Consider the following 83,622-nt stretch of genomic DNA (forward strand, 5'->3'; position numbering starts at 1 on the left):
CTCGGTGGTCGCCTTCCATACGAGAAACAGGCCGCCCGACAGCAAGATCATGTCGCGCCAAGAGAACGCGTGATCGAACAGCGTGAACACGGGTTCGGTCAGGCTCGCGATCCACGCGACGCTGCCGAGCAACGCGAGGCGCATCACGAGCGCGAGCGCGATGCCGAGGCGCTGCGTGCGGGCGCGCTGCGCTTCGGGCAGCTTGTTGCTGAGGATCGAGATGAAGATCAGGTTGTCGATGCCGAGCACGACTTCCATCACGACGAGCGTCAGGAGCGCGGCCCAGACGGCGGGGTCGGCGGCAAGCGTCAGCAGGTAGTCCATGAAAAGGGCCGATTCGAAGGTGGAAAGCCCGATGATAGGTGGCGCACGACTTCGCAAAAATCAGAGAGAATCTGACCTTTGGTTCGGTTTTTACGAAATAACGATCCGATGCTGAATTTCCGCCATCTGTACTATTTCTGGGTTGTCGTGAAGGAAGGCGGCTTCGCACGCGCCGCCGAGCGGCTCGACATGGCCGTGCAGACGATCAGCGCGCAGGTCCGCGAGCTGGAAAAGTCGCTCGGCCACCAGTTGCTGCGCCCGGCCGGGCGCGGTGTCGCGATGACCGACGCCGGCCAGGCCGCGTTTGCGCGTGCGGAGGTCATCTTCGAGATGGGCCGGCTGATTCCCGACGAAGTGCGCGCGGCGGCCAGCCAGCCGACCGTGCGGCTCGCGGTCGGCCTCGCGGACGGGATCTCGAAGCTCGCCGCGCATGCGCTCCTCGCGCCGGTGCTCGATACGCCCACGCTGCGGCTGCTGTGCCACGAGGGCGAGCACGACGCGCTGCTGGCGGAACTGGCGCTGCATCACCTCGACCTCGTGCTGGCGGGCCAGGGTGCGCCGTCGGGGTCGAACCTGCGCGTGACGAGCGAGCGGCTCGTCGCGTCGCCGGTCGACTGGTACGGGCCCGCGGCGCTCGTCACGCCGGCCGCGCGACAGCGCTTTCCGGCGTGCCTCGCCGAGCTGCCGGTGCTGCTGCCGACCGCCCACTCGGCGCTGCGCGCGCGCCTCGACCTGTGGCTGGAGCGGGAACGGATCGTGCCCCGCATCGCTGGCGAATTCGAGGACAGCGCGCTGATGGCCGTGTTCGCGGCGCGCGGCCTCGGCGTGTTTCCGCTCAGCGAACTCGGCGCGAACGACGCATCGCTGCTGCGCGGGCTGCGCCGGCTCGGCCGCGCGGGCGACGTGACCGAGGAAATCCATGCGATCCGCTCGCGGCGCGGCGAACACCACCCGCTGGCGTCGCGCTTGCTCGCCGCCGCGCGGCCGGCGCCGGCCGGCTGAAGCGAGCGCGACATCAAACGAAACTATAATGACGCCCCGGCCATACGAGATTGCCACGCGCATCGCACCGGCCCCGCCGCCGCGTGCGTTGCGCCCGCAGCCCCGCGCGGCATCTCGCCGAGCCTATTGAAAGACGCCATGCACAACCGATTTCGCCTGTTTTCCGTTTCGTGCGCGCTCGCGGCCGCGACCGTGCTGGCGGCGTGCTCGTCGCCACCCAAGCCGATCTACCAGCAGGAGCAGTTCGACGCGACGAGCAGCCCGTATGCGCACACGTTCCACTCGAAATCCGACGCTTCCTGCGAGGCCGCGCGGCGCGCGCTGCTGAGCCAGGGTTATGTCGTGTCGTCGTCGCGCAACGACGCGGTCGACGGCAGCAAGAATTTCCAGCCGAGCAACGACATGCACGTCGTGATCGAGTTTCACGTCGTGTGCGCGGACGCGACTGCCGACGGCTCGTCGAGCATCGCGTACGTGAACGCGGTGCAGGACCGCTACACGCTGAAGAAGTCGAATACGTCGGCGAGCGTCGGGCTCAGCGTGTTCGGTTCGCTGTCGCTGCCGATCGGGTCGAGCGACGACGCGCTCGTGAAGACCGCGAGCGAGACGATTCCCGCCGGCGTGTTCTACGAGCGCTTCTTCAATCTCGTCGAGCATTTCCTGAAGATCGATCCGGCCCGCCGCGATCGCGCGACCGTGAAGGCGGCCGAGAAGGAGCCCGTGACGCCGCTGCCCGAGCCCGCGCCGACGCCGCAGGGCGAGCCGATGAAGATGACGACGCCGGTCGTGCCGACGCCGCCGGCGGCGCCGGTGCCGCTGTCCGTGCCGAGCGTCGCGCCGACGTCGGGCACGTCGGTCGTGCCGGCCGTGCCTGCTGCGGCATCGGCCGTGGTCGCGCCGGGGACGATGCGGGCCGTCGGGTCGGGGTTGGGAGCCGGAGTGGGTTCGGGGGCTGCGGCGAGTGCCCCGCCGGGTTCGGGTTCGGGTTCGGGTTCGGCACAAGCTTCGGCCTCGGCGCGGGCTTCGGCGCCTGCTTCGGCTGCGGTACCTGCTAAGACCTCGGCGCCCACCTCGGCTTCGACGCCCGCGTCAGCCTCCGCACCCGCTTCAGCTTCGACGCCCACTTCCGCTTCGGCGCCGGCCACGTCGACGTCTGCCGCTACCACGGCGGCATCGTCCGTGCCTGCGCCGGCGGCGTCCGCGCCGACGCCCTCGAACGCCGCTCCGGCGCCGGCAGGCAAGACGTCCGCACCCGCTGCTGCCGACCCCGTCGCGTCGTCCGCGCCGACCGGCGCCAGCGCGCCGTCCGCGAACTGACCGCGCGCCCTCGCCGCGCCGTGCACCGTGTGCGCGGCGCGCCGGCCGATCCCCGCCCCGTCACCCTCAGACGAGAAGATCTTGCCCCCGGCCACTGGCTGCGCGCGCCCGGCGTGACTTAACCCGCGAGCGGAAACAGCCCGTCGCGACAGACGACACGCCCCCGATTCCGCGGATGCCCGCGACCGGTCCCGCCCCGCCGTCACTTCGCCGTCACTTCACCGTGACATCTTCGTCCGCATCACGATCCAGCTGCGCTGCGTCACATGCCCGAGCGCGTTACCGCAGCGTCGCGTTCAGCGTCCGCATCTGCTCGGCCGTTGCCGTCACGCCGCCGCACACGATCACCGCGATCTCCGACGCCGAAGCAAGCACCGGCACCGGTTCTTCGAGCGCGGCCAGCGCAGCACCGCACGCCGGCTCGACGACGATCCGGTGCTCGTCCAGGAACCGCAGCGACGCAGCCACCGCCTGCGCGTCCGACACGACGACCGGATGGATCGCGTGCCGCTTCGCCCATGCGACCGCCGCGTCGCACGGCCGCTTCGCGCCGAGCGACGTCGCGATGCTCGTGATCGCCGGCAATTCGACCGGATGCCCGTGCGCGACCGAGCGCGCGTAGCTGTCGGCGCCTTCCGTCCCGACCGCGACGACCGGCACGTCGTGCCAGCCGTTGCGCGCGAGCCCCTCGAGCACGCCGCACAGCAGCCCGCCGCCGCCGACCGCCAGCACGACCGCGTCCGGCTTCGGGCCGGCCGCCGCCATCTCGTCGATCATCGTCGCGTGCCCTTGCCACAGCACGGGATCGTCGAACGGATGCACGAACGCGTCCTGCGTACCGACGGTCGACAGCGCGAACGCATTCGCCTCGGCCCAGCTCGCACCGTGCACGACCACCTCCGCCCCCTCGACGCGGATCAGCTCGCGCGCGCGGGCCGACGCGGTTTCCGGCACGACGACGAGCACCGGCACGCCGAGCTCGCGGCCGCAATACGCGACCGCGATGCCCGCATTGCCGCCCGACGACGACACGAACCGGCGCGCGCCGGCCGCATGCCGTGCTTCGCACGCCGCGCCGATGCCGCGCAATTTGAACGAGCCGGACGGCTGCAGCGCGTCGAGCTTCAGCCGGATGTTCTTGCCGAGACGGCGCGACGCGATTTGCGAGCGGATATAGGGGGTCTGGATATGAAGCGGCATGGTGCCGGACACGGTCGGGAATCGGGGCAAGGAGAACGCACGGGCCGGTGAACCGGCCCGCCAACGACGACCATCGTACGGCACGCCCGCCATGCTTTCCAATACCATTGGATGGCACTTGCCATGCTTGACAGGCATACCCATAGAATCGAGGCCGAACACCGGAGCCGACACCGCATGCGCCAGATCGAACTGCGTCACCTGCGTTACTTCGTGGCCGTCGCGCAAGCCGGCAGCGTGATGGCCGGTGCCCGCGCGGCCGGCATCGTCCAGCCCGCGCTGTCGCGGCAGATCCGCGAGCTCGAGGATGCGATCGGCACGCCGCTGCTGATCCGCCGCGCGACGGGCGTCACGCTCACGGCGGCCGGCGCGAGTTTCCTGCAGGATGCGACGGGCCTGCTCGCGACATTGCAGGACAGCCGCGAACGCGCATTGCGCAGCGCGGCCGGCCAGCTCGGCGAACTGCGCCTCGGCGCGCTGCCGAACTGCCTGCCGCTGCCGGTCGTCGCGAACGTGCTGAAGGCGTTTCGCGACGCGTGTCCGGACGTGAAGCTGTCGATCGCGCCGATGCTGTCGGCCGAACAGGCGGCGGCGCTGATGCGCGGCCAGCTCGACGGCGGCATCATGGCGTGGCGCCGCGACGAGGCGCCGCATCTGTCGGGCGTGCGGCTGCTGAGCGACCGCTTCGTGCTCGCGATGCCCGCGCCGCCGGGCGGCCGCTTCCACGCGCCGCGCACGCTCGCCGATGTCGCGCACGAACCGTTCGTCTGGTTCGACGCGCAGCGCTCCGCCGCGCACCACCGCTTCCTGATGACCCAGTGCGACCGGGCCGGTTTCACGCCGCGCATCGCGCAGGTCGGCAGCGACATCCCGACGCTGATCGGTCTCGTCGCGGCCGGCATGGGCTGCGCGTTCGTGCCGGAAAGCGCGTCGCCGACGTGCCCGCGCACGGTCCGGCTCGTCGCACTCGACGAACTCGCGAGCCGCTTCGACATCGAGTTCGTGTTCGACGATGCGGCGGCGCCGGCCTCGCCCGTCGTCGCGCGGTTTCTCGAGGCGGTGCGCGACGCGGCCGGACAGGCGGACTGACCGACCGGCCTGGCATGCGCGACCCGCGCGACGCCGGCGGATTCCGCCTCGTCGCGCGGAAGCGGATTCGGCCGTCTGCGCGCAGTCGTTTCGGACGACGGCCGGCATTGCCGTCATCGTGCCCCCGGAACGTCCGTCCGAGCGCACGACAAATCTATCGAATCGGTGACGATCGACGCCATCACGCCGGAATTTTCAAATTGACGCCAAAAAGGGCCGTTTAACGTCACTTCGAAACGTTATGCACCGAAATATACTGCGCCCGCATCCACCCTCGTGCCAAAGAGAGGATGCCTTTCCGCCCCGGTCACGGTCCCCCTGTGACCGGGGATTTTTTTGGGCGGCAAGCCGCGCCGGCAAAGGGTGGGTTGGCGGGAAGGATGACGCGCTCGCGCCGGGCCCGCCGGCTGTGCGGCCCGTCGCCCGACCGGCCTGACGACGCCGCGCGCCGGCCCGCCCCCGCCAGCCCCGCCTGCCGCCCGCATCACGTCGAACACCCGCCGCATATCGAGCGCGACGCGCAAGCGGATCGCGCACCCACCCGGACACCGCGTTCCGTCCGACGACGAAAACCTTGCTCCGGATACGGTTCGATCGTCCGCACGGCCGGCGGCCGGCCGTCGCGTCGCGGGAAGCCCCGCCCGGCGGCCGTACGCGCGTGCCGCCCCAATCGCGCATTGTTGACATGAAATCAAGATAATTTCTCCCGAGCACGGCTTTTTCCGCAAAAGTAACGCAGGCACACTTCACCCTGTCCACAACGGCCCGGTGCCGTTGCCCCATGCTTACCGGAGCGCATCGCGTGAACACCACGACTTCTTCCCCTTCCCGCCCGGGCGGCAGCGCCACGCTGCCGCTGCTGGCGCTCGCCGCCGGTGCGTTCGGCATCGGCACGACCGAGTTCTCGCCGATGGGCCTCTTGCCCGTGATCGCCGACGGCGTCCACGTGTCGATTCCGCAGGCCGGCATGCTGATCAGCGCGTATGCGATCGGCGTGATGGTCGGCGCGCCGCTGATGACGCTGCTGCTCGCGCGCTGGTCGCGCCGCTCGGCGCTGATTGCGCTGATGTCGATCTTCACGATCGGCAACCTGCTGTCGGCCGTCGCGCCCGACTACACGACGCTGCTGCTCGCACGACTCGTCACGAGCCTGAACCACGGCGCGTTCTTCGGGCTCGGCTCGGTGGTCGCGGCCAGCCTCGTGCCGCGCGAAAGGCAGGCCAGCGCGGTCGCGACGATGTTCATGGGCCTCACGATCGCGAACGTCGGCGGCGTGCCGGCCGCGACCTGGCTCGGCCAGATGATCGGCTGGCGCATGTCGTTCGCGGCGACCGCCGTGCTCGGCCTGATCGCGATCGCCGGCCTGTTCGCCGCGCTGCCGAAGGGCGCAGCCGGCAGGATGCCGAACCTGCGTGCCGAACTGTCGGTGCTGACGCGCCCGGTCGTGCTCGGCGCGCTCGGGACCACGGTGCTCGGCGCCGGCGCGATGTTCACGCTGTACACGTATGTTGCCCCGACGCTCGAACACCTGACCGGCGCGACGCCCGGCTTCGTCACCGCGATGCTCGTGCTGATCGGCGTCGGCTTCTCGATCGGCAACATCGCCGGCGGCCGCCTCGCCGACCGCTCGCTCGACGGCACGCTGATCGGCTTCCTGGTGCTGCTGATCGTGACGATGGCCGCGTTCCCGCTGCTCGCGCGCACCCATGCCGGCGCCGCGGTCACGCTGCTGGTCTGGGGTGTCGCGACGTTCGCGGTGGTCCCGCCGCTGCAGATGCGCGTGATGCGTGCCGCACACGAAGCCCCGGGCCTCGCGTCGGCCGTCAACATCGGCGCGTTCAACCTCGGCAACGCAGTCGGTGCGGCAGCGGGCGGCGCGGCGATCTCGGCCGGCTTCGGCTACGCGGCGGTGCCGCTCGTCGGCGGGCTGATCGCGGCGGCGGGGCTCGCGCTCGTCGCGCTGCAGATGATCCAGCGCCGCCGCGCGCCGGTCGCCGCGAATTCGTGAGCGCCCGGTGATCCGCGTGGTGCCGATACGCGGCACCGCGATTGAGAAATGCCCGCGCCGGGATTCCGGTGCGGGCATTTTCGTTGACGGCCCGCACATCGCGCATCGCGGGCCGCCGCTTCGACGTATCGACGTATCGACGTATCGACGTCTCAGCGCCTCAGCTCCTCAGCGCGCGCCGGCGAACCCGCCGAAGAACGCGCGCGCATTCGTGTCGAGGCTCTCGAGGTGATAGCCGCCCTCCTGCACGATCACCGTCGGCAAGCCGAGCGCACCGATCGCGCCGCCGAGCCGGCCGAACCCGTCGGTCGTGACGGCCACCTGCGATTGCGGGTCGTCCTTGTAGATGTCGAAGCCGAGCGCGAGCACGAGCGCGTCGGGCTGGAACCGCGCGAGCGCGCGCAGCGCGTCGTCGAGCCGCTCGAAGAACGCCGACTCGGGCGCGCCATGCGGCATCGGCAGGTTCAGGTTGTAGCCGTCGCCGGCGCCCGCGCCCGTCTCGTCCTCGTAACCGGCGACGACCGGATAGAAATTGGTCGGGTCGCCGTGGATCGATACGTACAGCACGTCGTCGCGGCCGTAGAAGATCTCCTGCACGCCCTGCCCGTGATGCATGTCGGTGTCGAGGATCGCGACCCGGCGATGGCGGCCGAGCAGCGCCTGCGCGGCGATCGCCGCATTGTTCAGGTAGCAGAAGCCGCCAGCCGCATCGCGGCGCGCGTGATGGCCGGGCGGCCGGCACAGTGCGTACGCATCGCGCGCGCCGTCGTTCACGTCCGCCGCGGCCGCGAGCGCGCTCTGCGCGGACCAGTACGCGGCGCGCCACGTGTTCGCGCCGACCGGGCAGCTGCCGTCGGCGAGATAGCGCGCGGCCTTCGCGAGCACGCCGCGCAGCGGGTTCGGGTCGCGCACGAACACGTTCGACATCACTTCGTCGCCCCAGTCGTCGGGCATCCGCTTCCAGTCGCGATGCGCCTCCTCGAGAAAACGCAGGTAGTTCATGTCGTGCACGGCCGCGATCGGCGCGGTGCCTCGGTCGGCCGGCTCGCGCACGTCGAAGTCGAGCGCATGCACCGCCGCGACCAGCCGCGCCGCGCGCTCGGGCACCTCCTGCGGCTCGCGCATCCTGCCGCGCGACAGGTAGGTGCGCGGATGGTGCAGCAACTGTTCGGGGTGGAAATAGGTTTTCATCGTGGGTCCTCGTCGATTCGCCGTGTCATGCGTCGTGCGCGGCCGCGGCCACGCGCGTCGCGACGCCCGCGCGCGCGAGCACCGCGTTGAGCAGCACGTTCGTGCCGCGCGTCACGTCGTCGGGCAACGCGTCTTCGGCCTCGTTGTGCGACAGCCCGTCGACGCACGGGATGAACACCATCGCGGTCGGCACGCGGCGCGCGAGCAGGATCGCGTCGTGACCGGCGCCGCTGACGATCCGCTCGTTCGTGTAGCCGAATGCGTCCGCCGCCTGCGCGACCAGTTCGACGCAGGCGCGGTCGAACGGCGTCGCCGGGCTGCGCCAGCAGCTCTCGATCGACACCTGAACGCCGCGCGCGGCGGCCACGCGCGCGCTGGCATCGCGCAGCTCGCGCTCCATCGCATCGACCTGCGCGTCGTCGTGATGGCGCAGGTCGACCGTGAACGTCACGTCGCCTGCGATCGTGTTGCGCGACGCGTTGCGGATGCCGACCTGGCCGATCGTCGCGAGCCCGCGCGGCGCGTAGCCCGCGACGATCCGTTCCAGTTCGAGCGCGATCTGCGCGCTCGCGAAATACGCGTCCTTGCGATACGGCATCGGCGTCGTGCCCGCATGCGCGGCCACGCCGGTCACGCTCACGTCGAGCCAGCGGATCGCCTGCCCGCCCGTGACGACGCCGATCGTCGTGCCGTTCGCCTCGAGCACCGGGCCCTGTTCGATATGCGCTTCGAAATACGCGTCGAGCGCGCCGCCCGGCGCGCGCGTGCCGCGGTAGCCGCATGCGTCCAGCGCGGCGCCGAGCGTGACACCGTCGGCATCCTGCTTCGCGAGCGCGTCGTCGAGCGGCAGCGCGCCCGTGAACACCGCCGAGCCGAGCATCGCCGGTGCGAAACGCGCGCCTTCCTCGTTGGTCCACGACACGATCTCGAGCGGCTTGTCGGTCGCGATGCCCGCATCGTTCAGCGTGCGCACGAGCTCCAGCGCGGCGAGCACGCCGTACACGCCGTCGAAGCGCCCGCCTTCGGGCTGCGTGTCGAGATGACTGCCGATCAGCACCGGCTCGGCCTGCGCATCGGTGCCGGCACGCCGCGCGAACAGGTTGCCGACCGCATCGACGCTCACCGTCATTCCCGCTTCGCGGCACCACTGCGCGAACAGGTCGCGCCCGCGCCGATCGTCGTCGGTCAGCGCAAGGCGCCGCACGCCGCCGCGCGGCGTCGCGCCGATGCGCGCCATCTCGGCCAGGCTCCGCCACAGGCGGGCACCGTCGATTTCCAGCAGGTCTTTCATTTGCACTCCGATGAATTCGTTCGTTGAGTTTCAGCGCGAGCCGAGCGCTTCGGCGGCGGCCGGCCGGGCCGCGCGGCGCGCGTCGAGCGCGACGATGCAAAGAAGCGAGACGCCGGCGAGCCCCGTGTAGAACACCGCGAGCGGCCACCACTGGCCCGCGAAGCGATGCGCGAGCCAGGTGCCGACGAGCGGCGTCAGGCCGCCCGCGATCGCGCCGCAGATCTGATAAGCGAGCGAGATCGCCGAATAGCGCACGTGCGCGGGAAACACGCCGCTCACGAAGCCGGCGATCACCGAATAGAAACCGGCCATGCAGACGACCGCGAGCGCGATGCCCGCGACGAGCGACGCGGACGTGCCGCCCTGCACGAGCATGAACATCGGGTACGGCGACAGCATCGCGAGCAGCGCGGCGATCTTCAGGAAACGCGCGCCGCCGATGCGCTCGGCGATCCACGCGGCGATCGGCTGCGCGATGAACTGGATGATCGCGACCGCGAACAGGCTGTCGAGGATCAGCGAGCGCGACACGCCGACGTACTGCGTCGTGTACGCGATCATGAACGTGTTGGTGAAATAGACGCCCGCGATCCCGATGGTGTTCGCGCCGATGCAGAGCAGCACGAGCCCCGATGCGGAGCGGAACACTTCGGCGACCGGCAGCTTCACGGTACGGTTCGTCTCCTTCACGCGCGCGAACTCCGGCGACTCGTTCACGCCGAGCCGGATCAGGATGCCGACGACGAGCAGCACCGAGCTCGCGAGGAACGGCAGGCGCCAGCCCCAGGCGAGAAAGTCGGCCTTGTCCATCGACGTGACCGCGCGGAACGCGACCAGCGACAGGATCAGCCCGGCCGGGCTGCCGAGCTGCGCGAACGACGCGAAGAAGGTGCGGCGGCCCTGCGGCGCGTGTTCGCCCGCCATCAGCACCGCGCCGCCCCACTCGCCGCCGACCGCGATCCCCTGCACGACGCGCAGCGCGACCAGCAGCACCGGCGCGAGCATGCCGACCTTCGAATAGTCGGGCAGCAGCCCGACGCAGACGGTCGCGACGCCCATCATCATCAGCGTCGCCATCAGCGCCTTCTTGCGGCCGATGCGATCGCCGAGGTGGCCGAAGACGATGCCGCCGAGCGGGCGCGCGAAGAAGCCGACCGCGAACGTCGCGAACGACGCCATCGTGCTGACGAAGCGGTCATGCGACGGGAAATAGAGTTCCCCGAACACGAGCGCGGCGGCGGTCGCGTAGATGTAGAAGTCGTACCACTCGATCATCGTGCCGATGAACGCGGCCGTCGCGGCACGCGCCGGCTGGCGGGCGGAAGGAAGGGACTGGGTCATGCGGGCTCCTGGCGCGCGCCGCGGCACGCGCGATATCGTGATGGCCGGCCGTCTGTCGCGGCCTCGCGCCGCACGGTGCGGCGCCCCTCCTTTATCGGCGACCGCACATCATTAGTCAAATTTCAAGTTATTATTTCGCGTATAAATTCAGCTAATGACTGACCCGATGCGCGCCGACCTCGCCCCCTTCCTCAACGACCGCCTCGACTGGAACCTGCTGCGCACGTATCTGGTGATCATGCAGGAGCGCAGCGTGAGCCGCGCGGCCGCGCGCCTGCACGTGACGCAGCCGGCCGTGAGCCAGGCGCTGCGGCGGCTCGAGGAGGCCCTCGAGCGCAAGCTGATCGAGCGGCGCGGCGCGCACTTCGCGCCGACGCCGGCCGGCGAAGCCGTGTACCGGATCGCGAGCGACATCTACGGCGGCGTGTCGCGGCTCGAAACGGAGCTCGACGACAGCACGGCCGACCTCACCGGCTCGATCCGGCTGCTGACGGTGAGCCGCATCGAGTCGCCCGTCTACGACGAATTCCTCGCCGACTTCCATCGCGCGTATCCGCGCATCGACCTGCAGATCGAGGTGATGCGCTCGTCGGACATCCTGTCGTCGCTGCTGCAGAAGACGGCCACCGCCGGGCTCGGCCTGTGCCGCACGCCGCACGACAAGCTGGAGATGCGCTGCTTCCTGCGGCAGCGCTATGCGATCTACTGCGGCCGCCATCACCGGCTGTTCGGGCAGACCCAATTGCGGATGGACGACCTGCTCGCGGAAAACTTCGTGTCGTTTACGAGCGACCAGATCGGCGACAGCCTGTCGCCGCTCACCGTGTTCCGCGACCAAAAGGGTTTCACCGGGCGCATCGTCGCGTCGTCGCCGAGCCTCGAGGAAGTGCGGCGGCTGATCTTCGCCGGTTACGGCATCGGTTGCCTGCCCGAGCACATCGTGCGCGACGACATCGCGCAGCAACGCCTGTGGCGGCTGCCGCCGGACGATGGGCTCGTCGACGTCGACGTGTTCCTGCTGTGGCATCGCGACCGCAAGATGAACGCGGCCGAGCAGGCGTTCCTCGACGCGATGGAGCGCTGCATGCAGCGTCATTCGCTCGCGGAACGGCTGGGGATGTGAGCGCGCGGATGTTGGCGCGCGAATGCGGGCGCACGCATGCCGGCGCGCGATTGCGCGCACCCGTGACGGGAAACAGGCGCCGACCCGCGGCCCGGCGCCCGATGCCTCGTCAGAAGCGATGCACGATGCCGAGCTGCACGCCGCGCGCATTCGCGCCCGGATACGCGAGCGGCAGGCCCGGGTTCGCCGCGCCGGCGAGCGTGTAGCCGGCCTGGTTGCGGTTGCGCAGGTACGACAGCGCGCCGTAGAAGCTCGTGCGCTTCGACAGGTCGTATTCGTACATCAGCCCGAACTGGTCCGCGTTGTCGCCCTGCGAAGTCTGGTCATGCAGGTACGCATAGCCGAGCGCGACGTAGTTCGCCGGATTGAGCTGGTACTTGACCGACAGCCCGTACACGCGCGAATCGATCCCGAGGTCGGCCCACTTCACCGCGGAGAAGCCGCCGTACACGGTCGCCTTGCCGATTGCGTACGACGCGCCGGCCATGATCGTGCGATCGGTCGTGGTCGCGGTCTTGTTCTTCAGCCACTGGCCTGCGACGAATGCCGCGAACGGCCCGTGCTCGTAGGTCAGGTCGAACTGCTGGCTCGAGCCTGCCGAGCGCACGCCGCCCGCGTCGCCGAATCCGAAATACAGGCCGGCCTGGAAACCGGCGATCTCGGGGCTCTGGTACGACAGCGTATTGCTGGTGCGGAACGCGAACACGGTCAGGTTGTCCATGCCGGACGCCTGCGTGACGCCGCCGAACGCGTCCTGCCCGCCCTGGTCGTTGAACAGCGGCGAATTCTGGCGGCCCGCGCGCACCTTGCCCCACTGCCCCGCGATGCCGACCCACGCCTGCCGGTTGAACATGCTGCCCGAGCTTGCCAGCGAACCGTCGTTCGCGTTGAAGCCGTTCTCGAGCGCGAACTCGATCTTCTGGCCGCCGCCGATGTCCTCGCCGCCCTTCAGCCCGAAGCGGCTGCCCCACTGGCCGCCCGAGCCGATCGCCGCCGTGTAGCCGTTGCCGGTATTCACGTACTGCGCGAATTCGTCGATCACGCCGTACAGCGTGACGCCATCCTGCGCGAGCGCGGCGCCCGGCCCACCCAGGCATGCGGCCGTAACGGCCATGCGAAGACCGGCATGCGCCGATCGCGCCCGGGAACGATTGTCTCGTGCGTTCATCTGCTTAGTCATACTATTCAATGAAAGGAGAATGGAACGATGCCGGGCACGGTGGTCTGCCATGCCGGCATCGCGGATAACGAAGGTGAGGTACAGCGCGGCAGCCGGTCGCGCCCGGTTCGGCGCGGCGGGCCGCTCAGGCCGGCTGCAGGCCGGCCCGGCGGACGACGCGATGCGTCAGTGATGAACCTCGCCGCGTTCGAGCGGCAGGATCAGGCGCTCGGGGATGCTGCGCCGCGACGCACGCGCGCCGACGTAGTACAGCACGGCCGGCACGATGAGGCCGAGGATCCACGAGATGTCGGTGCCGCCGAGCGCGTCGACGAGCGCACCGGTATAGATGTGCGTCGACATGAACGGCAGCTGCACCAGGATGCCGACCACGTAGATCGTGATCGCCATCGCGTTCCAGCGGCCATAGCGGCCGTCCGGATCGGACAGCGCGGGCACGTCGTAGCGCGAGCGCGTGAAGCAGTAGTAGTCGACCAGGTTGATCGCGCTCCACGGCGTGAAGAACGCGAGCAGGAACAGGATGAACGCGGTGAATTCCTTCAGGAACGAATGGCGGCCGGCGAGCGCGATCAGCGTCGACACGCAGATCATCCCGAAGATGTACACGAGACGGCTCTTCGACGACACCGCGCCCTTGCCGCGGAAGCCGCTGACGATCGTCGCCATCGACATGAAGCTGCCGTACGCGTTGAGCGCGGTCACCGTCACCTTGCCGAACGCGATGCTGAAGTACAGCAGCGCGGCCACGGCGCCCGTCGAGCCGAGGCCGACGATGTACGACACCTCGTGGTGCGCGAACTGGCTGCCGGCCAGCGCCGCCGCGAACACGCCGAACACCATCGCCGCCTGCGCGCCGATCACCGAGCCGAGGCCGACCGCGAGGAACGTGGCGACCGACGACGTCGAGCGCGGCAGGTAGCGCGAGTAGTCGGCGACGTACGGGCCGAACGCGATCTGCCACGACGCGGACAGCGACATCGACAGCAGGAAGCTCGCGAGCGAGAAGTGCCGGTTCGCGAGCAGTGCGCCGACGTCGTGGTTCGCGAACAGCTGCGTGAACATGTAGACGAACGCGACGATGCCGATCACGCTCGCGATCCGGCCGACGAAGTGGATCGCGCGATAGCCGAACACCGTCAGCACGACGATCACGGCCGCGAACAACAGGATGCCGGCCGCGTCGTCGACGTGCAGCAATTGCGCGACGGCCTGCCCGGCGAGCACCGAGCCGCTGGCGGAAAAACCGATGTACATCAGGCACACGAGCACGATCGGGATCATCGCGCCGTAGACGCCGAACTGCACGCGGCTCGAGATCATCTGCGGCAACCCGAGCTGCGGCCCCTGCGCGCCGTGCAGCGCCATCACCGCGCCGCCGACGAGCTGGCCGAGCAGCAGCGCGATCAGCGACCAGAACACGTCGCCGCCGAGCACGACCGCCAGCGCGCCCGTGACGATGGCCGTGATCTGCATGTTCGCGGACAGCCACAGCGTGAACTGGCTCAGCAGTCCGCCGTGGCGTTCGGCGTCGGGAATGAAATCGATCGAGCGTACCTCGATCAGACCGCCGGCTTTTCCACTGGGATTCGTTGACACGGGTAAATCTCCAAGATACTGAGGATCACAAATGGTTGGGACGAGACGGAAAACGTGCCGAGCCGCCCTTTCGGCTCGCCGGGTGCGGGGCGCCGTGGATCGCCGGCATGCGCCACGCACGCACGGTCAGCACGCTGGCGCGCAACGGGCACGACGTGTGCCGACATTGCCAGCGGATGATCTTGTATATACAACTTGGCTGATATCGGTGATTACCCGGAATCCGGGAATTTTAGAAATCGTCTGAGAGAACGGGATACGTCCGACCTGCGCAGCAATCGGTTGCGTATGAAAAGTGTATGAAAAATGAAAGCTCAGGCGCCGGCGGGCGACACCTGATCGGGTGCGGCGACCATGTCGGTCGCAGGAAGGAGTGTCAGCATGCGCCGCACGGCCTCGACGTCGCGCGCATGCAGCCATTCGTCGTAGTCGTCGCGACGCAGGATCACGACGCCCCGCTTCTCGTCGCCGGGCCGGTGCATGCGCGCGAACACCGGATGATCGTCGGCGTTGATCGTGAGCATCGTCATGCCGATCCGCTCGCGGCCGTCGGCCGCTTCGTAGCGCCGCCAGAGGCCGGCGACGCAGCACGGTTGCCAGCCGTCGACGCCGATCCGGTGCCACACGTTGCGGCCCGTCTCGTAGCACGGCTCGAAGATCCAGCGCGCCGGAATCAGGCAGCGCTGGCCATTGCGCCAGGCGTTGCCGTAGAGTCGCGACTCACCGACCGTCTCCGCGCGCGCATTCACCGTATCGAGTTTCTTTCGTTTGCGGCCGTGCTCGTCGAGACGCTCGGGCTGCATGAACTTCGGCCAGAAGCCGAACACCGCGCTGACGACCGCGAGACCGTCGCCGTCGGCACGCGCGATGGGCGCTGCGTAATCGGGATATACGTCGGGTTCCCACGGATCGCGGCGGAACAGGTCGCCGATGCCGATCCTCAGCTCGCTGATGCCCGGGTCTTCATCGGGGGCGCGGTAGTGGGTGCACATGGTTGGGCAGACGATGGACGCGATGTCTTCATCGTAGGTCAGCATGCACGCCGCATGTCCGCTATTGCCTGGTATGACGAAACAGTCTTGCAACGGGTCGGCCCGCTTGACGGCGTCGTGCGCGAACCGCCGACGCTGGCCGTTCGTTCAGCCGTGCCGCCGGCAGCTTGGCGTCGCCGGTTCCGGTTCAGGCCAAGCGTTCCGAACCGATCACATGCGCGCCGGGGCGCGCGTCGAGCGCGGCGTCGGCCTTGACCGATCGTCGGCAATCCGGATAGTCGAAGCGCGAACCGTCATGTCGAATCCGGCGCGGGAGACACGAAGCCGACGCCCGCGATCGACACAAACAAGAAGCCTCACCGTGGCGGGGCTTCGATCAGCCGCACGGGCCGGCACATGCTCATACGTGCAGCGCATGTCCCAGCGCGCGCAACGCCGCTTCCTGCATCGCTTCGCCGAGTGTCGGATGCGCGTGGATCGTGCCGCCGATGTCCTCGAGCCGCGCGCCCATCTCGAGCGACTGCGAAAACGCGGCGGCCAGTTCCGACACGCCACGCCCCACCGCCTGCCAGCCGACGATCAGGTGCGTGTCGCGCCGCGCGACGACGCGCACGAAACCGTCGGTCGCCTGCAGCGTCATCGCGCGGCCGTTCGCCGCGAACGGGAACGACGCGCCGATGCAGTCGACACCGGCCGCCTTGGCGTCGTCGGGCGACCAGCCGGACGTGACGACCTCGGGATCGGTGAAGCACACGGCCGGGATCGAGGCCGGCGTGAACTTGCGGCGCCGTCCCGCGATCAGCTCGGCCACCATCTCGCCTTGCGCCATCGCGCGATGCGCGAGCATCGGCTCGCCGGCGACGTCGCCGATCGCCCATACATTGCGCATCGACGTCCGGCATTCGTCGTCGATGCGCAGCGCGCGGCCGTTGCGATCGAGCGGCATCGATTCGAGCCCGAAGCCGTCGACGCGCGGCCGGCGGCCGACCGCGACCAGCACGCGATCGGCCGGCAGGGTTTTCTCCGCGCCGTCGGGTGCCTGCACGCGCACCGCGCCGTCGCTCGCGAGGCCCAGCACCTTGTGGCCCGTCCATAGCCCGACGCCCAGCCGCGCGAGCGAATCGGCGACCGGCTTCGCGAGTTCCGCGTCGTATGCGGGCAGCACGCGCTCGGCCGCCTCGACGATGCTGACGTCGACGCCGAGCTTGCGATAGACGAATCCGAGTTCGAGCCCGATGTAGCCGGCACCGACGACGACCAGCCGCTTCGGCAACGACGCGGGCGACAGCGCCTCGGTCGACGAGACGACGTGGCCGCCGAACGGCATCGACGGCAGCGCGACCGGCTCCGAACCCGTCGCGAGCAACAGGTGCTCGCAGGCGATCCGCGTCGTGTGGTCGCCGGCGACGACGTCGACCGTCTTGCCGTCGACGACGCGCGCGTCGCCGTGCAGCACGCGCACGCCGTGCTTCTTCAGCAGCGCGCCGACGCCGCGCGTGAGCCGCTCGACGATGCCGTCCTTCCACGCGACGCTTTTCGCGATGTCGATCTCCGGCGCGCGCACGCGAATCCCGAGCATCCCCTCGCCGGCCTGCCCGCGCGCCTGCTCGAACGCATCGGCGACATGGATCAGCGCCTTCGACGGAATGCAGCCGATGTTCAGGCACGTGCCGCCGAGCCGGTCGCGCTCGACGAGCACCGTCGGAATGCCGAGCTGCCCCGCGCGAATCGCGGCGACGTAACCGCCCGGCCCGCCGCCGATCACGAGCAGCGTGGTGTGTTCGTTCTTCATCGGGCTCACTCCACGAACAGCAGCGCCGGGCGCTCGAGCACCTCGCGCACGGCCTGGATGAATTCGGCCGCGTCCGCTCCGTCGACGACGCGATGGTCGAACGACGACGACAGGTTCATCATCTTGCGCGCGACGATCGCGCCGTCGCGGATCATCGGCCGCTCGACGATCCGGTTCACGCCGACGATGCCGACCTCGGGATGGTTGATGACCGGCGTCGACACGATGCCGCCGAGCGCGCCGAGGCTCGAGATCGTGATCGTCGAGCCGGTCAGCTCGTCGCGCTGCGCGCGGTTCGCGCGCACCGCGTCGGCGAGCCGCGCGATTTCCGCCGAGATCGACCATACGTCGCGCGCCTCCGCATGACGCAGCACCGGCACCGTTAGGCCGCCGTCCGTCTGCGTCGCGACGCCCATGTGCACCGCGCCGTATTGCGTGACGACACCGGCTTCGTCGTCGTAGCGCGCGTTGATCTGCGGGAAGTCGCGCAGCGCGATCACCATCGCGCGGATCAGCAGCGGCAGCGGCGTGAGCCGGCCGCGCGTGTCGCCGTGGCGCCGGTTCAGCTCGGCGCGCAGCGCTTCGAGCTCGGTGACGTCGACCTCCTCGACGTAGCTGAAGTGCGGAATGCGGCGCTTCGCTTCCTGCATCTTGCGCGCGATCGCGCGCCGCAGGCCAATCACCGGCACCTCGGTTGCGTCGTTGCGCTCGGCGTAGCCGCGCGCTTGCGATCCGCGCGCGGCGCCGCCGCCCGTGCGCGCATACGCGTCGAGGTCCGCATGCAGGATCCGCCCGGCCTCGCCGGTGCCGCGCACGTAGCGCAGCTCGATGCCCATGTCCCACGCGCGCTGGCGCACCGCCGGCGACGCGAGCGGCCGTTCGCCCGGCGCGAGCGCCGCGCGCGGCGGCGCCGCATGTTCCGCGCGGCGCGGCTCGGCCGGCGCGCGGGATGCGGCGTGCGTCGCTGCCTTCGACGACGCATGTGTTTCGGATCCCTCAGCGGTAGAAGATGAATCGGCAGGCACGTCGACCGCCGCCGCTCGCTGCGTCGCATCCGGGCCTGCATCGTGTGCTTTCGCGCCCGATTTCAGGTTGCCGTCGCCTTCGACTTCGAGACGAATCAGCTCGCTGCCGACCGCCATCATCTCGCCGATCCGGCCGCCGAGCTCCAGCACCTTGCCCGCCACCGGCGACGGAATCTCCACCGCCGCCTTGTCGGTCATCACATCGGCGAGCGGCTGGTCTTCGGCGATCGTCTGCCCCGGTTGCACGTGCCAGGCCACCAGCTCGACCTCGGCGATCCCTTCGCCGATATCCGGCATCTTGATGACATGAATCCCCATCTCAGGCCTCCATCACGCGTCGCAACGCTTCGCCGACCCGGGCCGGCCCGGGGAAATACGCCCATTCCTGCGCGTGCGGATACGGCGTGTCCCAGCCCGTCGTCCGCTCGACCGGTGCCTCCAGATGGTAGAAGCAGTGTTCCTGGACGAGCGACACCAGCTCCGCACCGTAGCCGCAGGTGCGCGTCGCCTCGTGCACCACCACGCAGCGGCCGGTCTTGCGCACCGACGCGACGATCGTGTCGAGATCGACCGGCCACAGCGTGCGCAGGTCGATCACTTCCGCATCGACGCCGGTCTCCTCGGCGGCCGCCAGCGACACGTGGACGGTCGTGCCGTACGTCAGCACCGTCACGTCGTTGCCGGGCCGCACGACGGCGGCCGTGTCGAGCGGCACCGTGTAATAGCCTTCCGGCACCTCGCTGCCCGGATGCTTGAGCCACGACGTGACCGGACGCTCGTGATGGCCGTCGAACGGCCCGTTGTACAGGCGTTTCGGCTCGAGGAAGATCACCGGATCGTCGTTCTCGATCGACGCGATCAGGAGTCCTTTCGCGTCGTACGGATTCGACGGCATCACCGTGCGCAGTCCGCAGACCTGCGTGAACATCGCCTCCGGGCTCTGGCTGTGCGTCTGGCCGCCGTAGATGCCGCCGCCGCACGGCATCCGGATCGTCATCGGCGCGGTGAACTGGCCAGCCGAGCGATAGCGCAGCCGCGCGCCTTCCGACACGATCTGGTCGGACGCCGGGTAGAAGTAGTCCGCGAACTGGATCTCGCAGACCGGCCGCAAGCCATACGCGCCCATCCCGACCGCAGCGCCCACGATCCCGCCTTCCGAGATCGGCGCGTCGAACACGCGCGACTTCCCGTACTTGGCCTGCAGCCCCTCGGTGCAGCGGAACACGCCGCCGAAGTAGCCGACGTCCTGCCCGAACACGACCACGTCGTCGTCGCGGCCGAGCATCACGTCCATCGCGGAGCGCAGCGCCTGGATCATCGTCATCGGCTGGGCCGATGCCGTCGTTGTTTCATGTTGCGCCATGATCACGCTCCCAGTTCCTGGCGCTGACGGCGCAGATGCGCGGGCAGCTCCTTGTACACGTCGTCGAACATCGAGGCCGGCGACGGAATTCGGTCGTCGGCCAGGGTCCCGAACTTCTCCGCTTCCTTCTGCGCGGCGATCACCTCGGCTTCCAGTTCGGCCGTGAGCGCGTCGTGCGCGCTGTCCGACCAGATGCCCTTCGCGATCAGGTGCTGCTTGAAGCGGGCGATCGGATCGCCGAGCGGGAAATGGGCCCAGTCGTCGGCCGGCCGGTATTTGGTCGGATCGTCCGACGTCGAATGCGCGCCGGCGCGATAGGTGACCCACTCGATCAAGGTCGGGCCGAGATTGCGGCGCGCGCGTTCGGCGGCCCAGGTCGACGCCGCGTAGATCGCGAGGAAGTCGTTGCCGTCGACGCGCAGCGAAGCGATGCCGCAGCCGACGCCGCGCCCGGCGAAGGTCGTCCCCTCGCCGCCCGCGATCGCCTGGAACGTCGAGATCGCCCACTGGTTGTTGACGACGTTCAGCACGACCGGCGCGCGATACACGTGCGCGAACGTCAGCGCGGTGTGGAAGTCGGCTTCCGCGGTCGCGCCGTCGCCGATCCAGGCGGACGCGATCTTCGTGTCGCCCTTGATCGCCGACGCCATCGCCCAGCCGACCGCCTGGATGAACTGCGTCGCGAGATTGCCGGAGATCGAGAAGAAGCCGGCTTCGCGGTCCGAGTACATCACCGGAAGCTGGCGCCCCTTCAGCGGGTCGCCTTCGTTCGACATCAGCTGGCAGATCATCCGTTCGAGCGGCACGTCGCGCGCGATCAGGATGCTTTGCTGGCGGTAGGTCGGAAAACACATGTCGCCGTGACGCAGCGCCATCGCATGCGCGGCGCCGATCGCCTCTTCGCCGAGGCTCAACATGTAGAAGGAGATTTTCTTCTGACGCTGCGCGATCATCATGCGCGCGTCGAAGATGCGGGTCTTCAGCATCGCGCGCATCCCGGCGATCAGGCGCGCATCGTCGAGATCCGGCGCCCACGGGCCGAGGGCTTCGCCGTGATCGTCGAGCACGCGCACCAGGCTGCGGGCGAGATGGGCGGTGTCCGCCGGCGCTACGTCGATCGGCGGGCGGCGAACCGCGCCGGCCGGCGATAGATGCAGATAGGAAAAATCCGTCTTGCAGCCCGGGCGCCCGGTGGGCTCCGGCACATGCAGACGCAATGGCTCTGACAGGCTCATCGTGTCGTCTCCACGCTCGATTGTGTCTCACGCTGATTGGAACGCGCGGCCGCTTGCCGGCTCACGCGCGGGCTGGCACGCGGATAAGCACGCCAACCTTGGGAATGTATGCCTTGCCGTGCCGGACGTCGATGCCCAACCCGCTCGTTCGGGGTGAGCAGATTTGCCATGGCGGCGACGATGGGCGAGCGGCATTGCCGGTGGGTTTGAAGGACGGTGGCGTGTGCTGCGATGCGTCAACGCGTCGGGGAGCGCGGAATCGATGCGCGTCTGTCAGGCGTGTCGGAGGGTACGAAGCGAAAGACCCCGCGAAATCCTGGGTCTCGGCGGGGTCTTTGTCTTTGTCGGTGCGCGTCCGCGTGCTTCAGCGCTCGCGCGCCGGATCGTTCCGGCGCGCGATGGACGCGATGGGCGCGATGGCGCGACGCGTCGATGATGCGATGCGTCACGCGTCGGGGCGCGCGATGTCGAAGCGGCTGTCGGGCGTCACGTGCACATAGGCGGACGGGCCGCCCGCGCGCAGAATGATGCCCGCGCCGAAAGTATCGAAGATGCCGTCCTTCAGCAGGTCGTGACGGATATGCACGGCGACGACCTCGCCCAGCACCAGCGTGGCCGGCGTCTCGACGCCGCGGTGATCGCGAAGCCGGATCACGTCGGTCACCTTGCATTCGAAGTTGACGCCGCTTTCCGCCACGCGCGGCACGCCGACGAGGCGCGACGGAATCGCGGTCAGGCCGCCGAGTTCGAATTCGTCGACGTCGTACGGCACTGCGGCACAGGTCTGGTTCATCCGGTCGGCGAGGTCGCGCGTCGCGAGGTTCCAGACGAACTCGCCGGTTTCCTGCACGTTGCGCAGGCTGTCCTTCGCGGCCGTGCTCGAAAAGCCGATGATCGGCGGACGATAGTTGAATGCGTTGAAGAAACTGTACGGCGCGAGGTTGAGTGTGCCGTCGTTGCCGCGGGAGGAAATCCAGCCGATCGGGCGCGGGCCCACGATCGCGTTCAGCGGATCGTGCGGCAGCCCGTGGCCTTGCGACGGTTCGTAATAGTGGTAGTTCGAGTCGGTCATGGCGGGTGGTCTTGCGGGAGGGAAACGTCGTTTGATTCCATCGGCCGCGTCAGTGCGGCGATAGCGGTGACGGCGTCGAGTGTGACGTGCGTGCCAAGTATCACATGGCGGCGCTTTCGTCGCAGTGAAGTGGCCCGCCGTGGCCCGTCGAGCCGACATTTCCCTTCAAGCCCGAAATTCAGGACTTTTTTACCCACACATGACCGATAACCGCCCGGAGAGCAGCGTCAGAAATGATGCAGCAGCGCGACACGCGCGACGTATTGATTCGGGCCTGACGAGATATCGGCGGCGCCCGGAATGTACGCGTAGTCGAAGTCGGTTCCAGTGTGCGCGTTCAGCGCATGCTGATAGACACCTTCGACGAACACCGACGTGCGTTTCGACAAGTCGTAGTTCAACTTCGTGCTCAGTTGATGCCACTTCGGATTGAACGCGCCGACCGTCGACGCGACGCGGGCCTGCGTGTACGTATATGCCGCGCCGACGTAGAACGCGGTCGTGAAGTGATAGAGGCCGTTCACCTCGAAGTTGTCGAATTTCCACGACTTCCACGCACCGCCCGCCGGCTGCGTCGTACCGGTGAAATACGCGTTCGAAGTCGGATCGTAGACGTCGACGTGCGAATACGTGAATCCCACGAGGGCATTCGAGAACGCATAATTCACGCCGATGCCGATGTTCTGCTGCGACGATGCATCGAACGTGTTGTCGCCGGTGATCGCCCCGTTCGAATCGGCATTGCGTGCGTTGTTGATCTTCAAATACGAGGCGCCGACCGTCAGCCCGCCCTGCTGGTATTGCAGCGCGGCGCCATATAGACGGTTGTTCGCGAAGCCGCCCGCCTGATTGCTGAATCCATACATCGCCTCCGCGGTAACGCCGTGCCATACGGGCGACACGTACTTGACCGCATTGTTCACGCGGAACGAGTAGTCGGTGTTGTCGTTGTCGTACGGATGCGAGAACAGGTAGCCGGTCCAGTTGCCGTTTGCGGTGAGCGGCGAGAAGATGTCGACGCTCGGATCGTACTGACGACCGAACGTCAGGGTGCCGTATCGGTCCGACGCGATGCCGACGAACGCCTGACGGCCGAATTCCCGGCCGCCCTGGCTCATTTTTCCGTTGTTGACGTCGAAGCCGCTCTCGAGTGTGAAAATCGCCTGGTAGCCTGCGCCGAGGTCTTCGGTGCCCTTGATGCCCCAGCGGCTGCCGTAGTCATAGCCGCTTTGCAGTTGCACGGTGCCGTGGCCGCGTGCGTTGCTCGTGTAGTTGATACCGTCCTCGATCTTGCCATACAGCGTCACGCTGCTTTGTGCATGCGCCGCGGCAGCAAGCAAGGCGGCGGGTGCGATGATCCCCAAACGCATGTTCATGACGATTTACCCCCAGGTCTTTCGTTTGCTGGTCGCAACGGTTGCGTGCTGCGAATGTGCGTCGCATCGATGTTTCCCCGCGATGCGACGGGCGCAGTGTAATGAGCCGTTTTTCTGCTGTTAGTGGCCTGCAGCGGAAAGGTGCTCTCCAGAACGCCGGCTGTTTTTCGGCGCGGAAAGCGGATAGCCGGGTGTTGAAGCGCGCCTCATTCGGGCGACGAGCGGACGCCTGAAGCAAATCGCGGGGAATCGATATTTCAATCGCCGGTACGTTTGCGTTTGGCCAGCGCGGGGGATCTACGGGAACCGGCCGCCGCCATCGAAGCGAAGCACGACCTGAAAAACAAAAAACCCGCGAGCGGCTTGTTTCTCGCGGGTTTTCGGAACGTCATGGAATCGCATGGAAGCGATCTTGGTGCCGGGGACCGGACTCGAACCGGCAAGCCAGTTAAGGCGGCGGATTTTCGTCACACTGCTTCTTTCAAAGCCGGCGTCGTCGAAACGAAGCCGTTCGTGCGCTGGACTATGCCTTCGCCGTCGCGCGCGGGCGGTGTTGCCGCCCGTGCGCCTTAGGCGCCCCCCGTCTAGTCTCTACACCTTCCTCGCTGCAGTCGTACCGCGAGGCTTGGCTCGGCGTTGCCTCGACGCACGGCGCGCGTCAGGGGTTTCACCGAATTTGAAGGGTTCTGCACCGGTCGTTTCCGGCCGGGCACTCAATCGTTTAAGTCCGCTATGTTTACCAATTTCATCACCCCGGCAAAAGGGCGGACGCGATTCTACCATTGCTTGCGCATGCATTAGCTGATTCGCGCGCATTGCATCGCGATGCAGCATGTCGGCCTGCCCTGTCCATACCCGAACTCGAGCACCGCAACCGACGTCGGCGCGACACCGTCGCCGATTTCCTCCCGCGCCGCAGCATCCGTCGATACAATCGAATCCGCCCCGCTCGCCGGGCGCCAACCATCTGATGTTTGTATCGCATCTTTTACGAAACAGACGTCTCGTCAGTCATCGCGAAGTCACAAACGCTTTCGATAATTCTCCCGTCGAAAACGTTTACATCGCGTAACTTCATGCCCCCGACCATCAAGGACGTCGCCGCGCTCGCCGGCTTCTCGATCGCCACCGTCTCGCGTGCGATCAACGCGCCGCATACCGTCAGCCCCGCCACGCTGGTGACCATTCGCACCGCCATCGACACGCTGCAGTTCCGCCCGAGCCCGCTCGGCCGGCAGTTGCGCGGCGAGCGCACGCGGCTCGTCGGCGTCGTCCTGCCGACGCTGTCGAACCCGGTATTCGCCGACTGCCTGCAGGGCATCGACGAACTCGCGACCGAGGCCGGCTTCAAGCTGATCCTGATGACGACCGAATACGACGCGGCGCGCGAGCGCCACGCGATCGAGACACTGCGCGAGCAGCGCGTCGAGGGGCTGATCCTGACCGTCGCCGATGCGGACACGCATCCGCTGCTCGACATGCTCGACCGCGACGGCCCGCACTACGTGCTGATGCACAACGACACGCAACGCCGCCCGTCGGTGTCGGTCGACAACCGCAGCGCCGCCTACGACGGCGTGCGCATGCTGACGGCATGCGGTCATCGCCGCGTGCTGATGCTGGCCGGTTCGCTCGCCGCGTCGGATCGCGCTCGCCAGCGCCATCTCGGCTACGCGCAGGCGCTCGAGGAGGCCGGCGTCGCGACGCTGCCGCCGGTCGAGGTCGACTTCAACGCGGCCGAGCTGCCCGACGCGGTGCTCGCGCACCTCACCGCGCGAGCCACGCGCCCGACCGCCCTCTTCTGCAGCAACGACCTGCTCGCGATGGTCGTGATGCGCGGCTTGCGCCGCGCGGGCTTCTCGATTCCCGACGACCTGTCGGTGCTCGGCTTCGACGGCATCGCGATCGGCGAGCTGCTCGCACCGCCGCTCGCGAGCGTCGCGACGCCGAACCAGGACATCGGCCGTCATGCATGGCAGCGCCTCGTCGAATGCATCGGCGGCGCGACGATCGAGCGCACGTCGCTGATCCTGCCGCATACGGTGCGCGACGGCGCGACGGTCGCGCCGCCGGCCGCCGACCTGCAGTTGCACCAAGCCTGAACGCGCGCGCCGCGCCATCGTGCACGGCGCGCGCAAGCTACCCCGCCCCCGCCCGGAGATCCATCGTGTCCTTTCGCCTGACCTCGCTGCTGCGCGTGCTCGCAGCCCCCGTCGCCTGCGCCGCGCTCGTCGCGTTCGCACCCGCGGCCCATGCCGACGAATCGGCGATCTGCTACAACTGCCCGCCCGAATGGGCCGACTGGGCCGCGCAGATCGCGGCGATCAAGCAGAAGACCGGCATCCGCGTGCCGTTCGACAACAAGAACTCGGGCCAGGCGATCGCGCAGCTGATCGCCGAGCAGAAGAGCCCGGTCGCCGACGTCGTCTATCTCGGCGTGTCGTCGGCGTTCCAGGCGAAGGACAAGGGCGTGATCGCGCCGTACAAGCCCGCGCACTGGAACGACATCCCCGCGAACCTGAAGGACCCGCAGGGCTACTGGTTCGCGATCCACTCGGGCACGCTCGGCTTCTTCGTGAACAAGGACGCGCTCGACGGCAAGCCGGTCCCGCGCTCGTGGGCCGACCTGCTGAAGCCCGAATACAAGGGCATGGTCGGCTACCTCGATCCGTCGAGCGCGTTCGTCGGCTATGCAGGCGCCGTGGCCGTCAACCAGGCGCTCGGCGGCAGCCTCGACGACTTCAAGCCGGGGCTCGACTGGTTCCGCAAGCTGAAGGCGAACGCGCCGATCGTGCCGAAGCAGACCGCGTATGCGCGCGTGCTGTCCGGCGAGATTCCGATCCTGCTCGACTACGACTTCGACGCGTATCGCGCGAAGTACAAGGATCACGCGAACGTCGAGTTCGTGATTCCGAAGGAAGGCACGATCGCGGTGCCCTACGTGATGAGCCTCGTGAAGGGTGCGCCGCACGACGCGAACGGCAGGAAGGTGCTCGACTTCGTGCTGTCCGACGAAGGCCAGAAGCTGTGGGCCAATGCGTACCTGCGTCCGGTGCGCGCGCAGACGCTCGGCGCCGACGTCGCCGCGAAGTTCCTGCCGGCGAGCGAATACGCCCGGGCGAAATCGGTCGACTTCGGCAAGATGGCGGCCGGCCAGCAAGCGTTCGGCCAGCAATACCTGCAAGTGATGCAGTAAGCGCCGGACCCACGCCATGCTCGACCTGACTTTCCCGCTGCGCTGGCGCGTCACCCTCGTCGCGCCGGCGCTCGCGGTGTTCGCCGCGTTCTGGCTGCTGCCGATGGCGGCGCTCGTGCGGGTGTCCGCCGACGGCGCGTTCTTCACGCAGTACGCGGCGCTGCTCGGCAACGCGCGTTACATGACGAGCCTCGGCGAAACGATCGCGTTGTCGGCCGGCGTCACGCTCGCGACGCTGGCGCTGTCGACGATCTCGGGCCTGCTGCTCGCGCGCCGCGAATTCGCCGGCAAGCGCGTGCTGCTCGCGCTGCTCACCTTTCCGCTCGCGTTCCCGGGCGTCGTGGTCGGCTTCATGGTGATCATGCTCGCCGGCCGGCAAGGGCTGATCGGCATGCTGTCCGCGAAGCTGACCGGCGACAAGTGGGTGTTCGCGTATTCGGTTGCCGGGCTGTTCGTCGGCTACCTGTACTTCTCGATCCCGCGCGTGATCGTCACCGTGATCGCGGCCGCGTCGAAGCTCGACGCGTCGCTCGAGGAAGCCGCGCGCTCGCTCGGCGCGTCGCCGTGGCGCATCTTCGTCGACATCGTGCTGCCGGCGCTCGCGCCGGGCCTGGTCGCGGCCGGCGCGATCTGCTTCGCGACCGCGATGGGCGCGTTCGGCACCGCCTTCACGCTCGCCACCGACCTGAACGTGCTGCCGATGACGATCTACACCGAGTTCACGCTGAACGCGAACATCGCGACGGCTGCCGGCCTCTCGATCGTGCTCGGCATCGTCACGTGGGCCGTGCTCGCGCTCGCGCGCCGGTTCACCGGCCACACCGCCGCCGCCGCGGCCTGAGGATTCCTTCATGCAATCGCTTTCCGGTTCGTCCGCGCCGTCGCCTGCTTCGTCGCAGGCGAACGGCGCCGCCCGACGCACGCCGCGCGTGTCGGGCGCGCGCGCGATCGCCGCGCTGCAGTGGGGCGTCACGCTGCTGCTGTGCGCGTTCCTGATCGTGCCCGTCGTGATGTCGGTACTCGCGGGCCTCACCGTCAACTATTTCCGGGGGCTGTCGAGCGGCCTCACGCTGCGCTGGCTCGAACAGGTGTGGCAGCAGTACCAGGGCTCGGTCGCGCTGTCGCTCGGCGTCGCGTTCGCGACGCTCGCGATCGTGCTTGTCGTCGGCGTGCCGGCCGGCTATGCGCTCGCGCGCAGCAAGAGCCGCGTCGCCCGCGTGATCGAGGAAGCGCTCGTGCTGCCGGTCGCGCTGCCGGGCCTCGCGTCGGCGCTCGCGCTGCTGGTCGTGTACGGCGGCTTCACCGCGTTCCGGATGAGCCTGTGGTTCATCGTCGTCGGCCACGTCGTGTTCACGCTGCCGTTCATGGTGCGCGCGGTCGCGGCGGTCGCCGCCGGCGCCGACCTGCGCACGCTCGAGGAAGGCGCGGCGAGCCTCGGCGCGTCGTTCGTCACGCGCTTCGTCACGATCGTGCTGCCGAACCTGCGCCCCGGCATCGTCGCGGGCGCGCTCGCGGTGCTCACGCTGTCGATCGGCGAATTCAACCTGACCTGGATGCTGCATACGCCCGACACGAAGACGCTGCCCGTCGGGCTCGCCGATACCTACGCGTCGCTGCGCCTCGAAGTCGGCAGCGCGTACACGATCGTGTTCCTGCTGATGACGCTGCCGCTCCTCGTCGCGATGCAGTGGCTCGGCGTCGATCCGTCCGGCACGCGCGCGCTGACGCGTCGCCCGCGCTGACCCTGCGCTGACCTTACCCTTCCCATGAAACTCGATTCCACCCCCATCACCCTGACCCGCTGCGCGAAGACGTTCCGCGGCACGCGCGTGCTCGAACCGCTCGACCTGACGATCGGCGCGGGCGAGACGCTCGTGCTGCTCGGCCCGTCGGGCTGCGGCAAGACGACGACGCTGCGCCTGATCGCGGGCCTCGACACGCCGGATGCCGGCGGCACGATCCGGTTCGGCGGCGACGACGTGACCGCGCTGCCGATCGAGCGCCGCCAGGTCGGCATGGTGTTCCAGAACTACGCGCTGTTCCCGAACCTCACGGTGCGCGGCAACGTCGGCTACGGACTGAAGATCCGCAAGACGGAACCGGGCGCGCTGCGCGAACGCGTCGACGAGCTGCTCGCGATGATGCGGCTCGACGCGCATGCGGACAAACCGGTCGATCAGCTGTCCGGCGGCCAGCGCCAGCGGGTCGCGCTGGCGCGTGCGCTCGCGGTGCGCCCGCGCGTGCTGCTGCTCGACGAGCCGCTGACCGCGCTCGACGCGAAGCTGCGCGACGTGCTGCGCCGCGAGATGAATGCGCTGTTGCGCGAGCTCGGCGTGACGACCGTCTACGTCACGCACGACCAGGCCGAGGCGATGGAACTCGGCGACCGGATCGTCGTGATGGGCGCGGGCCGCATCGAGCAGATCGGCACGCCGCGCGACATCTACTACCGCCCGGCGAACCGCACGGTCGCGCAGTTCATCGGCACGCTGAACCGGCTTGCAGGACAATGGCAGGACGGCGCGCTCGTGACGATGGGGGGCGCGATCGTCACGCCGCATGCCGCCGACGAGTGGTTCTTCCGTCCGGAGGATGCGCAGCTCGCCGATCCCGCGCATGCGCCGCTGCGCGGCGCGATCGGCGCGTGCGCGTTTCTCGGCGAACGCACGCGGCTCACGATCGAGCATGCGGCACCCGACGCGCTCGTGATCGACGTGCCGGGCCGCATCGAGCTCGCGCGCGGCACGGCGGTCGGCCTCACGATCGCGCCGGAAGGCCTGATCGCGCTCGCCGCGTAACACCGCCCCACGATAACCACACATTCCGAGGAACGACGATGCTGCTTGCTCAAATCAGCGATCTCCACATCAAGCGCCCGGGCCAGCTCGCGTACCGACGCGTCGACACGGCCGCCGCGCTCGCGCGCTGCATCGCGAAGCTGAACGCGCTGGTGCCGCGCCCCGACGCGGTGCTCGTCACCGGTGACCTGACCGACTTCGGCCACGACGACGAATACCGCCACCTGCGCGACCTGCTCGCGCCGCTCGAGATTCCGTATTACCTGATGGTCGGCAATCACGACGATCGTGCGGGGTTGCGCCGCGCGTTCGCCGATCGTCCCGAATTGCAGGACGGCGAGTTCGTGCAGTACGCGCTCGACGTCGGCGCCGTGCGCGTGCTCGCACTCGATTCGCAGGTGCCCGGCACGAGCCATGGCGACCTGTGCGATGCGCGGCTCGCGTGGCTCACCGCGCAACTCGACGCTGCGCGCGACCGGCCGGTGATCGTCGCGCTGCATCACCCGCCGTTCGTGTCCGGGATCGGACATATGGACGCGCTGCGCCTCGCGCCCGCCGCCGCCACGAAACTCGACGCGCTGCTGCGGCGCTATCCGAACGTCGAGCGCGTGCTGTGCGGCCACGTGCACCGGACGATGTTCACGCGCTTCGGCGGCACGCTCGCATCGGCCGTGCCGGCGCCCGCGCACCAGGTCGCGTTCGATTTGCGAGCGGACGCGCCGTCCGCGTTCCGGCTCGAGCCGCCCGCGTTCGCGGTGCACGTCCATACGCCGGACACGGGAATGACGTCCCACCACGTGTACGTGGACGAAGGCGACGGGCCGTATCCGTTCTATGAGCCGAGCGGGGAACTGGTCGACTGAACCGTACGCAATCGCGGATGCATGACGAGCGGCTGCGGCCGGTCGGGGCCGCGTCGAATGATTGCGGTTGATTGCGGTTGAGCGCGGCCCGCCATGCTGCGATCGCGCCAGCCGCGCAGCCGACCGCGCTTCTGCGCTTCTGCGCTTCTGCGCTTCTGCGCTTCTGCGCTTCTGCGCTTCTGCGCTTCTGCGCTTCTGGGCTTCTGGGCTTCTGGGCTTCTGGGCTTCTGGCCGCTGGGCCCGCTGAGCCGCTGAGCCGTTGGGCCGTTGGGCCGTTGGGCCGCTGGGCCGCTGGGCCGCTGAGCCGCTGAGCCGCTGAGCCGCTGAGCCGCTGAGCCGTTGGGCCGCAGGGCCGCTGGGCCGCAGCACCGCCGGCACGATTCCCGGTGCTCCGGTATGATCGGCACGCTCGCTCGGCGCCCGGCCGCCTGCGCCACCGACGCCGCGCCGCGCGCCACGCCGCCCAACTCCGTTCCGTTGCCGCCATGTCCGCCGCCTCCACCGACCGTCCGACCGACGCCGCCTCGCCCCACTACTCGCGCAGCCTGCTGTTGCTGCTCGCGACGATCGCGGGCGTGTCGGTCGCGAACATCTACTACAACCAGCCGCTGCTCGACAGCTTCCGCTCGGCCTTCCCGGACGGCGCGTCATGGATCGGCGCGGTGCCGACCGCGACGCAGCTCGGCTATGCGGCCGGGATGTTCCTGCTCGCGCCGCTCGGCGACCGCTTCGATCGCCGCGGGCTGATCCTGATGCAGATCGCGGGCCTGTCGATCGCGCTGATCGTGGCCGCGGCCGCGCCGTCGCTGGCGGTGCTGGCCGTGGCGAGCCTTGCGATCGGCGTGCTCGCGACGATCGCGCAGCAGGCCGTGCCGTTCGCGGCCGAGATCGCGCCGCCGGCCGAGCGCGGGCATGCGGTCGGCACCGTGATGAGCGGCCTGCTGCTCGGCATCCTGCTGGCGCGCACGGCGGCCGGCTTCGTCGCCGAATATTTCGGCTGGCGGGCGGTGTTCGGCGCGTCGGTCGCGGCGCTCGTCGCGCTGGCCGCGGTGATCGTGCTGCGGCTGCCGCGCAGCTCGCCGACGTCGACGCTGCCGTACGGCAAGCTGCTCGGCTCGATGTGGCACCTGGCGGTCGAACTGCGCGGGCTGCGCGAGGCGTCGCTGACAGGCGCCGCGCTGTTCGCCGCGTTCAGCGCGTTCTGGCCGGTGCTCACGCTGCTGCTCGCCGGTGCGCCGTTCCACCTCGGCCCGCAGGCCGCAGGGCTGTTCGGCATCGTCGGCGCGGCCGGTGCGCTGGCTGCACCGTACGCGGGCCGTTTCGCGGACACGCGCGGCCCGCGCGCGATCATCTCGCTCGCGATCGCGCTGCTCGCGGCGTCGTTCGTGATTTTTGCGCTGTCGGGAACGAGCCTCGTCGGGCTCGTGATCGGCGTGATCGTGCTGGATGTCGGCGTGCAGGCCGCGCAGATCTCGAACCAGTCGCGCATCTACGCGCTGAAGCCCGAGGCGCGCAGCCGCGTGAACACCGTGTACATGGTGTGCTACTTCATCGGCGGCGCGCTCGGCTCGTCGGCCGGCGTCGCGGCGTGGCACGCCTTTGGCTGGATCGGCATGTGCGCGGCCGGCCTGCTGTTTACCGCACTCGCCGGCTGGTCCCACCATCGCGGCGCACGTCGCGACTGAACGCCGCCCCGCGCGCCGGCGTCATGCGTCGGCCCGCGACGCGGCCGGATTGACGGCCGGCGGCGGCGTGAATGCCTGCGCGGGATCCATGACCGCGGCCGGGTCCACGACGGCGGCCGGTGCGGGCACCGCAAGCGGTACCGCGGAAGGCGCGAGGATCGGTGCCGGCTCCGGTATCGCCGCCTGAGCCGGTACTGACGCCGCATCCGCCGTCGATTCGGCGGCGACGGTTGCCGCGGTCGCCACGGTCACCACGCCCGGCGCGGCATCGGCCGCCGCGCGCGCCGCGGGCCGGCGCGCGGGATCGAACAGGAACGACAGCCCGACGCTGCCGAGGATCGCGACGGTGGCGACCACGGTTGCCGTCGTCACGGGCTCGCCGAGCATCAGCGCGCCGAGCGCGACCGCGACGATCGGGTTCACATACATGCAGCTGCTCGCGATGATCGGGCTCGTGTGGCGAATCAGGTAGCCGTACGCGACGTACGCGGCCATCGTGCAGAACACCATCAGGTACACGAACGCGAACACCGGCGCGACCGCGACCTGCTCGATGCGCTCGCCCATCAGCCACGCCCCGATCGTGGACATCAACCCGCCCAGGCCGATCTGCAGCGACGTCGACAGGAACAGGTCGGACGGCAGCTTGAGCCGCGTCGCGAGATGCGCGCCGCCCGCCCAGAACAGCGCGCCGGCCAGCACGCAGATCGTGCCGAGCGCCGAGTTCGCGGCGGCCGCGCCGCCCGAATTCAGCACGACGATGCCGACCATCCCGAGCGCGACCGCCGCCCACTCGCCCTTCGTCACCGCGCGCCCGGCGACCGCCGCGATCACGGTCGCGAACAGCGGCACCGTCGCGACCATCACCGCGGCCGAGCCGCTGCTGACCGTGCGCATCCCGAGCGCGATCGTGCCCGACGACAGCGCGACCAGCATCGTGCCGACGATCGCCGAGTTGCGGATTTCGAGCAGCGTCGGCCATTCGGGCTTGCGCCGCAGCGCGAAGATGAACAGGCCGATCCCGCCGAGCAGGTTGCGCAGCCCCGACAGCAGCAGCGGCGGGAACGACTGCAGCGCGAAATGCAGGCCGCTGTAGGTCGAACCCCAGACGAAATAGATGAAAACGAGGGCGAGCGCGACGCGGCCGCCGCGGCTTTGCGGCAGGCGGATCCGGATCGGCAGGCGGGCGAGGAAATCGAGGAGGCGGTCGAGCGGGGTCATCGTTCAGCCCGCCCGCACGACGTGTCGCGTGCTCCGCTGAAAGACGCCGGAGAGACCGGCAAACGGCCCTGACTGGACCGGGAAGGCGGAGACGGACGTGCGGAACGACATGGCAGTGCGAACGGCGACGAATAAGAACCGGCAAGCGGCGGCAGAGGGTCGAAAAGCGGGCGCGAGCCGCTTCGGCTGCGCACGCTCGGCATTATGGCATCAAGGATTCGAAAGCATCATCAGACCAGTCTGAAAGCTTATCGACTGACGTTTCGGCGCGACATTTTTCGGCATCCGGACCAACCGGAGCGGGGGCCGGATACGCGCGGCGCGGGCGTCGCGCGGGCCGACCGGCATCCCGTCCTGCAGCAGCGATCGCTCCATCGGCCTGATGGCCAGTCATGCGCTTCAGCGGTCGCTTCGCGCTTATGGTGATGATCGGCGACGGTCGGCAGGCGCATCCGGCCGCCGACATTCGCCCTCTCGACCCGCACACCACCCATACAAAATTTTGTATAATTCCACCATTCTTCCGCCGAAGCCGGTCGTGTTCGTCGGCACCGCGCTCGACGACTTGCGCGGCTTTCCGCTTCTCGCGCGCCGCGAAGCCGGCCACCAGATCGACCAGGTGCAGCGCGGCCTCGCGCCCGACGACTGGAAGTCGATGCGAACCGTCGGCCCGGGCGTGCGGGAAATTCGCCTGCGCGATGCGAGCGGTGCGTTCCGGATCGTCTACGTCGCGACCTTCGCCGACGCGATCTACGTGCTGCATTGCTTCCGCAAGCAGTCGGCACGCACCTGCAAGACCGATATCGACCTGGCGGCCCGACGCTACCGGGCGCTGATGATGGAGAGGAAACGATGAGCAACGAACGTCATGCGAGCGTCTGGGACGCACTCGAAGGCCGGCCGGCCGAAGCCGAGAACATGAAGCTGCGCTCCGAGCTGATGATCGCGCTCAAGCAGCGCATCGCGCAGCTCGAGCTCAGCCAGGCGCAGACTGCGCAACGGCTGGGCGTCACGCAGCCGCGCGTGTCCGATCTGCTGCGCGGCAAGATCAACCTGTTCGGGCTCGACGCGCTCGTGAACATGGCGGCGGCGGTCGGCCTGCGCGTCGACCTGCAGGTGCGCGAATCCGTGTGACACGCCGCGACGCACGGCAGCACGCGTTCGCGCGCCGCCGCTTCACGATCCGCCGAACCAGTTGTACCCCTGATCGACCCAGTAGCCGCCCGGGAAAGTATCGGTCACGAAGATTTCCATGATGTGTTTCGGATTCTTGTAGCCGAGCTTGGTCGGCATCCGCAGCTTCATCGGGAAACCGAATTCCGGCGGCAGGCGGTGGCCGTCGTAGTCGAATGCGAGCAGCGTCTGCGGATGCAGCGCGGTCGGCATGTCGATGCTTTCGTAGTAGTCGTCCGCGCATTTGAAGCCGACGTATTTCGCGTGCGTATCAGCGCCGGCACGCGCCAGAAACGCGCCGAACGGCGTGCCGCCCCAGCGGCCGATCGCGCTCCACCCTTCCACGCAGATGTGCCGCGTGATCTGCTCCGCGTGCGGCAGCGCATACAGCTCGTCGAGCGTCCACACGCGCTTGCCCGTCACGCGGCCCGACAGCACGAGCCGGTACGTCGATGCGTCGACGTGCGGCACGTCGTCGATGCCGTAATACGCGTTGAACGGGAACGGCCGCGTGATGTCGGCCTCGGTGTAGGTCGGCGCGAGCCGCTCGCCGCTGAAGAGCCACGCCTGCACGCGGTCGTTCATGCGCGACACCTTCTCGAGGAACGTGTTGACCGACGCGTCGTCCTTCAGCGTGCAGCCGGTCAGCATCGTCAGGCCGCCGAGCGTCAGGATGCGGCGATTGAACAGCCGCCGCGACGGCATCTCCAGCTCGCGGCGCACGTCGAGTTCGAGCGACTTGCGGTCGAGCGTCCAGCGCGAATCAGCGCGCCTGTATTCGGAATCCGACATGATGATTTCCTTCACCCGGAGTTGACGGGTCAGCGCCCGCGCAGCATCGCGAGCAGCGAGCGCGGCACCAGCAGCGCCATCGCGACGTGCACGACGAAGAACGCGACGAGCAGCGACATCGCCCAGAAATGCGCGACGCGCGCGTTGTCATAACCGCCGAACAGTTCGCGCAGCAGCGGAAACTGCACCGACTTCCAGATCGTCAGCCCGGACAGCACCAGCACGATCAGATCGACGATCGCGACCAGGTACGCGGCACGCTGCACCGCGTTGTAGACGCTCAGATCGTCGTGCGCGAGCCGGCCGCGCAGCGCGGCGCGCACGTCGCGCCACACGGACGCCGGCGTGACGGGCAGCATCTTGCGCGCGAGGCGCCCGGTCGCGATCGACATCGTCAGGTAGAACAGCCCGTTGCCGACCAGCAGCCACATCGCCGCGAAATGCCATTGCAGCGCGCCGCCGAGCCAGCCGCCGAGCGTGATGCCGTGCGGAAACACGAACGGCGGATAGATCGGCGACGCATCGTAGATGCGCCAGCCGGACAGCGCCATCAGGATCGCCGCGAGCGCGTTGAGCCAGTGGCTCACGCGCACCCACAGGGGATGAATCTTGCGGGCGGGCGGCGTGACGGCCGCGCGCCCGCTGGCGGGAACGGTTTGCATGATGAAGACTCCCGGAACGCGTCGACGAGACGAGACGAGTCGAGACAAAACGAGACGCGGGCGGCCGTCGTCGAGCACACGCGCCGGCCGCACGCCCTGTCCGGCTCCGTCAGTTCGACGGCGCCATCTTGTCGTCCGACTTCGCCTTGCCCATCTCGTCGTGCGACATCGCGTCTTTCTTCATCGCGTCCTTCTTCATCGCATGCTTCTTCATGGCGTCCTTCTTCATCGCGCCGTCCTTCGCCATCGCGTCGTGACCCATCGCGTCCTTCGACATCGACGAGCCGTTTTGCGACATCGCGTCGTTCTGCGCATACGCGCCCGTTGCAAGCGTGGCGAAAGCAGCGACACAGGTGGCGACCAGTACGTTTTTCATGACATCTCTCCAAAACATGGGTTTAAGGAGCCGAATAGACGGACGACGTCGCGGGAAATGACAGCCGCTGCGAAATTTTTTTTGTGAGGTCGCGCGAAGGCGCGCCATGTTGCACCGCTTCGCCGCGGCCGGCCGAGCCGTGGGGCCGCGCGGCGGCGAAGCGCGCCGTCATTTCGACGGGCCATCACACCGCCCGCCATGCTGCGGCCGCACCGGGACGGCCGATCCCGTCCCGGTTGAAACCGCCGCCAAGCCAGTGTATCGTGTGCGCTGCTAACGCGGGGGTCCTGCAATGCGTTCGGTCAAACAACCGGCATTGCGGGTGAGAAATACCCTTTGAACCTGATCTGGATAATGCCAGCGCAGGGAAGCGTACGGATTTCACCGCCATCCTTCTGACGAAATCCGCCGCCTCACCAAGCCTCGTCTCCTGCTTAGCTCGAGCCCCACATTCGTCAAGGGCTCCGGGCAAGCGCCGAAGCGCCTGCCCGGCGCTCACACAGGAGATTGCATGAACGCCAATCCGAAGTTTCTGTCTGCCGACGCCCACGTCGACGCTGCAGCCGTCGCGCCGCTGCCCAATTCGCGAAAGGTGTATGTAACCGGCTCGCAGCCCGACATCCGCGTGCCGATGCGTGAAATCACGCAGGCCGACACGCCGACCGGCTTCGGCGGCGAAAAGAATCCGCCGATCTACGTGTACGACACGTCGGGCCCCTACACCGATCCGGACGCGAAGATCGACATCCGCGCGGGCCTGCCCGCGCTGCGCCAGCGCTGGATCGAGGCACGCGGCGACACCGAAGTGCTCGACGGCCTGTCGAGCCAGTACGGCCTCGAGCGCGCGGCCGACCCGGCTACCGCCGACCTGCGTTTCCCGGGCCTGCACCGCAACCCGCGCCGCGCGCAGGCCGGCAAGAACGTCACGCAGATGCACTACGCGCGGCAAGGCATCATCACGCCGGAAATGGAATACATCGCGATTCGCGAGAACCAGCGCCGCGCCGAATACATCGAGAGCCTGAAGTCGAGCGGCCCGAACGGCGCGAAGCTTGCCGCGATGATGGGCCGCCAGCACCCGGGCCAGGCGTTCGGCGCCGCGGCCTTCGGCGCGAACGCGCTGGCCGAGATCACCCCCGAGTTCGTGCGCGACGAAGTCGCGCGCGGCCGCGCGATCATCCCCGCGAACATCAACCACCCGGAATCCGAGCCGATGATCATCGGCCGCAACTTCCTCGTGAAGATCAACGCGAACATCGGCAACTCGGCCGTCACGTCGTCGATCGGCGAGGAAGTCGACAAGATGACGTGGGCGATCCGCTGGGGCGGCGACACGGTGATGGACCTGTCGACCGGCAAGCACATCCATGAAACGCGCGAGTGGATCATCCGCAACAGCCCGGTGCCGATCGGCACGGTGCCGATCTACCAGGCGCTCGAGAAGGTCAACGGCAAGGCCGAGGACCTGACCTGGGAAATCTTCCGCGACACGCTGATCGAGCAGGCCGAGCAAGGTGTCGACTACTTCACGATCCACGCGGGCGTGCGCCTGCAATACGTGCCGCTCACCGCGAACCGGATGACGGGCATCGTGTCGCGCGGCGGCTCGATCATGGCGAAGTGGTGCCTCGCGCATCACAAGGAAAGCTTCCTGTACGAACACTTCGAAGAGATCTGCGAGATCATGAAGGCGTACGACGTGAGCTTCTCGCTCGGCGACGGCCTGCGCCCCGGCTCGATCTACGACGCGAACGACGAAGCGCAGCTCGGCGAGCTGAAGACGCTCGGCGAACTCACGCAGATCGCGTGGAAGCACGACGTGCAGGTGATGATCGAAGGCCCCGGCCACGTGCCGATGCAGCTGATCAAGGAGAACATGGATCTCCAGCTCGACTGGTGCAAGGAAGCGCCGTTCTACACGCTCGGGCCGCTGACCACCGACATCGCGCCGGGCTACGACCACATCACGTCGGGCATCGGCGCCGCGATGATCGGCTGGTTCGGCACCGCGATGCTGTGCTACGTGACGCCGAAGGAACACCTCGGGCTGCCGAACAAGGACGACGTGAAGGAAGGGATCATCACGTACAAGCTCGCCGCGCACGCGGCCGACCTCGCCAAGGGTCACCCCGGCGCGCAGGTCCGCGACAACGCGCTGTCGAAGGCGCGCTTCGAGTTCCGCTGGGAAGACCAGTTCAACATCGGCCTCGACCCGGACAAGGCGCGCGAATTCCACGACGAGACGCTGCCGAAGGATTCCGCGAAGGTCGCGCACTTCTGCTCGATGTGCGGCCCGCACTTCTGCTCGATGAAGATCACGCAGGACGTGCGCGAGTTCGCGGCGCAACAGGGCGTGTCGGAAAGCGAAGCGCTGAAGAAGGGGATGGAAGTCAAGGCGGTCGAGTTCGTGAAGACCGGCGCCGAGATCTATCACCGTCAGTAAGCCGGCCAGCAAACGCGGCGGTTCGCACGGACCGCATCGTGGCGCACTGCACCAAGCCCGCTTTCGAGCGGGCTTTTTGCGTGCGCGCGCATGCGTCGTGCCTGCCGGCGCAAGGGAAACAATTGATTACGAAACCGTCGGAGTCTTAACAAGTCCTTACAGCAGCCCGGTGGGACGGCAGGTAGATTGGTTTCATGCGCGGCCGCAATGCGGCCATGCGACCTTCCGTTCACTACCGCAAGGACAACGATCATGAATGCTTCGATTCGGCGTTTTGGGGTATGCGCGCTGCTCGTCACGACGGTGGCCAGCCTGTCGGCCTGCGATTCGATGACGCGGCGCCAGCGCGATACGGCAATCGGTGCGGGTGTCGGCGGCGTCGCGGGCGCGGCGATCGGCGGCAACGCATTGTCGACGCTGGGCGGCGCAGCCGCCGGCGGCATCATCGGCAACCAGGTCGGCAAATAAGCCGGCCGGCTTACCCGGCTGCCGCGCGACGCGCGGCAAGCTCCGGCCTGACGGCGTTTCCGCGCGGCGGAAGCGCCGTTTTTCGTATGCGGCGCCGCAACACGACGCAGCGGCCCGGAAATGATCCGTTACCGTTTTGCGCATCTTGTCATCGCCGCGCGGCCTAAGCTTAAGCATCTGCCGATTGCCGGCTCCGCCGGAGAGACATCATGAACAGGACCCTCGTCGCACTCGCCGCCGCGGCGCTCGCGTGCACGACGCTCGCCGGCTGCTACTACCCGTACGGCTATTATCCCGGCGGCTATTACGCGGCCGCACCGGTACAGCCGGCGCCCGTGTACGTCGATCCGGGCCCCGCCTACTACCCGGCGCCCGCGTATGCGCCGGCATGGGGCGGTTATTGGGGACCCGCGCTGTCGCTCAATTTCGGCTTCGGCGGACGCGGCGGCTGGCACCACCATCACTGAGCGCGCCGCTCCATGCGCAGCCGATCTCGCGCGGCCGGTCGCCCCGGGCCGGCGACCGGCGACATTCCCGTTTCTTGCCGTTTCTTGCCGTTTCATCCGATCGTGAAACGACGGCGCGGTAACGCGGTGTAAGATCCTTTGCATCCCGTCCCCTCGCCCGCCACGCTCGATGTCGCCCAAGAACGCCTTTCTGCTGACCGTCCTCGCCGCCCTGTGGGGCGCGTCGTTCCTGTTCATCCGGGTCGGCGTCGCCGACTTCGGTGTCGCGCCGCTGATGGCGCTGCGCGTGGGTATCGGCGCGCTGTTTCTCACCGGCTTCGCGCTGACGCGCTTCAAGCCCGCCGAGCTCGGCGCGCAGCTGCGCCGTCGCGCATGGCCGTTGTTCGTCGTCGGCGCGCTGAACTCGGGCATCCCGTTCTGCCTGTTCGCGTTCGCCGAACTGACGCTGTCGGCCGGCGTGACGTCGGTGATCAACGCGACGACGCCGCTGTGGGGCGCGCTCGTCGCCTACCTCTGGCTGAAGGACAAGCTGTCGCTGCCGCGCGCACTCGGCCTCGTGATCGGCTTCGCCGGCGTGCTCACGCTCGTGTGGGACCAGGTCGCCAACGCAAACGGCAGCACCGGCGCCAGCGCCACCGCGCTGGCTGCCGCCGCCGCGCTCGGCGCGACGCTGCTGTACGGCATCGCGGCCAACTACACGAAGCGCACGCTCAGCGGCGTCGACCCGCTCGTCAACGCGACTGGCAGCATGATCGGCTCGACCGTGCTGCTGCTGCCGTTCGCGATCGCGACCTGGCCCACGGCTGCCGTCAGCGCGCATGCGTGGGGCGCCGTGCTCGCGCTCGGCATCGCCTGCACGGGCATCGCATATTTCATCTTCTTCTACCTGATCGCGCATGTCGGCCCCGCCCGCGCGATTACGGTGACGTTCGTGATCCCGGTGTTCGGCCTGCTGTGGGGCGCGCTGTTCCTCAGCGAACATGTGTCGGTCGTGATGATCGAAGGCTGCGCGATCGTGCTCGTCGGCACCGCGCTTGCGACCGGCGTGATCAAGCGGATTCCCGGATTGGGCCCGCGCGGCGGCGAAGCGACCTGAGCGACGCGCAGGGCCCGCACCCTGCCGGTTGCAGGTTTCCCGCGACGCGCCGGCCACCGTTCGTCGAGCGCCGCGCATGGACCGGAGCGCGACGGCGCAGGTCGTTTTGCATCTGATGCCGATGCAGCCGCATGGCTTGTCCGTTTTTCCGTTTTCCTGATCCGCCGGCCTTCTTCGCACGCAATGCACGCGGCACACGCGGCGCTGTCGCCGCGTGCACGACCGGCGGCCCTTGCGTGTCGCGCTTGCGGGCGGACAGCCCGGTCCACGCGACGGTGTAGCGTTTGCGTCTGGAGTTACCCTGATACGCGCGCCGCGCCATTCCCGTTACACTCGTAACACTCATCCGCAGAAGGCGGTCACGATGCACCACGTTCTTTCGCGTCCACCTGTGCGTGCGACGGCTTCTGCGTGGCGCGCACGATACCGCCCCCCGATCGCCCCAGGGCATCGTTGACATGAAGCCCGCCCGCGACCTCTCGCTCGATTCCCTGCTCGAACGCCTGACACCGACGCCCAGCGGCTGGATCGCCACGTATCGCGACACGACGCTGCGCAGCGTGTTTCAACCCGTGCTGTCGATCACGCACAAGCGCGTGGTCGGCTATGAAGCGCTGCTGCGCGTCGTGGACGAGAACGGTACGCTGGCTTCGCCTGTCGCGCTGTTCGACAAGACGCGCGCTGCTGCCGACGCGCTGCTGCTCGACCGGCTCGCCCGCTGCCTGCATACGGCCAACTTCGTCGCGCAGGGCATCGGCGACGGCTGGCTGTTCCTGAACGTGACGCCACGCGTGCTCGATTCGGGCCTCGTGCAGCGCGAATTCGTCGAGGCGCTGTGCCGTCATTTCGCGCTGCCGCCGAACCGCATCGTGCTGGAAGTCGTCGAGCAGCCGTCGCGCGACGAAGCCGCGCTCGCCCGCACGATCGACATGATCCAGCATCGCGACTTCCTGATCGCGATCGACGATTTCGGCACCGGATTCTCGAATTTCGACCGCGTGTGGCGCGCGCGACCCGATATCGTCAAGCTCGATCGCTCGCTCGTCGAGCGCGCGAACGCGTCGGCCGACGATCGCCGCATCATGCATCACCTGGTATCGATGCTCCACCAGGCCGGCGCGATGGTGCTCGCGGAGGGTGTCGAAAGCGACGACGCGCTGCAGACGCTGATGGAAGCCGATATCGATTTCGTCCAGGGCTTCCAGTTCGGCCAGCCCGATGCGTCGATCGCGCACGCGAGCGCCGCGGCGCCCGCGATGCTCGACGCCGCGTGGCAACGCTTCATCGCGCGCCGGCATACGCCGGCGATCGCCGAGCAGCCGGGCTTCGATGCGATCGAGCGGCTCGTGCTCACCGGCGCGGCTGCCTTTTCCGCGAGCGGCAACCTGCAGGACGCCGCGCAGCGCGTATTCGCGGTGCCGGCCGCGCGCCGCGTGTTCGTCACGGACGAGATCGGCGAACAGTTCCTGCCGTCGATCGGCGCGCGCCCCGAGGATGGCCAGGCGAGCGGCACGCGGCTCGCACCGCTGTTCCCGGAGACGCACAGCAACTGGTCGCGGCGCCCGTACTTCCAGCGCGCGATCGCGGCGCCGGGGCGCGTCGCGCTGATGGGCCCGCACTTCTCGCTGACCGAAGGCCGCGACTGCTACACGGCGGCCGTCGCGATTCGCGCGCAAAGCCGCCTCGTCGTGTTCTGCGTCGACTTCGTGCTCGACAGCGCGGGCACCGTGATGCGCTGACGGGCGCGGCGGCGCCCGCCATGCCGGCCGGGCCGATCTTCCGTCAGTCGATCACCTTCCCTCTTCCGGATTTCACCACGCTGCGGCGCGACTTGTGTTCGAGCCGCCGCTCCTTCGATGCACGCGTCGGCCGTGTCGCCACACGCGCGCGCGGCGTGAACGCGACGCTGCCGATCAATGCATCGAGCCGCGCGAGCGCTGCCTCGCGGTTTTTCTCCTGGGTGCGGTATTCCTGCGACTTGATCACGACGATGCCGTCGCGCGTGATGCGCTGGTCGGACAGCGCGAGCAGCCGCTCCTTGATGACGGGCGGCAGCGACGACGCGCGGATGTCGAAGCGCAGGTGAATCGCGCTCGATACCTTGTTGACGTTCTGGCCGCCCGCGCCCTGCGCGCGCACGGCGGTCCATTCGACTTCGGCCGGATCGAGCGTGTAGCGGATCATCATCGCGTCGTCTCCTTGCGGCGCCGCGCGAGTGCCTCGTCGACGCGGGCCGCGAGGCCCGAATCGCGTTGCGTGCGCGTCGCGACCGCCTGCGCCAGCACACGCCGCGGGCCGATCACCTGCACGCGCGTACGCGCGCGCGTGACGGCCGTATAGACGAGTTCGCGCGTGAGCACGCGGCTGAACGACGCCGGCAGCACGAGCGCGGCCTCGTCGAATTCGGAGCCTTGCGATTTGTGGACGGTCAGCGCGAACGCCGTTTCGTGCGGCGGCAGCGCTGCAGGCGACACGGCGCGCGCGGTGCCGTCCGCGCGGCGGAACCACACGCGCAGCACGCCGTGCGCGTCCGGCAGCGCGATGCCGATGTCACCGTTGAACAGCCCGAGCGCATAGTCGTTGCGCGTCACCATGATCGGCCGCCCGGTGAACCAGTGTGCGCCGACCGCGAGCGGCACGCGTGCGGCATGCCGCACATGCGTGGCCACCAGCGCATTGACGTGCTCGGCGCCGCGCGAGCCCGTGCGCGTCGCGCACAGGATCCGGAAGCGGTTGAGCGCATCGAACAACGGCAACGGGTCGGGCACCGGCGCGGACAACGCGGCGCGCAACGCATCGCGGTAGGCGCCGAACCGGCGCGCGAGCCGCTCGACGGTCGACGCCGCAAGCGTGTCGCCCGCATCGTCATGAAACGACGCGGCCGCGGCCTCGTCCGTCGGCAACGCGTCGAGCGCGCCCTGCACGTCGCCGCGACGGATCGCGAGCGACAGGCGGCCGATCGCCGAATCGAGACCGAAGCGGTAATTGCGTTCGAGCCACACGACGCAGTCCGCGAGCGGTGCGGGTGCGGGGGACGCGGCGGCAACGCCGTCCGCGGCGCGCGTTGCAACGGTCGACGCCCATGCCGAATCGCCCGCAGCGGCCGGATCGAACGGCGTGAGCTCGACCGCGTCGAGCCACGCGAGCTCGCCGGCCTCGATCCATGCAGGATCGGTGGCCGCCGAGGTGCGATCGGTGTCGGTCGGCGCAAGCGCCGCAGGCGGCAACGAAGCCGCGGGTGGCGCGGCATCGGCAGGCGAAACCGCTTCAGCCTGCGGCTCGTCGTCGAACAGCGACGCCTGGCGCGTATCCACGTTCCGCCGCGCCGACGCCTTGCGCGCGGGAGCAGCCGGTAACGGAACGGATGCCGGCGCTGGAATTGGCGCGGCAACCGCCCCGGCCGCCCCCGCCGCCTCGCCGTCCGGCACCGGCAGCGCCGCGACGAACGCCGCCTCGTCGACCCCGAGCGCGTCCGCGATGCGCGTGCGCGCCGTGGCGGTAAACGTCGGCCGGGCGCTGAGTTCGGCGAACACGGCGCCTGCTTCGACCGCGGCAAGCTGGTCCTTGTCGCCGAGCAACACGAGCCGAGCGCCGGGCGCGAGCGCATCGAGCAGATGCGCGGCGAGCGCGACGTCGATCATCGACGCCTCGTCGACCACGATCAGGTCGTACGGCAACGGATTGTCGCGATGATGGCGGAAGCCCGCCGCGCCGCCGCCGCCCAGCAGGCGGTGCAGCGTGTACGACGTGTCCGGCAGGCGCGCGGCAAGTTCCGGCGGCAGGTCGCCCGCCCGCCCGTGCAGCGCTTCCTGCATCCGCTGCGCGGCCTTGCCGGTCGGTGCCGCCAGCGCGATGCGCAAGCCCGGATGCGCGTCGAGCAGGCACGCCAGCACGCCGACGACGGTCGTCGTCTTGCCGGTGCCGGGGCCGCCGCTGACGATCGTCACGCGTCCCGTCAGCGCAACGATCGCCGCGACGCGCTGCCAGTCCACGTCGCCCGTCGCGGGCCCGAAGTAACGCGCGAGACTGTCGCGCAACCGGTCCGGCGACAGCGCGTCGCCCGGCGCGGCGATGCCGGCCTGCGCGACGAGCGCATCGGCGAGCCGACGTTCGTAGTCGAAATAGCGCGACAGATACAGATGGTCGAGCCGGTCGACGATCAGCGGCCGCTCGTCGCCGCGCGCGAGCGTGCCGAACGCCACCACGCCGCTCGCGGCAAGCGCCGCGCGCACATCGTCGACCGGTTCCTCGTAGCGCTGCGCGAGCGCGCCGAGCGACACGCACACGTGACCGCCCGCGGTCGCCCGGCTCGTCGCGAACGCGGCGCGTGCCGCCCAGCGCGCGGCCGCGGCCGGCGCACCCGCGCGGCGCGACAGGTCGCCGATGCGCCGCGCGAACCCTTCCGCGAGCGCGATGCCGAAATCCGCGGGCTCGGGCAGGCGCGCGACGAGGCCACCGGTGAATTCGAGCGTATCGTCGGTGACGTTCATGCGCGGCCCCCTTCCATCATCCGGTCGAGCGCATCGACGAGTTCGCGCGCGGGCCGCCGCGCATGCACGCCGGCCGGTTCGCCGCCGCTGCGCCAGCCGGGCCGCACGCCGCGCACGAACAGGTACAGGTAGCCCGCCATGTGCGTGTCGTAGTCGTAGTCGGGCAGCCGCCCGCGCAGATAGCGATGCAGCGCGACCGTATAGAGCAGTGCCTGCAGGTGATACGCGTGATCGGCCATCGCGACGTCGAGCGCGCGCGGACCATAGGCATCCGGCGTATTGCCGAGGTGGTTCGACTTCCAGTCGACGATCCAGAAGCGGCCGTCGTGTTCGACGATCATGTCGATGAAACCCTTGATGAAACCGGCGAGCATGCCCGCGTCCAGCGCAACGTCCGGATAGCCGTGCGCAACCAGCAACCGGCGCAGCGCGCCCAGCTCGAGCGACGGCGCCGGGAACAGAAAACCCATTTCGTCGAGCCGCCTGGCGGGATCGAGATCCGCAAGCCGCATGCCCGGCACGAGCTCCGTGCGCACGACATCGCCGACGAGCCGCGCCATCATCGCCGGCAGGCGCGTCGCGAGTTCGGGCTCGGCCTCGACCGGCCGGTCGTGCAGCGCGCCGAGCGCCGCCCGGTGCCACGAATCTGGCTCGGTGAACCGGCTGAGTTCGAACAGGCGGTGCAGGCATTCGCCCGCTGCCGCACCGCGCGGAAACACGAGGATGTCATCGTCCGGCGGCTCGACCGCAGCCGTGTCGGCCACGACGAACGCGCCGTCCGGCGCCACGGCGGCAAGCGCATCGTGATCGGGCCGCAGCTCGTCGTCCGGCACGAGCGCGACGCCTGCTTCCTCGCGTGCCATCGACGCGGTCAGCGAACTGAAGCTCGCCATCCGCCACGCGTCGCGCAACACGCGCGTCGCATGACGTGCCGCGAGCGTCTGCGATGCATCGTGCCCGGCCGCGAGCCGCTCGCGACGCGCCGGCACCGGCAACGGTGCAACGCTCACGGGCCCGCTCGCGAGTGCTTGCCACGCCGCGTCGAGCGCCGCTTCGTCGGGCGGCTCGTCGAGCCACGCGTCGAACGACTGGCCGGCGCCGGCCACGAGCCAGTTCAGCACGCTGCGCCTCGCCTCGCGGGTCGAGCGCGACGACAGATAAGGCCCGGCGACGAGATAGCACCGATAGACCGCGCGCGTGAGCGCCACGTAGACGAGCCGCGCGCGTTCGGCCGCCTGTTCGCGCAGCGCCTGGCGTGCGGCATGCTCGGCGGCTTCGTCGTCGCACCCGTAATGCAGCACGGCGTCGCCCGCGTCGTCGTGATACTCGCGGGCGTCGGGCAGCGCCGACGCGGGCGGCTCGCGCAGCCCGCCGTCGTTCAGGAACGGACAGAACACGACCGCGTATTCGAGGCCCTTCGACTTGTGCACGGTCACGATCTGCACGAGGTTGCGATCGGATTCGAGACGCAACTGGGCTTCCTCGCCGCCGCCGTCGAGCCGTTGCGCGGCGAGCCAGCGCAGCGTCGGCGCGATGCCCGGCTGCGCGGACGCGCGCGCCTGCGTCAGCTCGGCCAGATGGTTGATGTCGGTCACGCGGCGTTCGCCGTCCGCGCCGGCCATCAGCCGCTCGGCGATCCGCAACTCGCGCGTGAACGTGCGCCACATCACCGCGAAGCCGCGTTCGCGCCACAGCAGCCGATAGCGCGAGAAGCGCTCGACCCAGCTCATCGCGTCCGCACTGTCGTCAGCTTCGCGCGACGCGTCGCCGTCGCCCTGCTCCATTCGCCACAGCGCACCCGCATCGAGGCCGAACCAGTCGGCCGCCAGTGCCGCGCGCAGGCGCCGCAGGTCGCCCGGCGCATCGATCGCCGCCAGCACGCGCTCGAGCTGCTCCGCGTCGCCGGTCGAAAACACCGACGCCTGCGCGAGCTCGACGCTGCCGATGCCCCACGTCGCGAGCACGCGCTTCACGAGGCTGCCCTGCCGGTGCGTCTGCACCAGCACCGCGATGTCGCCCGGCGACAGCGGCGTACGCCCGAGCCGCACGTGCCCTTCGCGCGCGCCGCGCATCAGCCGGGCAATCTCGGCCGCGCACGCCTGCGCGGCCTGTGCCTGTGCGTCGCGCTTGAGCAGCGTGCCGTCGCCGCCCGGCAGCGCCCAGATCCGGAAATCGCCGGCCGGGCCTGGATCGGTGCCGTCGACGAACGGTGCACGCACGCGCGTGCCGGCTCGCACCGCGTAATAGTCGAGCCCGTCGAGCACGAACGCGCGCGGGTTCGACATGAAGAAGCGGTTGCACGCATCGACGATCGCCGGCGTCGAGCGCTGGTTGACCCCGAGCGTGTAGCACGCGCTCGCGCTGGCTCGCGCGGCGAGATACGTGTGCAGATCCGCCGCACGGAAGCTGTAGATGGCCTGCTTCGGATCGCCGACGAGAAAGAGCGGGCCGCCCGGCGCGAAGATCCGGTCGAAGATCGCGAACTGCAGCGGGTCGGTATCCTGGAATTCGTCGATCAGCGCGGCCGGATAGCGCGCGCGCAGCGTCTCGGCGAGCCACGGATGCGCATGCAGCGCGTGATACAGGTTCGCGAGCAGGTCGTCGAACGACACGACGCGGCGCGTGCGCTTGCGTTCGGCCAGCGCGCCCGGTGCAGTGTCGAGCCAGTCGGCGATCAGCGCGAGCCAGCGCGCGCGCTGCGCGGCCTCGGCCGCGGCCACCGCCGCTTCGAGCGCATCGGCGACGTCGAAGAACGCATGCTCGGGCGTTGCGCCGCCCTTTTTCGTCGCCTTCACGAGCGCGGTGCGCGTGAGCTTGAGCGCCGCCTTCGGCAGCGCGGCCGCGGCATTGCCCTGCGCGAAATGCGCGGACCATGCTGCGAGCGCATCGGCGAGCGCGTCGGGCTTGTGCGAACGCTGGTTGAGCGCGGGCTGCGCGGTGCGCAGCAACGCGCCGATCGCGTCGCGCTCGGCGGCCCACATCCGCGCGGCTTCCGCAAAGCACTCGGCGGCAGCGGCCTCAGCCGATTCGTCCGGTTCGTCGACGCCGTCCCAGCGCAGCGCGGCGAGCGGCTTCTTCAGCCGGCGCGCGAGCTGCGCGTCGAGCGCGGCCGGGCCCGCGCCCGAATCGACGAGCCACGTCGCGAAGCCCGGCCAGCGTGCGGCCAGCGGTTCGACGCGCGTGCGCCAGAAGTCGGCCGCAAGCTCGAAGCGCAGCGCCGCATCGTCGGCCTGCATGTCGAACGCGAACGGCATCGCGGCCGCGAACGGCGCTTCCTGCAGCGCACGCTGGCAGAACGCGTGGATCGTGTGGATCGCCGCCTGGTCGAACGCGCGCAGCGCACGCCGGATCCGCTTCGCGGCAGTCTCGGGGTCGAGCGCGCCGGCTGCGCCGAGCGTCGTCTCGAGCAGGCGCGCGACGAACGGGTCGCCGCCGTCGTCACCGGTATCGAGCACATGGGCGAGCTGCGCCAGCCGGCCGCGGATCCGTTCGTGCAATTCGGCCGTCGCCGCCTTCGTGAAGGTCACGACGAGGATTTCGTCCGCGCCGAGATCCTTCTCCAGCAACAGGCGCACGTAAAGCGCGCAAATGTTCCAGGTCTTGCCGGTACCGGCCGACGCCTCGATCTGGTTGACGCCGTCGAGCGGGCACGCGAACACGTCGAGTTCGAGCGCCGCCTGCGGCTGGGATGCGGCGCTCATGCGACCTCCTTCAGGTGTTCCAGCATCGGCTCGAACACGAGCCGCGCGAGCGTGCCGAACGGCTCGTCGAGCGATGGATGCGCGCCGCGCCATGCGATCGCGATGGCCGGATCGTCGGCTTCGCTCACCACGCGCTCGTTGATCCATACGCTCGCGGCCTTCGCCTCGCCGTCGGACACGCACGCCCATGCGCTGCGCGGGAAGAAGCGCAGCGGCATGCGCCGCCCCGCGCGAAACAGCGCGGCCAGCGGCGCGAGGCGCTCGAGCGGCGCCGCGACCGGCGTCAGCTCGAAGGCGCCGCCGCTGCCGAACCACAGCGTGCGGCGCGGACCGCCGGGCTCCACCGCGCAATAGACGAGATGCGCGAGCCACGCGGACAGGTAGTCGCGCGCGCTCGGCCGTGCATAGCGATAGATGATCTGGCCGGCCGGCGTCAGCCGGTTCAGCGTGCCGTGCAGCTCGAGCGGCGCACTCACCGCATCGCGCGACAGCATCGCGTCGTCGGCGCCGAACAGCGCCTGGTCGGTGTCGGGCCATGCGGGCGCGATCGCGAGCGTGAACGGCCGCCGTTCCATGCCGTCGGCCAGCGCACGCCGCACGTTCGACGCGAGCTGCGTCATCGAGCCGAGCGCCTGGTCGCGCCACACCGCGCCCGTCGCGCCGCCCGGCAGTTCCGGGCTGGCGTCCGCGATGCGCAGCGCATGATCGTGCACGCCGCCTTCGTCCGATTCGATCAAAAGCGGCAGCACGCGCTCGGCGAGCGCGTCGCTGCCCGCGAAGTCGAGTGCGAACGGCTCCGTGTCGAGCAGTTCGGCCTGCGCGTCGGACAGCACGATGCCGAGCCGCGCACGCAGCAGCGCGCGGGCCGGATGCCGCCAGAAACGTTCGAATTCGCTGAACGCGACGGGCTCGACCGGCTCGGCCGGCAGCGGCTGCGCGAAAAACGGCTGCTCGCGCGTCGCGTCGCGCGCGGCTTCGGCTGCCAGCAGCGACGCGAGTGTCGCGCGCTCGGCGTCGTACGAAGCCAGTTCGCTGCCGGGCCGGAAATACTCGGCCGCGAACGGTTGCAGCGGATGTTCGACGATGAACGCGCGCCGCGCGGCATCGACCGCGTCCGGTGGGGCGTCGTCGCCGGCCGTGACGAGCGCGAGATGGTCGAGCAGTTCGTCGACGAGTGCCGCGGGCGGCAACGGCGCGTTGTCGCGAATGCTGCGCCCCGTATAGGCAATCAGCAGCCGGTCGCGCGCGGCGAGCAGCAGGTCGAGGAACAGGTTGCGCTCGTCGTCGCGGCGCTGCCGGTCGCCGAGCTTCGGCAACACGGCCATCAGGTCGAACTCGTCCGCGCGGGCGAGGCTCGGCAGCACGCCGTCGTCCATCCCGAGCAGGCACACGACGCGGTACGGCAGCCCGCGCAAGCTCGTCAGCGACGAGAACGTGACGCCGCCCCACGGCACCCCGCCGCGCGCCGGATCGTCGAGCGCGGCGGCCAGCCCCGCGCGCACGACGGCCGCGGGCAACGCCTCGTCGGGCGCACCTTCCGTCATCGCGGCGAGCATCGCGTCGAGCGCGTCGCGCACGCCCGAAAGCGCATCGGCATACGCGGCGCCGGAGTCGAAGAACCGTGCGAGCGTGTCGGCGAACAGTTCGCTCCATGCGCGCGGCGTGTGTGCGTCGGCAAGCCGTCGCGAGAAGCCGTCGAGATCGTCCGTGAAGCGCGCGAGCCGGCCGAGCAGTTCGGCCTCGCTGCCGGTTGCCGCCTCGATCGGCAGCCACGCGCCGACCGGTGCCGCGCCTTCGGGCATCGCATAGCCGAGGAACAGCCGCGCGAGCGCATCGGAAAACGTATGGCGCGGCGCAGGCACCGCCGCATCGTCGCTCGCCGTCGGCGACAGCCCGCGCCGCGCGCCGGCGGCCGCGAGCCAGGTCTGCACCGTTTCGAGCGCGGCCGCGTCGATGCCGTAACGGGCCGCCACCGCGTCGACGCGCAGCCATTCGACCAGCTCCGGCGCGCCGACCTGCCGTTCCGGCAACGCGAGCCATTCGAGCAGCACGCGCGCGACCGGGTTCGCCTGCGATGGCGGCAGGCCGGTGATCCGGTAAGGCACGCGCGCGCCGCCGGCGCCCGCCGTGCCGAACACGGCATCGATCAGCGGCCCGGCCGCCGCGAGATCCGCGACCGCCACCAGCACGTCGGACGGCTGCAGCGTCGCGTCCGCATCGAACCATGCGAGCAGGCGGTCGTGCAGCACCTCGAGCTGGCGCGCGAGGCTGTGGCACACGTGCACCTCGATCCCGCGCTCGACCGGCGCTTCTCCGAGCGCGGCCTCCGGCTGCAGGTCGAGGATCGCGTTCTGTACGCGCGCAAGCCAGGTCGGCGCGGGATTCCCGACGAAACGCGACGCATCGCCCGACGCGGCGCTTTCAGTCAGTTCGTGCAACATGTGCAGCTGCGCCTGCGTCTGCCGGCCCCACTCGGCGAGCAGCGGATGGCCGACTTCCTGGTAGTCGAGCCGGCCGGCCGCGTCGAGCGCCTCGGCATGCGCGGCGGTGACGATGTCGAACCAGAATTCGCGGCACGGGTTGAGCGCATAGACGCGCACGTCGATCCAGCGCGACAGCTCGCGCAGCAGCGCGACGTGCAGCGGCGGCATCGTCGGCAGCGCGAACACGCTGACCGATTCCGGCCAGTCGGCACGCGGGACGGTTTCGGGATCGAGGTTGCGCGCCTCCACGAGGAAGCGATGCGCGGGCGGCGTGCCGCTGTCGCTCAGCTCCGCGAGCAGCGCGCGCCACAATGCGGCTTGCCAGCGCTCGTCGTCGCGTGCGGCGTCGCTGATCCCGCGCGGCGCGGCGTCGCCCGCGAGCACCGATTCGCCGGCCTGCCATGCGGCCAGCCATTCGGGCCGGTAAGTCAGGTAATGATCGAGCACGGCCGCGACGCGCTGCGCGAGCTCGTAGCGCATTGCATCGTCGGACGCGGACAGATACGCGGCCAGCCGCGGCGACGCGAGCCACGGCGCGCCGCCCGCGCCCTGCGCGAACAGCCGGTAGCAGCGCCACACGAGGCGATCGGGTGCGAACGGCGAGCGTGCCGGCACCGTCAGCACGCGGCCGATCTGCGCCCACAGCCATTGCGCGAGATACGTGAATTCGACGTTCGCGCACACGCCGTGGCGCGCGGCGATGTCGAGTTCCAGACGCCGGCGCAGCGCCGCGCTCGGCACGATGACCTGCTGTGGCGCCCACGGGCCGTTGCGGGCCGGGAACGCGGCCAGGTCGTCGAGCAGCGCGTCGGCCAGCGTCTCGTGACGGTTCGAATAGAAGAGATGGAGCATGAAGCGGGTGTCGGAGCCTCGCACCGGACGGGCCGGGCGCACGGGAGCACCAAGGATAGCAAAAGGGCCGTCGCGATGAACCTCGTCCGAACGGCCAGGTTTTGCGGACCGCGAAATACGATAGACTCGTCGCCAGTCAATACGCCGCCCCGGGCGTCTTCGTCTGTCATTCAGCCCATCGATGCGCTATTCGGTCGAAATCAGAAAGTTTTTCTACAGCCAGTACTTTTTCGGCGGCCTGCGGATCGCGGTCGGCGTATCGCTGCCGGCCGTGCTGTGCCTGATCGTGTTTCACAACCGGGAGCTCGGCTTCACGATCTCGACCGGCGCGCTCGGCGCGTGCGTCGTCGACATGCCGGGCCCGCTGAAGTACAAGCACAACGAAATGCTCGCGTGCAGCGTGATCGGCTTCCTGGCCGCGCTCGCGACCGGCCTCGCCACGCCGAACATCTTCGCGCTGTGGCTGACGATCGTGCCGCTCACGTTCGTGCTGTCGCTGATCGTCGTCTACGGCAACCGCTGGCCGCAGATCAGCTTCGCGACGTTGTTCATGATGGTGATGACGCTCGAGGAGAAGTTCACGCCGCTGCAGGCGTTCATCAATGCCGGCTGGATTCTCGCGGGCGGCCTCTGGTACACGTACTGGGCGACGCTCGTGTCGCAATGGCAGGCGCGCCGGATCGAGCAGCAAGCGCTCGCCGAAAGCCTGTTCGCGTGCGCCGACTACCTGCTCGCGCGCGCGCGGTTCTACGATCTCGACGCCGATCTCGACGAGTGCTACCGCAATCTCGTCGCGAAGCAGATCACCGCGGTCGAGACGCAGGAAACCGCGCGCGACATCGTGTTGCGCAACCTGCCGAAGCTGCGCCGCGGCAAGCTCGATCCCGGCCGCGCGACGATGTACAACCTGTTCATCAACAGCGTCGACCTGCACGAACTGTTCGTTGGCGCACACACCGACTACCCGCTCATACGCAACACGTTCGGCGGCTCCGACCTGATCATTTTCTATCGCGACCTGATCTGCAAGGCGGCCGCCGATCTCGAGGAGATCGGTCTCGCGGTGCTCGAGAACCGCGCGCCGCATTCGCGCATCAGCGTGAAGGCCGAACTGCGCGCGATCGAGTACGAGATCGAGCTGATGCGCAAGAAGAGCTTTCCGGCCACCAACGCGGAAGCCTACGCGGCCGTGCTCGCGACGTTCCGGCGCATCTGGAGCGCGACGCGCCTGATCGACCGGATGCGCCGCAACCTGTCGGGCCATGCCGACCCGCAGCAGACCGAACTGAAGATCGACAAGGCGCTCACGCGCTTCCTGCAGCGGCGCCGGATGTCGCCGCTGCTGATCTTCTCGAACCTGAACATGCGCTCGCCGAGCTTCCGCCACGCGCTGCGCGTGACGATCGCGGTCGCGGTCGGCTTCTGGCTCGGCCGGCTGCTGCCGCTCACGAACGCGTACTGGATCGTGATGACGACCATCATCATCCTGAAGCCCGGCTACTCGCTCACCAAGCAGCGCAACGCCCAGCGTATCGTCGGCACGCTGATCGGCTGCGCGGCGAGCATCGCCCTGATCTACACGGTCAAGGAGCCGCACCTGCTGATCGCGATCATGTTCGGGTCGATGGTGATGAGCTACAGCCTGCTGCTGTTCAACTACGCGGCGAGCGTCGTATTCACGTCGTCTTATGTACTGCTGATGTTCCACCTGCTCGCGCCGGGCAGCATGCGGATCATCGGCGAGCGCGCGATCGACACGGTGGTCGGCTGCATGATCGCAATCGCCGCGAGCCGCCTGTTCCCGTACTGGGAATACCGGCTGATGGGCAAGCTCGTCAGCGACATGCTGACGTCGACCCGCAAGTATTTCGAGGCCGTCTGGCGCGCCGGGCGCGGTGCATCGCCTCCGCCGGTGCCGGCCGCCGACGGCGCGGCGGTCGTGCCGGTCGTCGCCGCGGCGATCGAGACACCGGCCGCCACCCTCGACGACGACTACCGCTACCGCCTTGCGCGCAAGGACGTGCACATCGCGTTCGCGAACCTCGGCCAGGCGTTCCAGCGGATGATGATCGAGCCGAAGGCGCACCAGCGCTTCGTGCCCGAACTGAACGACCTGCTCGTGCAGACGCACGTGCTCGGCGCGCAGATCACCGCCGCCGCCCCGCTGATCCGAAGCGCATGCGCGGCCGACGCGCACCTCGTCCACGACGATGCGCTGCGCCGCGGCCTGTCCGCCGTGCTCGAGAATCTCGAGAAGGCGGAAGCCGGCGAGCCGCCGCCGGCCGACCAGCTCGACGCGACGAAGCAGATCACGCGTGACCTCGACGCGATGGTCGTGTCCGCGGAAAAATCCGACGCGGTGGGCGCCGAGCTCACGCACGACCTGAAGGTGCTCGCGCACCAGTGCAAGCAGATGCTCGCGTCGTCGCTGCTGATCCGCAAGGACGCAAGCGTCATTCGCCTGCCCGCATGACGGCATGAAGTTGTCCCGCCGCCGGCCGCCCGCGCATGCAGGCCGGCCGGCGGCGCGCCCCGCTCCCGCAATCCCCTTCCGACGCATGCCCCGCCCGCCCCGCACGCCCCACAGGGCCCGCGCGCCCGCCGCGCGATGGCCCCACGCCCGATTCCGCCGGTTGCGCCAGTCAGGGAATACCCGATTCCGGTCACATGGCCCGGCTTGTTATCATTCGTTCACATTTAAGTTGTATAGACAACTTGAGCCATCGGGACCGGCCCCGCTCGCCCGGTCCGTCGCATAAAACGATATCGGAGACTCGATGAAAAACTTGCAGCGCCACCTGAGCGCGCGGCACATCCGCTTTCTCGCGCTGGGCTCGGCGATCGGCACCGGCCTGTTCTACGGCTCGGCGTCCGCGATCCAGCTCGCGGGCCCGGCGGTGATCCTGGCCTATATCCTGGGCGGCGCGGCCGTCTACATGGTGATGCGCGCGCTCGGCGAGATGGCCGTGCGCGAGCCCGTCGCCGGCTCGTTCGGCCACTACGCGACGGAAAACCTCGGGCCGTTCGCGGGCTTCGTCACCGGCTGGACCTACACGCTCGAAATGGTGATCGTCGCGATCGCCGACATCACCGCGTTCGGCATCTACATGGGCTTCTGGTTTCCGGATGTCCCGCAATGGATCTGGGTGCTCGGCGTCGTCGCGGTCATCTGCGGGCTGAACCTGTGCCACGTGAAGGTGTTCGGCGAGCTCGAATTCTGGCTGTCGATCATCAAGGTCGGCGCGATCGTCGCGATGATCGGCGGCGGCGTCGCGATCCTGCTGAGCGGCATGCATTTCGGCCATTCGGCCGACGTGCCGACGTTCGCGAACCTGTGGAACCACGGCGGCTTCTTCCCGAACGGGATCGGCGGGTTGATCGCGTCGCTGTCGGTCGTGATCTTCGCGTACGGCGGCATCGAGGTGATCGGGATGAGCGCCGGCGAGGCGAAGGACCCGGAGCGCGTGATTCCGCGCGCGATCAACGCGGTGCCCGCGCGCATCCTGCTGTTCTACGTGCTGACGATGGTCGTGCTGATGTCGATCAGCCCGTGGACCGGCGTCGGCAGCGACGGCAGCCCGTTCGTGCAGATCTTCTCGGCGCTCGGCGTGAAGTCGGCCGCGACGATCCTCAACCTCGTGGTGATCAGCGCGGCGATCTCGGCGATCAACAGCGACATCTTCGGCGCGGGCCGGATGATGTTCGGGATGGCGCGGCAGGGCCAGGCGCCGCGCGTGCTGATGACGACGTCGCGGCACGGCGTGCCGTGGGTCACGGTGCTCGTGATGGCCGGCGCGCTGCTGGTCGGCGTGCTGCTCAACTACCTGATGCCGAAGGACGTGTTCCTGGTGGTCGCGGCGATCGCGACGTTCGCGACCGTGTGGGTGTGGCTGATGATCCTGCTGTCGCAGGTCGCGATGCGCCGTCGCCTGTCGAGCGCGGAAGTCGCGGCGCTGAAGTTCAAGGTGCCGCTGTGGCCCGTCGCGCCCGCGCTGACGATCGCGTTCATGGGCTTCGTGATCGTGATGCTCGGCTGGTTCGAGGATACGCGTGTCGCGCTCTACGTCGGCGCGGCATGGCTCGCGCTGCTCGCGGCCGTGTTCTACGCTCGGATCCGCCCGAAGTTTGCGCCTGCGTCACGATGACGCACGCCTGATCCTTGCATGCGGCGCGCCGGCTTCGGCGCCCGCGTCTCTCCCGGCACGGCGCGACGCCTCGCGCATCGCCCGCCGCGGCTTCTACCCTTCCCGCCGTTTCCGCGCATCGCCGGCTGCCCGACCGGGCCACGAAGCGATCATGCGCATCCGCATCCGCATCCGCATCCGCGTTGGCGTCGGCGTCGGCGTCGGCGTCGGCGTCGGCGTCGGCGTCAGCGTCGGCGTCAGCGTCAGCGTCAGCGTCAGTGCGACGCGGCGCTCGCGGCCTCGGCCGGATGGGCCTCGTCGTACGCGCGCTTCTGCGAGATCGCGTTGTACAGGATCGTCCCGATCACGAACAGCACGACCACGACGATCAGGATGCTCACGTTGCGGACAGGGTTCTTCTTGCGCTGATCGTTCATGGTCGGTGCGGCTCCGTCGAATTCGTTGAAGCGGGCATTCTACGCGCTTGCGCCCGTGCCGCGACGCCCCGTCGCCGTGCCCCTCCCCGTTCCTTCCGCATCACTTTCCACCACCTTTCATTTGATAATCATTCCCATTCCGATCTAGAATCCGAAATCTTTCGCTTTGTAATGTTTCGGGTCGCTCGGGCGGCAGGCTCGCCCCGGAACGCTTCCTCGTCCGCCTGCCTCATTGGAGTCTCCATGTCGAATCCGCGCACATGCCTGCTGCCGCTCGCCGGCGCCCTCGCCCTTGCCGCCGCCACATTCGCGCCGCTGGCCCACGCGGCCGAGGAAGTGAGCCTGTACACCACCCGCGAACCGAAGCTGATCCAGCCGCTCATCGACGCGTTCACGAAACAGAGCGGCGTCAAGGTCAATACGGTGTTCGTGAAGGACGGCCTGCTCGAGCGCGTGAAGGCGGAAGGCGCGCAGTCGCCGGCGGACGTGCTGATGACGGTCGACATCGGCAACCTGCTCGATCTCGTCGACGGCGGGCTCGCGCAGCCGGTACGCTCGAAGGTGCTCGACGACGCGATCCCCGCGAACCTGCGCGGCGCGCAGGGCGACTGGTACGCGCTGTCGCTGCGCGATCGCGTGCTGTACGTGGAGAAGGACCTGAAGGTCGACGCGTTCCGCTACGAGGATCTCGCCGATCCGAAATGGAAGGGCAAGGTCTGCATCCGCTCGGGGCAGCATCCGTACAACACGGCACTCGTCGCGGCGATGATCGCGCACGACGGCGAAGCCGCGACCGAAAAGTGGCTGCGCGGCGTGAAGGCGAACCTCGCTCGCAAGGCGACGGGCGGCGACCGCGACGTCGCGCGCGACATTCTCGGCGGCATCTGCGACGTCGGCCTCGCGAACGCGTACTACGTCGGTCACATGAAGAACGCGGAAGCCGGCAGCGACGCGCGCAAGTGGGGCGACGCGATCAAGGTCGTGCGGCCGACGTTCGCGAACGCGAAGAGCGGCGGCACGCACGTCAACATCAGCGGCGCGACGGTCGCGAAGCACGCGCCGCACAAGGCCAACGCGGTGAAGCTGCTCGAGTACCTCGTGTCGCCGGAAGCGCAGGCGCTGTATGCGCAGGCGAACTACGAATACCCGGTGCGCGCGAACGTGAAGCTCGACCCGGTGATCGCGAGCTTCGGCACGCTGAAGGTCGACCCGCTGCCGCTGGCCGACATCGCGAAGCACCGCAAGGCGGCCAGCCAGCTCGTCGACAAGGTCGGCTTTGACAACTGATGCAGCGTTCGTCCGCGCGCGCCGCCGGCCGCTCGGTTCGCGCGCGGGCAGCCTCTGGCTGGGCGCGGCCGTCGCGATCGCCGCGGTGGTCGCCGCGCCGCTCGCGGTGCTGGTCGCCGCCGCGCTCGGCGCCGATCTCGCGCACTGGCAGCACCTCGCCGAATTCGTGCTGCCGCAGGCGCTCGTCAATACGCTGCTGCTGCTCGCGGGCGTCGGCGCGATTGTCACGGTCGTCGGCACCGGCTGCGCGTGGCTCGTCACCGCGTACGATTTTCCGGGCCGCCGGATGCTGACCTGGGCGCTGCTGCTGCCGCTCGCGGTGCCCACCTACATCGTCGCGTTCGCGTATCTCGACCTGCTCCACCCGATCGGCCCCGTGCAGGGCGCGATCCGCTGGCTGCTCGGCTTCGACAGCCCGCGCCAGTTCCGCCTGCCCGACCTGCGTTCGCTGCCCGGCGCGATCTTCGTGCTCGGCTTCGTGCTGTATCCGTATGTGTACCTGAGCACGCGCGCGATGTTCGTCACGCAGTCCGCGAGCCTGCTCGAAGCCGCGCGCACACTCGGCGCCGGACGCATCGCGACGTTCTGGCGCGTCGTCGTCCCGCTCGCGCGGCCCGCGATCGCGGTCGGCGTGAGCCTCGCGCTGCTCGAAACGCTGAACGACATCGGCGCATCGGAATTCCTCGGCGTGCAGACGCTGACCGTATCGGTCTACACCACGTGGATCACGCGCTCCGATCTCGCGGGCGCCGCGCAGATCGCGCTCGCGATGCTCGCGATCGTGGTCGGCATGATCGTGCTCGAACGCCACGGGCGCCGCCGCCAGCGCTACGCGCACGGCCGCCGCATGCGCCCGCTCGCGCCACGCAAGCTGACGGGCGCGGCCGCGTGGAGCACCGCCGCGCTCGGCTGGCTGCCGGTGCTGCTCGGCTTCGGCGCGCCGGCCGCGTACCTCGCGGTCGAGACCGGCAAGCGGCTGCATCTCGTCGGCGGCGTATCCGCGCAGTTGCTGACCGGGCTTGCGAATACGCTGACGATCGCCGCCGCCGCAACGATCGCGACGCTCGCATGCGGGCTGGTCGTCGCGTGGGCGGCGCGCGCGCAGCGCGACAGCGCGCGCGCGGGCCCGGCCCGCGTGTGCGCGCGAATCGCGAGCCTCGGCTACGCGGTGCCGGGCACCGTGCTCGCGATCGGCCTGCTGATCCCGTTCGCGGCCGCCGACCGGCTGCTGGGTGCCGCGCTCGGCCGCGACGGGCTGCTGCTGATGGGGTCCGCGGCCGCGCTCGTGATCGCGTACACCGTGCGCTTTCTCGCGATCTCGGCCGGCAGCATCGAAGCCGGCCTCGCGCGCATTCCGCCATCGCTCGAACAGGCCGCGCGCTCGCTCGGCGAGACGGCCGGCGGCACGCTGCGCCGCGTGCACCTGCCGCTGCTGCGGCCCGCGCTCACGACGAGCGCGCTGCTCGTGTTCGTCGATGCGATGAAGGAGCTGCCGGCGACGCTGCTGCTGCGTCCGCTGAATTTCGACACGCTCGCGACCTGGCTGTATGCGGAAGCCGCGCGCGGCACCTACGAGGAAGGCGCGGTCGCCGCGCTCGCGATCGTGCTGGCCGGGCTCGTGCCCGTGATCCTGCTCGCGCGCACCCGTCACAAGATCGGAGCCTGACACCGTGAACCTGCTCGAACTCGACGACCTCTGCGTCGCCTACGATACGCCGCACGGCCGCCGCACGGTGGTCGACGGGCTCAGCCTCGCGCTGCCGCGCGGCGACATCGGCTGCCTGCTCGGCGCATCGGGCTGCGGCAAGACCACCGTGCTGCGCGCGATCGCGGGCTTCGAGCCCGTGCGCATGGGACGCATCGTGCTGGACGGCACGACCGTCTCGGCGCCGTCGCTCGACGTGCCGCCCGAGCGGCGGCGCATCGGCATGATGTTCCAGGACTATGCGCTGTTCCCGCACCTGAGCGCGGCCGACAACGTCGCGTTCGGCCTGCGGCGCATGCCGAAGGCCGAGCGGCGCGCCCGCGTCGCGGACCTGCTCGAACTCGTCGGCCTCGCCGCGTCAGGCAGCGCGTATCCGCACGAACTGTCGGGCGGCCAGCAGCAGCGCGTCGCCCTCGCCCGCGCGCTCGCGCCGTCGCCGGAGCTGCTGCTGCTCGACGAGCCGTTCTCGAATCTCGACGTCGATACGCGCGAGCGGCTCGCGTTCGAGCTGCGCGACATCCTCAAGCGCACGGGTCACACCGCGATCCTCGTCACGCACAACCAGGCTGAAGCGTTCGCGATCGCCGACCGGATCGGCGTGATGAAGGACGGCCGGCTCGCGCAATGGGACACGCCGTACGCGCTGCATCACCACCCGGCCAGCCCGTTCGTCGCGGAGTTCGTGCGCCGCGACGCGCTGGCGGACGAACGCGCACGCGCCATGTCGCGCGGCCGCTGAGCGGGCCATTACGACGACGTCGGGCCACGGCGGCGGGAACACGCAACCCACCCGCACCGACGCGATGCGCCGCGACGCATTGCCGTCCCGCGCGCTACGCCGGCTCGGCCAGATCGCGCACCGGCAGCGCGGTCGAATACTTGATCTGCTCCATCGCGAACGACGAGCTCACGTCGAACAGCGGCACCGCGCGGATCAGTTGCTTGTACACGCGATCGAAATCGTCGATGCCGGCCACCACCACCCGCAGCAGATAGTCGGTCTCGCCGCTCATCCGGTAGACCTCGACGACTTCCGGCATGTCGCACACGACCTGCGTGAAACGCTGCGCCCACTCCTCGGTGTGCTGGTTCGTGCGGATCGCGACGAACACGGTCGTGCCGACCCCGAGCTTGCGCGGATCGCACAGCGCGACCTGCGCGCGGATCGCGCCGGTTTCCTTGAGCCGCTGCACGCGCTTCCAGCAGGGTGTCTGCGACAGGTTCACGCGCTGCGCGAGTTCCGCGATCGGCAATGTGGCATCTGCCTGCAACAGCTCCAGCAGCTTGCGATCGATGGCATCCATTTACCCAGTCCCTCGTAGGTAGAAATTTTTTCTATGCATCCTGCATGACGGGGAACAATATGGAAACCGCTGCGCGGCGTCGACCGGGATAAATACCAATCAGGCGGGGAAGGATCCGCGTCGCGCACGGATCGCGTGCACGTCGGTCCATGAATCATCGGCGCCCATACGAAAACGGGCGATTCCACCCGTCGAGATGGAATCGCCCGTGGTCACTGCGGCTGCGCTGCCCGCCGCGCGCCGCTCACGGCGAATGCGGCACTTGCGTGCCGCCTCGCCACGATGCCGCTCAATACGCGACGGTCGCGATCTCGCGCACGAAGCTGTCTTGCTCGAGCGCATCGACGAACGCGACCGCGTAGTCTTCCGCCGAGATCCTGCTGTTGCCCTGCGCGTCCACGATCAGCTTGCCGACGCCCGTGCGGAACGTGCCCGTGCGCTCGCCCGGTGCGATCAGCGCGGCCGGCGCGAAGAACGTCCAGTCGAGGTCGCCGACCGTCTTCAGATAGTCGAGCGCATCGCGGTGCGCGAGCGCGACCGCCTTGTACGCGTCCGGGAAACCTTCGGTGTCGACCAGCTGCTTACCCGGCGCGACCTCGAGCGACCCGGCGCCACCCACCACCACGAGCCGCTTCAGGCCCGCCTGGCGCGTGCTTTCCACCAGCGCCTTCGCCGCGGCGACGACCTTGGCGGGATCGTCCTGTTTCGGGCTGTACGCGCTGGCGACGACGTCGTGGCCCGGCAGCGCGGCCGCGATGCTGGCCGCATCGAACAGGTCGGCCGCCTTCGCGGTGATGCCGTCGGCCGCCGCCCCCGGATGGCGCGACAGCGCGGTCACGCGATGGCCGCGGCGCGCGGCTTCCGCGGCAATGCGCGAGCCGATCATCCCGGTGGCGCCAAACAGTGCGATGTTCAAGGAACGTTGCGTCATGTCGATTCTCCAGAAATAAATAAGTAACTACAGCAATTACATATAAGACCGAAAAAAAACGGAGCCGCACTCCGTCGTGCCGGGCGCCACGCAATGCGCGCCATCCGGCCTCCTGCCCTGCCTCATCCGCTGCCTGCGCTCAGCCGCTCGCGTTCCCCGCCGGCCGGCCGCGCTGCTCCGATGCGAGCACGTCGGCCGTGACGTCCGCGAGCGTGCGCGTGGCAAGCGATGCTTCCATCGCGCGCTGCGCGTCGCCGATATAGTCGATCAGCACGCCCTGGATGTGCCGCCCGACGAGACACGCGGGATTCGGCGCCTCGCGGTGCAGCGCGAACAGCTGCGCGTCGTCGACCGCGCGATACACGTCGAGCAGCGTGATCTCGCCCGGCTCGCGCGCCAGCAGCGCCCCGCCGCCCGCGCCGAGCTGCGACGTGGTCAGCCCCGCGGCCGCCAGCATCGACAACAGACGGCGAATCAGCGCCGGATTCGTGTTCACGCTGCCCGCGATGATGTCGGACGACAGCGGCTCGCCTTCCTGCATCGACAGCAAGGCGAGCACGTGAACGGCAAACGCGAACCGGCTGCTGGTATTCATTCCTCACTCACTCGGCGACGCCGGCCCGAACGGCAGCCGGCGACAATGTGTAACCACTATAATTACATTTCGCGAATTGCGCAAGGCCCGCTACTCGCCGCTGGCCGGCTTCGCACCCGACGCGTTCTGCTGACTCCACTGCTGAAGCTTCTTGCCGGCCTCCGCGATCTTCGCGCCGGCTTCCGATGCCGCGTGCGCGACGACCGCGGAAGCGGCCGCATCGATCTGCGCCTGCGCGGCGGACGCGAGGCCGCTCGCGGACAGCGGCGGCACGGCCGATGCCGCGCTCGCGATGCCGGCCTTCGCGGCGTTGATCTGCTGGTTGACGGTGCTCGCCACCTGGTCGAGCGCCTTGGCCGCGTTGTTTGCGGCATCGGCGGCCGCGCTCGCGGCCGTATCGGGTTGCGTGGCCGGCGTGCCGGACTTCTCGCAGCCTGCGAGCAACAATACCGCGCCGACGGCCGCGGCCGCCAGCACGGACCCGGGCATGCGACGCGCCCGCGAAGTCTTCATCTTCATCAGCAATCTCCGGCCGTGCGCCGCACGGCCTGCAGGGTTGGACCGGTGTCGATGATACCGCCTGTGGAACAGGGCCAATGCCGACTCCCGATTAAAAATGCCTTTCAATTTCGGACTTGTCCGATTCAATCGCACGCGCGCCAGCACTAAAGTGAGCAGGCTTCCATCCGCTCCACCCGCTTTCCGCTTTCTTCATGGCTTTCCTCATCGACTGGTTCATCACGCTGGCCGCCGTGCTCGCCGCCACCCTGTTCCTGTGCCTTCGCTCACCCTCCGCGGCACGCCTGCGTGACGCCGGGCGCCCGCGCCGCGTCGCCTGCGCCCGGCTGCTCGTGCAGGCGGTGATCGGCTTCTGGACGGCGGCGTTGATCGTGCTGCAAGGCATCCTCGGCCCCGCCGGCGACGACCAGTCGTACGCGGGCCTCGCCGCGCTTTCGTTCGCGGCGCTCGGGCTCTCGGCCGTCGCCGCCTACTGGTCCGCGAGCGCGTGGCGGCTGCGGCGCCCGCGCGCGCTGTTCGCGCGCCGCTGACGCGCCAGACCGGTGCATCGCGGCGCACCACGCCGCACCGCGACGCGCATCGCACGCACCAGTTGAGCACGTACCGCACCACATACGTGCACCCGTCACGGCATTCGCGCCGCACGCGGCCTGCCCCGTCATCGTGCAGGCATCACCGGAATGCCGCACCAAACGGCGCTTCGCACCAATTGCACGCAACCGTTCACCAAGTTGGCTCGATACTTGCATTCCTCGCCCGTTTTTTGCGCAAGGAAGCCACGGCATGGATGGTCTGAAATCCGGCGTCGATACACTGTTCCTATTGATCGGCGCCGTCATGGTGCTCGCGATGCACGCGGGCTTCGCATTTCTCGAGCTCGGCACGGTCCGCAAGAAGAACCAGGTCAACGCGCTCGTGAAGATCCTGGTCGACTTCTCGGTGTCGACGCTCGCGTACTTCTTCATCGGCTATACGATCGCGTACGGCGTCGAGTTCTTCGACGACATCGGCACGCTGTCGCAGCACAACGGCTACGCGCTCGTGCGCTTCTTCTTCCTGCTGACGTTCGCGGCGGCGATCCCCGCGATCGTGTCCGGCGGCATCGCGGAGCGCGCGAAATTCAATCCGCAGCTCGTCGCGACGCTGATCATCGTCGGCTTCATCTATCCGTTCTTCGAAGGGATCGCATGGAACGAGCGCTTCGGCGTGCAAGCCTCGCTCACGCATGCATTCGGCGCGCCGTTCCACGATTTCGCGGGCTCGGTCGTCGTGCACGCATTCGGCGGCTGGGTCGCGCTGCCGGCCGTGCTGCTGCTCGGCGCCCGCCACGGCCGCTATGCGAAGGACGGCCGGATCGCCGCGCATCCGCCGTCGAACATCCCGTTCCTCGCGCTCGGCGCGTGGGTGCTCGCGGTCGGCTGGTTCGGCTTCAACGTGATGAGCGCGCAGACGCTCGACAAGATCAGCGGCCTCGTCGCCGTGAACTCGCTGATGGCGATGGTCGGCGGCACGCTCGCCGCGTGGATGGCCGGCCGCAACGATCCGGGCTTCACGTACAACGGCCCGCTCGCGGGCCTCGTCGCCGTCTGCGCGGGCTCCGACGTGATGCACCCGATCGGCGCGCTCGTCACGGGTGCCGCGGCCGGCGCACTGTTCGTCGCGATGTTCACCTGCGTGCAGAACAAGTGGCGCATCGACGACGTGCTCGGCGTGTGGCCGCTGCACGGCATGTGCGGCGCGCTCGGCGGCATTGCGGCCGGCGTGTTCGGGCAACCCGCGCTCGGCGGCCTCGGCGGCGTGTCGTTCGTGTCGCAGCTGATCGGCACGCTCGGCGGCATCGCGATCGCCACCGCGGGCGGCACGCTCGTGTACGGCGCGCTGAAGGCGACCGTCGGGCTGCGCCTCGATCGCGAAGCCGAATTCGACGGTGCCGACCTGTCGATCCACCGCATCTCGGCGACGCCCGAGCGCGACTGAGCGCAAACGCTTGCGACCGGCGTCCGGCAGCCCGCCTGACGGACGCCCGACACATCATTACGTTTTCTATTCAAAAAACTTTCATCTAGCGTCCCTACACTTCTGTCCAGTTTTCAACTTGCCTTCGCCTTGCTTGCCGATCGCCTGCTTCGCGGAAGGCCATTCTTCCAATATCTGAAACTGGACTCCACATGCCCGCGTTGCCCAATGCTTCCCGTCGTCAGGCCCTGAAGATCCTCGCCGGCGCGCCCATGCTGCCCCTCTCCGGCCTCGCGCTGCCGGCCCTGCTGACCGGCTGCGGCGGCGACGACAATCCGGTGGCGGCGACGCCGGCCGCCGCGTACACGTCGGCGGCGTTCTCGGCGATGGCCGCGCCCACGCTCGACAATGCGGCCGCGATGGCCACGACGACGGTCGGCTCGACGCTGTCGGTGTCGTTCTCGGACGGCTCGTCGCGCAACTTCAAGCTCGCGTACCGGCCGTTCTTCGTGACGGGCGACATGGTGCCGGACGGCAAGGGCGGCACGACGCTCGCAGGCGGCTATTACGACATCAACAACCAGCCGATCATCGACCGCTCGGTGGCGGGCAAAGAGCGCCAGTTCTACTCGGACTGCCCGGACGGCAGCTCGCTGCTGACGCTGAAGAACGCCAGCGTTGCCGGCGTGAAGGGCAACACGGTCTTCGCGGTCGTGCAGTTCGAATACACGACGCGCGACCAGGCAAGCGCGTCACAGTACGGCCAGCTGCCGTCGCCGATCGCGGTGATCACGCTCGACCAGGATCCGTCCAACGGCGCGCTGAAGGTCGTCAAGTATCACAACGTCGACACGTCGAAGGCGCACGGCCTCTGGATCACGTGCGGCGCGAGCCTGTCGCCGTGGGGCACGCACCTGTCGAGCGAGGAATACGAGCCGGATGCGACGAAGGCCGCGACCGACGCGCAGTTCAAGGCATTCAGCCGGAACACGTTCGGCGACGAGACGAAGGCGAACCCCTACCACTACGGCCACCTGCCCGAGATCACGGTGAATCCGGACGGCACCGGCACGGTGAAGAAGCACTACTGCCTCGGCCGCATCTCGCACGAGCTGATCCAGGTGATGCCGGACCAGCGCACCGTGATGATGGGTGACGACGCCACCAACGGCGGCCTGTTCATGTTCGTCGCCGACAAGGCGGCCGACCTGTCGGCCGGCACGCTGTACGTCGCGAAGTGGACGCAGACGTCGTCCGCCGGCGCGGGCAGCGCGACGCTCACGTGGATCAAAATCGGACACGCGACGAGCAGCGAGATCGAGACGCTCGCGAACACGCTGAAGGCGTCGGACATCATGGACCTGACGACGACCGACCCGAACGACGCGAGCTACACGAAGATCCACTTCGGCGGCAAGTTCAACTGGATGCGCGTGAAGCCCGGGATGGAAAAGGCGGCCGCGTTCCTCGAGACGCACCGCTACGCGGCGCTGATCGGCGGCAGCATGGCGTTCACGAAGCTCGAAGGCACGACGGTCAACGCGAAGGACAAGATCGTCTACACGGCGATGTCGCGGATCGAGACGTCGATGGTCAAGGGCAATGCGGTGTCGCGCGACGTCGCGGTGGACAAGAAGATCGCCGCTGGCGCCGTCTACGCGCTGAACCTGAAGGCCGGCCAGCGCGACACGTCGGGCAGCGCGATCGACAGCGAGTGGGTGCCGGTCGACATGAGCGCGCCGGCCGCGCTCGTCGGCGAGGACCTCGCCGCGGCCGATGCGCTCGGCAACCTCGCGAACCCGGACAAGATCGCGAACCCCGACAACCTGAAGTTCTCCGAAAAGCTGCGCACGCTGTTCATCGGCGAAGACTCGGGCATGCACGTGAACAACTTCCTGTGGGCGTACAACGTCGACACGAAATCGCTCGCGCGCGTGCTGTCGTGCCCGGCCGGCGCCGAATCGACGGGCCTGCACGCGGTCGACGAGATCAACGGCTGGACCTATGTGATGAGCAACTTCCAGCACGTGGGCGACTGGGAGACGCCGTTGCACGACAAGGTCAAGGCGACGCTCGACCCGCTCGTGCGCGCGAACTACAAGGACCGCTTCGGTGCCAGCGTCGGCTACCTGACCGCCGAGCCGACCAGCATCAAGCTCGCGAAGGCCTGAGCCACCTAACCGGGCGTCCCTGGCCGGACGTCCCTAACCGGGCGCCCCTGGCCGGGCGCCTCTTTCTTCATCACGTTTCATTCGTCGGCGCTCCACGCCGTTTTACGCGCGATGCCCGTTGCGGGCGTCGCGCTTTTTTGCGTGCGGCCTGTATCGCGTGGTGCCGAATCCGCGTCAACGCAGGCCCGTCGGCACCTGTCCGGGCAGCGAGCCGCCCGGAAAACCGGACAGGCTCGGCGCACTGGCCGGCCGCGCCGGCGCCGCCGGCGACGCTTCGTCGGCCGATGCGGCCATACCCGGTGCGAGGTAAAGAAACCTCCATTGCCGATAGGTTTCGAGGCCCTCGAAGTCCCTGTATCGATCCGGAAATCCCGCGCGCTTGATCGGCGCGCCATCCGAGCTGCTGGATACGCCGTAGAACCGGTCGGCCCGCCACAGGAACGACCAGTCGTTCTTGCCGCTGACCGGATCCGGATATGCGCGGCGCAGATGATGCATGGGCGTGGCAAAGCGCGTATCGTCCAGCAGGTCGTCGACCGTTTGCGGATATACGCGCCCGACACGGTAGTACGCGACGATGGCCCTGCGGTACTGGTCGCCGACGAACAGCAGTTGCCGCTCCTGTTCGCGGCGCCGCTGCAGCGACCAGACGTCCAGCGCGCCGGCCAGCGCGATCGACATCAGCATCAGCGCGATCAGCAGCGCGAGCAGCACGAGCCCGCGCTGCCGCCCGCCGCGCAGGCGGGCATGCATCGCACGCGCGCGCGCGGCCCGGCCGGACCGGCTCATTTCACCGCTCCGGCCACGCCCGCCGTTGCCGCCACGCCCGGCGGCGCGCCTTGCACACCGCTCGCGGGCCCCACGTCGTAGACGCCCGGCTTGGTGTCGTCCGGCGATGCGATCGTCGCCCATTTGTCGTCGCCGTTCACCGGATCGACCGGAACCGCACGCAAGTAGTGCTTCGCGACCAGCTCGTCGAGCGTGTCGGGGTATTGCCCGTTGTCACCGTAATACTGGTCGATCGCATTGCGCATCACCGCGAGGTTCTGCCGCCGCACCTGTTCCTTCCCGCGCTCGATGCTGTGCATGTAGCGCGGCACGGCCAAGGTCAGAAGCAGCCCGATGATGGCCATCACGACCACGATTTCGATCAGCGTAAAGCCGCGGATCCTGCGCATGCGAGCGGGTTTCATGATGAACCGTCACCATTGTTTGTACGGAATGCCGTTGATGCCGACACGAGCGGATTTCGAGGTCACGTCGAACACGTCCTTGCCGGGCTCCATGGCGGCAGGAGCCGCGTCGGCCGACGGGTCCGGTGGCGTGCCGTACGCGCGCACATCCCAGGTTTCCTCGGCCGGCGTATCGGGATCGCCGGCGAAGAACGGATCGCGCGGCACGCGGCGCAGGAACGTCATCATGCCGCCCTTCGGGTCGCGGACGTTCTTCACGCCCGTCACGAGCACGGCCAGCGACGGCGGATAGCCGGACGCTTCCGCCTCCTTTTCGATCTGCCCCGCATCGCTCGCATCCTTGTACGCATCGAGCGCCGTGCGAATCTCGCGCAACGCGGCACTCAGTTCCTGCTCCTTCTGGCGCTGCACGATCAGTTCGGAGAACGGCATGATCGCGAGCGCGAGGATCGACACGAGCGCGAGGGTGATGACCATCTCGATCAACGTGAAGCCGCGCCGGCCGACGCGGCCAATGCGAGGCGCTGCGCGGCGGGCGTTCACGGCTCACTTCCCGATCGGGCGAAGCGGGTTTTCGTTCGGGATATCGCCCGCCGGCATCTGCAGCGTCGGAGCGGGCGCCGCCGGCGCGGCGGCCGGCGCATTGGCCGCCGCGGCCGCCTGCTCGGCCGGTGCCGGCGACGCAACCGGCGTCACGGTGGTGCCCGGCGCGGGCGCCACTTCATTGCCCGCCGGCGCGGCCGCCTGCGGCGCGCCGCCAGCCGGCTGCTCCGCCGCGGCGGTCCCGGCGGCCGGCGCGGGCAACGCCGGCTGTGGCCGCGCGAACCGCCCGCCGTACGGGTCGGGCGGCGGCGTCGTGCGCGGTGCGGCCGGCAGCTGCCCGAACGCGCCGCTCTGCGGCGATGGCTGCGCACGGTTCGCCGCGGCCTCCAGCGGCGACGGCGCCGCGCCGCCCGACGTCCCGCCGCCCACGCTGCCCGGAACGACCTTCGCCTCCGGCGCCGCGGGTGCCTTCGCCTCTGGCGCCGCCGGCGCCTTCGCGTCCGTCGCCGCGGGCGCCTCCGCATTCAGCGCCACCGGGTCGAGTCGCAGTTGGTCGGCATGCACGTTGACGTCGGTGCCCGACCACACTTCCTGCGTGTCCGCATCCGCCGCAACCTGCGGCCGGACGATATGCGGCGTGATCTGCAGCACGATCTCGGTCTTCTTGTGATCGCCGCCGTGATCCGAGAACAGGCGGCCGAGCACCGGCAACTGGCCGAGACCCGGCACCTTGTTCGCGTTGCGGCGGTCCTCGTCCGAAATCAGGCCGCCCATGATCTGCGTTTCGCCGTCCCGAAGCCGCAGGCTGGTCGACGCGCTGCGCGTGCCGATCTGATACGCGAGCGAACTCAGCCCCTGCGAGTTGCCGCTCGAGATCGTGTTGGTGATGTTGCTGACTTCGAGATTCAGCTTGATGCCGACGTCGCCGTCGCGATAAACCTGCGGCTCGACCTCAAGCTTGATGCCCACGTCGAGGTACTGGATCATCTGCGTAAATGACGGGCCGCTGGTGCTCGGCGTGCTCGAGCTCGAAATCACCGGCACCTTGTCGCCGATCATGATGCGCGCCTTCTCCTTGTTGCGCGCGCGGATGCGCGGGCTCGCGAGCAGGTTCGCGTCGGTGTCGGTCAGCTTGAAGTCCGCGGTGGCCGACAGGCCGCTCACGTTCAGCGCATTGATCGGCAGATGGTGCAGCACGCCCCAGGTATCGGCCGAGCTCGGCGTCGACACCGTAAACGAGTTCGGCCAGTTGATGCCGAGTTGCGATATCCGGTCGTGCGATACCTCCAGCACCTCGACCTCGAGCATCACCTCCGGCTCCGGCAAGTCCTGGGCGGTGATCATTTCCTCGGCGACCTTGATCGTGTCCGGCGTGCCGCGGATCGTCACCGAGTTCGCGCGCTCGTCGATCACGGCCTCCTTCACCTTCAGCAGGCTCTTCAGCAGCGACTGGATCTGCTTCGCATCGACGTTCGACAGCTGGAACGTGCGCACCTTGAGCTCCTGGTATTCGAGCTCCTTGGCCGGCGTCGCCGGGTAGATGAACAGCGTGTTCGCATTCATCTGCTTCTTGTCGAGCTGGTTCTGCAACAGGATCATGTCGACCGTGTCCTGCAGCAACGCGTTCTGCACGAAGATCGTCGTCTTCAGGTCGGCGCGCACGTCGCGATCGAAAATGACGTTCAGCCCGGACGTGCGCGACAAGGCCTCGAACACCATCCGCACGTTCGCGTCGCGGAACTGCAGCGACACCGGCGTGCGCATGATCGACGACGCCGCGAGCTTGTCGTCGCGGTCCGCGTGTTGCTGGCGGTGCTTTTCGTCGAGTTCCGCCTGCATCCGCATCGCCATCGCATTGGCCGGATCCTCGACCAGCACACGATGCACGCGTTCGGCGGCCTGCGCGTACGAACCGCGCTTCATCATGCGGTCCGCTTCCTGCAGGATCGCGAGATGCTTGCGGTCCTGGTCGATCATCGCGCCGATCCGGCGCGCGCGCTCGCTGGTCGGATCGAGCTGCTTCGCCATGTAGACGGAGCGCGCCGCGTCGTCGAATTCGTTCTGCTGACGAAACGCGTCCGCGTTGTCGAGCAGCTGGCCGACCGCGTCGTTGCGCTCGTGCAAGGCGTCGATCTTCACCTGCGCATTGGTCGGATCGTCCTGAAGGTTCGGCACATGCGCGCAACCGCCGCATGCGAGCAGCGCCACGGCGATCGCCAGCGCGCGTTGCGTCGCGCAGCGGGGCGCCGGTGCGGGTCGCGCACCGGCCGGGGTGACGGCGCAAAGGTGTGTCGACGGGCCGCCGTCCCCGTTGCGGCGCACATCCCGTGTCAGTACGGTTTCCATTTACTTTCCTTCCACTGAAATGGGCACCATCTGGATCTGGTTCAGCGGCAGATAGGTGAGCACCACGTTCGACTCGGACACCGACTCGACGCGATACTGGCTGTCGATCACATCGCCCGGCGAAACGATCAGCAACTGGTCTCCGTTGCCGAGAAACACTTGCGGCTTCGCCGACTTGGCATCCTGCTGGCCGAGATAGATGAACGGCACCGGCGGCGCGGTCGGCGGCGCCGGACGCGCTTCGGGCGGCGGCGGCTCGACGGGCGGCGGCGGCAGCCATGACGACGCCGTGAAGGGATCATGCGCAGCTTCGACGGACACGGGCGCCCGCAATGCGGCGAGCTGTTCCCGCGCGGTCGCCGCCGCGTCATGCGGCGCGGGTACGTCATGCGCCGCGGGCAACGACGCGGGCGCAGGCGCCGCGGCATGCGAGGCCGCCGCAAGGCGTGCGCGTGCCGGCGCGGGCGCCACGCGCGCACCGTCGCGATGGACGATGCCGCTTGCAGCGGCCGGAGCCGGCTGCTGCATCGCCGCCACCAGCACGCGATATCCGGTACCGGCGACGACGAGGCAGCCCAGCACGAGCACGAGCACGAGTCGATTGCGCGACGCGGGTTTCATGACGGCGGAGATCATGGCTGGGCGCTCCGATAGACGAGTTCGAAACGAACCCGCGCGTCGAGAATGCTGCTGCCCACCGCCGGACGCTCGACGTGGATTTCCTGCAGCGCCGCGTTCGGCACGTGGTTCAGCACCGACGCGAGAAAATGCCGGATCGCGCCGTACTGATCCTTCACGGGCAGCAGCATCTGGTAGCGCGTGAAGCGCGCCCCCGACTCGGTCGTCATCTGGTACTCGGCGGAGCCGAGCGCCAGATGGCGGTCGCGCGCCTGCTCGAAGATCGACGCGATGTCGTCCGCGCTTTGCGAAAAGCGCGGAAAGAGCGCCGGCAACGTGTCGAGCGTCGTCGCGTCCGCCGCCGTGCCGCGCACGTCGGCCGGACGATGGCCGCGTGCGGCGCGCACGACGCCCGCCGGCGCCTGCATCGCGCGCGTGTCGGCCTCCACGCCGGCGAGCGCCGCATACGTGATGCCCGCGGCACCGAGCATCAGGATCCCGGCGAGCCCCGGCAGGCCGAATGCACGGCGCCACGCGAACCGAAGCGTGAGCAGGCGGTCCGCGAAACGATCGGCTTTCATGATTTCCTCCAGACGGCCGTGATCTGGAAACGCACCGGCTTTCCCGCCACGTTCTCCTCGACGAGGTGGCCGTTGAGCGTCGCCTCGCGCAGCACGTCGCTCGTCTGCAAGTACTTCAGGTACGCGATCATCGCGTCCGGGTCCTTCGCTTCGGCCGTGATGCGAATCTGGCCCTGTGCCGGGTTCTGGTCGATGCCGATCAGTGCGACGTCATGGCCCGGATAGTCTTCGACGATCGAGAAGAGCGTCTGCCACGGCACGGTCAGTTCGCGCAGCACGGCCTGGCTCTGCTTTTCCGCGAGCCGCGCGGCCGCGCTCGGCGGCGGCTTCACGACGTGCTGCTGCGCGAACGTGCGATGCTGGACGAGCGCCAGCGCGTCCCGGATGCGATCGTTCTCCGCATACGCGTGCCAGAGCCGGACGGCGCACGCGCCCCACAGCAGCGCGGCGACGCCGAGCAGGATCGCGCCGCTTACGCCGATACGGGCGCGGCGCCGGCAAAAATCGATGTCGAGCGTGCGGCTCATGATGCGTACTCCAGCAACCGGCGCGCAGGCGAACCGTCGAGCGTCGCGCGGCCCGGCAGCACGGCCGCGGCAAAACGCGCCTCGAACGGCGCGGCATCCGTGTCGACGCCGCACAGATAGACCTTGCAGTCGTCGCGCGTCAGGCCCGTGCGCGTCGCCGAGCGTTCGAACAGCTGCTCGGCGAGTTCGGCGAGCCTCGACGCATCGCCGGACTCGCCCGGAAAGAGGCGCTGCGCGTCGTACGCGGTCCACTCGCCGCGCTCGATCATGACCGCCTGCAGCAACGCCTCGCCGACGACGAGCAGCATCGCGTCGCCGTCCGGCTTCACCGCGACCCGATCGAGCGTCTCCGGAAGCCCCGCGCGCAGGCAGCGGATGCGGACGTCGCCGGCTGCGCCCGTCCCGAGAATGCCGTCGTACAGCGTGCGCGGCAGCGCGCTGGCAAAGAGCACACGGCCACCGCGCCGCACGTCGAAGCGCGTGACCAGCGACTCGGCGGCGACCCCGTAGGTGTCGGAGAAATGCGCGAGCGCGATGTCCTCGAGTTCGCGAGCATGCAGCGCGCGGAAGTCGCCGCGCAGGATCGCATGGCAACACCAGAAATCGTCGAGCACGATGTGCGCGCCGCGCGCGGGCGGCCGCTTCGCGTTGCCGTCGCTGCCGGCCGTCGTGGCCGTCGCGGCCAGCGCGGCAGCCAGCGCGTCGAGCACCCCCGTCTCGCTCCCGAACCGTTCGTCGGGGATGACGACGCTGAGCGGATCGGCGGCGAACCCGCGCCGGCCCGGCCGCCACAGTGCGCGCGGGCGGATGCCGACGACGATCTCGCGCGTGCCGACGCCGATCGCGAGCCGATCATTCGACCATGGTGACACGATTGATCTCCTCGAGCGTCGTTTCGCCGCGCCTCACCAGGTCGATCGCCGATGCGCGCAACGTCGTCATGCCGTAGCGCAGCGCCGCCGCCTTGATGTGCCCGAGCGGCGCGCGCTCCGACAGCAGTTGCCGCAGTTCGTCGTTCATGCGCAGCGCCTCCGCGATCGCGCGCCGGCCGCGATAGCCGCTGCCGCGGCACATCGCGCACCCGGTACCGCGGCGAAACAGGTAGCTGCCGGCCGTGTCCGGGTCGATGCCCGAGCTGGCGAGCGCATCCGCGTCGACCGTGTCCTCGTCCAGGCAGTCCGGACAGCACTGGCGCAGCAGCCGCTGCGCGATCACGCCGTTCAGCGCCGATACGAAGCTGTACGGATCGACCTCCATGTTCGTGAAACGGCCGATCACGTCGAACACGTTGTTCGCATGCACGGTGGTGAACACCTGGTGGCCGGTCAGCGCGGCCTGCACGGCGATCTGCGCGGTTTCGGGATCGCGGATTTCGCCGACCATGATCTTGTCCGGATCGTGCCGCAGGATCGACCGCAAGCCGCGCGCGAACGTCAGGCCCTTCGCCTCGTTGACCGGTATCTGCAGGATCTCGCCGAGCTGGTATTCGACCGGATCCTCGATCGTCACGATCTTCTCGAGCCCGTTGTTGATTTCGGTGAGGATTGCATAAAGCGTCGTGGTCTTTCCGCTGCCGGTGGGGCCCGTGACGAGCAGCATCCCGTACGGCATCGACGCGACCGACCGCATGAAGCGCGTGTCGGCGGGCTGGAATCCCAGCGCCTCGAGCGTCAGGCCGCCCGACGCCTGGGACAGCTGGTAGCGGTCGAGAATCCGCAACACCGCGTCCTCGCCGAACTGGTTCGGCATGATCGATACGCGAAAATCGATCTCGCGTCCGGCGTACATCGCCTTGAAGCGCCCGTCCTGCGGAATGCGGCGCTCCGCGATATCGAGCTCGGAGATCACCTTCACGCGCGACAGCACCTGGTCCGCGACGTCGCGGCCCTCGACGCGCCCCACCACCGTCAGCACGCCATCGACCCGGCACTTGATCATCAAGCCGTTCGCCCGGCATTCGAGGTGGATGTCGCTCGCCAGCATCTTGAGCGCGTCGTAGATCGTCGAATTGAGCAGACGCACCACCGGGCTGTCGTCGCTGCTGATGCCCTGCAGCGTCAACGCGAGCGACGCCGGATCGGGCGCACTCTGGATCGGATCGTCGAACGCGAGCGAATCCATCGCGCGGATGTCCTTCTCCCGCACGGCGAGATAGGCGCCCAGGTCGCCCGCGCTCGCGAGCGCCCATCCGTACGGCAGCGCCGGGTGCGCACGCATCCGGTGCTCGATCCAGCCGCGCGTGCGGGCATCGAGCGGATCGGCGATCGCGAACAGCAGCGCGCCGCAGTCGGGATCGCGCAGGCACACGCAAAGGCGCGCCGTTGCCTCGACGAACGGCACCAGCTCGAAATCCGGCTCTAGGCGGTTCAGTTCACGCATGCCGATCGGCTTCATCCGGAATTGCGACGCGAGCCGCTCGCGCATCTCGTCCGCGCCCAGCGCCGTCTGCGCCGTCAAGGCCTCGAGCGCGCGCAGGCCCGAACCGTGGCGTTCGCCGAGCGTGCGCAGCAGGTCGCGCAGTTCGGCGTCCGCGTCGGGCGGGTTGTCGGGGGAGGATGTGAGGGTGTCCACGCGCGTCTCCGGGGCGGCTACTGAATGCTCGACGCGATCTCGAAGATCGGCATGTACATCAACACGACGATGCCGCCGATCACCACGCCGATCACGATCATCATCATGGGTTCGATCAGCCGCGAAATCAGGTCGATCGTGCGCGACACCTGCGCTTCCTGAAACGCGGCGATCCGGTCGAGGACGGGCCCGAGCCCGCCGGTCTTCTCGGCCACCGTCAGCAAGCGGTAGCCGATCGCATTCGCGAGACCGGCCTGCTGGAACGCGTCGGACATCTTCGCGCCGTTGCGGACCTGCTGCAGCGCGCGCGCCAGCGCGGCCTGGTCCGCGCGGCCGACGAGGCCGCGTGCGAGATCGAACGCGCGAATGGCGGGAATGCCGCCGTCGACCAGCATCGCCGTCGTGCGATAGAACTGCGACTGGCGAAACACGCGGAAGTGTTGCCCGATGCCGGGCAGCGCCAGCAGCCGATCCGCGAGCCAGATGCGCAGCGCCGGCCGCCGCAGCGCGACACCGGCGGCCACCGCCAGCACCGCGAGGCCGCCGGCCAGCTCGGTGCCGTGCGCGTGCACCATGCCGCCCCACGCCATCAGCAGCCGCGACATCAGCGGCAGCTCGCGGCCGCTGTGTTCGAGCAGCGTCGCGAAGCGCGGCACCACGAAGCCGAGCAGGAACAGCACGACGGCCGCACCGACGAACAGCAGCACCGTCGGGTAGATCGCCGCCGACACGACCCGCGCGCGCAACTCGCGCAGCGTCGCGCTGTTGTGCGAATAGCGCGTCAGGCTGTCGGCCAGGCCGCCGGTCTGCTCGCTCGCCTTCACGCAGGCCACCAGCACCGGCGGAAAGATCGGGCTCGCGTGCTCGAGCGCCGCCGACAACGACTGCCCTTCCTCGAGCTGCCGCAGCAGGTCGCGGCACACCTGTGCGGACGCCTCGCGCCGCGCGTTGCCGCCGAGCGTGCGCAACGCGTCGACGAGGCCGACACCCGCATCGAGCAGCGCCGCCAGCTCGCGCGCGAACATGTCGACGTCGAACCGCGCACGCGGCATGCCGAGCCGGTTCGCGCCGCGCCGCTGCCGCCCGGCGTCCGTGCTGACCGATACGACGCGAAGGCCGCGCGCACGCGCGAGCGAGGCCGCGTTCGCCGGCGAATCGCTGTCGATGCGAAGCGTCTGCACCGAGCCGCTCGTATCGAATACATGCAGCACGAATTTCACGTCGAGCCTCCTTGCGAGCTGCTCACGACGCGCGCCGCGACCGCGGCCATGCGCCCCTACCACGACGAGATCGTCACGTTCTCGCCGGTACCGCCGCCGCGCCCGTCCTTGCCGAGCGAGAACAGGTCGTAGTCGCCGTGCTCGCCGGGTGAACGATACTGATAGGGCCGGTCCCACGGATCCACCGGGACGGCCTTCTGCAGATAGGGGCCGCTCCACCGCGATGCGCTTTGCGGCTTGTTTACGAGCGCATCCAGCCCCTCCTCGGTCGTCGGATAGGTACCGACGTCGAGCCGGTATTGATCCAGCGCCTGGCCGAGCGACACGATCTGCGCACGCGCGATCTTGACGTTGGACTTGCCGACCTGTTCGAAATATCGTGGCGCCACGAGCCCTGCCAGCAACCCGATGATGACCATCACGACGAGCAGCTCGAGCAGCGTGAAGCCGCGACTCGCACACGCGCGGCACACGCGTCGCTCGTCACGCTGCCGCCGGCCCGGCCCGCCGGCCGGGATCGAGAACGATTCGTGGCTCACGGCTGCCTCCCTGTATCGACCCGCGGCACCGGCGCCGCCGATGCCGTTGATTGCATTCTTGTTCACGCCGGTACGGGTCAGAAGTAGGGAGTGCCGTCCATCCCCATGGGTAAATCCCCCCCTGTTGGGCCCTGCCCGAATGGAGGGGATTTACACACGGTCGTCGTCGTTCAGCGCGAGCACGCCGACGTCGATCGCGAAGTGAACGAGGCCGGTCAGGTTCACGACGCCGAGCTTGCGCATGAGATTGGCGCGGTGCTTGTCCACCGTTTTCGGACTGACCTTCAGGCACTCGCCGACCTGCCGGCTCGTGTGCCCTTCGACGACGAGGCGCAACACCGTGCGCTCGCGATTCGTCAGCGCATTCCACAATCGCGCCCGATGCGCGTTCGCGTCGTGCAGCCCGCGCTGGCCGGCGCGGGCGCGATAGGCGTCGAGGCTGACCACGCACTTGCCCTGCATCACGAAGCGCATCTCGCGCACCAGGTCGGCGAACGGCGAATCCTTGACCACGTAGCCGTCCGCGCCGGCGGCAAACGCTTCCCTGACGTTGTCTTCGCTGCGATGAACCGTGAGGACGATGATCCGCGCATGCGGCACGTCGCGCTTGATCGTCGCGATCGCTTCGAAGCCGCTGCCGCCCGGCATGGACAGATCCATCAGGATCAGATCGGGCCGCGTCTTCTCGGCGAGACGGCAGGCCTCGACCCCGCCGCTCGCCGCGCCGACGATGCAGTAGTCGGCCAGCTCGGAAACCAGGTGACTCAGGCCGACCCGCAACAGATGCTGATCCTCGACGATCAGCACACGGTGCTTGTTGTCCAATTTCGACGCTCCTTTCAGAGACGCGATACCTAGTTGGACGCGACGACATCGCGATAGGCCGCGAGCAGCTCGGTCGGCGTCGCGAAGCCGTCGATACGCAGCCACGGCTGGCCCGGCGCAGCCCGCACGAACGTCACCGGCGTGTGGTTCATCTTGTCGCCGCGATACACGTTGAACGCGCGTTGTGCGGCGACGCTCGCATCGACGGTACCGGTGTAGTGCTGCCATTCGGGGCCGGCTTCGAAGCGTGCCGCGTAGGTCCTGAGCCGCTCGGGCGTGTCCGCCTCCGGATCGATCGAGATCGACATGATGTGCACCTTGTCGCGGTCGGTGCCGAGTTCGCCCTGCAGCTGCTCGAGCGTCTGGCTGATCATCGGGCAGATGGTCGTGCAACTGGTGTAGATGAATGTCAGGATCACCGGCCGGCCGTCGTCCAGTTCCTTGGCCAGCGAGACGGTCCGGCCGTCGTCGCGCACGAGCTGGACCGACGGCTCGGCATACTGGACCATCGTGTGCACGGTGCCCGGCATCACGGCGTGATGATGCATGTGCATGCCGGCGGCTCCGGTCGCGCCGTCGGTCATCTGCGAGGCGGCCTTGTCCGCCGGTTTTGCGGCGGGTGCGGCCGGCGCGGGCGCGGCGGGGCTATCGTTGGCGGGCGCCGCGGCGGGCTGCGTCATGGGCTCGGTAGCGGGCTCCGTCGCCTGCTCCGCGGCGGGCTGCATCGCGGGCTCGCTGGCCGGCTCCATCGCGTGCTCCGCGGCGTGCGTCGCCGCGCTGTCGGCGGTGTTTCCGGCGGGATCTTCGACACCGTTCTGCATGGTCATTCCCGTCATGCTCTCGACGGCATCCGGCGCACCATTCTCCGTGACGCTCGTGCTCGCGGCAGCGTTTTCCGCGGCCGCACCGCCGGCGTTCTCGATCGCGCTGCCATCGGGCGCACACCACGCGGGCGTCGCGGCAAGCGCAACGCCCGCGACCACGAGTGCGCCCATCGTCGATCTTCCGATCCTGTTCATACCAGCCTCCCTGAGACGCGCCCAGACAGCGGACAATTCCGTGCCCCGCCACTGAAGTGTCATGAATCCGGTCGCGAGCGTCATGGGATGACGCCCCCCAAAGGCCGGTAGGACATGCCCGCTTGGCGGGATTTCCCGTTGCATACGGAAGGTATTTCCCCAAGACTTACGCGCGAAATCCCCATGTTGCGGGCCGAGTCGGTCACGTCCTAGAATGATCGAAACCTTACGGTTTCCTGAAAACTGCGCTTCGGGAGATACCATGACTGAACGCCAGCCGGAAGGACCACGGATCAGGCTGCTCGATCTGATCGATGCGATGCGCAAGCTGCGCAGCGCGGTGCGTCCCGATGATCGCCGCAGTGCTGTCGTCACCGATGCGCGTGGAGCGGCGCTCGCCATTCTCGCCGACGACGGCACCTTCGTATCGGTCAATCGCAGTGCCGCGGCGGTGTTCGGCTACACGGCCGCCGAACTCGTCGGCCGGCATCTGTCCGACCTGGCGCCCGACGACGCCCACGCCGAGCTGGCGGGCGAGCTGTCCACGAGCGCCGCCCTTCAGCAGCATTCGTTCACTGCAATGCTCAGCGGGCGAAGCGGCCATCCCGCGCGATTCGTCGTACATCAGCAGGCACTTCCCGACACGCACCTGTCGCTGACGCTGTTCGAGGAACCGTCGACGCCCGAGCCTGAACGGCGCGGCGCCGCGGCGAACGATGCGGGCGTGCATGCCTGCAACACCTATCTCCTGATGGGCCAGCAGAAGGAACGGCATCGGCTTGCCGCGGAATTGCACGACGGGCTCGGCCAGGCGCTGACGCTCATCAAGCTGATGAACGAGGACGCGCTCATGCGCATTCGCCGCGGCGAGATCGCCGACGCGACGACGCTGCTCGACGACGCCGTGCTGCGCATCCGCGAGACGATCGGCGAAGTACGCCAGATCTGCGGCGAACTGAGGCCGCCGATACTCGACAAGCTCGGACTGCCGGCCGCGCTCGCTTCGCTGTGCCGGCGCATCGAGCGCGACGCGGACCCGCTGTCGGTGGAGTTCAATTGCGACGTCGACGACGACGACATACCGGATCATCTGAAGGCCGACGCGTTCAGAGTCGCGCAGGAGGCACTCCACAACATCGTCAAGCATGCACAGGCCACCGAGATCGTGCTCAGCCTGCAACACGATGCCGGCCGCCTGATGCTGACGATCGACGACGACGGTGTCGGCTACGAACGTCGCCCGCTTTCGACGGACGACGCGCGCACGGCCGGGCTCGGCCTGATCGGCATGCAGCACCGCATCGAGGCGCACGGCGGCACGTTTGCGATCCAGTCGTCCGCCGCGACGGGCACGCGCGTCTCGGCAACCTGGCCGCTCTGACGCGCAGCCGCGCTCAGCCCTTCACGCCGCCCGCCGGATAGTCGTCCAGCCGCGCGACGGCGCCTGCCGCCTGCACGCCGTCGGCGACTGCGTGCGTCGACACCTCGTCCACGTTCGGCTCCGCGCATTTCGCCGCGAGTGTCGTCAACAGACCCATGTTCATCGCGACGAGCACCAGCTCCGTCAGATTCGCGAGATGGAGCTTGTGCATCATGCTCGCCCGGTACTTCTCGATCGTCTTCGGGCTCAGGTTCAGGTACTGACCGACCTGCCGGTTGGTGCGTCCTTCCGCGATCAGTTTCAGCACGCTGCGTTCGCGTGCGGTCAGGATGTCCCACGCCTTTTTCGGCGCGGGCATTTCGCGACCGCTGACGAACGAGTCGACCATGTAGCCGTACACGTCGGCACTCAGGTGCTTCTTCCCCTGCATGACCATGCGCATCGCGAGCAGCAATTCGTCGAACGAAACGTCCTTGAGCACGTAGCCGTCGACACCCGCGCGCAGCGCCTCGCGCACATACTCTTCGCTCTGGTGCACCGTGAGCGCGACGATCCGGACGGACGGCGTTCGACGCTTGATCGTCGCGCTCGCATCGATGCCGTTCATCCCGCGCATCGACAGATCCATCAGGATCAGGTCCGGCGCGAGCGTCATTGCCTGATGGCATGCCTCCTTGCCGTCCCGCGCTTCGCCGACGACTTCGTAATCGCCTTGTGCGCAAAGCATCGACCGGAGCCCGTTTCTCAGCAGATCGTGATCTTCTGCAATTATCACGCGATATTTAGTATTCACGACTTCCCCCAAGTGTTCCCGCGCCTGCACCCCCGTTGGACATCGATGCCTCGGTTGCACGGTGCCGGACGCTCTTTCTGATGATTTGGTCGGTCCGGTCTGGTGGCCCGCCTCGCGAGCGATTGGCCACGCTCCTCGTCCGAGCAAGGATCGCGCCACCGCGCCGCGCGCGAGCGCCCGCGCCGGGCATGCATCTGCGGAAACGTCGTGCGACGACGGGAATGTTTCAGGCGTGAATCGTTTCGGGGTGGTGCGTCGCATCAGTAAGACTACGGATGGCGGGACTATCCGATCGCTTTCGCCGCGCGAGAAATGATTTCTTCTGCAACCACGGTTGCATCGAGCAGAAAACAACTGTTCCGCGTAAGGATCGTCAACTTCGCCGGATTACCGAATCCTACCGGCGATTCCTTGTGTAACAGTTTTGCACCGCCACCGCGGCAGCGTCTCCGCCGGCATCGAATTGTAGGAGGATGCCCCATTGTCGATGCGATCAACCGACCACGAAAATGCAGATGCAGGAGGCCTGAAAGATGCACTGCCAACCTTCGTCCGGATTACGAAAGACCATCATCGTCGCCGCATGCGCGGGAATCGGCTCGGCATGGTCGTGCGCCGCTCACGCGCAGATATTCGGCATGGTGGCGAAGAACGGGGTCATCGTCCTGACCAACGTGCCCACCACGGTCAATCTGAAAGTGATCGTCGCGGCCGCGAGGCCAGCCGCCAGGCCGGCCGCATCCACGACGAGGCGTGTCGCGCCGAAACACGTCGTCGCGTCGTCGTTCGAGGACGTGATCGCCGAAGCGAGCCGGTCGTTCAACGTTCCGCCCGAACTCCTTCGCGCCGTGATCGACGTCGAATCGGGATACAACCCGAAGGCGGTATCGGACAAGGGCGCGCTCGGGCTCATGCAACTGATGCCGGAAACGGCCCGGCGCTTCTCGGGCGGCGACATGTTCGATCCGCGCGCCAACGTGCTGACCGGCGCACGGTATCTGCGCTTCCTGCTCGACCTGTTCAAGGAAAACGTCGAGCTCACGCTCGCTGCGTACAACGCCGGAGAGAATGCCGTGATTCGGGCCGGGTATCGCATCCCGTCGATGCCGCAGACGCGCGAGTACGTGCCGCGCGTGCTCGCGCGCTACAAGCGGCTGCTCGCCGCGAATTGAAAAACGCGGAAAAACGCGAAACACGCGCGACCCGCGGCAGCCTGCGCGCGGCAATGCTGCCGGCATCGCGCGCACGGCGCGTTGCCGGGCGCCATGAAGCGATGGCGTCCGGCAACGTGTAGCGCCGTAGCGGCCGGCATTCGGCCCGCCCCGCCACTCATGGAAATGCCGGGACAGTCGGATCCTCTCCCTGCAGATGCGCATCCCTATGGTGAAGCCTGATCGCGTCTTCGATCTCGCGAACGCGGTCGGTCGGCACGTCGATCATCATCAGCAGCTCGCCATGCTCGATGCCCTCCTCGAAACGCTTCAGGCGCGTGCTCGGCATGTCGATGCCGATCATCGTCGCCACCCATGCGCCGAAGGCCGCGCCGAACAGCGTGATCGCCACGACGATCCCGCCGCCGATCGGCAAACCCGCGGGCTGGACCAGCAGCAGGATCAGCCCCATCAGCATGCCGGTCGCGGAGCCGACCGCGGTGCCGCGCGCGAGCGACGGCAGCAGGTCGCTGCGTTGCACCAGCGTGGCTTCCGGCAAGTCGTCGCGCCAGACATCGTGATTCGCGAGGCAATGGATATGTCGCCACTCGATTCGCAGCGACAGCAGCTCGCCGACGATCGACCGCGCGCATTGCGCCGTCGGCAACAGAAAATAGACGCGTCTCATGGCAGCTCCTCCTGCGTCGCATCCGGAATGCGGCGATGCTCGTTCGGACATTCTGGTCCGGCACGCCGGCGGCGGGTAGGGGTAATGCTCGCCGAAGTGCATGGGTAGAACACGGTAGGAAACGCCCAGCATGCTTCAGAGTTGCCCGTAGCTGTGCAGCCCGGACAGGAACATGTTGACGCCGAGGAACGCGAATGTCGTCACGCTCAGGCCGGTGAGCGCCCACCAAGCGGCAACCGCGCCGCGCAGGCCCTTCATCAGGCGCATGTGCAGCCAGGCCGCGTAGTTGAGCCACACGATCAGCGCCCAGGTTTC

At 68.7% G+C, this 83,622-nt stretch carries 72 protein-coding genes and 1 riboswitch; of the genes, 29 read left to right on the forward strand and 43 right to left on the reverse strand.

The window, feature by feature from the left end; genetic code table 11:
• On the reverse strand, positions 1 to 324 hold a 324-nt coding region (locus DID99_RS25775), incomplete at its 3' end, for a TerC family protein (protein WP_375143325.1).
• Positions 325 to 432: 108 nt separating this feature from the next.
• Between DID99_RS25775 and DID99_RS25780 the strand changes: the two genes are divergently transcribed.
• Both DID99_RS25780 and DID99_RS25785 read left to right on the forward strand, forming a co-directional pair.
• Positions 433 to 1,326, forward strand: coding sequence for a LysR family transcriptional regulator (locus DID99_RS25780; RefSeq protein WP_124667747.1), 894 nt, complete (start codon positions 433 to 435; stop codon positions 1,324 to 1,326).
• A 138-nt stretch (positions 1,327 to 1,464) separates the two neighbouring features.
• Positions 1,465 to 2,643, forward strand: coding sequence for a DUF2242 domain-containing protein (locus DID99_RS25785; protein WP_124667748.1), 1,179 nt, complete (start codon positions 1,465 to 1,467; stop codon positions 2,641 to 2,643).
• Positions 2,644 to 2,922: 279 nt separating this feature from the next.
• Here DID99_RS25785 and DID99_RS25790 read toward each other — a convergent pair whose 3' ends face one another.
• Complete coding sequence (locus DID99_RS25790) at positions 2,923 to 3,843, reverse strand: pyridoxal-phosphate dependent enzyme (protein ID WP_124667783.1); 921 nt, start codon at positions 3,841 to 3,843, stop codon at positions 2,923 to 2,925.
• Between the two features lie 177 nt (positions 3,844 to 4,020).
• On the opposite strand from DID99_RS25790, the gene DID99_RS25795 reads away from it, so the two are divergent.
• Positions 4,021 to 4,932, forward strand: a complete 912-nt coding sequence (locus DID99_RS25795; protein WP_124667749.1) for a LysR family transcriptional regulator — start codon at positions 4,021 to 4,023, stop codon at positions 4,930 to 4,932.
• An 802-nt stretch (positions 4,933 to 5,734) separates the two neighbouring features.
• Positions 5,735 to 6,940 carry an MFS transporter gene (locus tag DID99_RS25800; protein ID WP_124571796.1) on the forward strand — a complete coding sequence of 402 codons (1,206 nt, stop codon included), beginning with the start codon at positions 5,735 to 5,737 and terminating at the stop codon, positions 6,938 to 6,940.
• A 168-nt stretch (positions 6,941 to 7,108) separates the two neighbouring features.
• Here the strand turns inward: DID99_RS25800 and DID99_RS25805 are convergent, their stop codons facing one another.
• Genes DID99_RS25805 through DID99_RS25815 form a run of 3 tightly spaced genes read right to left on the reverse strand, consistent with a single transcriptional unit; the run spans position 7,109 to position 10,763 of the window.
• Positions 7,109 to 8,131 carry a histone deacetylase family protein gene (locus DID99_RS25805; RefSeq protein WP_124667750.1) on the reverse strand — a complete coding sequence of 341 codons (1,023 nt, stop codon included), beginning with the start codon at positions 8,129 to 8,131 and terminating at the stop codon, positions 7,109 to 7,111.
• Between the two features lie 25 nt (positions 8,132 to 8,156).
• Positions 8,157 to 9,422, reverse strand: a complete 1,266-nt coding sequence (locus DID99_RS25810) for a Zn-dependent hydrolase (RefSeq protein WP_124667751.1) — start codon at positions 9,420 to 9,422, stop codon at positions 8,157 to 8,159.
• Between the two features lie 30 nt (positions 9,423 to 9,452).
• Complete coding sequence (locus tag DID99_RS25815) at positions 9,453 to 10,763, reverse strand: MFS transporter (protein ID WP_124667752.1); 1,311 nt, start codon at positions 10,761 to 10,763, stop codon at positions 9,453 to 9,455.
• Positions 10,764 to 10,929: 166 nt separating this feature from the next.
• Between DID99_RS25815 and DID99_RS25820 the strand changes: the two genes are divergently transcribed.
• Positions 10,930 to 11,886, forward strand: coding sequence for a LysR family transcriptional regulator (locus DID99_RS25820; protein ID WP_124487628.1), 957 nt, complete (start codon positions 10,930 to 10,932; stop codon positions 11,884 to 11,886).
• A gap of 109 nt (positions 11,887 to 11,995) precedes the next feature.
• Here DID99_RS25820 and DID99_RS25825 read toward each other — a convergent pair whose 3' ends face one another.
• The 9 genes from DID99_RS25825 to DID99_RS25870 all read right to left on the reverse strand — a co-directional run bounded on the left by DID99_RS25825 (position 11,996) and on the right by DID99_RS25870 (position 23,517).
• On the reverse strand, positions 11,996 to 13,066 hold the full coding sequence (locus DID99_RS25825; protein WP_124667753.1) for a porin: 1,071 nt from the start codon (positions 13,064 to 13,066) through the stop codon (positions 11,996 to 11,998).
• A 165-nt stretch (positions 13,067 to 13,231) separates the two neighbouring features.
• Complete coding sequence (locus DID99_RS25830) at positions 13,232 to 14,662, reverse strand: cytosine permease (RefSeq protein WP_124487549.1); 1,431 nt, start codon at positions 14,660 to 14,662, stop codon at positions 13,232 to 13,234.
• 314 nt (positions 14,663 to 14,976) lie between these two features.
• On the reverse strand, positions 14,977 to 15,654 hold the full coding sequence (locus tag DID99_RS25840; RefSeq protein WP_124523916.1) for an SOS response-associated peptidase family protein: 678 nt from the start codon (positions 15,652 to 15,654) through the stop codon (positions 14,977 to 14,979).
• 400 nt (positions 15,655 to 16,054) lie between these two features.
• The gene (gene lpdA / locus DID99_RS25845; RefSeq protein ID WP_124487548.1) at positions 16,055 to 17,446 is read right to left on the reverse strand and encodes a dihydrolipoyl dehydrogenase; all 1,392 of its coding nucleotides are present in this window, start codon (positions 17,444 to 17,446) and stop codon (positions 16,055 to 16,057) included.
• Between the two features lie 5 nt (positions 17,447 to 17,451).
• Positions 17,452 to 18,789, reverse strand: coding sequence for a dihydrolipoamide acetyltransferase family protein (locus DID99_RS25850; RefSeq protein ID WP_124667754.1), 1,338 nt, complete (start codon positions 18,787 to 18,789; stop codon positions 17,452 to 17,454).
• Between the two features lies 1 nt (position 18,790).
• Positions 18,791 to 19,834 carry an alpha-ketoacid dehydrogenase subunit beta gene (locus DID99_RS25855; protein ID WP_124571803.1) on the reverse strand — a complete coding sequence of 348 codons (1,044 nt, stop codon included), beginning with the start codon at positions 19,832 to 19,834 and terminating at the stop codon, positions 18,791 to 18,793.
• Between the two features lie 2 nt (positions 19,835 to 19,836).
• A complete protein-coding gene (locus tag DID99_RS25860) occupies positions 19,837 to 21,069 on the reverse strand; it encodes a 3-methyl-2-oxobutanoate dehydrogenase (2-methylpropanoyl-transferring) subunit alpha (RefSeq protein ID WP_044844942.1) in 1,233 nt (410 codons plus the stop codon).
• A gap of 445 nt (positions 21,070 to 21,514) precedes the next feature.
• The gene (locus tag DID99_RS25865) at positions 21,515 to 22,141 is read right to left on the reverse strand and encodes a flavin reductase family protein (protein ID WP_124487545.1); all 627 of its coding nucleotides are present in this window, start codon (positions 22,139 to 22,141) and stop codon (positions 21,515 to 21,517) included.
• A 227-nt stretch (positions 22,142 to 22,368) separates the two neighbouring features.
• Positions 22,369 to 23,517 (reverse strand): porin, encoded by a 1,149-nt coding sequence (locus tag DID99_RS25870; protein ID WP_124667755.1) that lies wholly within the window; start codon positions 23,515 to 23,517, stop codon positions 22,369 to 22,371.
• A 1,076-nt stretch (positions 23,518 to 24,593) separates the two neighbouring features.
• On the opposite strand from DID99_RS25870, the gene DID99_RS25875 reads away from it, so the two are divergent.
• The 7 genes from DID99_RS25875 (at position 24,594) to DID99_RS25910 (ending at position 32,059) form a co-directional block, all read left to right on the forward strand.
• The gene (locus DID99_RS25875; RefSeq protein ID WP_124667756.1) at positions 24,594 to 25,619 is read left to right on the forward strand and encodes a substrate-binding domain-containing protein; all 1,026 of its coding nucleotides are present in this window, start codon (positions 24,594 to 24,596) and stop codon (positions 25,617 to 25,619) included.
• Between the two features lie 65 nt (positions 25,620 to 25,684).
• Complete coding sequence (locus DID99_RS25880; protein WP_124487543.1) at positions 25,685 to 26,713, forward strand: ABC transporter substrate-binding protein; 1,029 nt, start codon at positions 25,685 to 25,687, stop codon at positions 26,711 to 26,713.
• A 16-nt stretch (positions 26,714 to 26,729) separates the two neighbouring features.
• The gene (locus DID99_RS25885) at positions 26,730 to 27,554 is read left to right on the forward strand and encodes an ABC transporter permease (RefSeq protein WP_124667757.1); all 825 of its coding nucleotides are present in this window, start codon (positions 26,730 to 26,732) and stop codon (positions 27,552 to 27,554) included.
• 10 nt (positions 27,555 to 27,564) lie between these two features.
• On the forward strand, positions 27,565 to 28,455 hold the full coding sequence (locus DID99_RS25890) for an ABC transporter permease (RefSeq protein WP_124667758.1): 891 nt from the start codon (positions 27,565 to 27,567) through the stop codon (positions 28,453 to 28,455).
• Between the two features lie 24 nt (positions 28,456 to 28,479).
• Positions 28,480 to 29,511, forward strand: coding sequence for an ABC transporter ATP-binding protein (locus DID99_RS25895; protein WP_124667759.1), 1,032 nt, complete (start codon positions 28,480 to 28,482; stop codon positions 29,509 to 29,511).
• Between the two features lie 38 nt (positions 29,512 to 29,549).
• Positions 29,550 to 30,374, forward strand: coding sequence for a phosphodiesterase (locus DID99_RS25900; RefSeq protein WP_124523888.1), 825 nt, complete (start codon positions 29,550 to 29,552; stop codon positions 30,372 to 30,374).
• A 485-nt stretch (positions 30,375 to 30,859) separates the two neighbouring features.
• Positions 30,860 to 32,059, forward strand: coding sequence for an MFS transporter (locus DID99_RS25910; RefSeq protein WP_044848004.1), 1,200 nt, complete (start codon positions 30,860 to 30,862; stop codon positions 32,057 to 32,059).
• A 21-nt stretch (positions 32,060 to 32,080) separates the two neighbouring features.
• Here the strand turns inward: DID99_RS25910 and DID99_RS25915 are convergent, their stop codons facing one another.
• The gene (locus DID99_RS25915) at positions 32,081 to 33,280 is read right to left on the reverse strand and encodes an EamA family transporter (RefSeq protein WP_124667761.1); all 1,200 of its coding nucleotides are present in this window, start codon (positions 33,278 to 33,280) and stop codon (positions 32,081 to 32,083) included.
• A gap of 502 nt (positions 33,281 to 33,782) precedes the next feature.
• On the opposite strand from DID99_RS25915, the gene DID99_RS25925 reads away from it, so the two are divergent.
• Positions 33,783 to 34,136, forward strand: a complete 354-nt coding sequence (locus tag DID99_RS25925; protein WP_124667762.1) for a type II toxin-antitoxin system RelE/ParE family toxin — start codon at positions 33,783 to 33,785, stop codon at positions 34,134 to 34,136.
• Positions 34,133 to 34,414: a helix-turn-helix domain-containing protein gene (locus tag DID99_RS25930; RefSeq protein WP_124667763.1), complete on the forward strand. Its 282-nt coding sequence runs from the start codon at positions 34,133 to 34,135 to the stop codon at positions 34,412 to 34,414. Before DID99_RS25925 ends, DID99_RS25930 begins: the two co-directional genes overlap by 4 nt.
• 42 nt (positions 34,415 to 34,456) lie before the next feature.
• Here DID99_RS25930 and DID99_RS25935 read toward each other — a convergent pair whose 3' ends face one another.
• The 3 genes from DID99_RS25935 to DID99_RS25945 form a co-directional block, all read right to left on the reverse strand.
• A complete protein-coding gene (locus DID99_RS25935; RefSeq protein ID WP_124487535.1) occupies positions 34,457 to 35,245 on the reverse strand; it encodes a molybdopterin-dependent oxidoreductase in 789 nt (262 codons plus the stop codon).
• A 29-nt stretch (positions 35,246 to 35,274) separates the two neighbouring features.
• A complete protein-coding gene (locus tag DID99_RS25940) occupies positions 35,275 to 35,907 on the reverse strand; it encodes a cytochrome b/b6 domain-containing protein (RefSeq protein WP_124571810.1) in 633 nt (210 codons plus the stop codon).
• Positions 35,908 to 36,016: 109 nt separating this feature from the next.
• A complete protein-coding gene (locus tag DID99_RS25945; RefSeq protein ID WP_124571811.1) occupies positions 36,017 to 36,283 on the reverse strand; it encodes a pentapeptide MXKDX repeat protein in 267 nt (88 codons plus the stop codon).
• A gap of 270 nt (positions 36,284 to 36,553) precedes the next feature.
• A riboswitch (TPP riboswitch) is annotated at positions 36,554 to 36,670 on the forward strand.
• Between the two features lie 124 nt (positions 36,671 to 36,794).
• Here DID99_RS25945 and thiC point away from each other — a divergent pair.
• The 5 genes from thiC (at position 36,795) to DID99_RS25975 (ending at position 42,496) form a co-directional block, all read left to right on the forward strand.
• On the forward strand, positions 36,795 to 38,726 hold the full coding sequence (thiC, locus tag DID99_RS25950; RefSeq protein ID WP_044848010.1) for a phosphomethylpyrimidine synthase ThiC: 1,932 nt from the start codon (positions 36,795 to 36,797) through the stop codon (positions 38,724 to 38,726).
• Between the two features lie 252 nt (positions 38,727 to 38,978).
• The gene (locus DID99_RS25955) at positions 38,979 to 39,194 is read left to right on the forward strand and encodes a glycine zipper 2TM domain-containing protein (protein ID WP_044848011.1); all 216 of its coding nucleotides are present in this window, start codon (positions 38,979 to 38,981) and stop codon (positions 39,192 to 39,194) included.
• A gap of 209 nt (positions 39,195 to 39,403) precedes the next feature.
• The gene (locus DID99_RS25960) at positions 39,404 to 39,661 is read left to right on the forward strand and encodes a hypothetical protein (protein ID WP_124667764.1); all 258 of its coding nucleotides are present in this window, start codon (positions 39,404 to 39,406) and stop codon (positions 39,659 to 39,661) included.
• A gap of 169 nt (positions 39,662 to 39,830) precedes the next feature.
• The gene (locus DID99_RS25965) at positions 39,831 to 40,757 is read left to right on the forward strand and encodes a DMT family transporter (protein ID WP_124571812.1); all 927 of its coding nucleotides are present in this window, start codon (positions 39,831 to 39,833) and stop codon (positions 40,755 to 40,757) included.
• A 458-nt stretch (positions 40,758 to 41,215) separates the two neighbouring features.
• Positions 41,216 to 42,496: an EAL domain-containing protein gene (locus tag DID99_RS25975; protein ID WP_124523883.1), complete on the forward strand. Its 1,281-nt coding sequence runs from the start codon at positions 41,216 to 41,218 to the stop codon at positions 42,494 to 42,496.
• Positions 42,497 to 42,539: 43 nt separating this feature from the next.
• Here DID99_RS25975 and arfB read toward each other — a convergent pair whose 3' ends face one another.
• Genes arfB through recC form a run of 4 tightly spaced genes read right to left on the reverse strand, consistent with a single transcriptional unit; the run spans position 42,540 to position 52,283 of the window.
• Positions 42,540 to 42,944, reverse strand: coding sequence for an alternative ribosome rescue aminoacyl-tRNA hydrolase ArfB (gene arfB / locus DID99_RS25980; protein ID WP_044848015.1), 405 nt, complete (start codon positions 42,942 to 42,944; stop codon positions 42,540 to 42,542).
• Positions 42,941 to 45,247, reverse strand: a complete 2,307-nt coding sequence (locus tag DID99_RS25985) for an AAA family ATPase (RefSeq protein WP_124667765.1) — start codon at positions 45,245 to 45,247, stop codon at positions 42,941 to 42,943. Before DID99_RS25985 ends, arfB begins: the two co-directional genes overlap by 4 nt.
• Positions 45,244 to 48,948, reverse strand: coding sequence for an exodeoxyribonuclease V subunit beta (recB, locus tag DID99_RS25990; protein WP_124667766.1), 3,705 nt, complete (start codon positions 48,946 to 48,948; stop codon positions 45,244 to 45,246). The genes DID99_RS25985 and recB overlap by 4 nt, the downstream gene beginning before the upstream one ends.
• Positions 48,945 to 52,283: an exodeoxyribonuclease V subunit gamma gene (gene recC / locus DID99_RS25995; protein WP_124523879.1), complete on the reverse strand. Its 3,339-nt coding sequence runs from the start codon at positions 52,281 to 52,283 to the stop codon at positions 48,945 to 48,947. The genes recB and recC overlap by 4 nt, the downstream gene beginning before the upstream one ends.
• A 181-nt stretch (positions 52,284 to 52,464) precedes the next feature.
• On the opposite strand from recC, the gene DID99_RS26000 reads away from it, so the two are divergent.
• Both DID99_RS26000 and DID99_RS26005 read left to right on the forward strand, forming a co-directional pair.
• On the forward strand, positions 52,465 to 54,756 hold the full coding sequence (locus DID99_RS26000) for an FUSC family membrane protein (RefSeq protein ID WP_124523878.1): 2,292 nt from the start codon (positions 52,465 to 52,467) through the stop codon (positions 54,754 to 54,756).
• A gap of 304 nt (positions 54,757 to 55,060) precedes the next feature.
• Positions 55,061 to 56,428, forward strand: coding sequence for an amino acid permease (locus DID99_RS26005; protein WP_124571816.1), 1,368 nt, complete (start codon positions 55,061 to 55,063; stop codon positions 56,426 to 56,428).
• Positions 56,429 to 56,682: 254 nt separating this feature from the next.
• On the opposite strand, the gene DID99_RS26010 is transcribed toward DID99_RS26005, so the two are convergent.
• Complete coding sequence (locus tag DID99_RS26010) at positions 56,683 to 56,844, reverse strand: hypothetical protein (protein ID WP_124487525.1); 162 nt, start codon at positions 56,842 to 56,844, stop codon at positions 56,683 to 56,685.
• Positions 56,845 to 57,087: 243 nt separating this feature from the next.
• Between DID99_RS26010 and DID99_RS26015 the strand changes: the two genes are divergently transcribed.
• Genes DID99_RS26015 through DID99_RS26025 form a run of 3 tightly spaced genes read left to right on the forward strand, consistent with a single transcriptional unit; the run spans position 57,088 to position 60,575 of the window.
• Complete coding sequence (locus DID99_RS26015; protein WP_124487524.1) at positions 57,088 to 58,131, forward strand: Fe(3+) ABC transporter substrate-binding protein; 1,044 nt, start codon at positions 57,088 to 57,090, stop codon at positions 58,129 to 58,131.
• The gene (locus tag DID99_RS26020) at positions 58,121 to 59,797 is read left to right on the forward strand and encodes an iron ABC transporter permease (RefSeq protein ID WP_124487523.1); all 1,677 of its coding nucleotides are present in this window, start codon (positions 58,121 to 58,123) and stop codon (positions 59,795 to 59,797) included. The genes DID99_RS26015 and DID99_RS26020 overlap by 11 nt, the downstream gene beginning before the upstream one ends.
• Before the next feature lie 4 nt (positions 59,798 to 59,801).
• Positions 59,802 to 60,575, forward strand: a complete 774-nt coding sequence (locus tag DID99_RS26025; RefSeq protein WP_124667767.1) for an ABC transporter ATP-binding protein — start codon at positions 59,802 to 59,804, stop codon at positions 60,573 to 60,575.
• A 94-nt stretch (positions 60,576 to 60,669) separates the two neighbouring features.
• On the opposite strand, the gene DID99_RS26030 is transcribed toward DID99_RS26025, so the two are convergent.
• The 4 genes from DID99_RS26030 to DID99_RS26045 form a co-directional block, all read right to left on the reverse strand.
• The gene (locus DID99_RS26030; RefSeq protein ID WP_044848024.1) at positions 60,670 to 61,140 is read right to left on the reverse strand and encodes an Lrp/AsnC family transcriptional regulator; all 471 of its coding nucleotides are present in this window, start codon (positions 61,138 to 61,140) and stop codon (positions 60,670 to 60,672) included.
• A gap of 289 nt (positions 61,141 to 61,429) precedes the next feature.
• Positions 61,430 to 62,071 carry an NAD(P)-dependent oxidoreductase gene (locus tag DID99_RS26035; protein WP_124571819.1) on the reverse strand — a complete coding sequence of 214 codons (642 nt, stop codon included), beginning with the start codon at positions 62,069 to 62,071 and terminating at the stop codon, positions 61,430 to 61,432.
• 139 nt (positions 62,072 to 62,210) lie between these two features.
• Positions 62,211 to 62,666, reverse strand: a complete 456-nt coding sequence (locus tag DID99_RS26040; RefSeq protein ID WP_124667768.1) for an Rrf2 family transcriptional regulator — start codon at positions 62,664 to 62,666, stop codon at positions 62,211 to 62,213.
• A gap of 90 nt (positions 62,667 to 62,756) precedes the next feature.
• The gene (locus DID99_RS26045) at positions 62,757 to 63,185 is read right to left on the reverse strand and encodes a hypothetical protein (RefSeq protein ID WP_124487519.1); all 429 of its coding nucleotides are present in this window, start codon (positions 63,183 to 63,185) and stop codon (positions 62,757 to 62,759) included.
• A 194-nt stretch (positions 63,186 to 63,379) separates the two neighbouring features.
• On the opposite strand from DID99_RS26045, the gene DID99_RS26050 reads away from it, so the two are divergent.
• The 3 genes from DID99_RS26050 (at position 63,380) to DID99_RS26060 (ending at position 67,312) form a co-directional block, all read left to right on the forward strand.
• Positions 63,380 to 63,715 carry a hypothetical protein gene (locus tag DID99_RS26050; protein WP_124487518.1) on the forward strand — a complete coding sequence of 112 codons (336 nt, stop codon included), beginning with the start codon at positions 63,380 to 63,382 and terminating at the stop codon, positions 63,713 to 63,715.
• A 253-nt stretch (positions 63,716 to 63,968) separates the two neighbouring features.
• Entirely contained in the window at positions 63,969 to 65,162 is a 1,194-nt protein-coding gene (locus tag DID99_RS26055) for an ammonium transporter (RefSeq protein WP_124667769.1), read from the forward strand.
• Between the two features lie 191 nt (positions 65,163 to 65,353).
• On the forward strand, positions 65,354 to 67,312 hold the full coding sequence (locus DID99_RS26060) for a PhoX family phosphatase (protein ID WP_124667770.1): 1,959 nt from the start codon (positions 65,354 to 65,356) through the stop codon (positions 67,310 to 67,312).
• 174 nt (positions 67,313 to 67,486) lie between these two features.
• Here the strand turns inward: DID99_RS26060 and DID99_RS26065 are convergent, their stop codons facing one another.
• From DID99_RS26065 to DID99_RS26125, 13 genes are all read right to left on the reverse strand, one after another.
• Positions 67,487 to 68,101: a type II secretion system protein gene (locus DID99_RS26065; RefSeq protein ID WP_124667771.1), complete on the reverse strand. Its 615-nt coding sequence runs from the start codon at positions 68,099 to 68,101 to the stop codon at positions 67,487 to 67,489.
• A complete protein-coding gene (locus DID99_RS26070; protein WP_124667772.1) occupies positions 68,098 to 68,505 on the reverse strand; it encodes a type IV pilin protein in 408 nt (135 codons plus the stop codon). Before DID99_RS26070 ends, DID99_RS26065 begins: the two co-directional genes overlap by 4 nt.
• 9 nt (positions 68,506 to 68,514) lie before the next feature.
• A complete protein-coding gene (locus DID99_RS26075) occupies positions 68,515 to 69,048 on the reverse strand; it encodes a type II secretion system protein (RefSeq protein ID WP_124667773.1) in 534 nt (177 codons plus the stop codon).
• Between the two features lie 3 nt (positions 69,049 to 69,051).
• Entirely contained in the window at positions 69,052 to 71,394 is a 2,343-nt protein-coding gene (locus tag DID99_RS26080; RefSeq protein WP_124667774.1) for a type IV pilus secretin PilQ, read from the reverse strand.
• A complete protein-coding gene (locus DID99_RS26085; protein WP_124667775.1) occupies positions 71,395 to 72,030 on the reverse strand; it encodes a hypothetical protein in 636 nt (211 codons plus the stop codon).
• On the reverse strand, positions 72,027 to 72,593 hold the full coding sequence (locus tag DID99_RS26090) for a hypothetical protein (RefSeq protein ID WP_124667776.1): 567 nt from the start codon (positions 72,591 to 72,593) through the stop codon (positions 72,027 to 72,029). Before DID99_RS26090 ends, DID99_RS26085 begins: the two co-directional genes overlap by 4 nt.
• Entirely contained in the window at positions 72,590 to 73,120 is a 531-nt protein-coding gene (locus DID99_RS26095) for a hypothetical protein (RefSeq protein WP_124667777.1), read from the reverse strand. The genes DID99_RS26090 and DID99_RS26095 overlap by 4 nt, the downstream gene beginning before the upstream one ends.
• The gene (locus tag DID99_RS26100; protein ID WP_124667778.1) at positions 73,117 to 73,992 is read right to left on the reverse strand and encodes a hypothetical protein; all 876 of its coding nucleotides are present in this window, start codon (positions 73,990 to 73,992) and stop codon (positions 73,117 to 73,119) included. The genes DID99_RS26095 and DID99_RS26100 overlap by 4 nt, the downstream gene beginning before the upstream one ends.
• Complete coding sequence (locus tag DID99_RS26105; protein WP_124667779.1) at positions 73,973 to 75,691, reverse strand: GspE/PulE family protein; 1,719 nt, start codon at positions 75,689 to 75,691, stop codon at positions 73,973 to 73,975. Before DID99_RS26105 ends, DID99_RS26100 begins: the two co-directional genes overlap by 20 nt.
• Before the next feature lie 17 nt (positions 75,692 to 75,708).
• Positions 75,709 to 76,911, reverse strand: a complete 1,203-nt coding sequence (locus tag DID99_RS26110) for a type II secretion system F family protein (RefSeq protein ID WP_124487507.1) — start codon at positions 76,909 to 76,911, stop codon at positions 75,709 to 75,711.
• A 56-nt stretch (positions 76,912 to 76,967) separates the two neighbouring features.
• Entirely contained in the window at positions 76,968 to 77,384 is a 417-nt protein-coding gene (gspG, locus tag DID99_RS26115) for a type II secretion system major pseudopilin GspG (protein ID WP_257776050.1), read from the reverse strand.
• Positions 77,385 to 77,600: 216 nt separating this feature from the next.
• The gene (locus DID99_RS26120) at positions 77,601 to 78,275 is read right to left on the reverse strand and encodes a response regulator transcription factor (RefSeq protein ID WP_124667780.1); all 675 of its coding nucleotides are present in this window, start codon (positions 78,273 to 78,275) and stop codon (positions 77,601 to 77,603) included.
• Between the two features lie 29 nt (positions 78,276 to 78,304).
• Entirely contained in the window at positions 78,305 to 78,955 is a 651-nt protein-coding gene (locus DID99_RS26125) for an SCO family protein (RefSeq protein ID WP_260444712.1), read from the reverse strand.
• A 601-nt stretch (positions 78,956 to 79,556) separates the two neighbouring features.
• On the opposite strand from DID99_RS26125, the gene DID99_RS26130 reads away from it, so the two are divergent.
• A complete protein-coding gene (locus DID99_RS26130) occupies positions 79,557 to 80,675 on the forward strand; it encodes an ATP-binding protein (protein ID WP_124667781.1) in 1,119 nt (372 codons plus the stop codon).
• A gap of 13 nt (positions 80,676 to 80,688) precedes the next feature.
• Here the strand turns inward: DID99_RS26130 and DID99_RS26135 are convergent, their stop codons facing one another.
• On the reverse strand, positions 80,689 to 81,468 hold the full coding sequence (locus DID99_RS26135) for a response regulator transcription factor (RefSeq protein WP_044849151.1): 780 nt from the start codon (positions 81,466 to 81,468) through the stop codon (positions 80,689 to 80,691).
• Between the two features lie 533 nt (positions 81,469 to 82,001).
• Here DID99_RS26135 and DID99_RS26140 point away from each other — a divergent pair.
• Positions 82,002 to 82,640, forward strand: coding sequence for a lytic transglycosylase domain-containing protein (locus DID99_RS26140; RefSeq protein WP_124667782.1), 639 nt, complete (start codon positions 82,002 to 82,004; stop codon positions 82,638 to 82,640).
• A gap of 157 nt (positions 82,641 to 82,797) precedes the next feature.
• On the opposite strand, the gene DID99_RS26145 is transcribed toward DID99_RS26140, so the two are convergent.
• Positions 82,798 to 83,307 carry a DUF1269 domain-containing protein gene (locus DID99_RS26145; RefSeq protein ID WP_124523912.1) on the reverse strand — a complete coding sequence of 170 codons (510 nt, stop codon included), beginning with the start codon at positions 83,305 to 83,307 and terminating at the stop codon, positions 82,798 to 82,800.
• 135 nt (positions 83,308 to 83,442) lie between these two features.
• Positions 83,443 to 83,622: cytochrome c biogenesis protein CcsA (ccsA, locus tag DID99_RS26150; protein ID WP_185500368.1), on the reverse strand; the 180-nt coding region annotated here is incomplete at its 5' end.

The organism is Burkholderia sp. Bp8986 (genome assembly GCF_003854225.1).
Lineage (GTDB): Bacteria > Pseudomonadota > Gammaproteobacteria > Burkholderiales > Burkholderiaceae > Burkholderia.

Bases quoted from the DNA above. Each gene is read 5' to 3' on its own strand.
- DID99_RS25780 (WP_124667747.1), top strand. From the start codon at position 433: ATGCTGAATTTCCGCCATCTGTACTATTTCTGGGTTGTCGTGAAGGAA.
- DID99_RS25785 (WP_124667748.1), top strand. From the start codon at position 1,465: ATGCACAACCGATTTCGCCTGTTTTCCGTTTCGTGCGCGCTCGCGGCC.
- DID99_RS25790 (WP_124667783.1), bottom strand. From the start codon at position 3,843: ATGCCGCTTCATATCCAGACCCCCTATATCCGCTCGCAAATCGCGTCG.
- DID99_RS25795 (WP_124667749.1), top strand. From the start codon at position 4,021: ATGCGCCAGATCGAACTGCGTCACCTGCGTTACTTCGTGGCCGTCGCG.
- DID99_RS25805 (WP_124667750.1), bottom strand. From the start codon at position 8,131: ATGAAAACCTATTTCCACCCCGAACAGTTGCTGCACCATCCGCGCACC.
- DID99_RS25810 (WP_124667751.1), bottom strand. From the start codon at position 9,422: ATGAAAGACCTGCTGGAAATCGACGGTGCCCGCCTGTGGCGGAGCCTG.
- DID99_RS25815 (WP_124667752.1), bottom strand. From the start codon at position 10,763: ATGACCCAGTCCCTTCCTTCCGCCCGCCAGCCGGCGCGTGCCGCGACG.
- DID99_RS25820 (WP_124487628.1), top strand. From the start codon at position 10,930: ATGCGCGCCGACCTCGCCCCCTTCCTCAACGACCGCCTCGACTGGAAC.
- DID99_RS25825 (WP_124667753.1), bottom strand. From the start codon at position 13,066: ATGACTAAGCAGATGAACGCACGAGACAATCGTTCCCGGGCGCGATCG.
- DID99_RS25840 (WP_124523916.1), bottom strand. From the start codon at position 15,654: ATGTGCACCCACTACCGCGCCCCCGATGAAGACCCGGGCATCAGCGAG.
- lpdA (WP_124487548.1), bottom strand. From the start codon at position 17,446: ATGAAGAACGAACACACCACGCTGCTCGTGATCGGCGGCGGGCCGGGC.
- DID99_RS25850 (WP_124667754.1), bottom strand. From the start codon at position 18,789: ATGGGGATTCATGTCATCAAGATGCCGGATATCGGCGAAGGGATCGCC.
- DID99_RS25855 (WP_124571803.1), bottom strand. From the start codon at position 19,834: ATGGCGCAACATGAAACAACGACGGCATCGGCCCAGCCGATGACGATG.
- DID99_RS25860 (WP_044844942.1), bottom strand. From the start codon at position 21,069: ATGAGCCTGTCAGAGCCATTGCGTCTGCATGTGCCGGAGCCCACCGGG.
- DID99_RS25865 (WP_124487545.1), bottom strand. From the start codon at position 22,141: ATGACCGACTCGAACTACCACTATTACGAACCGTCGCAAGGCCACGGG.
- DID99_RS25870 (WP_124667755.1), bottom strand. From the start codon at position 23,517: ATGAACATGCGTTTGGGGATCATCGCACCCGCCGCCTTGCTTGCTGCC.
- DID99_RS25875 (WP_124667756.1), top strand. From the start codon at position 24,594: ATGCCCCCGACCATCAAGGACGTCGCCGCGCTCGCCGGCTTCTCGATC.
- DID99_RS25885 (WP_124667757.1), top strand. From the start codon at position 26,730: ATGCTCGACCTGACTTTCCCGCTGCGCTGGCGCGTCACCCTCGTCGCG.
- DID99_RS25890 (WP_124667758.1), top strand. From the start codon at position 27,565: ATGCAATCGCTTTCCGGTTCGTCCGCGCCGTCGCCTGCTTCGTCGCAG.
- DID99_RS25895 (WP_124667759.1), top strand. From the start codon at position 28,480: ATGAAACTCGATTCCACCCCCATCACCCTGACCCGCTGCGCGAAGACG.
- DID99_RS25900 (WP_124523888.1), top strand. From the start codon at position 29,550: ATGCTGCTTGCTCAAATCAGCGATCTCCACATCAAGCGCCCGGGCCAG.
- DID99_RS25910 (WP_044848004.1), top strand. From the start codon at position 30,860: ATGTCCGCCGCCTCCACCGACCGTCCGACCGACGCCGCCTCGCCCCAC.
- DID99_RS25915 (WP_124667761.1), bottom strand. From the start codon at position 33,280: ATGACCCCGCTCGACCGCCTCCTCGATTTCCTCGCCCGCCTGCCGATC.
- DID99_RS25930 (WP_124667763.1), top strand. From the start codon at position 34,133: ATGAGCAACGAACGTCATGCGAGCGTCTGGGACGCACTCGAAGGCCGG.
- DID99_RS25935 (WP_124487535.1), bottom strand. From the start codon at position 35,245: ATGTCGGATTCCGAATACAGGCGCGCTGATTCGCGCTGGACGCTCGAC.
- DID99_RS25940 (WP_124571810.1), bottom strand. From the start codon at position 35,907: ATGCAAACCGTTCCCGCCAGCGGGCGCGCGGCCGTCACGCCGCCCGCC.
- DID99_RS25945 (WP_124571811.1), bottom strand. From the start codon at position 36,283: ATGAAAAACGTACTGGTCGCCACCTGTGTCGCTGCTTTCGCCACGCTT.
- thiC (WP_044848010.1), top strand. From the start codon at position 36,795: ATGAACGCCAATCCGAAGTTTCTGTCTGCCGACGCCCACGTCGACGCT.
- DID99_RS25955 (WP_044848011.1), top strand. From the start codon at position 38,979: ATGAATGCTTCGATTCGGCGTTTTGGGGTATGCGCGCTGCTCGTCACG.
- DID99_RS25960 (WP_124667764.1), top strand. From the start codon at position 39,404: ATGAACAGGACCCTCGTCGCACTCGCCGCCGCGGCGCTCGCGTGCACG.
- DID99_RS25965 (WP_124571812.1), top strand. From the start codon at position 39,831: ATGTCGCCCAAGAACGCCTTTCTGCTGACCGTCCTCGCCGCCCTGTGG.
- DID99_RS25975 (WP_124523883.1), top strand. From the start codon at position 41,216: ATGAAGCCCGCCCGCGACCTCTCGCTCGATTCCCTGCTCGAACGCCTG.
- arfB (WP_044848015.1), bottom strand. From the start codon at position 42,944: ATGATGATCCGCTACACGCTCGATCCGGCCGAAGTCGAATGGACCGCC.
- DID99_RS25985 (WP_124667765.1), bottom strand. From the start codon at position 45,247: ATGAACGTCACCGACGATACGCTCGAATTCACCGGTGGCCTCGTCGCG.
- recB (WP_124667766.1), bottom strand. From the start codon at position 48,948: ATGAGCGCCGCATCCCAGCCGCAGGCGGCGCTCGAACTCGACGTGTTC.
- recC (WP_124523879.1), bottom strand. From the start codon at position 52,283: ATGCTCCATCTCTTCTATTCGAACCGTCACGAGACGCTGGCCGACGCG.
- DID99_RS26000 (WP_124523878.1), top strand. From the start codon at position 52,465: ATGCGCTATTCGGTCGAAATCAGAAAGTTTTTCTACAGCCAGTACTTT.
- DID99_RS26005 (WP_124571816.1), top strand. From the start codon at position 55,061: ATGAAAAACTTGCAGCGCCACCTGAGCGCGCGGCACATCCGCTTTCTC.
- DID99_RS26010 (WP_124487525.1), bottom strand. From the start codon at position 56,844: ATGAACGATCAGCGCAAGAAGAACCCTGTCCGCAACGTGAGCATCCTG.
- DID99_RS26015 (WP_124487524.1), top strand. From the start codon at position 57,088: ATGTCGAATCCGCGCACATGCCTGCTGCCGCTCGCCGGCGCCCTCGCC.
- DID99_RS26030 (WP_044848024.1), bottom strand. From the start codon at position 61,140: ATGGATGCCATCGATCGCAAGCTGCTGGAGCTGTTGCAGGCAGATGCC.
- DID99_RS26035 (WP_124571819.1), bottom strand. From the start codon at position 62,071: ATGACGCAACGTTCCTTGAACATCGCACTGTTTGGCGCCACCGGGATG.
- DID99_RS26040 (WP_124667768.1), bottom strand. From the start codon at position 62,666: ATGAATACCAGCAGCCGGTTCGCGTTTGCCGTTCACGTGCTCGCCTTG.
- DID99_RS26045 (WP_124487519.1), bottom strand. From the start codon at position 63,185: ATGAAGATGAAGACTTCGCGGGCGCGTCGCATGCCCGGGTCCGTGCTG.
- DID99_RS26050 (WP_124487518.1), top strand. From the start codon at position 63,380: ATGGCTTTCCTCATCGACTGGTTCATCACGCTGGCCGCCGTGCTCGCC.
- DID99_RS26055 (WP_124667769.1), top strand. From the start codon at position 63,969: ATGGATGGTCTGAAATCCGGCGTCGATACACTGTTCCTATTGATCGGC.
- DID99_RS26060 (WP_124667770.1), top strand. From the start codon at position 65,354: ATGCCCGCGTTGCCCAATGCTTCCCGTCGTCAGGCCCTGAAGATCCTC.
- DID99_RS26065 (WP_124667771.1), bottom strand. From the start codon at position 68,101: ATGAGCCGGTCCGGCCGGGCCGCGCGCGCGCGTGCGATGCATGCCCGC.
- DID99_RS26070 (WP_124667772.1), bottom strand. From the start codon at position 68,505: ATGAAACCCGCTCGCATGCGCAGGATCCGCGGCTTTACGCTGATCGAA.
- DID99_RS26080 (WP_124667774.1), bottom strand. From the start codon at position 71,394: ATGGAAACCGTACTGACACGGGATGTGCGCCGCAACGGGGACGGCGGC.
- DID99_RS26085 (WP_124667775.1), bottom strand. From the start codon at position 72,030: ATGATCTCCGCCGTCATGAAACCCGCGTCGCGCAATCGACTCGTGCTC.
- DID99_RS26090 (WP_124667776.1), bottom strand. From the start codon at position 72,593: ATGAAAGCCGATCGTTTCGCGGACCGCCTGCTCACGCTTCGGTTCGCG.
- DID99_RS26095 (WP_124667777.1), bottom strand. From the start codon at position 73,120: ATGAGCCGCACGCTCGACATCGATTTTTGCCGGCGCCGCGCCCGTATC.
- DID99_RS26125 (WP_260444712.1), bottom strand. From the start codon at position 78,955: ATGACGCAGCCCGCCGCGGCGCCCGCCAACGATAGCCCCGCCGCGCCC.
- DID99_RS26130 (WP_124667781.1), top strand. From the start codon at position 79,557: ATGACTGAACGCCAGCCGGAAGGACCACGGATCAGGCTGCTCGATCTG.
- DID99_RS26140 (WP_124667782.1), top strand. From the start codon at position 82,002: ATGCACTGCCAACCTTCGTCCGGATTACGAAAGACCATCATCGTCGCC.
- DID99_RS26145 (WP_124523912.1), bottom strand. From the start codon at position 83,307: ATGAGACGCGTCTATTTTCTGTTGCCGACGGCGCAATGCGCGCGGTCG.